109 protein-coding genes, 1 tRNA gene and 2 other RNA genes (2 of these 112 running past the window's edge) are annotated in these 115,343 nt (G+C 50.1%); 60 read left to right on the top strand and 52 right to left on the bottom strand.

Annotated features, from left to right (window positions below; all coding sequences use genetic code 11):
- The 7 genes from A7K98_RS11275 to shiA all read right to left on the bottom strand — a co-directional run.
- Positions 1-181, bottom strand: the start of a protein-coding gene (locus A7K98_RS11275; RefSeq protein WP_087488646.1) for an MFS transporter. The gene continues 1,199 nt to the left of window position 1, outside the view; the window shows 181 of its 1,380 coding nt (coding positions 1-181); it begins with the start codon at positions 179-181; the stop codon falls past the left edge of the window.
- 387 nt (positions 182-568) lie between these two features.
- Positions 569-1,669, bottom strand: a complete 1,101-nt coding sequence (locus A7K98_RS11270; RefSeq protein WP_087490472.1) for a porin — start codon at positions 1,667-1,669, stop codon at positions 569-571.
- 268 nt (positions 1,670-1,937) lie between these two features.
- The gene (locus tag A7K98_RS11265; protein WP_087488645.1) at positions 1,938-2,732 is read right to left on the bottom strand and encodes a metal ABC transporter permease; all 795 of its coding nucleotides are present in this window, start codon (positions 2,730-2,732) and stop codon (positions 1,938-1,940) included.
- Positions 2,725-3,624 carry a metal ABC transporter permease gene (locus tag A7K98_RS11260; RefSeq protein WP_087488644.1) on the bottom strand — a complete coding sequence of 300 codons (900 nt, stop codon included), beginning with the start codon at positions 3,622-3,624 and terminating at the stop codon, positions 2,725-2,727. The genes A7K98_RS11265 and A7K98_RS11260 overlap by 8 nt, the downstream gene beginning before the upstream one ends.
- A 10-nt stretch (positions 3,625-3,634) precedes the next feature.
- A complete protein-coding gene (locus A7K98_RS11255; protein WP_087488643.1) occupies positions 3,635-4,465 on the bottom strand; it encodes a metal ABC transporter ATP-binding protein in 831 nt (276 codons plus the stop codon).
- Positions 4,466-4,469: 4 nt separating this feature from the next.
- Positions 4,470-5,456 carry a metal ABC transporter solute-binding protein, Zn/Mn family gene (locus tag A7K98_RS11250; protein ID WP_232461528.1) on the bottom strand — a complete coding sequence of 329 codons (987 nt, stop codon included), beginning with the start codon at positions 5,454-5,456 and terminating at the stop codon, positions 4,470-4,472.
- Positions 5,457-5,805: 349 nt separating this feature from the next.
- A complete protein-coding gene (gene shiA / locus A7K98_RS11245; RefSeq protein ID WP_087488641.1) occupies positions 5,806-7,116 on the bottom strand; it encodes a shikimate transporter in 1,311 nt (436 codons plus the stop codon).
- A 390-nt stretch (positions 7,117-7,506) separates the two neighbouring features.
- Between shiA and A7K98_RS11240 the strand changes: the two genes are divergently transcribed.
- From A7K98_RS11240 to dsrB, 5 genes are all read left to right on the top strand, one after another.
- Entirely contained in the window at positions 7,507-8,214 is a 708-nt protein-coding gene (locus A7K98_RS11240; RefSeq protein WP_087488640.1) for a phosphohydrolase, read from the top strand.
- A gap of 347 nt (positions 8,215-8,561) precedes the next feature.
- Positions 8,562-8,840 (top strand): hypothetical protein, encoded by a 279-nt coding sequence (locus A7K98_RS11235; protein WP_087488639.1) that lies wholly within the window; start codon positions 8,562-8,564, stop codon positions 8,838-8,840.
- Positions 8,841-8,902: 62 nt separating this feature from the next.
- On the top strand, positions 8,903-9,817 hold the full coding sequence (locus A7K98_RS11230) for a DUF808 family protein (RefSeq protein ID WP_087488638.1): 915 nt from the start codon (positions 8,903-8,905) through the stop codon (positions 9,815-9,817).
- A 29-nt stretch (positions 9,818-9,846) separates the two neighbouring features.
- Positions 9,847-9,981, top strand: a complete 135-nt coding sequence (locus tag A7K98_RS21660) for a hypothetical protein (RefSeq protein ID WP_257789955.1) — start codon at positions 9,847-9,849, stop codon at positions 9,979-9,981.
- Positions 9,982-10,084: 103 nt separating this feature from the next.
- Entirely contained in the window at positions 10,085-10,282 is a 198-nt protein-coding gene (dsrB, locus tag A7K98_RS11225) for a protein DsrB (protein WP_169715414.1), read from the top strand.
- A gap of 27 nt (positions 10,283-10,309) precedes the next feature.
- On the opposite strand, the gene rcsA is transcribed toward dsrB, so the two are convergent.
- The 14 genes from rcsA to fliF form a co-directional block, all read right to left on the bottom strand.
- The gene (gene rcsA / locus A7K98_RS11220) at positions 10,310-10,942 is read right to left on the bottom strand and encodes a transcriptional regulator RcsA (protein ID WP_087488637.1); all 633 of its coding nucleotides are present in this window, start codon (positions 10,940-10,942) and stop codon (positions 10,310-10,312) included.
- Positions 10,943-11,227: 285 nt separating this feature from the next.
- Positions 11,228-12,001 (bottom strand): flagellar biosynthetic protein FliR, encoded by a 774-nt coding sequence (gene fliR, locus A7K98_RS11215; RefSeq protein WP_087488636.1) that lies wholly within the window; start codon positions 11,999-12,001, stop codon positions 11,228-11,230.
- A gap of 6 nt (positions 12,002-12,007) precedes the next feature.
- Positions 12,008-12,277 carry a flagellar biosynthesis protein FliQ gene (gene fliQ / locus A7K98_RS11210; RefSeq protein ID WP_087488635.1) on the bottom strand — a complete coding sequence of 90 codons (270 nt, stop codon included), beginning with the start codon at positions 12,275-12,277 and terminating at the stop codon, positions 12,008-12,010.
- A gap of 36 nt (positions 12,278-12,313) precedes the next feature.
- The gene (fliP, locus tag A7K98_RS11205; protein WP_087488634.1) at positions 12,314-13,039 is read right to left on the bottom strand and encodes a flagellar type III secretion system pore protein FliP; all 726 of its coding nucleotides are present in this window, start codon (positions 13,037-13,039) and stop codon (positions 12,314-12,316) included.
- 3 nt (positions 13,040-13,042) lie between these two features.
- The gene (fliO, locus tag A7K98_RS11200; protein WP_087488633.1) at positions 13,043-13,426 is read right to left on the bottom strand and encodes a flagellar biosynthetic protein FliO; all 384 of its coding nucleotides are present in this window, start codon (positions 13,424-13,426) and stop codon (positions 13,043-13,045) included.
- Between the two features lie 2 nt (positions 13,427-13,428).
- Positions 13,429-13,839 carry a flagellar motor switch protein FliN gene (gene fliN / locus A7K98_RS11195; RefSeq protein WP_087488632.1) on the bottom strand — a complete coding sequence of 137 codons (411 nt, stop codon included), beginning with the start codon at positions 13,837-13,839 and terminating at the stop codon, positions 13,429-13,431.
- Complete coding sequence (gene fliM / locus A7K98_RS11190) at positions 13,832-14,839, bottom strand: flagellar motor switch protein FliM (RefSeq protein ID WP_087488631.1); 1,008 nt, start codon at positions 14,837-14,839, stop codon at positions 13,832-13,834. Before fliM ends, fliN begins: the two co-directional genes overlap by 8 nt.
- A 4-nt stretch (positions 14,840-14,843) precedes the next feature.
- Positions 14,844-15,335: a flagellar basal body-associated protein FliL gene (gene fliL, locus A7K98_RS11185; RefSeq protein ID WP_087488630.1), complete on the bottom strand. Its 492-nt coding sequence runs from the start codon at positions 15,333-15,335 to the stop codon at positions 14,844-14,846.
- A 184-nt stretch (positions 15,336-15,519) separates the two neighbouring features.
- Positions 15,520-16,698 carry a flagellar hook-length control protein FliK gene (locus A7K98_RS11180; RefSeq protein WP_087488629.1) on the bottom strand — a complete coding sequence of 393 codons (1,179 nt, stop codon included), beginning with the start codon at positions 16,696-16,698 and terminating at the stop codon, positions 15,520-15,522.
- A complete protein-coding gene (gene fliJ / locus A7K98_RS11175; RefSeq protein WP_087488628.1) occupies positions 16,686-17,138 on the bottom strand; it encodes a flagellar export protein FliJ in 453 nt (150 codons plus the stop codon). The genes A7K98_RS11180 and fliJ overlap by 13 nt, the downstream gene beginning before the upstream one ends.
- The gene (gene fliI / locus A7K98_RS11170) at positions 17,135-18,505 is read right to left on the bottom strand and encodes a flagellar protein export ATPase FliI (RefSeq protein ID WP_087488627.1); all 1,371 of its coding nucleotides are present in this window, start codon (positions 18,503-18,505) and stop codon (positions 17,135-17,137) included. The genes fliJ and fliI overlap by 4 nt, the downstream gene beginning before the upstream one ends.
- Positions 18,505-19,239, bottom strand: a complete 735-nt coding sequence (locus A7K98_RS11165) for a flagellar assembly protein FliH (RefSeq protein ID WP_087488626.1) — start codon at positions 19,237-19,239, stop codon at positions 18,505-18,507. The genes fliI and A7K98_RS11165 overlap by 1 nt, the downstream gene beginning before the upstream one ends.
- A complete protein-coding gene (gene fliG / locus A7K98_RS11160) occupies positions 19,223-20,215 on the bottom strand; it encodes a flagellar motor switch protein FliG (protein ID WP_087488625.1) in 993 nt (330 codons plus the stop codon). The genes A7K98_RS11165 and fliG overlap by 17 nt, the downstream gene beginning before the upstream one ends.
- Positions 20,212-21,921 carry a flagellar basal-body MS-ring/collar protein FliF gene (gene fliF, locus A7K98_RS11155; RefSeq protein ID WP_087488624.1) on the bottom strand — a complete coding sequence of 570 codons (1,710 nt, stop codon included), beginning with the start codon at positions 21,919-21,921 and terminating at the stop codon, positions 20,212-20,214. The genes fliG and fliF overlap by 4 nt, the downstream gene beginning before the upstream one ends.
- 219 nt (positions 21,922-22,140) lie before the next feature.
- Between fliF and fliE the strand changes: the two genes are divergently transcribed.
- Positions 22,141-22,449 (top strand): flagellar hook-basal body complex protein FliE, encoded by a 309-nt coding sequence (gene fliE, locus A7K98_RS11150; protein WP_087488623.1) that lies wholly within the window; start codon positions 22,141-22,143, stop codon positions 22,447-22,449.
- Positions 22,450-23,199: 750 nt separating this feature from the next.
- Positions 23,200-23,712: a hypothetical protein gene (locus tag A7K98_RS11140; RefSeq protein ID WP_087488621.1), complete on the top strand. Its 513-nt coding sequence runs from the start codon at positions 23,200-23,202 to the stop codon at positions 23,710-23,712.
- A 202-nt stretch (positions 23,713-23,914) separates the two neighbouring features.
- On the opposite strand, the gene proX is transcribed toward A7K98_RS11140, so the two are convergent.
- Positions 23,915-24,910, bottom strand: coding sequence for a glycine betaine/L-proline ABC transporter substrate-binding protein ProX (gene proX / locus A7K98_RS11135; protein WP_087488620.1), 996 nt, complete (start codon positions 24,908-24,910; stop codon positions 23,915-23,917).
- 585 nt (positions 24,911-25,495) lie between these two features.
- Here proX and A7K98_RS11130 point away from each other — a divergent pair.
- Positions 25,496-25,876: a helix-turn-helix domain-containing protein gene (locus A7K98_RS11130; RefSeq protein ID WP_087488619.1), complete on the top strand. Its 381-nt coding sequence runs from the start codon at positions 25,496-25,498 to the stop codon at positions 25,874-25,876.
- Here A7K98_RS11130 and yniD read toward each other — a convergent pair.
- Entirely contained in the window at positions 25,873-25,977 is a 105-nt protein-coding gene (yniD, locus tag A7K98_RS21570; protein ID WP_232461527.1) for a small membrane protein YniD, read from the bottom strand. The genes A7K98_RS11130 and yniD overlap by 4 nt on opposite strands.
- A gap of 116 nt (positions 25,978-26,093) precedes the next feature.
- Positions 26,094-26,417, bottom strand: coding sequence for a DUF6388 family protein (locus A7K98_RS11125; protein ID WP_087488618.1), 324 nt, complete (start codon positions 26,415-26,417; stop codon positions 26,094-26,096).
- A gap of 196 nt (positions 26,418-26,613) precedes the next feature.
- Here A7K98_RS11125 and yedD point away from each other — a divergent pair, with 196 nt between their 5' ends.
- Positions 26,614-27,093 (top strand): lipoprotein YedD, encoded by a 480-nt coding sequence (gene yedD, locus A7K98_RS11120; protein WP_087488617.1) that lies wholly within the window; start codon positions 26,614-26,616, stop codon positions 27,091-27,093.
- Between the two features lie 15 nt (positions 27,094-27,108).
- Here yedD and A7K98_RS11115 read toward each other — a convergent pair whose 3' ends face one another.
- The 3 genes from A7K98_RS11115 to fliD are packed head-to-tail and all read right to left on the bottom strand — an operon-like array spanning position 27,109 to position 29,257.
- Positions 27,109-27,411, bottom strand: coding sequence for a hypothetical protein (locus tag A7K98_RS11115; protein ID WP_087488616.1), 303 nt, complete (start codon positions 27,409-27,411; stop codon positions 27,109-27,111).
- Positions 27,412-27,422: 11 nt separating this feature from the next.
- Entirely contained in the window at positions 27,423-27,806 is a 384-nt protein-coding gene (gene fliS, locus A7K98_RS11110; protein ID WP_232461635.1) for a flagellar export chaperone FliS, read from the bottom strand.
- A 20-nt stretch (positions 27,807-27,826) separates the two neighbouring features.
- A complete protein-coding gene (fliD, locus tag A7K98_RS11105) occupies positions 27,827-29,257 on the bottom strand; it encodes a flagellar filament capping protein FliD (protein ID WP_087488614.1) in 1,431 nt (476 codons plus the stop codon).
- A gap of 236 nt (positions 29,258-29,493) precedes the next feature.
- Here fliD and A7K98_RS11095 point away from each other — a divergent pair, with 236 nt between their 5' ends.
- The 5 genes from A7K98_RS11095 (at position 29,494) to A7K98_RS11075 (ending at position 36,342) form a co-directional block, all read left to right on the top strand.
- Positions 29,494-30,312, top strand: a complete 819-nt coding sequence (locus tag A7K98_RS11095; RefSeq protein ID WP_087488612.1) for a flagellin N-terminal helical domain-containing protein — start codon at positions 29,494-29,496, stop codon at positions 30,310-30,312.
- A 72-nt stretch (positions 30,313-30,384) separates the two neighbouring features.
- Positions 30,385-34,083, top strand: coding sequence for a glycosyltransferase family 2 protein (locus tag A7K98_RS11090; protein ID WP_087488611.1), 3,699 nt, complete (start codon positions 30,385-30,387; stop codon positions 34,081-34,083).
- 32 nt (positions 34,084-34,115) lie between these two features.
- Positions 34,116-34,922, top strand: coding sequence for a glycosyltransferase family 2 protein (locus tag A7K98_RS11085; protein WP_087488610.1), 807 nt, complete (start codon positions 34,116-34,118; stop codon positions 34,920-34,922).
- A 143-nt stretch (positions 34,923-35,065) separates the two neighbouring features.
- Positions 35,066-35,785, top strand: coding sequence for an RNA polymerase sigma factor FliA (locus A7K98_RS11080; protein WP_087488609.1), 720 nt, complete (start codon positions 35,066-35,068; stop codon positions 35,783-35,785).
- Between the two features lie 35 nt (positions 35,786-35,820).
- Positions 35,821-36,342, top strand: a complete 522-nt coding sequence (locus A7K98_RS11075) for a flagella biosynthesis regulatory protein FliZ (protein WP_087488608.1) — start codon at positions 35,821-35,823, stop codon at positions 36,340-36,342.
- Here A7K98_RS11075 and A7K98_RS11070 read toward each other — a convergent pair.
- Positions 36,325-37,230, bottom strand: a complete 906-nt coding sequence (locus tag A7K98_RS11070; RefSeq protein ID WP_087488607.1) for a LysR family transcriptional regulator — start codon at positions 37,228-37,230, stop codon at positions 36,325-36,327. The two genes, A7K98_RS11075 and A7K98_RS11070, sit on opposite strands and share 18 nt — an antisense overlap.
- Positions 37,231-37,332: 102 nt before the next feature.
- Between A7K98_RS11070 and A7K98_RS11065 the strand changes: the two genes are divergently transcribed.
- Both A7K98_RS11065 and A7K98_RS11060 read left to right on the top strand, forming a co-directional pair.
- Entirely contained in the window at positions 37,333-37,746 is a 414-nt protein-coding gene (locus A7K98_RS11065) for a carboxymuconolactone decarboxylase family protein (protein ID WP_087488606.1), read from the top strand.
- 168 nt (positions 37,747-37,914) lie between these two features.
- Entirely contained in the window at positions 37,915-38,904 is a 990-nt protein-coding gene (locus A7K98_RS11060) for a helix-turn-helix transcriptional regulator (protein ID WP_087490470.1), read from the top strand.
- A gap of 62 nt (positions 38,905-38,966) precedes the next feature.
- On the opposite strand, the gene A7K98_RS21340 is transcribed toward A7K98_RS11060, so the two are convergent.
- Both A7K98_RS21340 and putA read right to left on the bottom strand, forming a co-directional pair.
- The gene (locus A7K98_RS21340) at positions 38,967-39,089 is read right to left on the bottom strand and encodes a small membrane protein (RefSeq protein ID WP_157665926.1); all 123 of its coding nucleotides are present in this window, start codon (positions 39,087-39,089) and stop codon (positions 38,967-38,969) included.
- A 295-nt stretch (positions 39,090-39,384) separates the two neighbouring features.
- Positions 39,385-43,338 (bottom strand): trifunctional transcriptional regulator/proline dehydrogenase/L-glutamate gamma-semialdehyde dehydrogenase, encoded by a 3,954-nt coding sequence (putA, locus tag A7K98_RS11055; protein WP_232461526.1) that lies wholly within the window; start codon positions 43,336-43,338, stop codon positions 39,385-39,387.
- A gap of 411 nt (positions 43,339-43,749) precedes the next feature.
- On the opposite strand from putA, the gene putP reads away from it, so the two are divergent.
- Both putP and phoH read left to right on the top strand, forming a co-directional pair.
- Positions 43,750-45,234, top strand: coding sequence for a sodium/proline symporter PutP (putP, locus tag A7K98_RS11050; RefSeq protein WP_087488605.1), 1,485 nt, complete (start codon positions 43,750-43,752; stop codon positions 45,232-45,234).
- Positions 45,235-46,095: 861 nt separating this feature from the next.
- The gene (gene phoH / locus A7K98_RS11045) at positions 46,096-46,884 is read left to right on the top strand and encodes a phosphate starvation-inducible protein PhoH (RefSeq protein WP_087488604.1); all 789 of its coding nucleotides are present in this window, start codon (positions 46,096-46,098) and stop codon (positions 46,882-46,884) included.
- Between the two features lie 133 nt (positions 46,885-47,017).
- On the opposite strand, the gene A7K98_RS11040 is transcribed toward phoH, so the two are convergent.
- Positions 47,018-47,575 (bottom strand): TetR/AcrR family transcriptional regulator, encoded by a 558-nt coding sequence (locus A7K98_RS11040; protein WP_087488603.1) that lies wholly within the window; start codon positions 47,573-47,575, stop codon positions 47,018-47,020.
- A gap of 109 nt (positions 47,576-47,684) precedes the next feature.
- On the opposite strand from A7K98_RS11040, the gene A7K98_RS11035 reads away from it, so the two are divergent.
- Positions 47,685-48,152 carry a nuclear transport factor 2 family protein gene (locus A7K98_RS11035; RefSeq protein WP_087488602.1) on the top strand — a complete coding sequence of 156 codons (468 nt, stop codon included), beginning with the start codon at positions 47,685-47,687 and terminating at the stop codon, positions 48,150-48,152.
- Between the two features lie 192 nt (positions 48,153-48,344).
- Here the strand turns inward: A7K98_RS11035 and A7K98_RS21730 are convergent, their stop codons facing one another.
- Positions 48,345-48,464, bottom strand: a complete 120-nt coding sequence (locus A7K98_RS21730) for a small membrane protein (protein WP_407703113.1) — start codon at positions 48,462-48,464, stop codon at positions 48,345-48,347.
- Positions 48,465-48,897: 433 nt separating this feature from the next.
- On the opposite strand from A7K98_RS21730, the gene A7K98_RS11030 reads away from it, so the two are divergent.
- Positions 48,898-49,827, top strand: a complete 930-nt coding sequence (locus tag A7K98_RS11030; RefSeq protein ID WP_087488601.1) for an alpha/beta hydrolase — start codon at positions 48,898-48,900, stop codon at positions 49,825-49,827.
- 210 nt (positions 49,828-50,037) lie between these two features.
- Positions 50,038-51,408 carry a class-II fumarase/aspartase family protein gene (locus A7K98_RS11025; RefSeq protein WP_087490468.1) on the top strand — a complete coding sequence of 457 codons (1,371 nt, stop codon included), beginning with the start codon at positions 50,038-50,040 and terminating at the stop codon, positions 51,406-51,408.
- 3 nt (positions 51,409-51,411) lie between these two features.
- Here the strand turns inward: A7K98_RS11025 and A7K98_RS11020 are convergent, their stop codons facing one another.
- A complete protein-coding gene (locus tag A7K98_RS11020; protein ID WP_087488600.1) occupies positions 51,412-52,296 on the bottom strand; it encodes a MurR/RpiR family transcriptional regulator in 885 nt (294 codons plus the stop codon).
- A 223-nt stretch (positions 52,297-52,519) separates the two neighbouring features.
- Here A7K98_RS11020 and dcuC point away from each other — a divergent pair, with 223 nt between their 5' ends.
- Both dcuC and A7K98_RS11010 read left to right on the top strand, forming a co-directional pair.
- Positions 52,520-53,896 carry a C4-dicarboxylate transporter DcuC gene (dcuC, locus tag A7K98_RS11015; RefSeq protein WP_087488599.1) on the top strand — a complete coding sequence of 459 codons (1,377 nt, stop codon included), beginning with the start codon at positions 52,520-52,522 and terminating at the stop codon, positions 53,894-53,896.
- Between the two features lie 435 nt (positions 53,897-54,331).
- A complete protein-coding gene (locus A7K98_RS11010; protein ID WP_087488598.1) occupies positions 54,332-55,129 on the top strand; it encodes a (S)-acetoin forming diacetyl reductase in 798 nt (265 codons plus the stop codon).
- Between the two features lie 73 nt (positions 55,130-55,202).
- Here the strand turns inward: A7K98_RS11010 and A7K98_RS11005 are convergent, their stop codons facing one another.
- The 5 genes from A7K98_RS11005 to msrA all read right to left on the bottom strand — a co-directional run bounded on the left by A7K98_RS11005 (position 55,203) and on the right by msrA (position 57,807).
- Positions 55,203-56,444 carry an NAD(P)/FAD-dependent oxidoreductase gene (locus tag A7K98_RS11005; RefSeq protein ID WP_087488597.1) on the bottom strand — a complete coding sequence of 414 codons (1,242 nt, stop codon included), beginning with the start codon at positions 56,442-56,444 and terminating at the stop codon, positions 55,203-55,205.
- 238 nt (positions 56,445-56,682) lie between these two features.
- A non-coding RNA gene (locus A7K98_RS11000) (RtT sRNA) lies at positions 56,683-56,804 on the bottom strand.
- Between the two features lie 43 nt (positions 56,805-56,847).
- Positions 56,848-56,969, bottom strand: a non-coding RNA gene (locus tag A7K98_RS10995) — RtT sRNA.
- A gap of 45 nt (positions 56,970-57,014) precedes the next feature.
- Positions 57,015-57,102: transfer RNA gene (locus tag A7K98_RS10990), tRNA-Ser, on the bottom strand.
- 171 nt (positions 57,103-57,273) lie between these two features.
- Positions 57,274-57,807, bottom strand: coding sequence for a peptide-methionine (S)-S-oxide reductase MsrA (gene msrA / locus A7K98_RS10985; protein ID WP_087488596.1), 534 nt, complete (start codon positions 57,805-57,807; stop codon positions 57,274-57,276).
- Positions 57,808-58,403: 596 nt separating this feature from the next.
- Between msrA and otsB the strand changes: the two genes are divergently transcribed.
- The 16 genes from otsB to A7K98_RS10900 all read left to right on the top strand — a co-directional run bounded on the left by otsB (position 58,404) and on the right by A7K98_RS10900 (position 75,672).
- Entirely contained in the window at positions 58,404-59,162 is a 759-nt protein-coding gene (gene otsB / locus A7K98_RS10980; protein ID WP_087490467.1) for a trehalose-phosphatase, read from the top strand.
- A complete protein-coding gene (otsA, locus tag A7K98_RS10975) occupies positions 59,162-60,550 on the top strand; it encodes an alpha,alpha-trehalose-phosphate synthase (RefSeq protein WP_087488595.1) in 1,389 nt (462 codons plus the stop codon). Before otsB ends, otsA begins: the two co-directional genes overlap by 1 nt.
- 829 nt (positions 60,551-61,379) lie before the next feature.
- A complete protein-coding gene (flhD, locus tag A7K98_RS10965; protein WP_087488593.1) occupies positions 61,380-61,697 on the top strand; it encodes a flagellar transcriptional regulator FlhD in 318 nt (105 codons plus the stop codon).
- A 31-nt stretch (positions 61,698-61,728) separates the two neighbouring features.
- Positions 61,729-62,301, top strand: a complete 573-nt coding sequence (gene flhC / locus A7K98_RS10960) for a flagellar transcriptional regulator FlhC (protein ID WP_087488592.1) — start codon at positions 61,729-61,731, stop codon at positions 62,299-62,301.
- Between the two features lie 117 nt (positions 62,302-62,418).
- Positions 62,419-63,306, top strand: coding sequence for a flagellar motor stator protein MotA (gene motA, locus A7K98_RS10955; protein ID WP_087488591.1), 888 nt, complete (start codon positions 62,419-62,421; stop codon positions 63,304-63,306).
- Positions 63,303-64,403 (top strand): flagellar motor protein MotB, encoded by a 1,101-nt coding sequence (gene motB, locus A7K98_RS10950; protein ID WP_087488590.1) that lies wholly within the window; start codon positions 63,303-63,305, stop codon positions 64,401-64,403. The genes motA and motB overlap by 4 nt, the downstream gene beginning before the upstream one ends.
- A gap of 17 nt (positions 64,404-64,420) precedes the next feature.
- Entirely contained in the window at positions 64,421-66,415 is a 1,995-nt protein-coding gene (gene cheA / locus A7K98_RS10945; protein ID WP_087488589.1) for a chemotaxis protein CheA, read from the top strand.
- A 25-nt stretch (positions 66,416-66,440) separates the two neighbouring features.
- Positions 66,441-66,914 (top strand): chemotaxis protein CheW, encoded by a 474-nt coding sequence (gene cheW, locus A7K98_RS10940; protein WP_232461524.1) that lies wholly within the window; start codon positions 66,441-66,443, stop codon positions 66,912-66,914.
- 134 nt (positions 66,915-67,048) lie between these two features.
- Complete coding sequence (locus tag A7K98_RS10935) at positions 67,049-68,716, top strand: methyl-accepting chemotaxis protein (RefSeq protein WP_087490466.1); 1,668 nt, start codon at positions 67,049-67,051, stop codon at positions 68,714-68,716.
- Between the two features lie 122 nt (positions 68,717-68,838).
- On the top strand, positions 68,839-69,711 hold the full coding sequence (gene cheR / locus A7K98_RS10930; RefSeq protein ID WP_087488587.1) for a protein-glutamate O-methyltransferase CheR: 873 nt from the start codon (positions 68,839-68,841) through the stop codon (positions 69,709-69,711).
- Positions 69,708-70,757, top strand: coding sequence for a protein-glutamate methylesterase/protein-glutamine glutaminase (locus A7K98_RS10925; protein WP_087488586.1), 1,050 nt, complete (start codon positions 69,708-69,710; stop codon positions 70,755-70,757). Before cheR ends, A7K98_RS10925 begins: the two co-directional genes overlap by 4 nt.
- 30 nt (positions 70,758-70,787) lie before the next feature.
- Positions 70,788-71,177: a chemotaxis response regulator CheY gene (gene cheY, locus A7K98_RS10920; RefSeq protein ID WP_087488585.1), complete on the top strand. Its 390-nt coding sequence runs from the start codon at positions 70,788-70,790 to the stop codon at positions 71,175-71,177.
- Between the two features lie 9 nt (positions 71,178-71,186).
- Positions 71,187-71,828: a protein phosphatase CheZ gene (cheZ, locus tag A7K98_RS10915; RefSeq protein ID WP_087488584.1), complete on the top strand. Its 642-nt coding sequence runs from the start codon at positions 71,187-71,189 to the stop codon at positions 71,826-71,828.
- 136 nt (positions 71,829-71,964) lie between these two features.
- The gene (gene flhB, locus A7K98_RS10910) at positions 71,965-73,113 is read left to right on the top strand and encodes a flagellar biosynthesis protein FlhB (protein WP_087488583.1); all 1,149 of its coding nucleotides are present in this window, start codon (positions 71,965-71,967) and stop codon (positions 73,111-73,113) included.
- Positions 73,106-75,193: a flagellar biosynthesis protein FlhA gene (gene flhA / locus A7K98_RS10905; RefSeq protein ID WP_087488582.1), complete on the top strand. Its 2,088-nt coding sequence runs from the start codon at positions 73,106-73,108 to the stop codon at positions 75,191-75,193. Before flhB ends, flhA begins: the two co-directional genes overlap by 8 nt.
- A gap of 47 nt (positions 75,194-75,240) precedes the next feature.
- Positions 75,241-75,672, top strand: coding sequence for a flagellar protein FlhE (locus A7K98_RS10900; protein WP_157665922.1), 432 nt, complete (start codon positions 75,241-75,243; stop codon positions 75,670-75,672).
- On the opposite strand, the gene argS is transcribed toward A7K98_RS10900, so the two are convergent.
- Positions 75,650-77,380 (bottom strand): arginine--tRNA ligase, encoded by a 1,731-nt coding sequence (gene argS, locus A7K98_RS10895; protein ID WP_087488580.1) that lies wholly within the window; start codon positions 77,378-77,380, stop codon positions 75,650-75,652. The two genes, A7K98_RS10900 and argS, sit on opposite strands and share 23 nt — an antisense overlap.
- Positions 77,381-77,617: 237 nt before the next feature.
- On the opposite strand from argS, the gene A7K98_RS10890 reads away from it, so the two are divergent.
- Positions 77,618-78,187 carry a VOC family protein gene (locus tag A7K98_RS10890; protein WP_087488579.1) on the top strand — a complete coding sequence of 190 codons (570 nt, stop codon included), beginning with the start codon at positions 77,618-77,620 and terminating at the stop codon, positions 78,185-78,187.
- A gap of 295 nt (positions 78,188-78,482) precedes the next feature.
- Positions 78,483-79,214, top strand: coding sequence for a copper homeostasis protein CutC (gene cutC, locus A7K98_RS10885; RefSeq protein ID WP_087488578.1), 732 nt, complete (start codon positions 78,483-78,485; stop codon positions 79,212-79,214).
- A 25-nt stretch (positions 79,215-79,239) separates the two neighbouring features.
- On the opposite strand, the gene cmoB is transcribed toward cutC, so the two are convergent.
- The 3 genes from cmoB to A7K98_RS10870 all read right to left on the bottom strand — a co-directional run bounded on the left by cmoB (position 79,240) and on the right by A7K98_RS10870 (position 81,884).
- On the bottom strand, positions 79,240-80,208 hold the full coding sequence (gene cmoB / locus A7K98_RS10880; RefSeq protein ID WP_087488577.1) for a tRNA 5-methoxyuridine(34)/uridine 5-oxyacetic acid(34) synthase CmoB: 969 nt from the start codon (positions 80,206-80,208) through the stop codon (positions 79,240-79,242).
- Positions 80,205-80,933 carry a carboxy-S-adenosyl-L-methionine synthase CmoA gene (cmoA, locus tag A7K98_RS10875; RefSeq protein ID WP_087488576.1) on the bottom strand — a complete coding sequence of 243 codons (729 nt, stop codon included), beginning with the start codon at positions 80,931-80,933 and terminating at the stop codon, positions 80,205-80,207. Before cmoA ends, cmoB begins: the two co-directional genes overlap by 4 nt.
- Before the next feature lie 129 nt (positions 80,934-81,062).
- A complete protein-coding gene (locus tag A7K98_RS10870; protein ID WP_087488575.1) occupies positions 81,063-81,884 on the bottom strand; it encodes a DUF72 domain-containing protein in 822 nt (273 codons plus the stop codon).
- A gap of 237 nt (positions 81,885-82,121) precedes the next feature.
- Here A7K98_RS10870 and aspS point away from each other — a divergent pair, with 237 nt between their 5' ends.
- The 6 genes from aspS (at position 82,122) to ruvB (ending at position 87,463) form a co-directional block, all read left to right on the top strand.
- A complete protein-coding gene (aspS, locus tag A7K98_RS10865) occupies positions 82,122-83,906 on the top strand; it encodes an aspartate--tRNA ligase (RefSeq protein ID WP_087488574.1) in 1,785 nt (594 codons plus the stop codon).
- A complete protein-coding gene (gene nudB / locus A7K98_RS10860; protein WP_087488573.1) occupies positions 83,906-84,343 on the top strand; it encodes a dihydroneopterin triphosphate diphosphatase in 438 nt (145 codons plus the stop codon). The genes aspS and nudB overlap by 1 nt, the downstream gene beginning before the upstream one ends.
- Before the next feature lie 94 nt (positions 84,344-84,437).
- Entirely contained in the window at positions 84,438-85,181 is a 744-nt protein-coding gene (locus tag A7K98_RS10855; protein ID WP_087488572.1) for a YebC/PmpR family DNA-binding transcriptional regulator, read from the top strand.
- A gap of 38 nt (positions 85,182-85,219) precedes the next feature.
- Positions 85,220-85,741: a crossover junction endodeoxyribonuclease RuvC gene (gene ruvC / locus A7K98_RS10850; RefSeq protein WP_087488571.1), complete on the top strand. Its 522-nt coding sequence runs from the start codon at positions 85,220-85,222 to the stop codon at positions 85,739-85,741.
- Between the two features lie 91 nt (positions 85,742-85,832).
- Entirely contained in the window at positions 85,833-86,450 is a 618-nt protein-coding gene (ruvA, locus tag A7K98_RS10845) for a Holliday junction branch migration protein RuvA (protein WP_087488570.1), read from the top strand.
- 8 nt (positions 86,451-86,458) lie between these two features.
- Positions 86,459-87,463, top strand: a complete 1,005-nt coding sequence (gene ruvB / locus A7K98_RS10840; protein ID WP_087488569.1) for a Holliday junction branch migration DNA helicase RuvB — start codon at positions 86,459-86,461, stop codon at positions 87,461-87,463.
- A gap of 47 nt (positions 87,464-87,510) precedes the next feature.
- Here the strand turns inward: ruvB and znuB are convergent, their stop codons facing one another.
- Positions 87,511-88,296: a zinc ABC transporter permease subunit ZnuB gene (gene znuB / locus A7K98_RS10835; RefSeq protein WP_087488568.1), complete on the bottom strand. Its 786-nt coding sequence runs from the start codon at positions 88,294-88,296 to the stop codon at positions 87,511-87,513.
- The gene (gene znuC, locus A7K98_RS10830) at positions 88,296-89,048 is read right to left on the bottom strand and encodes a zinc ABC transporter ATP-binding protein ZnuC (protein ID WP_087488567.1); all 753 of its coding nucleotides are present in this window, start codon (positions 89,046-89,048) and stop codon (positions 88,296-88,298) included. Before znuC ends, znuB begins: the two co-directional genes overlap by 1 nt.
- Positions 89,049-89,125: 77 nt before the next feature.
- Between znuC and znuA the strand changes: the two genes are divergently transcribed.
- The 3 genes from znuA to lpxM all read left to right on the top strand — a co-directional run bounded on the left by znuA (position 89,126) and on the right by lpxM (position 92,513).
- The gene (znuA, locus tag A7K98_RS10825) at positions 89,126-90,085 is read left to right on the top strand and encodes a zinc ABC transporter substrate-binding protein ZnuA (protein ID WP_087488566.1); all 960 of its coding nucleotides are present in this window, start codon (positions 89,126-89,128) and stop codon (positions 90,083-90,085) included.
- A gap of 15 nt (positions 90,086-90,100) precedes the next feature.
- Positions 90,101-91,426, top strand: a complete 1,326-nt coding sequence (gene mepM, locus A7K98_RS10820) for a murein DD-endopeptidase MepM (RefSeq protein WP_087488565.1) — start codon at positions 90,101-90,103, stop codon at positions 91,424-91,426.
- Between the two features lie 124 nt (positions 91,427-91,550).
- Complete coding sequence (lpxM, locus tag A7K98_RS10815; protein WP_087488564.1) at positions 91,551-92,513, top strand: lauroyl-Kdo(2)-lipid IV(A) myristoyltransferase; 963 nt, start codon at positions 91,551-91,553, stop codon at positions 92,511-92,513.
- A 61-nt stretch (positions 92,514-92,574) separates the two neighbouring features.
- Here the strand turns inward: lpxM and pyk are convergent, their stop codons facing one another.
- Complete coding sequence (pyk, locus tag A7K98_RS10810; RefSeq protein ID WP_087488563.1) at positions 92,575-94,017, bottom strand: pyruvate kinase; 1,443 nt, start codon at positions 94,015-94,017, stop codon at positions 92,575-92,577.
- Positions 94,018-94,580: 563 nt separating this feature from the next.
- Between pyk and zwf the strand changes: the two genes are divergently transcribed.
- From zwf to A7K98_RS10795, 3 genes are all read left to right on the top strand, one after another.
- On the top strand, positions 94,581-96,056 hold the full coding sequence (zwf, locus tag A7K98_RS10805; protein WP_087488562.1) for a glucose-6-phosphate dehydrogenase: 1,476 nt from the start codon (positions 94,581-94,583) through the stop codon (positions 96,054-96,056).
- A 326-nt stretch (positions 96,057-96,382) separates the two neighbouring features.
- The gene (locus tag A7K98_RS10800; RefSeq protein ID WP_087488561.1) at positions 96,383-96,958 is read left to right on the top strand and encodes an Ail/Lom family outer membrane beta-barrel protein; all 576 of its coding nucleotides are present in this window, start codon (positions 96,383-96,385) and stop codon (positions 96,956-96,958) included.
- A gap of 492 nt (positions 96,959-97,450) precedes the next feature.
- Entirely contained in the window at positions 97,451-99,685 is a 2,235-nt protein-coding gene (locus A7K98_RS10795) for a catecholate siderophore receptor Fiu (protein WP_087490465.1), read from the top strand.
- A gap of 83 nt (positions 99,686-99,768) precedes the next feature.
- Here A7K98_RS10795 and A7K98_RS10790 read toward each other — a convergent pair whose 3' ends face one another.
- Positions 99,769-100,683, bottom strand: a complete 915-nt coding sequence (locus A7K98_RS10790; protein ID WP_087488560.1) for a LysR family transcriptional regulator — start codon at positions 100,681-100,683, stop codon at positions 99,769-99,771.
- A 102-nt stretch (positions 100,684-100,785) separates the two neighbouring features.
- On the opposite strand from A7K98_RS10790, the gene A7K98_RS10785 reads away from it, so the two are divergent.
- Both A7K98_RS10785 and A7K98_RS10780 read left to right on the top strand, forming a co-directional pair.
- On the top strand, positions 100,786-102,129 hold the full coding sequence (locus A7K98_RS10785; RefSeq protein WP_087488559.1) for a nucleobase:cation symporter-2 family protein: 1,344 nt from the start codon (positions 100,786-100,788) through the stop codon (positions 102,127-102,129).
- A complete protein-coding gene (locus A7K98_RS10780) occupies positions 102,126-102,608 on the top strand; it encodes a nucleoside deaminase (protein ID WP_087488558.1) in 483 nt (160 codons plus the stop codon). Before A7K98_RS10785 ends, A7K98_RS10780 begins: the two co-directional genes overlap by 4 nt.
- 64 nt (positions 102,609-102,672) lie before the next feature.
- On the opposite strand, the gene purT is transcribed toward A7K98_RS10780, so the two are convergent.
- Positions 102,673-103,854, bottom strand: coding sequence for a formate-dependent phosphoribosylglycinamide formyltransferase (gene purT / locus A7K98_RS10775; protein WP_087488557.1), 1,182 nt, complete (start codon positions 103,852-103,854; stop codon positions 102,673-102,675).
- A gap of 203 nt (positions 103,855-104,057) precedes the next feature.
- Here purT and A7K98_RS10770 point away from each other — a divergent pair, with 203 nt between their 5' ends.
- Positions 104,058-106,130, top strand: a complete 2,073-nt coding sequence (locus A7K98_RS10770; RefSeq protein ID WP_087490464.1) for a S9 family peptidase — start codon at positions 104,058-104,060, stop codon at positions 106,128-106,130.
- Here A7K98_RS10770 and exoX read toward each other — a convergent pair.
- Together exoX and A7K98_RS10760 are read right to left on the bottom strand one after the other, a co-directional pair.
- Positions 106,121-106,795, bottom strand: a complete 675-nt coding sequence (gene exoX, locus A7K98_RS10765) for an exodeoxyribonuclease X (protein ID WP_087488556.1) — start codon at positions 106,793-106,795, stop codon at positions 106,121-106,123. The two genes, A7K98_RS10770 and exoX, sit on opposite strands and share 10 nt — an antisense overlap.
- Positions 106,795-107,028 (bottom strand): DNA polymerase III subunit theta, encoded by a 234-nt coding sequence (locus A7K98_RS10760; RefSeq protein ID WP_087488555.1) that lies wholly within the window; start codon positions 107,026-107,028, stop codon positions 106,795-106,797. The genes exoX and A7K98_RS10760 overlap by 1 nt, the downstream gene beginning before the upstream one ends.
- A 233-nt stretch (positions 107,029-107,261) precedes the next feature.
- Between A7K98_RS10760 and copD the strand changes: the two genes are divergently transcribed.
- On the top strand, positions 107,262-108,134 hold the full coding sequence (gene copD, locus A7K98_RS10755) for a copper homeostasis membrane protein CopD (protein WP_087488554.1): 873 nt from the start codon (positions 107,262-107,264) through the stop codon (positions 108,132-108,134).
- Between the two features lie 41 nt (positions 108,135-108,175).
- On the top strand, positions 108,176-108,520 hold the full coding sequence (locus A7K98_RS10750) for a DUF2511 domain-containing protein (RefSeq protein ID WP_087490463.1): 345 nt from the start codon (positions 108,176-108,178) through the stop codon (positions 108,518-108,520).
- A gap of 175 nt (positions 108,521-108,695) precedes the next feature.
- On the opposite strand, the gene rsmF is transcribed toward A7K98_RS10750, so the two are convergent.
- The 3 genes from rsmF to yebS all read right to left on the bottom strand — a co-directional run bounded on the left by rsmF (position 108,696) and on the right by yebS (position 114,045).
- On the bottom strand, positions 108,696-110,078 hold the full coding sequence (rsmF, locus tag A7K98_RS10745) for a 16S rRNA (cytosine(1407)-C(5))-methyltransferase RsmF (RefSeq protein ID WP_407703112.1): 1,383 nt from the start codon (positions 110,076-110,078) through the stop codon (positions 108,696-108,698).
- Positions 110,079-110,204: 126 nt separating this feature from the next.
- Positions 110,205-112,832, bottom strand: coding sequence for a PqiB family protein (locus tag A7K98_RS10740; protein ID WP_087488552.1), 2,628 nt, complete (start codon positions 112,830-112,832; stop codon positions 110,205-110,207).
- Positions 112,801-114,045 carry a membrane integrity lipid transport subunit YebS gene (yebS, locus tag A7K98_RS10735; RefSeq protein WP_087488551.1) on the bottom strand — a complete coding sequence of 415 codons (1,245 nt, stop codon included), beginning with the start codon at positions 114,043-114,045 and terminating at the stop codon, positions 112,801-112,803. Before yebS ends, A7K98_RS10740 begins: the two co-directional genes overlap by 32 nt.
- 219 nt (positions 114,046-114,264) lie before the next feature.
- On the opposite strand from yebS, the gene A7K98_RS10730 reads away from it, so the two are divergent.
- The gene (locus A7K98_RS10730; RefSeq protein WP_087488550.1) at positions 114,265-114,765 is read left to right on the top strand and encodes a GAF domain-containing protein; all 501 of its coding nucleotides are present in this window, start codon (positions 114,265-114,267) and stop codon (positions 114,763-114,765) included.
- Positions 114,766-114,860: 95 nt separating this feature from the next.
- Positions 114,861-115,343, top strand: the 5' portion of a protein-coding gene (gene proQ, locus A7K98_RS10725) for an RNA chaperone ProQ (protein WP_087488549.1). The gene runs 195 nt beyond the window's last position; only the first 483 of its 678 coding nucleotides appear in the window; it begins with the start codon at positions 114,861-114,863; its stop codon lies beyond the right edge, outside the window.

The raw sequence follows: 115,343 nt of genomic DNA, 5'->3' as shown, positions 1-115,343 counted from the left end.
TCTCGCTGCGGCTGATCCCCCAGTCTTCAATCAGTGCAGGGGCAATGAATCCCATTACCGCGGCATCATAGCCATCGAACATGATGATGATGAAACACAGCACCAGCACCATCCACTGCCAGGGTGAAATATGCCGGCTGTCTATCCAGGCTTTTACATCCACAATATCGTGTTGGTTCATAGAGTACGCTCTCTGTTTTTTTTATTAATATGTGATCGGGGTAAGATATTTAAAAAAAATCATTGTGATTCTCACATTGCGTCCTGCCAGAGAGTGACCCTCTATTTTTATTAATATGTTTAATAAACAATAATTTAAAAATTGTTCATTACTATCCCTTTTCACCACGTTAGGGGCTGCTGCAGAATCTGTCTGCCATAATTTTATTATCGGGGCATGAGTTTTATTTATAATGTGATGCAGGCTTTTAAACCTGAACCCTGAATCACGCGGGATTATCTTATTTGCCGGAAAATAACGATAGTGATGGATGAAAAATGGATTATGGCAGGGGGAGATTGGGAGAAATTTCCGGCCCTGACGTAAGCAGGACCGGAAGGAGGTAAATCAGAATTTGTAGGTCAGACCGACCGCAAGGATGTTATCGCTATCAAGCTGAAGTTTATTATCAGATGACAGACGGTTAATTTCGTAGTCAGTAAATACCGACATATTTTTGTTAAAGTACCAGGTAAATGCGACATCGATATAATTGACTAAATCGGCATCACCCACACCTTCAATATTTTCGGCGCGGGTATAAACATAACCAAGTGAAGGCGCGAATCCTGAGTCAAACTGATATTGAGCCGCCAGTTCCATCGTCTGTGTTTTGCGGGCATAACCGGTGACTTTCTTCTTAGACAGGCTGGAAACCCCTTTAGGTACCGTCAGCGGGATGGTATTACGGGTTTGAGCAAAGGTGGCTGCCAGGTAAATCTGGTTGGCGTCATACTGAATACCTACCGTTCTGGTGGTAGCTCTGTCTCCGGAACCAAGGTCTTCTTCTTTCTGGGTCAGGGTCCGGTCAGAGGACGCATAGGCCGCACCAACGCTGACACCGCCACCAATCAGATAGCGGGCTGATGCCGCATAGCCGTCACCGTTCGTGGTTTTCTCTTTCCGGTCATCATTTTCGTTCTTACCCTGATACTGCAATGCCACATCCAGACCATCGACCAGGTCAAAGAAATCATTGTTGCGCCAGGTCAGCAGGCCATTGGCACGTTTGGTCATAAACTGGTCTTTTTTCACATAGCCATCTCCGCCGAATTCCGGGAATACATCGGTCCAGGCCTCGATATCGTAAGTGGCACCATAGTTACGACCATAGTCGATGGAACCCCATTTTTTGGCTTTCAGACCGGCAAATCCCAGCCTGGTCTTGTCATTATCAGTGCCTTCAGATTCTGCAACGCTGCTGTCTGCTTCATATTCCCACTGACCATAACCTTGCAGCCAGTCATTAATTTTGGTCCGGCCTTTAAATCCGAACCGCACATAACTCTGGTCACCATCATTGTCTGCAGATTTGGAAATATAATGTTCGGCGCGCACTTTGCCGTACAAACTTAATTTGTTGCCATCATTGTCATAAATAAGCGCAGCATGAGAAGCCACCGGAATGAGTAATGTTGAAATAAGAATCGCAAGAGAGTTGCCTTTAATCATTATTATCGCCACTGTTTTATGAAAAAAAAGGCCCGCTTCCGGTTTAATACCGGATAGGGGTTTTTAAAAAGTAACAATGGTTTACAGGATGGATATTATAGAAATATGACATTCGTGACAAATCAGGGAATTCATGGGATTAGATGAATAAAAAAACCAGCAACAGATGTCGTGGAGAAGGGGGTGTTACAAAAAATTTCGGCACGGGTTGGCAGAGCAAATCTGCGCCCGGGCCGGAATCAGAAGTGTTCGGGACTGGCTGTTGTTATGCCGGCGTGTGGCGCAAGGCACTGACACCACGACTGATAAGATAAAACAGTGCGCCGAGAGTCCCAACAAAAAATCCGGGAGGCCAGTCGGTGAACCATGATAAGGCAATGGCACTCCAGGCGACAGCCAGCGCCATCACTACAGAGAGCAATAATGCACTGCCGGGTCTGCGGCACAGGGTACGGGCAATAGCCGCAGGGGCAATCATCAGGCTGAATACCAGCAATGAACCGACCACAGGAACGGCCAGGCTGGTAGTCAGCGCCAGAATGGTCAGAAATCCTGCCTGCGTTCCGCGTAACGAAATCCCGCGTACCACGGCCAGTTCAGCAGAGAGTGAACTGAGCAACAGTCGGCGAAACAGAACAATGGTGAGCGAGATACTGATAACTACGGCAACTGCCAGAGGTAGTAACTGTGAACGGCTAATCCCGAGCAGATCACCAAACAGTAATGAATACACTGACTGGGCATACCGCCCGCTCAGGCTCAGCAACAATGTCCCGGTGGCCAGCAGGGTGACCAGGCAGAGTGCCGTGGCAGTTTCATGCCGGTGATGACGGCTGAACAGGCTAATCCCGGTGGCACCTAACGCAGCAAACAGCAATACCCCATAAAACGGATTTACCCCCAGTAACACTGCCGCCGCAGCACCTGGAAATGCCCCCATCGGTAAAGCATGGGCGGTAAAGGATTCACCGCGTAAAATAACGAAAAACCCGACAATACCGCACAGGACAGCCACCAGAGTGGCGGCAATCCATCCGGTTAACATAAACCCGCTAAACATGCTGTTTCTTCCTGAACAAACGCCCTGACAGCTGATTTTCACGACTGATAAGGCTGGTCAGTATTCCGCTGACAGCCCAGACCACAAAAATAATACCAACAATAAAGAAACTCACCGGCCAGCCTCTGCCGTCGGTCCAGTAAAAGCTTTCCCATGCCAGCCAGACACCAAACCATACAGAGAGTAAACCGGTAACGGCTGCGATAATCAGAGCCGACACCGCTGAACGGGCAAACTTCAGGGCAATCGCTGCCGGTCCTGTCAGCAATGCGGTAGACAAAATGGCGCCCACAGTCATCGAGGATAAGGCAACAGCCAGAGCCAGGGCGGCCAGTTGCATAATGCCCACCCGACGCACAGCCACGCCGCGGATTGTCGCCAGTTCAGGGTCAATGGCACATAACAATACCGGACGCCAGATTAACGCCAGCAGTATCAGTACCGCCGCGCCGGTGGCCAGAATCCAGGGAATAATTGATGCCGGTAATGTCCAGATGGAACCGAACATGACAGATAATGTGGCGCCGGACGAGTTATGTTGTTTTACGGCAAAATAGAGGAAAAGGGCGGAAAATCCCAGCCCGGCACTCAGCACTATCCCCGTCGCCAGGCTGCGCTCCCGGCTGCGTCGGGTCGCACTCAGTTCAATGCCTGCGGCACCCGCCAGCGCCATAATAATAAAACCTGCCAGCGCATTAATACCCAGCAGGAAGGACGCGGCACCTCCCGCACTGCTGATATCGGACAACGCATGCCCGGCAAAAGCATGACCACGGATTAACGCGAAAACACCGGTAATGCCACAGACTATTGCAGCACCACCGCCAACGATAAGAGCGGTATGCACCGTATCACTGCTAAAGAAGCCGTGGCTGAATAACGCGGAAAACATAAATGAATACCTAAGGAACGGTGGTTACATGAGGTGCCTGGCAGTCAACCGGGTCGGGAAGGGTACTGTCACGATCGGTCGCGACCACAAGTATGCGGCCGTGGACCCGAATCACGTCAATATGATAGCCATATAACTGACTCAGTACGCTGGTGCGGATAACCTGCTCTGTCGGACCACTGGCCGCCTGACCATTAGCCAGATAGACCACTCTGTCCATGACTGGTAGCAGTGGATTAATATCATGAGCGGACAACAGTACCGAAACCTGCTGTTCACGGACCAGGCGTTTCAGAACCCCAATGATATCGGCGGCAGCCGCCATATCCAGATTAGCCAGCGGTTCATCTAATAATAAAATTTTTGGACGACGGACCAGTGCATGGGCAATTAATACCCGCTGTTGCTGCCCGCCCGACAGCCGTCCGATTCGCTGGCTGGCGAAGGAGAGGGCATCTACGGAAGCCAGTGTGTCATCAATTAACTGGCGATTACGGTTCGGCCATAGCCGGAAACCAGGACGATGGCCATCAAGGCCCAGGGCGACCACATCTCTGGCGGTCAGAGGGATATCAGGGTCCAGAAAATTTTTCTGTGGGACATAGCCCGCAGCAGAAAGCCCCTGTTGTACCGGTTGACCGTTCAGTAGTATCCGGCCGCTGGATAACGGTTGCAGGCCAAGTAGTGAACGAAACAGGGTGGTTTTCCCTGAACCGTTAGCACCGATCAAACCACAGAATTCGCCGTGGTTGATATCAAAACTGACGTCATGAAGTACCTGCCGCCCGGGGTAACTTACCCCGAGCTGGCTGACACTCAGTACCTGAGACTGGTGAGACATATAATTATTTACCGGCAATCAATGATTCGGTGGAGGCTTTATCTGTCAGTGCTTTACGTAACGCTTTGACTTCCGCCAGCATCCAGGACTGATAGTTATATCCTGGTTCCGGCATTGTTTCATAGACACCGACTACCGGTATATTGTTTTTTCTCGCCAGACTGAGGAAATGTTCAGTAATTGGGTCGGTGACCTGCTGATTGTAGATAAATGTGCGGACTTTTTTACCGGTCAGTAACGCATTCTGCTCACTCACCAGCTGTGGTGCCGGGTCAACATCATTCATAATGCCGTATTCCAGCGTTTTAGGCGTAAGGATTTTGGCGCCTGCTGCCTGCAACAGGTAGTCACCCACGGGTTCGGTCACTGCGACCGGAGTGTCAGGGAAATCTTTTTTGAATGCCTGAATCGCGGCATCAACCGGCTCCATTGACTGACGGAAAGAGGCGGCATTTTGGTTGAACTCTGCCGCGTGGGCAGGAAGGGCTTCCGCCAGCTGAGCAGCAATAGCATCAGCGACTGCAGGCATCGTTTTCGGGTCATACCACAGGTGTGGGTTTTCGGTATTTTTCGGCAACTTCAGCAGGGTATGAACATTGATCACTTTACGTTCTGCGTTAGGTGACGCGGCAATAAGTTTGTCAGCCCAGTCATCATAACCGGCGCCATTTTCAACAATCAGTGTAGCGCTGGCAATCTTGCGGGCAATGCCAGGGCTGGCTTCGAAGGTGTGCGGATCAGTATTGGGATCGGAGACAATAGAAGTCACCTCCACATACTTTCCACCAATCTGGCTGATAACATCGGCATATTGATTTTCGATACCAATCGCGTGGATCGGCGCATCTGCAGCATGGCTTATCTGGCTGTAACCCAACAGTGAAGCCATGATGGCTGCTAACGGAAGCAGTGAGCCGGTCAGTTTGCTGGCAGAAGCTTTGCGTTTTTTATTGTGAGTGTGAGTCATTGTTGATGGTGTCATGTTGTGCATTTACATCCCCGTGAGTTAGTCTGAACTGGCTCTTGTAATGTTATAATATAACAATTCATATCGGCGCTAATCCTATACTTTCTGACAGTTCTGTCAATAGCGATTGCCAGCTATACGGATAAAATAGCGGCAGGTCAGAAGTCGCGCCCGGGATATCGGTTATTTTTAAAACAGATCAGTGATATCAAAGGATAAGTCTGGCAGCAGAACAGCCTGGCGACGGAATCAATATCTGACAGAGAAATTGCGGGTGAGAGGGGCAGTTCAGGTGATACAGCAATTATCAGAATTTGAAAGCAGTAGTACCGCAGGAAAAAGCTTCCCGGGCTAATGCCGGGAAGCTGTGAAATTATCCGTGGTTACGGGTCTTCATCAGGGCAGCAACCAGCACCGATATCAGACAACCCACACTCAGATAAATGGCCACACTGTGCCAGCTTCCGCCGGACCAGGTGACTAATGCCGCAGCAATAAAGGGAGTAAATCCGCCACCGACCACACTGGCGACCTGATAGCCGACCCCGGCACCACTGTAACGGAAGCCGGCACCGAACATTTCAGTAAACATAGGTTGTTGTACACACACCACCATGTCATGGGCAATGTTTGCCAGCATCAGCGAAAAGAAAATAATCCACACCACCGACTGTGATTCCAGCGCCATAAAAAAGGGCACAGCGCTCAGGGTACCGATCAGTGCTCCGGTGATATAAATCCGGCGTCTGCCGTAGTTATCCGCCAGCCAGGCGAAGCAGGGGATTGTTACACAGCTAATTGCACCTACCAGCAGACCGATATTTAAAAACAGGTCGCGAGACAGACCCAGGTTCTGAGTCGAATAATTAAGGGCAAAGGTAGTGACAATGTACATCGTCAGCAGCTCACACAGCCGCAATGCGATAATCTGTAAGAATGCGCCCGGGTGCTTAATCAACGCCTGAAAAACCGGCAAACCACTGCGTTGCTCCGGAGCTGCCTGTTGTTCAAACTCGGCCGATTCCTGCATACCGTTGCGGATCCACAATGCGCCTGCCACCAGTAGTACACTGAAAATAAAAGGTATCCGCCATCCCCAACTGAGGAACTGCTGGTCGGTGGTGAAATGGCTTATCAGAGATACAAGCCCGGTGGAAAGTAGTAAACCCACCCCGTAGCCCACCTGGACACCGCTGCTGTAAAAAGCTTTTTTATTTTCAGGGGCACTTTCAACAGACAGTAACGCTGCGCCACCCCATTCTCCGCCTACTGCAAAGCCCTGAATCGCCCGCAGGGTTACCAGCAGTACCGGTGCCAGCCAGCCGATTTGATCAAAGGAAGGTAGCAGTCCAATCGCGGCCGTAGCACAACCCATTATCCAGACGGTGAGCATCAGCATACGTTTGCGGCCAAGCCGGTCACCAAAGTGACCAAAAACAATGCCGCCTAGCGGACGGAATAAAAAGCCAACCCCAAAGGTTGCGAATGCCGCAAGTGTGCCCATTGCAGGGCTGATTTGTGGGAAAAATTCATGGTTGAACACCAGCGCCGCAGTGATGCCGTATAATAGGAAGTCATACCAGTCGACCACTGCACCGGCAAAACTTCCCCAGGCGGCACGTCTCGCCCGTGAGAGAGAATGGCCATGTGTTTCACGGCTGTCTGATGTAAGTGTTGAGTCCATAGTTGCCCTGCCAGTCATTAGTTTTTTTTATCTCTTATGCATAAGTGGCTGTCTGTCGTTGTTGCGGAAAGCTCAGGAGTTTATGCAGGGGTAAGAGACTACCCCGACAAAGGGCTGCTGAAAACTGTTTTACTGCAGTTTTAGAGATAAAAGATAAAAAATGTTATCACGCAGGGAAATCATGCACTTCGCCAGTTAGCAGGGGAGGATCCCGGGCAGCCGGATAATGACTATCAGTGACATTGTCACCGACAACAATGTCGTTTAACATCAGTGACAATGCCATGTTTGTTACATTTAATTTTTCCGTATTCTTACCAGTGTAAGAATGCTGGCTTATGATTAACTCAGGACAGCAAGTCCTACAGGTCGGACAGGGGGAGCGTAATAATGACATTATTAACTGAATGGCAGTCCCGATTTGACCAATGGTTCAGGGAGAACTGGGACCATGAAGATAAAGCCCATGATTTGGCGCATCTGCAACGTGTCTGGGCCAGTGCGCAAAAGATTATGCAGGGCACTGATGCTAATCCACTGATTGTGCTGACTGCCTGCTATTTTCATGACATCGTGAATCTGCCTAAGAACCATCCGGAGCGACATCTCGCCTCCCGATATGCAGCGCGGGAAACGCTAAGAGTGTTACAGGCCGACTTTACCGATTTTCCGACAGAACTTTACCCGGCAGTAAGCCATGCGGTTGAAGCACACAGCTTTAGTGCCGGAATACCCGCAGAAACAATTGAAGCCAAAATTGTGCAGGACTCTGACCGTCTGGAGTCGCTGGGAGCTATCGGACTGGCCAGGGTGTTTTACACCTCCGGAGCACTGGGCAGGGCACTGTTCGACAGTGAAGACCCGTTTGCCCGCCATCGCCCACTGGATGATATCCGCTGGGCTCTCGATCACTTTCAGACCAAACTGCTGGGCTTACCCGCAACAATGCACACTGAAACCGGCAGGGCGATTGCCGAATACCATGCAGCTTTTCTGGTTGAGTATATGGCCCGGCTAAGCAGTGAATTAGCCGGAGGAGTTCAGCATCCGGATGAAGCAATCCGTGAAGAATTTATGTCGCGGGTTAAAAAACGCTAACTACAGTCGGCTCTGATGCCCGGCTTTTCTCTTCGGCCCCCGCGCGGGGCCGAATCTTTTACCGCCAGTCCTTAACAGTCTGACTATACTTTCGGTGCTATCACTCAGTTTCAGACATTCCGCAGGGCATAAATGGATCTCCGGGCGCGGGTATCAGCCTGAGGCGAAAGCATGACGCTGGTGCTTTTTTTCGACGAGGTAAGGCTTAAACGGTTTACTCTGAATCACAGGGCTGTTACAAATTGTGTCTGAACAATAAGCAGATTAACTGCTAACTGTGAAGTCTGTAGAGGGCGGAGCGCTGTACCTGATGGCCATCGTCCTGAAACTTTTATCCGGAACTGAATATGGCCAGTATCAAACTGACGGTTAAGCGGCTGTATGCCCTGCAGAATGAACGCATGGTGAATACCCGCGCAACCGCAACTATCTTTGTTGGAGAGCAGCAGATCGCGACAGAAGAGATCAGCGGCCTGACCGAAACGCCGGTGAGTAAGTATATTCATCATGATCTGCCCCCCGGCCAGCCGGTGCGGGTCGAATGGCAAACTCAGGGCATTGCCGATATGACCGTGAGTGAAATGGAAGTTTGTCCGTGTTGCCGGCACAGCGAGCCGGAGGACTAAATTGCAGTCGTGCTCATCATTATGATGAGTGGTTATTTCAATAAACAGGAAGGGAAATTTCTTTGGCAGGTTCCAGTTTACTCGCTTTGCTCGATGATATAGCCACCCTGCTGGATGATATTTCAGTCATGGGTAAAGTTGCCGCTAAGAAAACCGCCGGCGTATTAGGCGACGATTTGTCGCTGAATGCCCAGCAGGTGACGGGAGTCAAAGCCAATCGTGAGCTGCCTGTTGTGTGGGGCGTCGCTAAAGGTTCGCTGCTGAATAAAGTCATTCTGGTGCCTCTGGCGTTACTGATTTCAGCTTTTGCGCCCTGGCTGATTACGCCGTTACTGATGCTGGGCGGGGCCTACCTGAGCTATGAAGGTGTCGAGAAAATCGTTCACTGGCTGACGGCAGATAAACACCGTAAATCTCCCGAGGCCCGGCAGCAACGGTTACAAAAACTCAGCGAACAGGAAGCAGTCCGCTATGAAAAAGATAAAATCAAAGGTGCAGTACGTACCGATTTTATTTTATCGGCGGAGATCGTGGCGCTGACGTTGGGGATCGTCTCATCAGCACCTTTACTTAATCAGATTCTAATCCTGGCGGGGATTGCCGTGCTGGTGACCGTCGGGGTTTATGGCATTGTTGCCCTGATTGTCAAAATTGATGACCTGGGATTCTGGCTGCAAAAAAAACAGTCTTTCCTGGCCCGTAAAACAGGCGATGGTTTGTTGGTGCTGGCACCGTTACTGATGAAAGTGCTCTCTGTGGTGGGAACTCTGGCGATGTTTCTGGTCGGCGGCGGGATTGTGATTCATGGCATTCCCTGGTTGCATCATACCGTTGAGCAGCTCAGCGGTCACAGCAGCGGCCTGTTAGCCTCACTCACTGGCAGTATTGCAGCACCGTTGGTTATTGGTGCAGTGATTGGGTCGATTGTGCTGTGCCTGGTAAAACTGTTTGGAAAAATAACCGGTAAACAGGTATAACTGCCGTCAGGAATCAAGCAGCGGAGTAGATGATGAGCGACGATATTTTCGAATTTGATATTGATGCACAGCTGGCAGACGCAGAAGCTAAAGCTCAGGAAAAGGCCAGTGAAATCCCGGCTGACCTGAATGATGAAGCTGATTGCGAAGGCTGTAAAATCTGATTTGTGGTCGATGTCAGACACGTATAATCTAAGCAGGACAACCGAAGGGTTGTCCTGTTTTACTTTGGGTAACCGTATGCTGAATAATCAACAGGAGCAGAAAATGCAGGTCAATGAGTGGGTCAGTGTAAAAACCGACGGTGGTCCTCGCAGGACAGGTAAAGTCCTGGCGGTGGAATCATTCAGTGAAGGCGTGATGTTCCTGGTCGCTTTAGACGATTATCCACGGGGAGTCTGGTTTTTTAACGAAAATAACTCTCCGGACGGCATCTTTGTTGAACCGGTGGCCTTACACGGCTAATAAACTGTAGTCACTGTTTACTCAGATTCACTGGCTGCAGTTCAGTCCGTTAGTCAGAGTGTGGGTCAGCCTGAGCAGATGATGGATGACCTGTTTATTCTGAGTCTTAATTTTCTTCTTAATGTTCCCTTTATGTGCCGAGATAGTTTTGGTTTTAATCTGCATCAGATCGGCAATCCGCACGGTATCATAACCAGACATCCACATTCTCAGCATTTCATGTTCGGTACGGCTTAGTGCTACCGGGCCCGACAGTGGTGTAGCACTACGTCGTGGCTGAGCTTTCCCTCTCTTTATCAGATAGCTGTAGATCAGTCCTTCCAGCGTTGCCTTATCCAGTTGTTTAGTGGTGACAATGATATTCTCACGCAGGCGGAGATACTCGCTAAAATGCCCGTTAGACAGTGCCATAAATATAATGAAAGTGCTGTCAGGGTAACGGGAAAGTATTTGCTTAAATGCATCATTTTCATCACAGCTGTTGCCGAGGCAGTGTTCTGAAATAAAGACCAGGGCAGGGTTCACCCGCGCTAAAACCGCATTCAGTTGTTCAGGGGGTATCGGCTGGTCAAAATTGTGGCAGGTAACACCTTTAGATCCCAGATAATCGTTCAGAGCAGTTTGGGTAAAAAAACATGGATCCATAATAACACTTGTCATGCTGGCTGTTCCTGACCAAATAAAAACCTTACAGAATTACGAAATACAAAATACAAATCTGCCTTAATAGTCAGATGGAGTATCAGTATATAATTGAACAAAAAGCATCCAGTGTTTACTTAAGCGTTGTAGCAATATAGTTGTTAATTATTTTTTAAAAAACGAAAATTATTAATGAGATATCTTTTTCCGGATCGAATATACCCGGATAAAGGAACCGGTATCATGAGAAAAATCTCATTATTAATTTTATTTAATAATTGTCAGGCCGGACTATCACCCGGATTAACTGAGTAACAGTGTGGCCAGTTGTTCAAGCAGACCGCGAAACAGCTGGCTGGAGTAGGGGATAAACCAGGGGAGCAGTAAACGACAACTCAGTATGCCCACTAACAGCGTCATCGGGAAACCGACAACAAAAACCGATAGCTGAGGTGACATGCGGTTAAGTAGCCCGAGAGTTAGGTTTAGCGACAGCAACAGCATAATCAGTGGTAATGCCAGCCGTAATGCGCTGCTGAAAATCATTACAGCCAGCTGACACAAACGATTAAAGAAATCCGGCTGCCATCCTTCATGACCCACCGGCAGTGCTGTAAAGGTATCGGCGAGAATACTCAGTAACCACAAATGGCCGTCAGTGCTCAAAAACAGCAGCAGGGCAAGGGTATAAAAAATTCGGGCCAGTATTGACAGCGAACTGTGTGATGACGGGTCATAAAAGGATGCAAAAGATAACCCCATCTGCATACCGGCGATTTCTCCTGCCAGACGAACGGCTGCAAAAGCCAGCGTCATACCCCAGCCAAGGCCGGTGCCGATAAGCAGTTGCTGGCACAGAGTCAGTAATCCTTGCGGACTAAACAGTGAAATACCACTGGCAGGTAACAACGGGGTAAGTAGCACTGACAATGCCAGTGCCAGACCCGTTTTCACCCGGCTGTTGACCTGTTTATCTCCGAGCAACGGCGCTGTGCTGATGAGCGCCAGAATCCGACAAAAGGGCCAGAAATAATCACTAAACAGTACCGGTAACTGATTCAGGCTGCCAGAAATCATTAATGGTTACCCTGCGGCAAAGGCGACAGAGGCAAAGAGTGTGCGCATATATTCCAGCAGGCTGTTTAACATCCACGGGCCGGCAATCATCAGCGCCATAATAACCGCCAGAATTTTAGGAATAAATGACAGCGTCTGTTCGTTTATCTGGGTTGCTGCCTGTAGCAGACTGATCAATAGTCCGCTTAGCAGTGCTGCCAGCAACGGGGGAGAGGCCAGAGAAAGCGCAATTTTCATGGCACCCTGGCCAAGCGTCATGACAGATTCGGGAGACATGGTGAATTCCTTATTGCATTAAGCGGAGGATGTCAGTTACTGAACAAAACTCTGCGCCAGTGAGCCAATCAATACCTGCCAGCCGTTAGCCAGCACAAACAACATCAGCTTAAAGGGCAACGAAATGGTGGCAGGGGGAACCATCATCATACCGAGCGCCATCAGTACGCTGGCGACGACCAAATCGATAATCATAAAAGGAATAAATATCGTAAACCCTATACGGAACGCAGTTTTCAGTTCGCTGGTGATATAAGCAGGGATCAGTATTCTCATTGGTACATCTTCCGGACGTTGCAGGGCCGGATGATGTGCCAGCCTGACAAACAGGGCCAGATCAGACTGGCGGGTTTGCCTGAGCATAAATTTTGCCAACGGCTGGCTTCCCACTGCCAGCGCTTCTCCTGCCGGCATCTGATTTTCGCTAAACGGCAACCATGCCTGCTGATAAACCTGATCGAGAGTCGGTGACATAACAAACAGTGTCAGAAACAGTGCCAGTCCGAGCATGACCTGGTTTGGCGGGGCGGAAGGGGTCCCTAAGGCACTGCGCAGCAGCCCAAAAACAATGATAATGCGGGTGAAACTGGTCATCATTAGAAAAGCGGCCGGAAGCAGGGTCAGGGCACCGATAAAGATCAACGTCTGAACCGGCAAAGGCCAGTCCGGGCTGTTTGCGGTCAGTGACTGCAAAGGAATAGCCGCATGCCCGGCTGACGGCAGAAAACAGAGCAGTAACAGGCACCGTAGCAACAATTTCATGTTTTATTTTCCTCTCCCGGCCAGCAGGGATTGCAGCTGGCTGAGAAATGCCTGGCTGACCGGAGGACGGGATGGTTTGGTGTCAGTCGCTCCGCCAGCAGGCAGGGTATAAAGGTGGTTAATTTGCTGAGCAGTGACGCCCAATACCAGCCGGCAGTCAGAGAGATCCAAAATGACGATCCGCTGGTGCTGTCCTATCGCCAGACTGGCAGTTATCTGTAACTGCGGTTCAGTGCCACGGCCTGGCATATTCACTCTTTTGCAAAGCCAGCGCAGCACCAGTAGCAGTACCACGACCAGCACAACTGCACTGCCTGCCTGCCACAAACTGTTGAAAGGGAGGGTGCTGTCGGGAGGCAGCACTGCATCAGCTAACAGAATCGACATGGTCAGCGACTCAGACGACGCATACGTTCAGACGGAGTGATAATATCGGTGATCCTTACGCCGTATTTATCGTTGACCACTACCACTTCACCCTGCGCAATCAGGTAGTTATTGATCAGGATATCCAGTGGCTCACCGGCCAGCCCTTCCAGCGGCACAATCGATCCACGGGTCAGTCGTAGCAACTCTTTTATGGTCATCCTTGTCCGGCCCAGCTCCACGGTCAGACGTACCGGAATATCCATAATCAGGCTGACATCCTGCTCTTCGGACTGTACAGCGCTTTCCGGCATTTCAGAATTCAGTGATGGTTCGGCCTCCACTGCTCTGGCCTGCTGTTCAAGTGCCTCAGCCCATATATCGGTATTGGCATCGGAATCCGTGTTGTCTGAAGGTTGTGGTATATCACTCATCAGGCTGCTCCTCGTGCAAAGAGTGTAAGATCGGGTTGATCAGGCTTGCTACACGCAGCGCATACTGATCATTTAAAATGCCGTGTTCACCGGTGAAAACCGGCACGTTATCTACATGTACCGTCACCAGTTCGGGTTTATCCAGTGTCAGAACATCGCCGCTTTTGAGCGCAAGAATGCGCGACAAGGTCAGCGGGATATCTGCAAAATGGGCGGTAAGTTCCAGCGCGGAAAGCTGCACCTCTTTCACCAGCGTTTCGCGCCACTGATTGTCTTCCTGCTGAGAGTTTTCCAGCGGCGGATTGACCAGCAGTTCACGCAATGGCTCAATCATGGCGAAAGGAATACAGATGCTGAATTCACCCACCAGATTGCCAATTTCCACCTGAAATGCGGTATTTACCACGATGTCATTAGGTGAGGTGGTGATATTGGTAAATTTTACCTGCATCTCGGAACGAACAAATTCGATAGATAACGGATAAATCGCCTGCCAGGCTTCGCGGTAGCTCTCCAGTGCCAGTTTCATCATCCGGTGGATCACCCGCTGTTCGGTATTGGTAAATTCACGGCCTTCCACTTTGGTCGGGAAACGGCCATCACCGCCAAACAGATTATCCACAGCGATAAATACCAGGCTGGGAGAAAATACCAGTAAGGCTGTGCCGCGCAGCGGTTTAAGGTGAATCAGGTTCAGGTTAGTCGGCACCGGAAGATTTCTGGCAAACTCCTGATAGGGCTGAATATTGATCTGCCCGGCGCTGATATCGGGACTGCGACGCAACAGGTTAAATAAGCCCATCCGGAACTGTCTGGCGAAACGTTCATTAATAATCTCCAGCGCCTGCAAACGTTCACGGACGATGCGGCGCTGAGTGGCAGGATCATATGCTTTCACGGACTCGTCACCGGGTACCGGCCGGTCAGGGTTATCACTGTTAGCGTTGTCGCCATTCAGCAATTTGTCGATCTCCGCCTGAGAAAGAATGTTGTCAGCCATGGGGTTATCTCAGAATAAAGGTGGTAAACAACACATCGTCAATCTGCTGAGGCGGCTGGTTAGCGACGAATGGCGGCGTCAGTACGGTTTTAATTTTATCTGCCAGTTGTTGTTTACCTTGCTGAGTCGCCAGCTCCCGTTGATTCTGGGTGGTTAGTAGCAAAATCAAACGGCTGCGTACTTCCGGTAAATACTGGTTTAACCTTTCGCGGGTAGCTTCATCAGACAAACGCAGAGTGAAGGCAGCATAAAGTACCCGTTCATCATTATCGCCGTTGGCAGGCAGATTAACGGTGAAGGCTTCCAGAGGAAGAAATACCGGGTTGGCGGGCGGGCTCACTACCGGTGCAGCTGCTTCCGTTGCAGGCTTATCTTTCAGACTGCTTAGTTGCAGATAGCTGTAAGCAGCGGCCCCGCAGGCCGCCAGGGTGATCACGCAAAGAGTGACCGGAAGTAACAGCTTTTTCCCTGTTTTCTTTTTTGGCAAAGTAGTCATTGGTTAAATCAGTTCCTGTGATGAAAAACAGCATGTCCTGCTGCCTGAAATTATCCTGTGTTAATGACTGAACAATGGGCGGAAAAGAGCGTGTTTACGGGAGGAAATCGCCGTTAAGCACGAGCGGATCGCATGCCGTTGCTGCTGCCCGCTCGCCATTGTGCAGCTATGGAAAGCAGGCCCGTCAGGCAAACAGATTGACCCGACCGACAGGCACTGTCACAGAGGGCGTTCGTTCAACCGTGAGCAACATAGCGGAGGTCGGTGATTGCCCTGAAAAATGTTGCCCGGCTCCTGTGGTATCTTGCTGTTTCCCGCCAAAATTCCCGGAAGGGTTAAACATTGAGGAAGAAGAGTCATCGCTGCCGACATGGCTTTCCCCGAGACTGATACCGTTTTCGGCCAGCGCCGTTTTCAGATGTGGCATGGCAGCTTCAATGGCAGTACGAACCTGACTGTGACCGGAGATAAAACTCATCTCAGCCTGGTCGCTTTTGATCACCAGGGAGATTTTCAGGCTGCCAAGTTCCTGTGGATGCAGGCGTAGTTCGGCGCTCTGGATGCCTTTATGATGCATGATCAATATCTGCTGACTGAGTTGCTGTTGCCATTGCGGGCTATCAGGAGTGATAGTCGCTGCGGCTGGCGTAAGTTTTACTGCATCCCGTGGTAATGTCTCTGAACCCGCTGTCAGCAGCAGTGTGGTTTGAGGATGTGCCGGTTTTGCATCTGTGGTGGCTGGCCTTTGATGGCTGCTTTGCGCCACAGCAATTGTTACCGGTGCCCCGGCGGGATGGCGCACCAGCGGGTTTTGTTGTTCAGGGCTAGCCTGCGACGTGCTCCGTGATTGTTTTTCCGTCATTGCTGGTGCCGGGTTGTGCAGAGTTCGCGTCGCCGCCGGAGCATTTGTGTTTAAACCCTGCGGCTGTTGCTGTGACAACGCTGGTTGCAACCGGGCATCGCTGTGCTGTTGAAGCAGTAGATCCTCGCCTGATGCCAGGTGATTATTCATCTGAGACAGAACCGGGATATTGTCAGCACTCATCCCCGGTTTCCTCATCAGGCCCTCCTGAGTTCCGGCGAGCCCCCGGCTTTCTACCGGTAGCCTGAGCTGTGATGTCTGTACGGGAGAGAGCAGGGTGAATACCTGAGTGACGTTGTCATTTTTACCGGTGCCGGTTTCCTTTGGCCTGGTGCCAGGTACACGGGATTTTTTGTGGCCGGAGAGAGCTTCCTGCAAATGAGACTGTCCGTTAAACAGGGCTGTAAACAGCTGTTGTGCGGTCGTTTTGGGGCTATTTTTCCCCGCATTATACCCTGCGCCTTTTCCGGACAATTCTGGCGGCAGAATTAACCCTGACATAAAATATCTCCCCTGAAATGACGAGCGGAAAATTCATCCATTTGCTTTTGCTCGCGCCGGGCCGCTTCTACTCTGAGCCGAAGTTGCTGACGGTCAAGCAGGGTCTGTAATGCATTTTGCCGCTGCTTTTTTTTCTGCCAGTGGACTTTCGCCTGTGACAGTTGCTGTTCTCCCTGTTGTAAAATCTGTTGCTGCTGCTGGATTGCACGTTGCAGCGCAGGAATAAATTGCTGAAAGTCATCCCAGCGGTTCAGTGGCATGCCTGGCGTTACCTTGTGTAGCAAAGAGCATTGATAATCCTGACGATAACCAGTCAGTAGTTGTTGTTGCTGCAGGGCCTGTTGTCGGGCATGTTGCAATTGTCCGAGTTGTTTTGCTGCCCGGCCAGACTCTTCGCGGGCAAGTTCGCACAGAGTGGCAAGGACAGATGGCTGGTTCATAACAGTTCCTCCGGATGGCTAAACAAATGTTGTAACTGCTCACAGGCAGTTTCATAGTTGCACCGCTGATGAATACCCTGCTGCAAATAGGCCGTGATAGCCGGATACAGCTTTATCGCCTGATCGAGCAGAGGATCACTGCCTGCGACATAAGCCCCGACACTGATCAGATCATGGTTACGTTGCCAGGCGGAGAGCAGCTGTTTACAGTAGCGTGACTGCTGAAGTTGCGATTCACCGACTAACTCGAACATGACGCGGCTAATTGAAGCTTCAATATCAATTGCCGGATAATGCCCGGCCTCGGCCAGTTGGCGGGAAAGCACAATATGCCCGTCGAGTATGGCCCGTGCGGCATCGGCAATCGGATCCTGTTGATCATCACCTTCGGCCAGCACGGTATAAAAAGCAGTGACTGAACCCTCTCCGCTGTCTCCGTTACCCGCCCGTTCAACCAGTGCAGGCAAACGGGCAAATACCGAAGGTGGATAGCCCCGGGTGGCAGGTGGCTCGCCGATAGCCAGCGCAATTTCCCGTTGAGCCATGGCATAGCGTGTCAGAGAGTCCATAATCAGTAATACATGCTGACCCCGGTCACGAAAATCTTCGGCAATCCGGGTGGCGTAGGCGGCGCCCTGTAACCGTAGCAGGGGAGAAAGATCGGCCGGTGCAGCAATGACCACCGAACGTGCCAGCCCCTCGCTGCCGAGAATGTTTTCGATAAAATCTTTAACCTCACGCCCTCGTTCACCAATCAGTCCAACCACAATCACATCTGCATGGGTATAGCGAGCCATCATGCCGAGCAGAACACTCTTACCGACACCTGAACCGGCAAACAGCCCCATCCGCTGACCTCGTCCGACAGTCAGTAATCCGTTGATAGCGCGAATCCCGGTGTCCAGAACCTGCTTAATCGGGGTGCGTTGCAAAGGATTGACTGGCCGGCTGTTCAGGGAACCATAATCACAGTTGTGCGGCGCGGGCAGGTTATCCAGAGGTCTGCCACTGCTGTCCAGCACTCGTCCCAGTAATGACGGTCCGAGTGGTAACAGCTTTCCACCCTGGGCCACAGGATCAGCAGCGGCAGCAAACACCCTGGCTCCGGGTAACAGTCCATCAGTATTTTCCAGCGGCATCAGGAACAACTTTTTACCGCTAAAACCGACCACTTCAGTTTCTGCGGGTGGCTCCCCCTGACGTTCAACCAGACAGACTGCCCCCAGAGGCACAGCCAGCCCGGTAGCTTCCAGAACCAGCCCTGTGGCTCGTGTCAGACGCCCGTAACGGCGGAGTGCAGGAAGAGAGGTTAACGACGATTCGAACTGGTCAAGTTGATGCATCCAGCGGCCAAACGGCATATCCATCAGTAAACTCCCGTCTGTGCACGCTGGCATAACTCCAGCCAGCGGGTAGACATGCTGCAATCCAGCTCACCTTCTTCACCCTGCAGCAGGCAGTCACCAGGTTGCAGATGCGGATCGGCCTCAGCCTTCCAGCCTCTGGAACTTATCTGTCCGGAAAATAATTGCTCAGCCAGCGGCAGATCCTGAGGATGAACCCGCAATCGTGGGGTGCCAGTGAATAACGGATCTGCTGACAGCAGGCTGCGAATCTGTTCAGTCAGTTGGTGGCTGTCACACTTTATCGCCTCGCCGCTAATCTGTAGGGCGATTTGCAGGGCAAGCTGTAAAATGCGGCCAGTAATAACGCCGTCCAGAACCTGTAGTGAACGGTCAAAACTGTCAGCCAGCTGGGTGATATGTTGCTGCTGCGCCTGCTGCTGTTGTTCTGACTGGCGAATGGCAGCCTGCTGGCCTTCCTGAAAGCCAAGGGTCCGGCCATGCTGCTCGCCCTGATTAAGCCCCTGCTGATAACCTTCCTGCCAGCTTTGTTGGCGCTCCTGCTGGTTCAGGGCCTGGTGGTTGATGCTGTCACTCAACAGCGCGGCTTCCGCAACTGGCTGTACCACAGGAACCTCAGTCGGTTTAAAGTCTGTCGGCACAGCGTCGTCGGGTTCCTGACCGGGCAGGGCGCTGAACTGTTGTGGTTGCCATTTCTGCCAGTGTTCGGTTTCCTGCAACTCAGACGTAGGTCTCATCGGCTCCTCCTATGACAATATCGCCTGCTTCGGCCAGTCTTCTTACAATCAACAGAATCACTTTCTGTTCGGTTTCCACGGCGGACATACGTACCGGGCCACGGCTGCTTAAATCATCACGTAAAATATCGGCTGCCCGTGAGGACATATTTTTCAGGAATTTATCGCGCAGCGGCTGTTCGGAACCTTTCAGAGCCACCAGTAATTGTTCGGAATCGACTTCCTGTAACAGGCGCTGAATGCTGCGGTCATCCACATCCACCAGATTTTCGAACAGGAACATTTCATCAATAATTTTCTGTGCCAGTTCATTATCAAATTCACGTACGGCTTCGATAACCGACTCTTCCTGTTGTGATTTCATCAGGTTAAGTATCTCGGCGGCGGTCCGGACACCCCCCATTTTGGCCCGTTTAAGATTCTGGCCATCCAGCAGGTTGTTCAGTACTTCGGTCAGTTCAGCCAGTGCTGCCGGCTGAACACCGCCAAAGGTGGCAATCCTTAACATCACATCGTGGCGTAACCTGTCATCAAACAGAGCCAGGATGTCGGCGGCCTGTGAACGTTTCAGGTGCACCAGAATGGTGGCGATAATCTGCGGATGCTCCTCACGGATAAGGTCGGCCGCAGAAGGGGGATCCATCAGGTTCAAAGCATCCATGCCGGAAGTCGTATCCCGGGTATCCAGGATATCTTCCAGCAGGCTGCTGGCGCGTTCTTCACCCAGGGCTTTTACCAGCACGCTGCGCAAATAGTCGTTATTATTCATACTGAGCGCAGAATACTGTCCGGCGTCTTTTTCGAATTGCTGTAACACGCTGGTCAGTTGCTGGTGGGAAACCTGCTTCATGGTGGCCATCGCAGCACTCAGATGCTGTACTTCCCGTTGATTAAGGTGCCGGAAAACTTCGGCAGCCCGTTCTTCTCCCAGCGTCATCATCAGAATGGCGCTTTTGTCTATTCCGTTAAGAGTCATAGTTCACTGCCCATCCAGTCGCGGACTACCAGCGCAACCACCTGCGGATCGTTATCCGACATTTCGCGGATACGCTGGCTCAAAATTTCACTGTTAATTCGTTGCTGTGCCTTGCGGGCCGTTTCCTGTAACGCACTGTCATGGCTGGTTTGTTCCGCCACCGGTTGAGGTACTGGCTGCAACGCGGCTGCTTCTCTGGCGCGTTCTGCGTTTACACGGCGTTGTTCAAGCATCGGCCGTAATGTTTTGCGGTAGAGGATAAATGCCACGATGATGACTACCAGCCAGCGGCCTGCGGAGAGTAGCAAGGTGAAGAATTGCGGCGTTTTCCAGTAAGCCGGGCTGTTATCATTATCGGCAGCACTGAACGGGGTATTCACCAGATTGACAGAATCGCCGCGTTTTTCTGAAAAACCCATGGCTTCTTTGGTCAGTGCGGTAATCTGCTGCATCTGTTGTTCTGTCAGTGCCTGAGGTTTACCGTCATCTCCGCTGCTGTAATTCACCACCACAGCGACCGAGAGCCGTTTAATATCGCCGGTATTCAACTTTGTATGACGGATGGTCCGGTCCAGTTCATAGTTAGTGGTAGAATCCTGGTGCAACTGCTGATTCTGAGGTGGCTGGCCGGCAGGTTGTGTGGTTGTCACCGGGCGGCTGGCAGAGCGGGGGGCGGCTGTGCTTTGTGTCGTCGTCTGTGTTGCCGGTGGATTGACCGGAGCGGTTGCTACCGGGGTAGGCTGATTACTCAGTGCTCCGGGTACGCCTCCTGAGCCTATTCCGCCATACTGACGGCTGTCACTGGACTGTTGTGAACGGATAGCTTTGCTGGCCGGGTCATTGTTCGGGCTGTAATGCTCATCCGTTTGTTCCTGCTTATCAAAATTGATTTCTGCCGTTACCTGAGCGTGCACATTACCGCGACCGACCACGGGGCCGAGAATATCCTCAATTCGCTGCCGCATATTGCGTTCTATCTGCGCAGTGTATTTAAGCTGAGTGCTGTCCATTCCCTGACCTCCGGCGGCAGCGCTGGTCAGCAACGAACCGTCCTGGTCAACCACGGTGACATTACCCGGGGGCAGGCGGCTGACACTACTTGAAACCACATGCACGATGGCATTGACCTGGCCTTCATCCAGAGCACGCCCCGCTTGTAACTGCAAAGTGACAGATGCCGTCGGCAGTTGATTATCGCGGATAAATACCGAAGGTTTCGGGATGGCCAGATGAACCCGCGCAGTTTTGACTGCGCCAAGGCTTTCGATGGTTCTGGATAACTCGCCTTCCAGTGCCCGCTGATAGTTAATTTGTTCACTGAACTGACTGATGCCAAACTTTTCGTGATCCAGCAGTTCAAATCCGGCTGAACCGCCTCGTGGCAATCCTTGTTCCACCAGTTTCAGGCGAACTTCACCTGCCTGACCGACAGGGACCAGAATATTACCGCTGGCCTCTTCGAGCCGGTAGGGAACATTCATCTGGCTGAGGCGGCTGATGATACTGCCACCATCCTGTGCAGAGATATTGCTGTAGAGAATGGTGTAGTCCGGAGTTCTGGCCCACAGGACCAGGCCGACAATAATGGCTGCCGAAACAGCGGCGGCAAAAATCAGCGGAATCCCTGCGGAAGTCCGTAACTTGTTCAGCAATTGCTGTGCTTTGCCGGAAAACGTGGCTGAAATATCGGTAGGGCTGACTGTCATAGCGATACCCTGGTTGCCCGAAGCGAGCTAATTTTAATTAACAACACATGCTTCTCCTGAATAACGGGGTAAGGTTGCGGTAGAATAAAAGGCATTATTTACCCACCGCGGTAGAATGATGGGAGAAATAGCCGGTTTTTTCAGGGGTATATTTCCGCTTTATTATTTTCTGAATAAGGTAGCTTTAATGACCTGACTTTCAGTTACAGAGAACCCATTATGTTTTCATTAATTACACCGGTCACAGAACAAATGGCGGCGGTTGCCGATATGGCGGAGGGGCGTAAAGCCCCGGCCAGCCAGCAGGATGCCTTTGGGAGTGTATTTCATTCTGCACTTAATCAGCTTAACCAGCATGTGCAACAATCCGTATCGACATCGGAAAAATTTGAGGCAGGAGACAGTGATATTTCACTCAATGATGTGATGCTAAATATGCAAAAGGCAAGTCTCTCATTACAACTGGGGACGCAGGTCAGAAATAAACTGGTGAATGCTTATACCGACATCATGAATATGTCAGTGTAATATTTTAAAATTATCAGAGACTGACTGTAATAATAAAACTGATTTTAATAAAAATAATCTGCGCCGGAAATTGCCATTATCAGCGAACCGTATTTTATTGATACGATTCGCCTGATAACCGGGCAGGTCAGCGCTCAGTGGCATCGTTGATCACCGTGTTGTAGTCAACCGGTTTGGTTCGCCATAACCCTTTTCCGCCAGGGTAGACATATCCCCGCGGGGGAATTCACAGAAAACATTAGTATCCCACTGTCACAAAACCCTGTGAGCCCACTCATTTTTAGATACTGACGCAGTCTACCCTGCTTTCTGTCTCCCCGGCCGCTGACCCGGGCTCCGCCAGATTTAGTGATCTGTGTGCCGGGCCTGCCTGTAGCCTGTAAAGCTTCATAACCACGGTAACGCCAATCCGAAGACCCGGTGAAATGTAGTACGTTTTGCCAGTGCTTACCGGTAATACCTGACAGGTCAGATCAGGGCGGTTGTTTTCGACCATGTTAAGCAGTCACTGGCTGCAGAGACTTTTCTGTTTCAGATAATGACGTGATTTTTTTACAGATTTGCTGTCTCAGTGCTGATGCGGTGAATTAAATAGCGCCCACGACCGGTTTCAACGACATAACCCGGCAAGGCACCGGCTTTTGGTTTCGCTGCCGGGTAACAGGATTACACAGTTAAGTGGTTGGGTGTGGCTTCCCCCTGACAGTTTTTGGTTCCAGGATGTAGTTAACGTTATCTGAGGAGAAAGAGATGAAAAAGTTACTTTTGTTCACCGGACTATCTGCAGTGTTATTATCCGGATGTTCCGCCATTGGCAACAACAAAAACTCAACTGCAGCGGTCAACGGACTACAACTCGATAACAGCGGGCATTATCAGTATGTGAAAAACTATCCGGTCTCCGGCCAGGGCGTTCCTGGTGCGTTAAAGTTACAGCAGTGTTCGGTCGCAGTCGTATCCGGTGCTGAGGGTGGGAGCAACGGAACCATCACTGGCAGCCTGTATACAACCCGCGGAACAACTTCGTACCACATTACCTCGTTAGGCAACCCGGTGACCTTTGTGGTCGGTTATTCACTGAATCTGAGTACCAGCAGCAGTGGAGTACACTATGTGTTCAGTGATATCAGACAGGCTCAGAGCAACAACGGCTCGTTAACCGATACCGGTCCGTTAAGTTCATGGGTCGGGTCAAACCCTCAACAGACAGTGGCGGCGTTCACGCAGATTTCAGACCAGATCAATCACTGCCTGTCATCCTGATTTAGCCGAAGTCTGTAGCCAAATCGCTGATAAAACTTTGTGCCGGGACGGATAAATGCCCCGGTACTGCCTGCAGAATAATCACTCTGATGGCGAAGGCAGTTTAGTTCTGATAATTGGTAAATTTAAGAATCAATGGCTGTAAAAAAACCGCCCGGAAGGGCGGTTAGCTGTGACAGAATAGCAGGTCTGCTCAGGAAAATTACTTCGCGGCTGCCTGTTTAGCTGCATTAATCCAGCCATCAAATTCTGCCTGGTGCGCTTTAATCCAGCCATCAACCTGCGCCGAAACATCAGCAGCGCTATTTTCACCATTATGCATGCTGAGATTCTGACGGCTGATATCCTGAAGTGGAATTTTCATCAGAGTAAATAGTTTACGCGCTGCAGGATTTTTTTCTGCCCAGGCTTTGTTAGCAATAATGTTTTCAGTGTTAACACTGAAGCCATAATTTTTACCATTTGGTAATCGGGTGTCCTCTTTGGGCTGGCCAGCCGGGGAGGCAGAAAAAGGAACGGTCAGCCAGACAACATCTTTGCCAGGTTTTAATACAAAACTGACCCAGTAAGGTGTCCAGGTATAATATAATACTGGTTTTCCGGCTTTATAGCGTGAAATAACATCCGCTATCATTGCCGAATAACTCCCCTGGTTTTGTTCGACAGTATTTGTCAGCCCGTAAGCTTTGATCTGGGCATCAATTACTTTACCGCATGCCCAGCCAGGCTCACAACCGGTAAGCCCGGCTTTGCCGTCACCGGTATTATCAAACAGTCTGGCAATTTTCGGGTCTTTCAGTTGGGAGATATCAGTAATATGGTATTTATCAGCCGTTTTTTTATCAATTAAATAACCCTGTGCAGCTCCGGTGATATAGGGTCCGGCACGGAAAAAGCTTTTGTCGCCGCCTGCAGCCTGATACATCGCGGACTGAAGTGGTTCCCAGTCAACAGCCGAGAAAGTGGCGTCGCCTCTGGCAATAGACGCATAAGCAACACTGTAATCCACTTCCTGAGTGGGTTTCACGTCGTATCCCAGTTTTGCCAGTGCACGGTTCACTAATTCAGTCTGGAAAGATTCCTCAGCCAGCGGGCTTTTCACTGCCTGAACAGATATTCCTTTGCCTGGCTGGTCCTGTGCAGCGACACTACCGCAAAACGAAAATAGTAATGCAGGGAGAATTATTTTTTTATTCACATGTGGCTCCTGTTGTTCAGTTATTTTAAAACTAACAACAGCGGGATCATAAATCAAATTTAATTCTCGCTGATGAATTATCAGAATAATCTTCTGAATTCATTCGAAGTATCGTGTTTTTTTGATTCTGAAATATTCAGCTGAAAGCAGGGTGGGTGACGGGCTGTTATTTGCTCTGAATTCTTTAGATTGAGCGGCGAATATGCTTGCCTGACACCGGTGAAAATATTTCTCTGCAATAGTCCCATTTTATCTGATTTGTGTTTAGAATAATTCGTGTTCAGCAGATAGCCAAAATTCCCCGCAGCTCCGTGTATACCAGCCTCTCAGCAGATAGCTGGCTGAGATTATCAGTACACTATAGTGAGCATAAAATCCCCGTGTTCAGAAACGTTGTTTATGAATGTCATTCATAGCGCTAATGATTTTTTAGTGCATTATTTTTCATGCGGTTTCAGATTATGATTATCGCTTACTGTCGCTGTTATTTAAGCCCGAATAATGCCCCGGTAAGGAATAGTCCTTTGGCACAAAATTCTGCAAGGAAATCTCTTCATAATAATCACATCTGCTGATGAGGAAAATATGGACAGAAAACAACAACTGATTCTGACATTAACTCACTGGATCGATGACAACATCCATCTGCCACTTAAAATAGAGCAGGTTGCCGAGCGTTCAGGCTATTCGCGCTGGCATCTGCAGCGTATGTTTTACCAGGTGATGAAACAGAGCCTGGGCAAATATATTCGTGAAAAAAAACTGATGAGGGCGGCAGAAGATTTGCGAAACAGCAACGAGACCGTGATGGAAATTTCACTGAGATATGGTTTTGAATCTCAACAATCGTTTACCCGTTCGTTCTCAGGAAAATATCATCTGCCTCCGGCAGCCTTCAGAAGGATCGCTTCCTGTGAGTCAATGCCCGACGGCTATACCAGCAACAATGAAGGCGCTACAGGCTAGCCCCAGATCATCGCTGCCCAGCGCAGCAGTAATAAGCCCAGACAGATAAGTACCAGAACAAGGATCATCTTTCCGTATTTTTTACCAATAACCTTAGCCATTTAGCTTTTCCTGGATTGTCATTCCCCGCAGAGGCCACATTATCAGACCCGCTGGCAGCTGGCAATCTGCCACCGGTTGCGGTCTGAATGACTTGCGGAGAGTGAGGATTATCGGATCAGAGTTCGTTTTTAATACAAAATTCTTCCCATGTCATGCCGAGGGCACTGGCATGAGATTTTAAATAGTTTTCAATCGCTTCCGCTGCCACCTGTCTGTCGGATTCTGCCAGCTGGATAGAGAAAATAATCCCATCCAGTTTTTTCTGACGCAAAAACGCAGCGTAGATACGCTCAGCCTGCATTTCTCTGCATTGTTGCAAAGTCATTCCTGCCAGTTGTGCATCAGTTTCACTGATCTCGTCCAGCGCCGCGCTAAAAGAGGGATGGGCAGAAAAAAACATGTCACGGGCAATGGCATAATATTGTTCAGGAGTTTTCATCGTGGTTCAGGTTTCAATAAAATCATCGCCGGATTGTAACTTTTCTGCTGCCGGATGTCAGGAGCTGTCTGTGATTGTGATAATTCAGCGGCAAAAACTGCCTGTTTAAATGTGCAGGGGGCTGCAATCCCCCCCTGACACGATATACTATGCCGCAAATTACCGAATTCAGCCCCCTGGCTTGCCGAGAATAAATATGAAGAAATGGATGCTGTTATCTGTACTGGCCCTGGCCGGTTGCGTGCAAATCACCAATTACCAGCAGGCAGTGAAGCTGCCTGCACCTGCAGGGATTGCCGGTGTCTGGCAAACCGACGGGCCGCAAAAAGGTTTAATCAGCCCGCAGGCGATGGCCTCTTTACTGATTAGCCCGCAGGGCGATACCCTGGATTGTCGTCAGTGGCAACGGGTGATTGCTAAACCCGGGAAACTGGCCATGGTGGATGACAAAATGGTCAACATCAACCGGCAGTTACGGGCAATGCATCTGAAACTGGTCGGCGATACTCTGCACTATGACGGACTGACACTCAAAAAAGTCAGCCAGCCAACCATTGAATGCCAGAAAGCACTGGCAGAGTCTGAGAGCCACCCGGATCAGCCGGTTATCCAGGATATTCAGCCGACATTACTGCTTAATCACTTTGCCAACGGTGAAGCAACCCCGGCAAGCTGATCCTTGTTACTGCGGTCAGACAGAGAAATAGGCCTGCAGTAGCTGTTGCTGCTGCCGGCCCTGACTGAGATTTTCGCCTGCCTTTTGCAGAGCACCGTTAATCAGTGAGGTCAGACACTGGTGCGCTTCAATTAACTGTTGATAGCCTGTCTGACCTTGCTGCCGTTCGGTGGCTGTGCTGACGGGGGGATTTGCTGCCAGCAGCAGATAATCCGTCACCGAACTCTCCAGCACCTGCCATTCTTGCTGCTGCGCCAGCTTTTGTAATTGCTGATTAAGCATGACCAGTTCTGCCAGCCACTCTGAGTAACCATTCATCGTTGATTATCCTAGCTGACGGTTTGCAGACTTTGTTTCCAGCCACTGGCAATATCCCCCAACAGGGTTTCTGCTTCACTGACAGCGGCAATATCCTGATGCAGATTAGCCTGCAGTAGTCGGTAGATGATGTAGTCATAAAGCGACGTGAGTTGCTGTGCCAGCGGATCCTCCGGCCACTCCTGCAACGGCCTTTTCAGGCCGTTGTCGATAATATCCATCGCTTTTGACAGGTTATGGCCCCGGGCAGCAATGTCACCACTGCCGATACATAATTTTGCGCGGGCGAGGGCACCCAGCGCACCGTCAAACAATAAGGTGGTAAGCTGTGTCTGATCGGCACTGAGAACGGCACTCTCAACACTGACCCTGGCATACGCATTGGCACCGGTCATTGTATTCACCCGCCTGCTCCTTATTTATCCGATGAATTATCAAACTGCGATGTCAGATATTGCTTGGTCTGATCCATCTGCGACATCAGTTTATTCAGCTGCGTAAACTGAGTCTTGTAACGGGCCATTGTGCTGTCTATTCCCGACTGCATACTGTCGTAACGTTTGCTGAGATCTTCATAATTACTGTTCAGAGAATCGATAGCATTTGCCAGCATCCCTTTATTTCCGACGCTGTCATTTAACATATCACTGAGAGTATTGTTCATCGCGGTGGCAAAGCCGCTGGTTTTACCATCACCGGTAAAGAAACTGATGACTGCCTGCGGATTACTTTGCAGGGCATCATTCAGCTTGCTGTCATCGACCGTCAGGATGCCAGTCGAGCCATCGGCCTGCACGTTTGGGTCCATGCTGATACCAAGCTGTGCCAGAATTGAATAAGCACCCTGTTGAGGCTGAGTCAGCATTGACTGCAACCGGACCTGGATATTTCGCACGGTGCCATCGCCAATTAACGGGCCATTTGAGGTTGAGTCCGTGCTGGCTGTGTCGGTTCCTGAGAAGCTGGTCAGGCTGGCGATAGTGGATTGCAATTTGTTATAAGCGGTTACCCAGTTTTTAACCGCTTTTACTGTATCATCGGTGTTATTCCCAATCTCCAGAGTCTCTTCTGTTTGCGACACCGATTTCAGACTGAGTGTAACCCCGGACGGAGCGTTGGTGACGGTATTGCTCTTACTGTCGATAGCGATACCATTTACGGTTAGTTTTGTATTTTGCGCAGCACGGGTCTGATGCAGGGCTGAACTGCTGTCCGCAGCAGAGTATCCAATCACGCTTTGTAACTGGTCATCTCCGCTAACGCTCACCGAGATATCATTACCCTCGCCGGAATCTTTAGCCGTCAGGCTGAGATAATATTCCCCGTCAGCGGCGCGGATGCTGGTGGCGTTAATGCCGGCACCACTCTGGTTGATGGCATCGACAATACCACTCAGCGAGGTCTGTTTATCTGTCAGGGTCAGTGTCACCGGGCTGCCCTGACCGGTCTGCAGAGTCAGCGTACGACTGCCACTGTCTGAACTACCCAGCGCAGTATCACTGCTACTGATTTTTCCGGACAGTAATGACTGTGCAGTGGCCAGTTGTGTCACTTTTATCTGGTAATTACCCGGGATAGCACTGCTGTCGGTTGATGCAGAAAATGACAGATTGTTGCTGGTGACGGCCGTGGCATTAAAGGTAGTGGTTTTGGTCAGCGCATCAATAGCGGATTGCAGATTCTGCAGGCTACTTTGTAACTGACCAAAGGCGGAAATTTTGTTTTTACAGGCAGTAGCTTCATTGGTAATGGGGGTCAGCTTAGCCTGTTCTGCTGATTGCAGATTATTGTACAGATCAGTCAGGTTGAGATTACTGCTGATATCCAGATTACTGATAGCGGTCATAACTATATCCTGTGTTTACAGAGGGTGTATCCCCAATATCGGCCTGAAAATGCAAAGGTTTAAGCCACAACCTGCGCGGCAGGATGGCTTTAGTCTGTATGCCAACTCCCCTGAAACAGTTTTTTTCAGGAGACTGACTAAAGTTAACCGGCCGATCACCGATATCAGTCATGAACGCAAAGGGGGAAGCCTTTTTGCTTATTCAATGAACATTCATTTATTGAAGGATAAAAATCATGGCTGTTATTAATACCAACATCATGTCTTTAACTACTCAGACTAACCTGAACAAAGCGCAGTCTGCTCTGGGTACTGCTATCGAGCGCCTCTCTTCTGGTCTGCGTATTAACAGTGCAAAAGATGATGCTGCCGGTGAAGCTATTGCCAACCGTATGTCATCTAATATCCGTGGTCTGACTCAGGCATCACGTAACGCGAATGACGGTATTTCACTGTCACAAACCGCAGAAGGTGCACTGAATGAAATGAACACCAACTTACAGCGTATCCGTGAGTTGACCGTGCAGGCGAAAAACGGTACCAACAGCTCTGCAGATATCGATTCTATTCAGGCTGAGGTGGATGCCCGTCTGTCAGAAATTAAACGTATCGGTAGTGCAACAACATTCAACAACATTCAGTTGTTCGACAGCACCAGCACCAGTATCAACATCCAGGTAGGCTCTAACGACAGCGCAGACGCTAACGTTATCTCTATCTCTCTGTCAGATAACGGCTTTAAATCACAGACTCTGGGTAGCGATTATAGTGTTACCGGTGCAACTGCTCTGGCCGATATCGATGCGCGTATCTCTGATGTGGATACTGCACGTAGCGGGCTGGGTGCGATTCAGAACCGTTTCGAGTCCACCATCAATAACCTGAATGCTACTGTAAACAACCTGTCTGCTTCTCAGTCTCGTATCCAGGATGCGGATTATGCGACCGAAGTTTCCAGCATGTCACGCGCGCAAATCCTGCAACAAGCCGGTACTTCTGTGCTGTCTAAAGCAAACCAGGTTCCACAGACTGTCCTGTCACTGCTGCAAGGCTAATCAGACATTGTGGTGAAGACTTAACCCCGCTTTGCGGGGTTTTGTTGTGTATTGCACCGACAGGAGACAGGCATGCAGAGAATACTTTTTTCGCTGGATAAACTCCGACAGTTTACAGCGGCGGAATCGTTGCTTCCTCGACTGGCCAGATGGTTTCTGCGACAAGGCTGGTCAGTAGATATTACTGCGCGGTTGATTGACGGAGATTACCGGCAACAACTGGCTGAACTTTCTGCCACAGGGCCACTGCGGCTGTTTATTGATAACGACTCACCTTCGTCACCAAAATCCTCCGACAATCTTTACCATCAGTATCAACTTATCTGGGTGTGTAACGGCTACCTGTCTGCCAGGCTGACTGAGCTTATGCATCAGGGGGAGCTGGAGGGAATATGTCTGTTTCAGCATTTTTCGGCAGCTACGCCGGGTATCAGTGAAGAGATCTGTGGGCTGGAAAACCCACTCGCCTGGCGTATTGTCACTGATTCTCCGCTCTGCTATGCAGCTCAGCGTTTACGGGGATCATCGGGTCCAGCCATGAGATTGTTACCTCTGGCATTCGATGACGACGACAGCGGCACCGTCAGTTCACCCACGGGTGAACTTAAGCAAATCCTTTGGGCAACTCAGAATCTGACTCCGGCACTGGGAGAGCTGACGACGCTGCTCCGTTTACGGGGCATTCGTCTGGATGTGATGTTGATTACTCAGCAAACCGCAGAACTGACTAATCAACAACTCAGCCAGTATCAGCTGGTGGTGGCAGAACATCAGCTGGTGGCCCGCGCTCTGTGTCTGGGGATTCCGGCGTGTATTGCCGGACAGGGAGGCTGGCATGGTTATCTGACAGAGCAGTCACTGACAGTGGATAGCGACAATTTCTTCATTGCCACGGGAGATGGCCTGCCTGACATTCCACAGTACTGTGACGCATTAATCAACGGCTATGCCGGGGCACAGCAATGGGCGGTAGAATTTCAATCCACTGCATTGCAGAACTGGTCATTATCGGCGCTGTTACCGCCACTGCTTGATTCTCTTCCGGCTCCCGTCATGCTGACACTGAGTGATCCGCAGGCTAAAGAATGGACAATGGTGAGAAATATTCTGGCACAGCAGGCAGATAACAGCCGTCCATTGCTTCAGTGGTTAAAGCAGCGGGAGATTAGCGAGACCCGGAGGGCTGTGCTGTCAGCCATTATTGCAGGACAGGGGGAGGCGGCGCGAATCGGGGTGATTATTCTCGACCGGGGACATGATCGAACATGCTGTGAAAACAGCCTGCTGTCAGTACGCCAGCAGTCACTGAAAGCGGACCAGTGTCTGCTGATTAGCACACAGGATTATCCGTCGTTGTTGCAGGGCTCTGAACGACAACTGTCATTGCCGGTTGACGGACAGGCGCTCCAGCAGGCAATCGCGGGTTATCTGACCAACAGTTGGCTGGTCATTGAAGCCGGAACCCGTTGTCTGAATGACAGCCTGCTATTGTTTGCCGGGTATCGGTTACAGCATCCGGAAATTCAGGTCTGCTACAGCGATGCTTTACAGGGAGACAGTGTTGAGGATGCTCAGTTGTTGCTCAAACCTGACTGCAATATCGACCTGTTACGCAGCCGGCATTATCCGGGGGAAGAGATGCTGGTCACTGGCGAGTGTATTAAACGCTATCTGCCGCAAATCTCAGTGAGACACGAACTGATCTTCTGTGAGCTTATCTGGCAGATACTGGAACACTCAGGCCCGGCGGCAGTCGGACACCTGCCGGAGGCGCTGCTACTGATACCGGAACGTCCGGTGAAAGATACTCACACGGCTCTGCGCAGGGAGATCACCCACCGGCACCTGCAGCGTTGTTGCAGTGACGGCTGGATAGAACCGGGGGCCGATGGCCGACCGGACCAGTTGCGTTATCCCTTACCACTCACCGCCCGTGTATCCATCATTATTGTTACCCGTGATAACCAGTCATTGTTGCAGCGTTGTCTGGACAGTTTAACGGAAAATACCAGTTGGCCTGACTATGAACTGCTGATTGTGGATAACGGTTCCTGCCAGCCGGACGCCTGTGATTATCTGAATCAGTTACAGGCGCTGAAACTCAGAAATCTGAAAATACTACGCTGGCCTGAAACCTTTAATTTTGCAGCCATTAATAATTATGCCGCTACGCAAGCGTCTGGTGAGTATCTGCTGTTTCTGAACAATGACTGCAGTTTTAGTGATTCCGGCTGGCTGAATGCCATGCTGGAAATTGCCCACCGCCCGGAAGTTGCAGTGACCGGTGCTCAGCAGCGATATGCTGACGGTCGCATCCAGCATGCGGGATTTATCACCGGTTTTGGCAACGGAGTAACTGAAATATTTCGTGACGCACCCGCATCAACTGCCGGATATGCTCATTACCTGCAAACGGCTCAGCAGGTTTCGGCCATTAGTGCGTCCTGTATGTTAGTTCGCCGCAGTGTGTTTGATGAGGTCAACGGTTTCGATGCACAGCATTTTTCAGGTGGAGCGGCCGATATCGATTTTTGCCTCAGAGTTCGCCAGCAAGGCTATCTGGTGGTCTGGACGCCGCAGGCGGTGCTGCAACATATGGGCGGTGCTACCCGGCTCTCCGCCACCTGTTATGCGGCCGAAGCTGAAGCAGAACTGCGGGGTAATGATGCATTGCGTGAACGTTGGCAGGGCGTGTTATGTCAGGACATTCGTTACCACCGACACTTTAGCCGGATCGGACAACCTTTCAGCCTGTCACACCGTACCGCCAGAGTGCAACCCGCGTTACCGGGCCGGCCATTGCCGGTGATGATAGCGGGACATGTTAATTATACCGGCTGCGGTCACTATCGGGTGATTGAACCCTATCAGTTACTGGAACAGCAGTTGCAACTCGAAGGTGGTTTGATCCATGGTTTGCCTGCCGCTATGGAGGTTGCCGCGTTCCAGCCTGACATTCTGTTACTACAGATGCCGTTCGATCCGCAGATTGAAGAAACGGTCCGTCAGTTCCGACAGTTATCCGGCGCAAAAATTATCATGGAATATGATGACTACTTCCTTTGTCTGCCTCGACAGAATCATAACCGTCAGAAGCTCCCTAAAGACATTGCCAGCCGTTTGAGACGAACTATGGAGCTGGCCGATCATCTGGTGGTATCTACAACAGCACTGGCTGACTCTTATTCAGAGTTGCACAGTGATATCCGTGTCGCGCAGAACCGGCTTAACCCGTTGCAATGGGGGGCATTATCCAGTGCCCGGAATCAGGGGCGCAAACCCCGCGTGGGTTGGGCGGGAGGAAACAGTCATGACGGGGACCTGGCTATTCTCCGGCCACTGATTGAGGTATTAGGTAATCAGGTGGAGTGGGTGTTTATGGGGATGAAACCGGCGCAGGTCAGTTGTGAGTTTCACAGTGGCGTACCGTTTGACTGGTATCCTCAAAAGCTGGCCAGCCTCAGTCTCGATCTGGCTTTAGTCCCGCTGGAAATTAATCTGTTTAATGAATGTAAAAGTAACCTGCGCCTGTTGGAACTGGGTGCCTGTGGTATTCCGGTGATCTGCAGTGATATTGAACCTTATCGTGGCTCACTCCCGGTAACACGGGTAAAAAACCATTTCAGGCACTGGATGAAAGCAATTCATGAGCATTTATCTGACCCACAGCTACTGGCCGCCAGAGGCGATGCATTACAACAGGCAGTCCGTTGTGACTGGCTGTTGACTCCGCAGTCGCTGACGGAATGGCAACAGGCCTGGCTGGGATAGTCCAGCATTTGTATAAGTTACAGGAATCAGTAATGAACAGACAACGAGGACGTATCGGAGTAGGAATTGTGACCTGCAATCGTAAGTCAGGGCTACTCCGGCTCTGGAACTCTTTACCTAAACAGCAGATTGATGCGCTGATTATCGTGAATGACGGGAAGCATGAAGCTGAATATCACTCACTGCAGGCGACTCTGGTAGAAAATCCGCAGAACCAGGGGGTAGGATGCAGTAAAAACACTGCACTCAGATATCTGCTGACACAGAATATCGACCATTTTTTCCTGATAGAAGATGATATTTATCTTAAAGATCCACAAGTCTTTGAACGTTATATTGCCGCCTCTGAAGAAACCGGCATACAGCATTTCAACTTTGGATTACATGGGCCTTATAACGTGGATGAGCAGGGGCTGCCCCGGCCAAGGTTGCAGGTGAATTATGCTTCATTCTGCCTGCCACTTTATCCCAGTTGCGTAGGTGCTTTTTCTTATTACAGTCGCCGTTGTCTGCAAAAGGCAGGGCTGATGGATGAAATTTTTTATAACGCGCTGGAGCACGTGGAACACAGCTGGCGCATCATACAGGCGGGAATGCACCCGCCGTTCTCCTATTTTGCCGATATCGAAAACTCAGGGGATTATCTGGGAGATGAGGGTTGGAGTCCCCGTCAGTCCACCATCTGTAGCCAGCTGACGTTTCGGGCTGTCTGCATGACAGCCGCCCTGCAATTCAAAGAAAAATATGGTTTTTCACTCTCAACATTACCGCTAGCCGGTTCTCAGGAAGCTATTCAGTCACTACGCAACATCAGCCAGCGTTTTTCTTCCCGCCATTAATCTCTGTGCCGGTAATTATTTCAGGTTACCGGCAGGTTATTCAGCCGGTTAACACATTTAATTTTAACTCTTTTTTCCTTCGATAGTTCCGATGCCTGCCGGTCGATAATTTCTCTACAGCCTTAGCAAATCAGGACGGAACAGTGGAGAGTTTATACACCGCCGAAGGTGTCACTGATAAACAGGATATCTGGCAGCAATATATACAGCTGGTAAGGCATGAGGCCTTGCGGCTGCAGGTGAGACTGCCCGCCAGTGTTGACCTGGATGACCTGATCCAGGCGGGAGGGATTGGTCTGCTGAATGCAATAGACCGTTATGATGCGGCACAAGGGACGGTCTTTACCACCTATGCGGTCCAAAGGATCAGAGGTGCGATGCTGGATGAGTTACGTAGTCGCGACTGGGTACCACGACGGGTCCGGCGTGAAGCGCGTGAGGTGGCGGCAGCCATTGCTCAGCTGGAGCAAATGACCGGCAAACAGGCAGGTGAGCAGGAGATAGCTGCCCACCTGAAAATGAGCCTGGCTGATTACCGGCAAATTCTGATGGAGACCAATACCAGCCAGTTGTTTTCACTGGAAACGTTATGTGAAGACAATGGCGATGGCGCTGAACTGATGATGGAGCACCGCGAAGAGAGTAATCCATTGTGTCAGTTACTCGACAACAGTCTGCGAAAACAGGTGTTACAGGCGATTGATGGCCTGCCTGAACGGGAAAAACAAGTCCTCAACCTCTACTACCATGATGAGCTCAACCTGAAAGAAATCGGCGCGGTCCTGAATGTCGGCGAATCAAGGGTCAGCCAGTTACACAGCCAGGCAATTAAACGGCTGCGGGCTCGTCTTAAAGACGATTAACGGAAGAATACTTAGCGCCGGAGCGCGTAACTATTATGAAAACTAACTATCAGCGTTTAAGTCGCTATATTCGGGATTATAAATATGCACAACACCACTGTAACAGTTGTGGCAGTGAGCTCAGTCGGGTGCGGTTGTTACTGTCCGGAAAACTGATTAGTCACAAGGATATTATGCATATGGATCACCCGGTGTCTGCGGCACAGTGGCAGGCATTTATGGCCCGGCTGGAACCAGTTTGCCGGTTCTGTTCCACGGTCAGCAATGGCCGCCAACCAACACTGTTCGACATTCAGGCTTTTAAGCAGGCTCTGCTGGCTGACGGCTGTTTATGTCTGGCGACCGTCAGAGAATATGTGATGCGTTTACGGCGCCTTGACCAGGCATTAACTGAACAGGGCTATACCCCGGATAAATTGCCAGACTACCAGTCTCCGGAATTGTGGGATGAGCTGTTGCCGGAAAAAAGCCGGATTAATTACCGGATAGCTCTGGCAAAGTATGCCTGTTACTTTCCGGCAGAGACGCCGGAAGCGGCATCAGCGGATTACAGATAGCTGTTCTCCTAACTGTGTCGTCAGCATTTCAATAAAACGTCGGTGTGCCGGCAATGGTTGCCGGTCGGCGAAGCTGACAACCTGAACAGGTTTGGCGGGCGGAAGGAATGCATCCAGCAACGGAATCAGCCGTTGCTGCTGAATGTCTTCGGCCAGTAAAATTTCCGGTTGCATGATAATCCCTAATCCTTTGAGGGCTGCAGCACGCAGGGCTTCACCATTATTAACCGCCATACACAGACTGACAGGGATACGCAGTGGCTTACCGTCTGATTGCAAAGTCCAGCACTTACTGGCTTGTGGATGGGCAAATCCCAGACAGCGATGAATGCTCAAATCTTCCGGGCGCTGTGGTACCCCGTATTGTCTGAGGTAACTGGCAGAAGCACAGATAACAGAGCGATAAGGGGCCAGCGATCGTGCAAAAAAGGCGTTGATATTGTCGGTCTCGCCAATACGAATTGCGATATCAATTGCCTGTTCAGCCATATCAGGAATCACATCACTCAGTACCAGTTCAATATTAACCTGCGGGTATTGTGTCAGAAAGTCAGCGCATAGCGGAGACAGAACATGGGCGCCGAAAGTCACCGGTGAAGCCACCCTTAACCGTCCGCGGGGAGTGGCTTGCAGTTCTCCGGCCAGTAATTCAGCTTCCTCAACCCGGGACAGGATGTCACAGCAGCGTTGATAGTAGCTCAGACCAAACTCAGTCAGGCTTTGCCGCCGGGTAGTGCGATGCAACAGCCTGACTCCTAACAATTTTTCCAGCGCTTTAATATGCAGGCCGACCATGGTGGCACTGATCCCGGCCTCTTCAGCGACTGCGGCAAAACTGCCTTTCTCTGCGACCCGGATAAACACCGCCATACTTTCCAGTTTGTTCATAATTACCAGGTAAAACTTGTGAAAGACAAAAGTATATCGCTGTTTATCAAGTCAGGTTAATCAATTTTAATAGCGCTATCACCACTATTACGGAGTCAGAACATGATAAGTCACCCGGAATTACGTCAGCGCGGCATGCAACTGTTTGAAAGTTTGTACGGTAATGGAGCCGGAGAGGCATTGAAACAGGATATGGCCGGTCTCTGTCCTGACTTTACTGACATTTCTATTGAATGGGCGATGGGAGGGATTCTGAGCCGTCCCGGACTGGAACCTAAAATTCGTGAACTGGTTGTTATAGCCTCTTGTGTCACCCTGGGTCATCCGGTTCCACAGTTAAGGGCGCACACGCTGGCAGCACTCAATGCCGGTGCCAGCAGGGTGGAGATCATCGAAAGCATATTACAGTTGTTGTTTTATGCCGGAGGGGCAGCAGTGCGCAATGCTTTGGTAAATATTCGTGATATTTTACCCGCTGAGGATACGGCGGCAGTAGCAAGTGAAACAGGAATGTAATCAAAGTCTGATAAGCTGAACAGACACAATATTGTATTTTTTGTCTGACCTTGTTGTGACTTACTTGTACAAGAAAAATTTATGATTCATTGATGGTGTTTGGCCGGGAAATTTTGTAAGGTAATCGTAAAGTCCCATTGCCACTTGCTGGCAGATAAGAATGCTAATATGACCCGGCCATCATCATTATATACCCAGCATATTCTGGAAGCCTCGGCTATTGATCCGGAAAAGCGATTTCATGATATTGAAGAAAACCTGAGCTGTTATGGTATTCGTGTAGTTAATAACCGACGACCAGAAGATATTATTGCCAAACATAAAACTATTTCCGCGACTGGTGGAGATTACTGCAGCGCTATGGGGTCGGAAAATCAGACAATATTTGACCCGCATGCCGTGTCCGAAACTTCAGTATTTATTTCCATGCTAATGGAAGGGGAACAAATTGTCAGTGGTCGTGACCGTTCGGTATCGGCACGTGTCCGCCCGGGAAGTTTATTTATTCATCAGCGCGCGAATTTCTATCATTATCATGCGAAAGGGGTAAAGCAGTTGTATGTTATTCCTTCGACCGCACTCAGCTCCCCATTATTCAGCGGTAAAATAAATACCCCTGTAGTGGTGGCTGATAAACACCCGCTGGCCGGGTTTATAAAATCCCATATGCAGTTACTGGACAATAGTTCACATTTTCTGTCACAGCGGGAAACCGAAACAGTAGTGGACGGTTTAATGAATATGGGGTTGCTGCTGTTATCTGATATTGCTAAGGAGAAGGGATTGCAGGCTACAGGGAAACGTGCGTGGTTATTTAACAGCGCCAGCTCATTGATTCAACAGAACTATTCTCTGCCTGATTTAAATCCTGATTTATTGTCTGTGATGATGAAATGCTCCAGAGCCAGCCTTGACCGGGCATTCCAGGAACAAAACACTTCGGTGATGGCTGTAATACGTGAGTGTCGTTTAAATGCCGCCCGTGAATTACTGGAAACGCATCCTGAGATGCGTATCGAAATTATTTCCTGGAAATGCGGATTTGTCAGCCACTCGCGGTTTGGTAAATTATTTCGTGAAAGATTTCAGGTGACACCAAAATTATGGCGTGATTACCATTGTGCTCATTCCGGGATATCTTCGTTAAATGCTGAGTGACTTTCTGTTACATCCGTAGTTATTATGTTATCAGTTATTCTGTAAGTTTAACTTTTGCAGAGTTAACGTCGATATGTCGGAAATTTTTTGTATCTTCTTTCTTTCAGATATGAATATAAACTGTAGATGGCTGTGGCGACTAAAATAACAGCAATGATTAATAAAGCTGCGGTAGTTAAGTTCATCAGTACTTTATCCTTGGCATAAAATAACACAGAGAAAGGGTTTGCTCCGGCGTAATTTATTCCCGGCTGAACAGACGGAATCACACACGGAGAAAGTGCTGACTACTATGATTTCAAATAATAACGCGGTAAACAGCGTTTAGCCTCAAGACTGGTCAACGGGCATCAGCTGGCAGAGAAAGTAGAGGAAGCAGAGAAAACAGGGCGCCCGGGGGGAAATGTGGCCGGGGAATGAACAAACAGGAATAAAACTGCGATATCCCATGGCGCTGAAGAACGCCATGGGAAAGTCCGGTTAGCCGATAGTCATCAGGCTTGCATTACCCCCGGCGGCGGCAGTATTCACACTGACCGCCCGTTCCAGCAACAACCTTTCGGTCAGGATTGAAGTTTCACCCCGCGAAAACCCTTGTACTGAGACAATAGGGCCGTTGCGTACGGCAACCTGCTGGCACAACAAACTGAGTTGATCCGCATCACCATGAAAGATAACCGCATCATACTGCTCACTGACTGCTTTATCACTCAGGTCAATTTGCTGACGGACTTCCACAGGCAGTTGTTCCAGCCAGCTGCGGCTCAGCTCATTATCATTCCATAGTACCCGGCAACCGGTGCAGGTGACGGCAGCCAGCTGGCAAAAAGCATCCTGCTGATTGTCCGCGACGCACCAGATACGCTCGCGTGGCAATAGTGCATAGCTGTTGCGTTCGCCGGTCGGGCCATTGAGCAGTCTGAGAGTATGGCTTTGATTATTATCAGCAAACTGCCGGCATTGTGCGGTCAGTAACTGATTGTCCAGAGTTGCCGCAAAGTTGCTGAGGGCAGTAAACGGAGCAGGAACAACCTGTTCAGTCTGTGGTGCAGCCAGTCGTGACAATGTCACTTTAGGTCCGTTGTCGGGACGTGAAGAGAGTAACCGGTAGAGATAAAGAGGCCCGCCAGCTTTTGGCCCTGTCCCGGAGAGTCCTTCACCGCCAAAGGGTTGAACTCCTACTACCGCGCCGACCATATTACGGTTCACATACAGGTTACCTGCACAGATATCACGGGTAACATGATTGATAGTTTCATCAATGCGGGTATGAACGCCGAATGTCAGGCCATATCCGGTGGCATTAATCTCATCAATCAGCGATGAGAGTTGGTTGCGGGCATAACGCACGACATGCAGTACCGGACCGAACACCTCGCGTTGTAAATCAGTCGGACGTTCAGCCTCAATCAGTGTCGGGACAACAAAGCGTCCGTTGTTCAGTGCTGTCAGTTTCCCGCTGTCCGGATGGGTAATCCGGCTGACTTTAAAGCCCTGGTCTGCCATTGAAGCAATATGTTGCTCGATCATTTGCTGAGCTTCCTCATCAATGACCGGGCCAATATCGGTTGTCAAAAGCTCCGGATTTCCGGTGCGATATTCGGCCATCGCTCCCCGCAGCATCTCCAGAGTATGGTCGGCGATATCTTCCTGCAAACACAGCAAGCGCAGGGCAGAACAACGTTGTCCGGCACTGTCAAAAGCGGAAGCTATTACATCAGCCACTACCTGCTCGGTCAGTGCGGACGAATCGACGATCATTGCGTTAACTCCGCCGGTCTCCGCAATTAACGGAACCGGTTGTCCCTGAGGATCCAGCCGGCCGGAGATATTACGTTGCAACAACGAGGCCACTGCCGTCGAGCCGGTGAAAATTACCCCACGGACAGAAGGATCGGCCACCAGTTGCGCTCCGGTGGTTTCACCCTGACCAGGCAGTAGCTGCAACACGCCATGCGGAACTCCCGCTTCATGCAGTATTTGTACGGCTCTCATTGCAATCAGCGGTGTCTGCTCGGCAGGTTTTGCCAGCACAGCATTACCGGCGGCCAGCGCGGCAGCTATCTGGCCCGTGAAAATGGCCAGCGGGAAATTCCACGGACTGATACAGACGACCGGACCCAGCGGACGGTGAGTATCGTTATCAAAATCAGCGGACACGGCTGCTGCGTAATAACGCAGAAAATCGACAGCTTCGCGCACTTCAGCAATGGCATTCTGGAATGTTTTCCCTGCTTCACGCACCAGAATTCCGATCAGCGTTTGTATCTGATCTTCCATCAACATGGCAGCATTATTGAGGATGGCTGCCCGTTCCTGAGGAGGTGTAGCAAACCAGATAGTACAGGCAGCGTTACTGGCTTTCAGAGCTGCACTGACTTCCTGTTCGGTGGACTCCCTGACATAACCAACGATGTCCTGCGCTGATGACGGATTGGTCACGGGCAGGGCCGCCGGACGCAACTGTTCTGCCAGCGGCTCAGCATCAATAAGCGGCTCAGCCAGCCAGGGTTTAGCGGCACTGTTTAACAGGGCGCTCGACAACGAGGCCAGACGATGTTCATTGGCCAGATCAATACCCGAAGAGTTCTGCCGGTCACCGTGGTATAACTCACGCGGCAACGGGATTTTTGGATGAGGTAATCCGGTAATGCCTTCTTCACGGGCCAGTTGTTCGGTAGCCAGCACCGGGTCGATAATCAGGTCGTCGATTGACAGGGTTTTATCGGCAATCCGGTTAACAAACGAGGTATTGGCACCGTTTTCCAGCAAACGCCTGACCAGATAAGCCAGCAGTGTTTCATGGGTACCGACCGGAGCGTAGATGCGGCAAGGGCGGTTGAGTTTACCTTCCGACAGCGGGCCTACGACCTGCTCATACAGCGGTTCCCCCATCCCATGCAGACACTGAAATTCGTACTGGCCGGGATAGTAGTTATTACCAGCCAGCTGATAAATTGCCGCCAGACTCTGTGCATTGTGAGTGGCAAATTGCGGATAAATCAGGTTTGGCACCGACAGCAGTTTGCGGGCACAGGCCAGATAAGAGACATCGGTATAGATTTTCCGCGTATAGACCGGATAGCCCTCCAGTCCTTCTGTCTGGGCGCGTTTAATTTCACTGTCCCAGTAGGCACCTTTTACCAGACGTATCATCAGCCTGCGGTGGCTGCGCTCTGCCAGATCAATCAGCGAGTCTATAACGAACGGGCAGCGTTTCTGGTAGGCCTGGATAACAAAGCCAATACCGTTCCAGCCTTCCAGTTCAGGTTCAAAGCAGAGTTTTTCGAGTAAATCGAGTGACAATTCCAGCCTGTCAGCTTCTTCAGCATCGATATTGATACCAATATCATATTCCCGGGCCAGCAATGTCAGGGATTTCAGTACCGGATAAAGTTCTGACATTACGCGGTCGTACTGCGCTCGCTGATAGCGGGGATGTAGGGCCGAAAGTTTGATGGAAATTCCCGGTCCTTCATAAATGCCGCGACCATTGGAGGCTTTACCAATAGCGTGAATAGCCTGCTGGTAGGACAGCAGGTAAGCTTCGGCATCTTTTTTGGTCAGAGCGGCTTCACCCAACATGTCGTAAGAGTAACGGAAACCTTTATCTTCCAGTTTCCGCGCGTTAGCCAGTGCTTCAGCAATGGTTTCGCCGGTGACAAACTGCTCACCCATCAGACGCATGGCCATATCAACGCCTTTGCGCACTACCGGCTCACCACTTTTACCGATAATTCGGTTAAGCGAGCGTGACAGGCTGGCCTCATTATGGGTAGCGACTAGCTTGCCCGTCACCAGTAATCCCCAGGTCGCTGCGTTTACAAACAGAGAAGAACTCCTGCCGAGGTGAGACTGCCAGTTACCGTGGCTGATTTTATCGCGGATTAGAGCATCTCTCGTGGGCTTGTCAGGGATACGCAGTAGTGCTTCCGCCAGACACATCAGCGCCACACCTTCCTGAGAAGAAAGAGAAAATTCCTGTAACAGACTTTGCACCATTCCGGCTCGTCCGCTGCTGAGTTTTTGCAGACGCAATTTTTCTGCCAGTTGCAGGGCCAGATGACGGGTCTTTTCTGACATTGCCGGAGTGAACCGGGCCTGTTCAAGAATCATCGGGACCGCATCGGTTTCCGGGCGCCGCCATGCAGCAGTGATAGCCGAACGGATGACAGACTGTGGCAGAACCTGCTCAGCGAAATCCAGGAAAGGGGGTAATGGTTCATCTTTTAGCGGGGTTGAGTCTGATTCATGGCCGCCGGAAAGCTGCTCAGAAAACAAGGGACTGTTACCGGACTCGATCGATTCCAGTAAATTAAACACTGCCTGGCGAATCAGCCAGTGGGGCGTCCGGTCTATTTTCTGTGCGGCATTTTTAAGCCGCTCCCTGGTTTCTTCGTCCAGCTTTACACCCATCGTGGTGGTGGTGGCCATGTCTGTCTCCGTTTGCGCTAAATTATTATAGGTTGCACCTCAATATCCATTAAGTTGCAACCTGTTGCAACTATGAAAAACTTATGGATATTAAAGGTAATACCCCTGCTGAAAAAATAAGAAAGTTAATGTCAGCAGTAAATCCTCTGCAGCAGACGCTGACAGGGTATTTATGCCGGTAAAACAGGGTTGCATAAAGTTGCAAAGTTGAAAAATTTGATCCGGCGCGGGTTGTGAATAAAAAATAAGTGCGTTCGACGTAACAACATGTTACTTCATTGTTACATCTGGCAGGGTGAGGGAGAAATGCACAACATGCGCATTATCTGTGCGTAAAGCATGTATAGCGATGATTTTGTCGTGCTATTTGCTCGAATTGTGCCTGATAATAATAGAAAAATGGAGACAAACATGACAGCCAGTACCCCGTTACTTATCACTTTTATCGTTTATATCTTTGGCATGCTGTTGATTGGTTTTTTTGCCTGGCGATCAACCAAAAACTTCGATGATTATATTCTTGGCGGCCGGTCACTCGGCAGCCTGGTTACCGCGCTTTCTGCCGGAGCCTCTGACATGAGTGGCTGGCTGTTGATGGGCTTACCAGGAGCCATATTCCTGTCCGGGATCTCCGAAAGCTGGATAGCTATCGGTCTGATCCTGGGCGCCTGGTTGAACTGGAAAATTGTCGCAGGGCGTTTACGGGTTCAGACCGAGCATCACAATAATGCCCTGACTCTGCCCGACTATTTTTCCAGCAGATTTGAAGACAGCAGTAAAGTATTGCGGGTAATTTCGGCGCTAATCATTCTGGTGTTTTTCACCATCTATTGTGCGTCAGGCATTGTGGCCGGAGCCCGGTTATTTGAAAGCACTTTCGGAATGAGTTACGAAACAGCGCTGTGGGCCGGGGCAGCTGCGACCATTATTTATACTTTCCTGGGAGGTTTCCTGGCGGTCAGCTGGACTGATACCGTTCAGGCCAGCCTGATGATTTTTGCTCTGATCCTCACTCCGGTGATTGTTATCTTTGCAGTAGGCGGTATTCCTGATGCTATGAAAGTGATTGAAGCCCACGGTCCGGGTTTCACCGATTTATTTAACCGCACCAGTTTTATTGGCATAATTTCATTACTGGGCTGGGGACTGGGATATTTTGGGCAGCCGCACATTCTGGCGCGGTTTATGGCCGCCGATTCGCACCGTTCTATGCGTGCCGCACGGCGGATTGGTATGAGCTGGATGATCCTGTGTCTGGCTGGTGCTGTCGCTGTTGGATTCTTTGGGATAGCCTACTTTGATACGCACCCGGCAATGGCCGGTGCCGTTAATCAGAACGCAGAACGGGTGTTTATCGAACTGGCGAAGATTCTGTTTAATCCCTGGATTGCCGGAATACTGTTATCAGCGATTCTTGCGGCAGTCATGTCCACGTTAAGTTGCCAGTTGCTGGTCTGCTCCAGTGCGTTAACCGAAGATTTTTATAAAGCCTTTCTGCGCAAAAATGCCGGCCAGCGGGAACGGGTCTGGGTAGGGCGGCTGATGGTTCTGCTGGTGGCTGTGGTGGCTATTCTGCTGGCACGTAACCCGGAAAATAAGGTTCTTGGACTGGTAAGTTATGCGTGGGCAGGGTTTGGTGCTGCATTTGGTCCGGTAGTGCTCCTGAGTGTTTGCTGGAAAAATATGACCCGTAATGGCGCACTGGCCGGGATGATTGCGGGTGCTGCCACCGTGGTTATCTGGAAACAGTTTGCGTTATTTGGTCTGTATGAAATCATTCCTGGTTTTATTGTCGGGCTGCTGGCGATTGTTATCTTTAGTAAGACGGGTGCCCGTCCTTCTCAGAAGGCTTTACAGCGCTTTGAAACTGCCCGTCAGGAATTTATGAACGATTAATCCTGAAATTGTCTGGCGGTGAAGTCCGACACCCGTGATATTGACGATATCACGGGTTTTTTATGTTCTGCTGGTTACGGGAAGCAAGCTGGTTATGCAGCAAACTCAGCCATTGTCAGCTGACCTGCGTCTGCCTGAAGACTGACGTGGAATTTGTTACTGCTGCTTACTGACAGATGGCGGATGTCCTGCTGAGCGTCACAGCACTGAATGAAACCATTCTTCGTTTCGCTGATGAGAAAATATATTTAAGCAACTGGCTGGCCTTTTTCCCGTCGGCAACTACGGCAGTAGCAGGTGAGTGATTTATTGTTCAAAAATTAATCTGTTTTTTTCCAGGGCGAATAAATTTTCAGCGCAAAAAGAGGGCGCCAGACAGATTGTCGTGACAGGCGGCAACTATTTTTTTATGAGATTTATTGTGACCGGAATATAATAATATTATGATTTAAAAGGTTTATTTAATTATCTCTTGCAGCCGGGTAACTATTTTTTCGTGGAAGAGTAAAAATATTGTTGCATTTCACTGCCTGTCAGGTGCAAGTTATTCACTGAGAGTATGAGTTCTACCCCGTTAGTTCTTTCGGAGAGTGTGCATGAATTGTGGTTGTATGCATCACATCAGAAACATTTCGCTTATGTCGCCAGGCATAGGTACAGGCTACACTCAAAAATCTTCGTCTTTTTATCACTTATTTTCATTACTGCATCTCTCTTTAACCGGTACACGTTTATCAGAACGATGTACTGCTCTCTATGGCTGTTCATGGCTTAAAAGGAAGCCGGTAAACCTCTAAAGCGTTCACGTATACGTGTCTGATGTTCAGACCCGGAAAATGAAACCAACTGTAAGGTGCCAACATGGGAAGACAGAAAGCAGTGATTAAAGCGCGTCGTGAAGCGCGCCGGGTAATCCGTAATGACTCACGCAGTCATCGTCAGCGTGAGGAAGAGTCGGTAACATCGCTGGTGCAGATGGGGGGAATGGACTCTATTGGCATGGCTCGCGATACCCGGGATCGTTCTGTGATTGCTGCCCGCAACGAGGCTCAGGCCCGTTACCTGGCTGCGATTGAAACCAAACAACTGATATTTGCCACCGGGGAAGCTGGTTGTGGTAAAACCTGGATCAGTGCCGCGAAAGCTGCAGAAGCGTTGTCTAACAAAGACGTTGAACGCATCATTGTGACTCGTCCGGTATTGCAGGCTGATGAGGATCTTGGTTTTCTGCCTGGTGATATTTCTGAGAAATTCGCCCCTTATTTCCGTCCGGTGTATGACGTTCTGGTGAAACGTCTCGGTGCTTCGTTTATGCAATATTGTCTGCGTCCGGAAATTGGTAAGGTTGAGATTGCTCCGTTTGCTTATATGCGCGGCCGGACCTTCGAAAATGCTTTCGTCATTCTGGATGAAGCGCAGAATGTCACTGCAGCACAAATGAAAATGTTCCTGACCCGTTTAGGGGAGAATGTAACTGTTATCGTTAACGGAGACATTACCCAGTGTGATCTGCCGTCAGGAGTCACTTCGGGGCTGGGGGATGCATTAGCACGTTTTGCTGATGACGACCTGGTTGGGCTGGTACGCTTTGATAAAGAGGACTGTGTCCGTTCAGAATTGTGCCAACGGACATTACTGGCCTACAGTTAATTTAACTACAGAAACCTTCCGGCAGCCAGCCTGCCGGTTTAACTGAATATTTTAGTCAACGGGCCGCAGCTAACAGGTTGCGGCCCGTTTATTTTTTCAGAAACCGGCAAAAATTATCAGCAGACAGTCGGCTTTACTGACTAACGACTCTGTGAGTGAGTTCACTGAGCAGAGCAACACACGGGCCGACAGCATCGCCTCGCTGGGCGGTGACTATTGCTCCGTCAACCGCCATGGCTATCATTGCTGCCTGTGCTTCTGCCCCGGCATGAGCTGTCAGCAGGCTGGCAATAGCTGCTGTCATATCCTGTTTATGCTGACGAACCCGCTCAAGCGCCTCCGGCAAACTATCACCTAGTTCTGCGGCTGTATTAGTAAATGCGCAGCCACGGAAATCATCGCTGTTAAACCACTGAGCCATCGTCTGACCGATAGCTTGTGACAGAGGCATTCCCCGGGCGTGAAAATCCAGCAATGTCTCTGTGAACCATCGCATCCAACGCTGATGGCGATAATCAAGAAACTCCAGAATAAGTTGATTTTTCGACGGGAAATGGCGGTAAAACGTCACTTTGGTGACAGCCGCCTCGCGAATAATCAGGTCAATGCCAGTGGCACGGATTCCGGCGCGGTAAAACAGTTGATGTGCAGTTTCGAGTATACGCTCGCGGGCAGCAGAGGGTTTAGTCATCAGTAGTCTCCTTTGAGATAAATTATAACTTATGTAGACAGAGTTGTCTGCATAAGTTAGTCTGCATGTAGACAAAGTTGTCTACATTATTATTTAATCAGGAGTCATCATGGAAATCAGACAGCCCGTACCTCCGTTTACTGCCGAAACTGCGGCCGAAAAAGTCAGACTGGCAGAAAATGCCTGGAACAGTAAGGACCCACAGCGCGTCAGCCTGGTCTATAGCCCGGATACTTTCTGGCGTAATCGTAGCGAGGAAGTCAGGGGCAGGGAGCAGGTCGTTCAGTTTTTACAACGTAAATGGAATAAAGAACTCGAATACCGGCTGATTAAACAGCTCTGGGCATTTGGCGGGAATAAGATAGCAGTGCGGTTTGCTTACGAATGGCGCGATGATGCGGGGCAGTGGTATCGCAGTTATGGTAACGAAAACTGGGAGTTTGATGCTCAGGGTCTTATGATCAACCGTTACGCCTGTATTAATGATAAACCGGTTACAGAGGATGAGCGTCGTTTCTTCTGGACCGGAAACGTGCGCCCTGACGATCATCCGGAACTCGACAGTTTTGGATTTTGATAAACAAACCGTTGGCTAAGTATCGGCGAAACCAGTGGCAGCTAATGATACCAGACAATATTTCGCCGACTCTTGCGTTGAGGTTGTTTACTAATGTTAATCATTTTTCCATTAGCGGATTAAATCACCGGGGCTGTCGCGACAGAGCAGCCCCGGTGATTTCCCCCTCAGAGGCCGATGGTAAATCGCGGGTTAACGGCGCTTATTTCTCCCTGAAATCGTGTGTTTCCTCTTGTCCCTCAGATAAGAAAACAGTGAAAACCCGGCAATGATTAACAAAATTATGGCAATAGCCAGTAACAGGAAATTCATCATACTGATCAACCCTTAATAAATGTAAAAAACAGGATCTCAGCTCGTTAAATCAAAGACCTGGAGTAATGTAGCCGGGGCTAAGGTAGCTTTTTTATCCTGTATTTGTATCCGGGTTATAATCTTAAATTAACCACTTCCGTCATTTTTCAGACCATTTCTACAGTTGGTTAACTCACCGTTTAACGGCCCCGACAGTATTACTACCCGCTAACACTCACCGGCAGGCAGAGCCAGCCATTTGTCACTATCAGAAGACAGAATAACAACGGAGCACGGTTTCCGGCGGGGTAACATATCTGATGAACATTAAGATTTTCTGATTTAACCAGAGGATCTTTGTCAGTAATGAAACATCAGGTGGTATTTTTTTCATAATATCTGCTCATTGTTATGCTGTTATTAAAGCCTCATTTGCATACCAGGAGTCACTATGGATCGTCGTCAGTTTCTGGGGACCGTTGCGGCAGGATTGCTCATTAGCCGGAGTGGCAGCAGTTTTGCTGCTGAAACAGCAACCTCAACCTCTGCCGGTACGCCTCAGACAATACGTTTATGGCCAGGTATGCCACCAGGTGGTGGCGGACCACAGGGCGAAGTGAAATGGTCTGCAAAAGGAGCAGAAAGTCATATTGCTGAACCATCGTTGTCGGTGTATTCGCCGGCAAAACCCAATGGCTATGCGGTGCTGATTGCAGCTGGTGGGGGATATAAGCGTATCGAAATGGACAGTGAAGCGTTGCCTGCAGCCCGTTGGCTGAACCAGCGGGGTTTTACAGCCTATGTGTTGAGCTATCGTTTACCCGCTGAAGGCTGGAAAGACGGGAACATGGTGGCATTGCAGGATGCACAACGGGCGTTACGACTCATTCGTCAGCGGGAAAAAAATGTCAGTGTGCTGGGGTTTTCCGCTGGAGGACACCTGCTGGGTATGGCGGCGACCCGGCCTGATTTCGCCAGCTATACTGCCGTTGATAGCCTCGACAGCCTGCCAGCCACGGCCGACAGAGTGGCATTAATCTATCCGGTCATCACTCTGGAGGCTCCGTATACTCATACCTCGACTCATAAAATTCTGGTGGGTAATCATGCGACGGCACAACAGGATGAAGCGTGGTCGGTTCAGAATTTTGTGAAGCCAGATTCACCGCCTTTTTTTCTGGTTCAGGCGAAAGACGATCCGATTTCAAACCCTGAAAATACACTGATTTTGAAAGCTGCCTGTGAGAAACACCATGTGCCGGTAGAATTGTACCGTTATACGACAGGAGGGCACGGTTTTGGTATGGGGAAACCAGGGACACCGACGATGGAATGGCCATCGCATTATCAGTACTGGCTGCATAACTGGCAAACCCTCTGATATCCCACATAACCACGGGGCGATTACGTGGTCTTTTGTAACCCTGCTCACAAAATCAGTGCTGGTTTTGCCATCAATAAACGGGAATATCAGATTCCCGTTTTTTTTTGCCCGTCATTTTCGCACACTTTTTGCAGTTTACCCGACTCGCTTGCTGCACACTCGTCAGCAAACGGAACACCGACGGGCTTGATAATGCAGGAGCTGATTATGCGTGGTAACCAAAGTTCAGTGTTTGATTCAGAACTCTATTCATCTCTGTTCACGCAACCGGAGATGAAAACTATCTGGTCGGACAGCCATCTGATTGAGTGCTGGCTGACATTTGAGACAACTCTGGCGGCGGTACAGGCTGAGCTGGAGATTATTCCTGAACAGGCAGCTCTGGATATTGCCACGGCCTGTCAGACTCTGGTTCCCGACTGGGATCGCCTGTCGACTGAGACCCGACTGGTGGGCATGCCGGTTAAACCACTGATTGATCAGATTGCCGATGCCGGAAGTGAACTGGTAAAAAAATATCTGCACTGGGGGTCAACCACCCAGGATCTGTTGGATAGCGGGTTGGCAATGCGCCTGAAACAGTCACTTCAGTTGCTGCGTCGCCAACTGGTACAGCTTGGAGAGTTACTTAAACAGATGGCCAGCCAGCACCGTAATACAGTGATGGTTGCCCGGACCAATGCTGTTGATGCCTCGGCGACCAGCTGGGGATTACAGGTCAGCAGTTATCTGGCTGAACTGACACGACACATTTACCGGCTGGATAATCTTTATCCGGTGGCAATTACCGGGATGTACGGCGGTGCAGTTGGTAATCTTTCTTCCTGTGGTGCCGGAGGTATTGAAGTACGTAACCGGTTAATGGAGAGGCTGGGGCTGACATGTCCTTCCGGAATGCTGAATGCCAGTCAGGACCATGTGACGGAAGTTATTCAGTTTTATGGTTTAGTCCACGGCACACTGTGTCGGATAGCCAACGATGTTGAAACTCAGGGAAGAGCTTCGATTGGCGAGCTCCGTGAAGGTGAAGAAGGTGGGGGATCCAGTGCTATGCCCCATAAGACAAATCCCCGCGCCAGTAACATGATTCAGACCTTATCCAGAATGGGCTGGATGTATGCCGCAGGCGCGCCGAATTTGCTCGATCAACAGGATGTTCGCTCAGCATCGATGCGGGTGCTTAACTGGAGTCTGGCCCCTGAGGCTTCATTATGCCTGTCTACCAGTTTGCAACGGGCTGTCGGACTAATCAGTCATCTGGTGGTGGATAAGCAACAGATGCGGCATAATTTTTCGGCATCACATAATTTTGTTTTGTCTGAATCAGTATCGATGAAGCTGGCGGAAAAAACAGGTCGCCAGGCCGCCTATGATTTAGTAAAAAATCTGCTCAAACATGAAGATGGCTCAAGAGACTTACTGAGTGCAGTGCTGGCTTGTCATGAAATTCGCGAAATACTCAGCGAATCTGAAATCCGCGAGGCCTGCCAGCCGGAATCATGGCTGGGGAGTAATGATCTGTTAATAGATGAAGCAATTGTCGCTTTTGATCATCAAAAACAGAAGGCCGGAACTTAAACGTCACACTCCGGGGGAGAAGGTTTCAAAGTAACTGAATAATTCTTCCAGCTCAGCAAAATTTCCCTGGCCTGCACCGCTGGCAAAGGCCATATGTAACACCAGCTCAATAAAAGCGAACCCTATCAACCGGCTCTTAAATACCGAGCCGGTTTCGCTTGGCAGAATAAATTGCTGATTGCAGTACTTACCGTAAGGGTTCGATTCTGAGTTGGTAATCAGGACCACGCTGGCCTGGCGGTTACGAAACCAGCCGGCAACCCTTAGCGCCATGTTGTTAAACCGGTAGTATGAAAATACGATCAGCACATCCCCGGGGGCTACTGACAACAGTGATTTCGGTAATTCACCGCTGTCGAGACTCAGTAGCGTTACCTGAGTGCGAAAGTATTTTATCAGGGTGACAAAATGGGTAGCCATTGCCAGCGATGAAGAGGGACCGACTACATACAGATGTCGTTCTTCGTCCAGCAGCAGAGCAGTAAATTCTTCCAGGCTGTTGATATTCAGCGACTGCTGAAATTCTGTAAACAGTCTGCCAACAGCATCACTAAAATTAGCCACAATCTGTGGGGCGGTGGCCTCAGATACTGGCGGGGTTCGGGTGGCGACATCAAAAGGGGAGTCCATCTTCTGAGACTGCAACGCCGCTTCGACATTACGACGAAACTCCGCATAGCCGGTATATCCCAGCCGTGCCAGAAAGCGGCCGATGGTTGCCTTGCTAACCCCGGCGTTCTGCGCAATATCAACAATGCCGTGAAACGGAATTTCATTGAAATGGTGCTGCAGATATTCATTCAGACGAACTTCAGATTCGGTTAATACCGGAAGCTGCGCAATCCCGTTCTGATAATGGCTTAGCGTCAGTAAGGGGTGTTCCTTCATAAAAACTCTCCGCAAGGATAAAAACGTAGCAAACGGCAGACGGTTAAACGCGACTGCGGGGATGACCTGTCTGGCAATGAGATCATCTGCACAGTTTTATGCGGGAAACCCGCTTTCTCATATTATTACAGGTTGCGGCTAATTATTCTGCCAGGAATTGTTAATTCAATGTGAACAGCCGCAGCACAGTGCCTGCACTTTGCTGAACAATAAGGAACAACCCATGACTGCATTTATCATCGCGATTGTTATTACCATTATTGCTGCATGGTTAATTATTAAAAATGTTCAGCCCCAGACCGTGTTGCTGCTGGCAGGGCTGATTTTACTGACACTGACGGTTGTTCTTTATCCGGACCGTTCCATTCTTTATGGCAAGTCTGCCACTACGGGATCCGTATGGCTGGATATTTTTGCCTTCGCCCGTGAATCGCTGTCGACTCAGGTGGCCGGTATTGGACTGATTATCATGGCGGCTGGTGGTTTTGCCAGTTATATGGATGAAATACATGCTTCTGATGCCATGGTAAATGCCTGTATCCGGCCGTTGAAACTGATCAAAGCACCTTATGTCATTTTGGCGCTGGGATATATTTGTGCGCAGTTACTGCATGTGGCAATTTCCAGTGCTGCCGGTCTGGCGATGCTACTGTTGGTGACGTTTTTTCCGGTGCTGGTTCGCCTTGGGGTGAGTAAAACGGCTGCCGCAGCCATGATTGGTATGTCGGCCTTTATGGATCTGGGTCCAGCAGTGGGTACCGCTAATCTGGCAGCCAGCCATGCGGGGATGGAAGCCGCGGTCTATTTCGCCCGTTATCAGATGCCGGTAGCCATCGCGGTTATGCTGGCGGTGGCTGTGCTGATTTATTTCTCTGCCCGCTATTATGATAAAAAGGCCGGACATCAGGTGAATACAGTAGAGGTATCCGCAGAGAGAAGTGGTGATGCCACAGCAGGTCGTGCGCCAGCCTTTTATGCTTTTTTACCGGTGTTTCCGGTGATTCTGGTGCTGGTTTTCAGCCCGTTACTGATTAAATCGGTGAAAATTGACGTGGTCACAGCGATGATTGCCGGGACTTTATTTGCCTTTGCCTGCGAACTGATAGTCACCCGTGATCTGACCCGTTGCTGTAAGGGCGTACAGGCCTTCTTCAAAGGTATGGGCAGTATGTTCACCAGTATTGTCTCGTTACTGGTGTGTGCTGATATCTATGCGCAGGGAATGCAAAAGATTGGGGCCGTAGATTATCTGTTAAGCACCGTACAGGGCGCCGGTTTTGGTTTTAACAGTATGACACTGGTGATGACCTTGCTGGTGGGGTTGATTGCTGTCCTGACCGGTTCTGGTGTTGCTGCCTTTTTCTCATTCTCAGGAATGGCGCCGGCCATTGCGGCTAAATTTGGCGAAAGTGCAGTAAAAATTCTGTTGCCCATGCAAATGATGGCCGGTATGGGCAGGGCAGTATCTCCGGTTGCAGGTGTGATTATTGCGGTCAGTAAAGCCGGTGAGTGTTCACCGTTCGAGATTGTTCGCCGGACGTTGATTCCGGCGATTGGCGGGGCACTGGCAATGCTGCTGGTGAATTACCTGCTGTACTGAGCAGACATCTTCTGCTCTGTAAAAACAAATGATAGTTCCCTGTAAAAGCCTGGACATTTGTTCAGGTTTTTTTATTAAAAAAATTTCAGGCATTAGATGATATCTGCAGGTCAGACCGGGAGCTGTAAATCAAAATCGTTGCAATAGTAATCTCAGACTCCGGATATGCCCTTGAGTGAATTTTGGTTTGCTGGGAACTGAATCGGTGAAAGTAGTGATAACCCCATGTGATTACTATGGTTTTAAAATCACGCTGCTTTAATATTTAATGCGGTTACTAATGGTTGCTGGTCTCAAAAACAATAAAACCTGATCTGGATCACCTTTTTCTGTACACAGAGGATTACCTTAGGGGCATAACAAATTTTTCATGCTTTGGTAATAAATCCGAACGATATACAAGATAACTTTAAGTAATTTCAAAAGGAAATAACCATGAGTTCAGAGAAAAAAGTTGCAGTAGTAACCGGCGCAGGTCAGGGCATTGGCAGATCTGTTGCGTTACGACTGGCAAAAGATGGTTTCAGAATTGGTAGCCTGGATTTCAACGGCGATTCAGCTCAGGAAACCGTTAATCTGATCACTAAAGCAGGTGGCGAAGCTGTCGCGGTAATTGTTGATGTGGCTAACCGCGACCAGGTGTTTGCGGCTGTAGACAAAGTGGTTGAAAAATTCGGTCGTCTGGATGTCATCGTGAATAATGCCGGCCTCGGCCCGACCACACCCATCGAAGATATTACTCCGGAAATCTATCATAAAGTCTTCGATGTTAACGTGGGCGGTGTGTACTGGGGAACTCAGGCAGCACTGAAACACTTTAAGAAAAGAACCCCGGCGAAAACCGGTGATGTCATTGGTAAAATTATCAATGCTTCATCCCAGGCGGGCCAGGTGGGAAATCCGGATCTGGCAGTCTACGGAGCCACCAAATTTGCAGTGCGCGGTATTACTCAGACGGCGGCTAAAGATCTGGCCAAATTTGGTGTCACTGTTAACGCTTACTGCCCGGGAATTGTGCGTACCCCAATGATGGAAGGCATTGCGCAGAAAGTAGCTGACGAAAATGGTCAGTCACTGGAGTGGGGCCTGCAGCAGTGGGCTAAAAATGTGACTCTTGGTCGTATTTCTGAGCCTGAGGATGTCGCAGCATGTGTTTCTTATCTTGCCGGCAGTGATTCAGATTATATGACCGGTCAGGCATTGATCATTGACGGTGGTATGACCTTTAACTAAGTCCTGCAATAGTGCTAATCATGCAATAACGGCCCCTCAGGGGCCGTTATTTTTTTCGGCATACCAGGCGATATTACTGCTTTTCAGGTTTGCTTCGGGCAAACCATTCAACGCCTTTTAGCATGCCGCGCCAGTAGAAAAATGGCAGAAACCGCGCGGTCAGGAACCAGGCGAAGCGACTGGCGCGCGCAGGTTCACCCGCAAATGTGGGCAGCAGTTTGTTTTGATAACCATACTCAGCCAGTACCACCCGACCTCTTGCAACAGTCAAAGGGCAGGAACCATATCCATCGTAATGGGTACGGGAGGAATCCCCCTGAATGACATTACGTAAATTTTCGGCGACTACCACTATTTGCTTACGTGCTGCGGCAGCTGTTTTTGATGCCGGGGCCGAGCAACAGTCGCCCAGAGCAAAAATCTCCGGATATTTTTGGTGTTGCAGTGTGTTCTGGTCGACATCGCACCAGCCATCTGAGTTGGCAAGGCCACTGTCGGCAATAAAAACCGGTGGCGTCTGTGGGGGAACGGCGTGCAACATATCAAACGGATAGGTTTCTTCGCGGTCTGGCTGGCCTTCATCGCTGATACGGAAGGTGGCCAGTTGTTTATCACCGTCAACTTTGATCAGTTCAGACGAGTAACTGACGGTGGCAGTATAACGATCCAGGTACGATTTAAGAATCGGGATAAAATAAGGGACGCTGAAAATGGCTTTTCCGGCCACATTAAAGCTGACATTGATATTGCTGAGCACCCCTTTTTTTTGCCAGTGTTCGCAGGAGAGATACAGCGCTTTCTGCGGTGCACCCGCACATTTGAAGGGCGTCATGGGCTGACAAAAGATGGCGTTACCGGTGGAAAGATTGCTCGCCAGCTGCCAGGTATAGGGCGCCAGACCTGGCCGGTAATTTGAAGTCACACCATTGCGACCCAGAGTTTCTTCCAGCCCTTCGATTTTGTCCCAGCGTAATACAACCCCGCAGGCGACCACCAGAAAGTCATAGTGCATCTGTTTACCCGACCCGGTAGTGACCAGTTTATTCACAGGATCAATGGCAGTGACACTTTCCTGAACCCAACTGACATCCGAAGGCAGAACTTCGCGCAGTGGCCGGACTGTTTTCAGATAATCATAAAGTCCGCCACCCACCAGGGTCCAGCCTGGCTGATAGTAGTGATTTTCTGAAGGATCAACGACGGTAATCTGCAGATTCCTGAGGCGCTTTTTCAGGCTTGCTATCACACCGATTCCGGCCGTTCCTCCTCCAATCACCAGCAGGTGAGGTAACGTGCGGGATTTCTGGAGTGTCATTAACTTTCTCCCTTCGCTGTTTTTAACTGAAAAATGAAAGTATTACTGTATTGCAGCTCGTTTGTAAGCTGCATGATACCGGGCCAGGCGCACTCCGGCTGAGTACCGGTTACCTTTACTGACCATCCTACCGGAAGTTACCTTTGATATCTCGCTAAGCTTTTTCGTGCGGCAAAGTAATCCAGTCTGCAGGCAATAAAAAAGCCTGAACTTGCATTCAGGCTCTCTTAATAAATGATGGCGGTGAGGGAGGGATTGACGCGCTGCGTTGCAGCACGCCCTGCGGGTGGCCTCTGGCCATCCAAAACTTCGTTTTGTCGAACCCTGCGAGGGTTCTCACCCTCCCTCCCGGACACTATGCAAAAAAAAGCCCGCATTGATATGCGAGCTCTTCTTTAAATGATGGCGGTGAGGGAGGGATTGACGCGCTGCGTTGCAGCACGCCCTGCGGGTGGCCTGCGGCCATCCAAAACTCCGTTTTGTCGAACCCTGCGAGGGTTCTCACCCTCCCTCCCGGACACTATGCAAAAAAAAAAGCCCGCAGTGATATGCGAGCTCTTCTTTAAATGATGGCGGTGAGGGAGGGATTCGAACCCTCGATACGTTGCCGTATACACACTTTCCAGGCGTGCTCCTTCAGCCACTCGGACACCTCACCACATTTTTCCTGTCAACCGCTGTAGCGGCTAACGGGGCGGTACTATAGGGAGTCAGCTGCTAACGGTCAAGAATTATTTTCTTCTTTTGTTTTGCCCGCTTAACTCATGAGCTAATTGGTTTATTTGACCGCAATCTGCAGCCATTTTAGCCGGGATTGCGGTCTTTTGGACTACTCTTTTACCTGGGCTGCGAAACGCTTACGCAGCTTTTGTAACTTCGGAGGGATCACAGCCATGCAATATCCGTTACGCTGTCCTTCACCATCCCAGTAGTTCTGGTGGTAATCTTCTGCCGGATACCAGGTCTGCAGAGGTTCAATGGTGGTCACAATCGGCGCTGTATGATCTTCTGAGGCACGCTGAATAGCTGCCTTCGCTTCCTGTTCTTGTTCCGCTGTGGCTGGAAAAATGGCAGAACGGTATTGAGTACCAATATCATTGCCCTGACGGTTGAGCTGGGTTGGATCATGGGTAGCGAAACTGATATCCAGCAGATCACCATAACCTACCACGGCAGGGTCAAAGCCAATACGGATTGCCTCAGCATGTCCGGTGGTACCTTCACAAACCTGAGGATAAGTCGGATTTTCGACGCTACCGCCGGTGTAGCCACTTTCTACCGATTCAACGCCATTGATGCTTTTAAACACCGCCTCGGTACACCAGAAACATCCTCCTGCAATCACTGCGTATTCAATCGTCATACTCAATTCCTCTGTTTCGCGCTGAATAATAGTTATTAGTATATCAGATGTGTGCGCCATACCATTTTTCAAGGGGCTATTCTGATGCTTATTCTCACTCTGCATAACTTGTGGTCGTTATTGTGGTAACAGAAAGTGCCGTCAGTACGAAAATGCAATTTCATCATAACTTTTACTAATGTTTTAAAGCATCCACATGAAACACAATTATCTCTGCTGACAGGCTACGGCTCAGATGGCACAGGTTGCGCGTTATTTTCCTGAATATAGTTGCGGGCATCGTCCCGGAAGGTAAAGATGGGAAAAACGTCTATACTTAAATCGGTTTTGATAATTATTCAGCAAATTATTTTGACTGTATATCATCAGAATTTCCCTGAGGATGCAGTCATCAAATAATGGCTGAGATTCACTGGCATCATTGCCAGGCCTGCCTGATACCTGTTTACGCGTTCATTCTGGTATCTCCCGGCACGACGAGCAGTTTTACTGTTACGGCGTGTTTGCCGTTACTCAGTGGCTTAGCACTGCTCGCTTCCGGTTAGCACTACAGACAGGAGCTAAATGTGCAACAACACCAACGATCACTTCCGGTGATGAATCCCGGAGAAAATGCTTTTTTCTTTGATGTAGACGGAACCCTGGCATCGCTACAGCCAACACCCGAGCTGGTGACGGTACCGGCTGACGTCTGCAACAACCTGCAGTTATTGTTTCAGAAATCCTGCGGGGCGGTTGCCATTATTTCCGGCCGGCCGTTAATTCAGATTGATCAACTACTGGCCCCGGCGCTACTGCCAGCCGCAGGGGTTCACGGCGCGGAGCGCAGAGATAATCACGGCATAGTTAACCGGATGATGCCCGAAGCTGAGTTGCTGACAGAAGCTGAGCGGCAACTAAAACAAGGAATTGCAGACTTACCCGGTGTCCGGCTGGAAAAAAAGGGTATCGCGTTTGCTTTGCATTACCGCCAGGCCCGGAATTTTGCTGAACAAACAGAAGCACTGGCCCGTCAGGTTGTCAGCCAGATACCCGCGCTGACTCTGATCGCGGGTAAATGTGTGGTCGAACTGAAACCTTCCAACATTGATAAAGGAAAAGCGATTGAAGAATTTATGCAAACCTCGCCATTCCACGGCCGGATTCCGGTGTTTCTGGGAGATGACCTGACGGACGAACGGGGGTTCAGTATTGTCAACAGCCTCGGAGGGATTTCTGTCAAAATTGGCCAGGGTAAAACACTGGCAAAATATCGGCTGGAGAGCACAACTGAGGTTCATCAGTGGATAGCCAGCATGCTAAATGCCGGTGTTCAGGCAGCTCCGGCAATTGATCAATATAAGGAGTCAACCTGATGGGCAGATTAGTTGTGGTATCAAACCGTATTGTCCTGCCAGTGGGAGGAAAAGCCAGTGCTGGTGGTCTGGCAGTCGGAATACTGGATGCCCTTAAACATAGTGGCGGGGTATGGTTCGGCTGGAACGGAGAGATTGCCGAAATTTCCGGAGAGGAAGAGCCGCTGGAGGTGATGGTCAGTGACGGGATTACTTATGCGTCCTTCAGTCTGGATCAAAATGATTATGACCTCTATTACACTCAGTATTCCAATGCTGTTATCTGGCCAGCTTTTCACTACCGGCTTGATTTAGTGGATTATCAACGCACTGCCTGGGAAGGGTATTGTCGCGTGAACAAACTGCTGGCGCAGAGGTTGCAACCTTTACTTGAGTCACAGGATATTATCTGGGCGCATGATTACCATCTGATGCCACTGGCCGACGAATTACGAAAACTGGGTAACCAGCAACCTGTCGGGTTCTTTTTGCATATTCCGTTCCCTGCTCCGGAAGTTTTTACCGCATTACCTGATCATCAACAAATTATGCAGATGCTGTGTGCCTATGATTTGCTTGGGTTTCAGACGGAAGGAGATAAACAGTCTTTTCTAAGTTCTCTTGCTCAGCTGACGCCGCTGACACCTACCCCTGACGGGCGATGGCAGGCTTATGGCAAGACGTTCAGTGTCGGGCATTATCCGATTGGTATTGAACCCGAAGCTATCCGACAGTTGGCCAGCGGTCCTTTACCACCAAAGATCGCTGCGATTCGTAATTCTCTGGGAGAAGCAAAAAATATTATTGCCTGTGAACGACTGGATTATTCAAAAGGGCTGCCGGAGCGGTTTCAGGCATATGAAGAGTTTCTGGAGAACTATCCGCAACACCGTGGCAGGATCCGCTTTACTCAGATAGCGCCCACCTCCCGGGGGGAAGTACAGGCCTATCAAAAAATCCGCCAACAACTGGAATCAGAAGCAGGGAGGATCAACGGTAAATATGGCACCTTAAGCTGGACACCTCTTTATTACCTTAATCAGCATTTTGACCGACGGTTGCTGATGAAAATCTTCCGGCTGACAGATATTGCTCTGGTAACACCGTTACGTGATGGCATGAATCTGGTGGCAAAAGAATACGTCGCGGCACAGGATGCTGATGACCCGGGAGTGCTGATACTTTCCCGTTTTGCGGGTGCTGCTGATGAACTAAGTGGTGCATTGATTGTGAACCCTTATGATCGGGGCGAAGTCGCCGCAGCCATAAATCAGGCGACAACTATGCCGCTGGATGAACGCAGGGAAAGATATCAGCAGATGATGTCAGTGTTAACCTTGCAAACGATTGATCGCTGGCGGGACCGCTTTCTGCATGATCTTAAGCAGTTAGCAGATGAGACAAAGTGAAATCTTCGGTCTGATTAGCCCCGCCATTCACCAGACATCAATATCTATGCCGGTCAGAGTGCGTTCTGCCGGCATGCAGTTTACTGCCAGTTGAGCATGACTATATCGGCATAATAGCTTTTATTTTTATACCAGTGGTAAATATCTTTCTGCGATGCATATTTCTGACTTATTAGATTGATCGATTTCGTTTAATAAAAACTTTAACGAGGAAGGGGAATTTATTTCGTCTGTTGTTGGATTTAAATAGTCATGCAGTGTCGTGGTGGGTATTTATTTTGTACTGCTATCTTTAATTCCGGGTGGCACAACACTGTAATCACTAACGAAAATAAACCACTGAATACTTATGCAGTTGAATAAAGTAGGTATATTTGTTGTTTATTTAATAAAAACAGAAATTTTATTTACCATTTTGTCAGTAAACATGATTATATCTGGTTTGTTATTATATGTATTTGGCTATTCACAGCAGTTTTTGATAAAAAATTATAACCAGGTGGATTACTCTCAAAAGAATACAGTGGTGTTTATAAAATGATCCAAGTCAATTTCACTGGTAAATAAATAGAAAAAGTCATTGTGCGCGCGTCAGCGAACAGTTAAATTCAAATAAGATAAATCCCATAAAACAGGAAAAAAGGAAGTTGTGTGTTTTTTGCAGAAGCGTCACTTATCCGTTAACTGTTGTTTTTGGGTTATATCTTATTATCTAATCTTGTGAGTTAGTTTCGAAGAGATAAGTTTTCTGGAAGGGTGTTGCCGATAAAATGCCCAATCCGGCCAGTCTTTGTGCGTCAGTTCATAATTTAATCGAGAGGAAAATAAAATGAATACAGTTAGTCTGGTGAAACATATTTACGACATTAATCTTTCATATTTACTTTTGGCCCAGCAGTTAATTAGCCAGGATAAAACTTCAGCGATGTTTCGTCTGGGAATCGACGAACCAATGGCGAATAAACTGGCTGAACTGACGCTACCAGGTTTAGTCAAACTTGCAGAAACTAACCAGTTAATATGCAAACTACGGTTTATGGATTACACTATTATTCAACGTCTGACCCGTGAGTCGAGAGTAGATGATATGCAGCAAATTCATACCGGAATTATGCTGGCCAGTGAACTCCTGCAATCAGTTTCTTAGATAACTTACCGGCAAAATTCAGGAGGAAGAGATGAAAGCACACAGCGTTATACAGGAAGGGCATGATATTCAGCTGGCCACTGAACTGATCAGGCTTGGCGCACGGCTGCAATTGCTGGAAAGTGAAACCGTGCTGAGTCGTGGTCGTTTAATCCGGTTATACAAAGAAATTAAAGGCTGCCCGCCACCGAAAGGAATGCTGCCATTTTCCACAGACTGGTTTATGACGTGGGAGCATAATATTCATGCCACGGTTTTTTTTCACGCCTGGTTGTTTATGCAAAAAACTCATTTAACAGAAGGTGTTGACGCGCTGATAGCCGCTTACCGCTTGTATCTTGAACAATGTCCACCCGCTGATGAAGGGCCTTTACTGGCACTGACCCGTGCCTGGACATTAATTCGTTTTGTGGAAAGTGGAATGCTGGAACTCTCTCCCTGTCGCTGCTGCCATGGAGAGTTTGTAAATCATGCCCATCAGCCCAGGGGCAGTTTTATTTGTAGTTTATGCCAGCCTCCTTCAAGGGCAGTTAAAAAACGTAAACTTCCGGAAGAGAGTGCCGATAACAGCTTATATGTGCTGGATGAGAAAATTAAAAACTAATCTGTATTAACTTTATTCAATATCCGGCAGCGTTGTATTTCGCTGCTTTTTTATTAGTTTTTAATATTTCCGGCACAATTAAATTCGCAGAGTTATCGGTAACGTAAGGGGTTCTCCGTGTTAATTGTTCTGGGATATATTGTGGTTATCGGTTCAGTGCTGGGAGGATATGCACTGGTCGGCGGGGAAATGGGTGCCTTGTATCAGCCGACAGAGTTGTTAATAATCGGCGGTGCTGGCGTTGGGGCTTTTTTTGTCGGGAATAACGGTAAGTCGATCAAAAAAACGCTCAAAGCGTTACCGTTATTATTACGTGGCTCAAAGTATACCAAAGCACATTATCTTGATTTGATGACATTGTTATTTCAGTTGTTGTCTAAGGCACGTCAGCAAGGGGTGCTGGCTCTGGAGAAAGATATTGAAGTTCCTGCTGAAAGCGAATTATTTACGCTCTACCCGAGACTTCTGTCTGACAAAATGATTATTGATTTTATGACTGATTATTTGCGGTTGATCATCAGTGGCAATATGAGTGCATTTGAAATCGAATCATTAATGGATGAAGAAATAGAAACCTACGAACATGAAAGCGACGCTCCGGCGCAGAGTATTGCTGCTGCCGGTGACGGATTACCGGCTTTTGGGATTGTCGCTGCGGTGATGGGGGTTGTTCATGCGCTGGCTTCCGCAGATCGTCCGGCGGCTGAGTTGGGCGAATTAATTGCCCATGCGATGGTCGGGACATTCCTGGGGATCCTTTTGTCATATGACTTTATCACACCGCTGGCCTCAGTACTGCGACAGAAATATGCCGAAAATACCAAAATGATGCAGTGTATAAAAATCACCCTGTTATCGAATATGCATGGTTATCCGCCACAGATAGCGGTCGAGTTTGGCCGTAAAGTCCTCTATTCAAGTGAACGGCCTTCATTTACAGAGCTGGAAGATCATGTGCGTGATAACAAGTCAGTGAATAAATCCTCAGCGGAAGCCGACGCATGAAAACGAATGAACGCCAGATAATCGTAGTCAAAAAGGGCAAATCCTCAGAACATCACGGGAGTCACGGCTCCTGGAAAATAGCCTATGCCGATTTTATGACCGCAATGATGGCTTTCTTTATGGTGATGTGGCTGGTGTCGGTATCTACCCCGAAAGAGCTTCAGCAGATTGCCGAGTATTTTAAGACGCCGCTGAAGGTTGCGTTATCCGGCGGTCGCCGTAGTAGCGACAGTGTCAGTGTGGTGCCAGGTGGCGGAGAGGATGTGACGCGCCAGGAAGGAGAGGTCAATCATGTTGCCCCAAAAGCAGATAGCAAACATCAGCAGGACAATCGTCGTTTGAAACATCTGCAACAGAAACTGGAAAACATGCTGTTGAAAGATCCGCGACTGAAAGCTCTGCGCCCACATCTGTTAATCACTATGGTCAGTAGTGGTCTGCGGATTCAGATCATCGACAGTAAACAACGACCGATGTTTTTAAGTGGCAGCTCAGAAGTCGAACCGTATATGCGCACTATCATGCAGGCGATAGCACCGATACTTAATGATGTTCCCAATGATATCAGCATTGCCGGGCATACCGATGATTATCAGTATCAGGCCGGTGAAAAAGGTTTCAGTAACTGGGAACTCTCTGCTAACCGCGCCAATGCGTCCCGCAGGGAACTGGTGCGTGGTGGACTGAATGAGGGGAAAGTGCTGCGCGTGCTTGGTATGGCTAATACGATGAAATTAAAAAATGTGCACGGTGACAACGCGGAAAACCGGCGGATCAGTCTGTTGGTGTTGACTGAGGATGCGCAGGAGGCAATTGAAAAAGAAAACAGTGAAGAGCAGGCCATCACTGTGTCAGAACCGGATCAGCTGCAACTGTCAGAACCTGTGCCCGATAATACTACACCAGCGCCGACACCGGCGCCGTCCGAAAGTGGTACAGATGGCACCATTGCACCGGAAGAACCTCATCAGGCTACCCCGGGGTCCGCAGTAAATACCTTGCCGTCTGCGCCTGAGACCACGATTCAGCAACCAGCGCCAGCGTCGGCAGAAGCTGAACCCACACCCGCGGCAGTAACGCCCTCAACAGACCAATAAAGGCAGCTTACGTGACAATGGATATCAGTGATTTTTATCAGACATTTTTTGATGAAGCCGACGAGTTACTGGCTGATATGGAACAGCACCTGTTGGCTTTGGACCCTGAGAGCCCCGACTCTGAACAGCTAAATGCTATTTTCAGGGCAGCTCATTCGATTAAAGGGGGGGCGGCGACGTTTGGTTTCACTGTATTACAGGAAACGACGCATATCCTGGAAAATATACTCGACAGTGCCAGGCGCAGTGAGCTGTCACTGAGCAGCGCTATCATTAATATGTTTCTGGAAACCAAAGATATTATGCAAGAGCAGCTAAATGCTTATAAATCGTCGCAAAAACCAGATGAAGAGAGTTTTCGCTATGTTTGCGAAATGCTACGCCAGATAGCTCTTGGTAATGATTCCGGTCACAGCAACGCAGAAACCGCGCCCGAAAAAGCGGACCGGCAATTCTCTGCAGAACCTTCCGATACCGGTGCTGATGCAGGCTCCGATAACAAGAGTGGCAGTGATAAACCGGTGCGGTTAAGGCTGGAGTCACTGAAAAATAATGAAGCTGAACTCCTGCTCAGCGAATTGCAAAATCTTGGTAAGGTCTCAGAGATTGTGCAGCAACCGGACACTCTGGAGGCGACTATCAGCGGGGTGAGTGAAGGCGATTTGTTCGCAGTACTCTGCTTTGTTATCGATGAGCAACAGGTTCGTTTTCTTCAGTTACCGCGCGACGAAAAAGTGACGGGCGATAATCCTGCTAAAGCCGCTGGCGAACCGCCGGTAAAATCCGCCAGGCAATCCGCCCCGGCGATGAAAACCAGCGAATCCGGCAGTATCAGGGTGGCAGTAGAGAAGGTTGACCAGCTGATTAACCTGGTAGGGGAACTGGTCATTACCCAGTCGATGCTACAACAGCATGCGAATACCCTGGAACCAGGAATTCATGGTGACTTACTTAACAGCATGAGTCAGCTGGAACGTAATGCCCGCGATCTTCAGGAATCTGTCATGTCGATCAGGATGATGCCGATGGAATACGTGTTTAGCCGTTTTCCACGGTTGGTCAGAGATCTGGCTGCAAAACTGGAGAAAAAAGTCGAACTGACACTGCAGGGCAGCTCAACGGAGCTGGATAAAAGCCTGATAGAGCGCATTATTGACCCACTGACCCATCTGGTGCGAAACAGCCTGGATCATGGTGTAGAGTCCCCCCGGCAGCGTCTGGAAAGTGGTAAATCAGAAACCGGCCACCTGATACTGTCGGCCGAGCACCGTGGCGGCAATATTTGTATCGAAGTCACAGATGATGGTGCGGGACTAAACCACGAAAAAATACTGGCAAAAGCTCGTTCATCGGGCATTCCACTGCACGATAACATGAGTGATGACGATATCGGCTTACTCATATTTGCACCGGGCTTTTCTACCGCCGAACAGGTCACTGATGTGTCAGGTCGTGGCGTAGGTATGGATGTAGTAAAACGAAATATCCAGCAAATGGGTGGCCATGTCGAAATCAGTTCAAAGCCACGACAGGGGACGACCATTCGCATTCTGTTGCCTCTGACGCTGGCTATTCTCGATGGTATGTCGGTGAGAGTGGGTAATGAAGTTTTTATCCTGCCTCTCAACGCGGTTATGGAGTCGTTGCAGCCGGAACGTGACTTCCTGAAAGCACTGGCCGGGGGAGAACGGGTGCTGGAAGTTCGTGGAGAATATCTGCCTCTGGTGGCGTTATCGGCGGTATTTGAAGTTGAGAATGCTCATCAGGACCCAACCCGGGGTATTGCCATTATCTTACAAACTGCCGGTAAGCGATACGCTCTGCTGGTTGATCAGCTTATTGGTCAGCATCAGGTGGTGGTAAAAAATCTTGAAAGTAATTACCGGAAAGTTGAAGGCATTTCTGCAGCAACCATTATGGGAGACGGCAGCGTCGCATTTATCGTCGATATTGCGGTATTGCAGTCATTTCACCGGGATAAATGTTTATCCGCAAAGCCGGGTAATCTCTGAGAATAAGTGAATATGCGGGGGGTATGTGGAAAAAATAGCTGAAGAAATAGCTGCTCAGGAATTTCTTATCTTTACGCTTGGCGATGAAGAATATGGTATTGATATACTAAAAGTTCAGGAGATTCGTGGTTATGATCACGTCACAAGAATAGCCAATACGCCTTCTTTTATTAAAGGAGTGACAAATCTTCGGGGAGTGATTGTCCCTATTCTGGATATGCGAATTAAATTTTTGCAGCATAATGTCGACTATAATGAAAACACAGTGGTGATTGTGCTCAATCTGAAAAACAGAGTAGTGGGCATTGTGGTTGACGGAGTGTCAGATGTGCTGGCGCTCAGCAAGGATGATATCCGTGCAGCTCCTGAGTTTACAGTGACTCTGGCCACTGAATATCTGACCGGATTAGGGGCCAGGGGGGACCGGATGTTGATTCTGGTTGATATAGAAAAATTACTCAGCAGTGACGAAATGGCGCTGGTAGATACACTCCGATAAATAACCAGATAGCCATCCTTATCCGGGCGACATAATGTCGCCTTTTTTATTTCTGTAAATAATAGCGGGTAGTAAATAAAGATTTATTTCGGGTTGCCGATATAAGCAGAATCATGCTTATTACAGAGGTCATTATGTTCAGTCGGATGAAAATCGTCACCAGTCTGTTATGTGTGCTTTGCCTGATGGCTATATTACAGATATTAAGCGGGGGCATCTTTTTTCAGATGCTCAAACACAGTAAAGACAACTTTTCGTTTAGTCAGGTATTGCGTGATCAGCAGCAATATATTACCGGAATGAGTAATGCGTTACTCGAAGCCAGAAATGATATCAGCCTTGCTGCGATTAGTTCACAACAGGTTACCGACCAGCAGCAACGCAGCAAAATGGTTTCAGATTTGCTGAAGAATGCCGGCAGCCAGATGAAACTGGCGGATGAAGAGTATCAAAATTATCTTGGTGCACTGACCGAAAGCGGCCAGAAGGATTCCCGCCAGCATGAACTGCAGAAAAGCTACAAAAGTTACCGCGAAGGGTTATTCAGTTTACTGACGCTGGTTGATGAAGGAAGAATTTCCGAATTTGTTAATTTACCAGTACTGGATAAACAAAAATTGTTTGAAGGGCATTACAACGGTTGGATCAAACGCAATGATGAGCTGACTGATAAGGGAATTGACCAAAGCAACGAAGATTTCCTGCATGCTGAATGGATGCTGGCAGGGATGCTGCTTGTCACCATACTGGTGGTGGGGCTGGTATGGATGGGAATGCACCGTATTTTGCTGAAACCACTACGTCAGGGTATCGAACATATTCGCCACGTGGCTAATGGTGATCTTACTCATGTCATAGAAGTGACCAGCAGTAATGAAATGGGTGAACTGCTCAGCACCGTGCGGTTTATGCAGCAGGAGCTGAGAAATACCGTAGGTATGGTCCGTGATAGCTCAGAGTCTATTTACACCGGAGCCAGTGAAATCGCTAATGGCAGTACCGATCTTTCAGCCCGCACCGAACAGCAGGCGGCCTCTCTGGAAGAAACCGCATCAAGCATGGAACAGCTGACGGCAACTGTAAAACAGAATGCGGAAAACGCCCGTCAGGCGTCACAACTGGCTCTGAACGCATCTGATACTGCACGTCATGGCGGAAATGTGGTTGATAACGTAGTGACCACTATGAAAGACATTGCCGGCAGTTCTAAAAAGATTGCCGATATCACCAGCGTGATCGATGGAATTGCTTTCCAGACTAATATCCTGGCACTGAATGCTGCCGTTGAAGCCGCACGTGCCGGTGAGCAGGGGCGTGGTTTTGCGGTGGTTGCTGGTGAAGTACGTAATCTTGCACAACGTAGTGCTCAGGCGGCTAAAGAAATTAAAATCCTGATAGAAGACTCGGTTAATCGTATCGACTCCGGCTCACAACTGGTGGAAAACGCAGGTACCACCATGGGTGAAATCGTGAATGCAGTGACCCGGGTGACCGATATCATGGGCGAAATTGCCTCGGCCTCAGAAGAACAGAGTCGTGGTATTGACCTGGTGAGTACTGCGGTGACCGAAATGGATCAGGTGACCCAGCAAAACGCGACCCTGGTTGAAGAGTCTGCTACTGCGGCGGCCACACTCGAAGAACAGGCCGGCTTACTGAAACAGGCAGTTGCTGTCTTCCGTATCGGGCAGGCGCTACCGGAAAGTGAAGTCAGGCTGTTACCCGGAAACTCTGGCCTCAGATCGCCGGTGGTACGCGGGCAGGACAGCGGGAATTCGGCTGATAACTGGGAAACTTTTTAAGCAAACTGTGAGTGCCGGGCAGCACCCGGCATCCGTCACGGACCGCCTCTGGTTTTGTGTCCGGGTAATCATAAACGGAACGGTTCTCCGTTGAATGACGTAAAGGATGGCGTTAGGAACTCATGGAAAAACAAGTAAACAGCTCTGTACGGCAGACCAAACCTGTTGCCAGCCAGTCACATAAACTGCTGTTATCCGAAGCGAATTTTCAGCGTCTTTGCCAGCTAATCTATCAAAGAGCGGGGATTGTACTGGCTTCTCATAAAAGGGAAATGGTCTACAACCGGTTAATGAGGCGGCTGCGTCTGTTGCAGATGAATGATTTCAGCCAGTATCTGGCCTTACTTGAAAGTCAGCCGAACAGCAGCGAATGGCAGGAATTTATCAATGCGTTAACCACCAATCTGACTTCATTTTTCCGCGAAGCCCATCATTTTCCACTGCTGGCCGAACATGCCCGCCAGCGTCAGGGATGCTACCAGGTATGGAGTTGTGCGGCATCGACAGGAGAAGAACCTTATTCAATAGCCATTACCCTCGCCGAAACGCTGGGGGCCGGCCCGGGTAAGTTTCAGGTGTATGCCAGTGATATTGATACTCAGGTACTGGAGAAAGCACGCAACGGGATTTACCGCAAAGAAGCTCTGGATGCGCTGTCGTCGGAGCAATTACAGCGATTTTTCCTGAACGGGAAAGGGCCGCAGCAGGGGCAGGTTCGTATCCGGCCTGAACTGGGTAATCTGGTGCATTTTTTCCAGCTTAATCTGCTGAGTCCTGACTGGAAACTGTCGGAGAAGTTCGATGCGATATTTTGTCGCAATATTATGATTTATTTCGATAAATCTACGCAGGTAGCCATACTCCGTCAAATGGTTCGCTATCTGAAGCCTGGCGGTTTGTTGTTTGCCGGTCATTCAGAAAACTTTAGTCAGATAAGTCAGGATTTTTGGCTACGAGGCAAGACGGTCTACAGCCTTGCTAAGGAAAGGCAATGAACAAAATTTCTGTGTTAAGTGTCGATGATTCGGCATTAATGCGCCAGCTGATGACAGAAATCGTGAACAGTCAGCCAGATATGGAGATGGTTGCCACGGCTCCGGACCCGCTGGTGGCACGTGAGCTGATTAAGCAATTTAATCCTGCTGTGCTCACCCTGGATGTGGAAATGCCACGCATGGACGGACTGGAGTTTCTGGAAAAACTGATGAGGCTACGGCCGATGCCGGTGATTATGGTCTCTTCCCTGACGGGAAAAGGATCCGAAGTCACCCTGCGGGCGCTTGAGCTGGGCGCTGTGGATTTTGTCACCAAACCCCAGTTGGGATTGCGAGAAGGTATGCTGGCCTATTGTCAGGTGATTGCCGAAAAAATTCGCGTCGCGGCCCGGGCGAGGCTGTATCGTCCGGTTACCGGAGCAGCTCCCCGGGTCCTGAACACTACCCCTATTCTGAGCAGTGAGAAACTGATAGCCATCGGTTCTTCGACCGGAGGCACAGAAGCGCTGCGGGTAGTCCTTGAGACCTTACCGGCAGCTTCTCCGGCAGTATTAATCACTCAGCACATGCCCCCTGGGTTTACTCATTCCTTTGCCGAACGCCTGAACCGCATCTGCCAGATCACGGTAAAAGAGGCTGAGGACGGGGAGCGGGTATTACCCGGCTACGCCTATATTGCTCCGGGGTCGATGCATATGGAACTGGGACGCAGCGGTGCTAATTACCAGATAAAGCTGCATGAAGGAGAACCGGTCAATCGCCATCGCCCGTCGGTAGATGTGTTATTTGACTCGGTAGCACGTTACGCAGGGCGCAATGCCGTTGGGGTGATCCTGACCGGAATGGGGAATGACGGCGCGGCGGGATTGCTGAAAATGCGTCAGGCAAACGCCTGGACGATAGCTCAGAGCGAATCCACCTGCGTGGTTTTCGGCATGCCGCGCGAAGCGATATTGCTGGAGGCCGCCTGTGATGTGGTCGATCTCGAAAAAATTAGTCAGCAGATGCTGACACACATCAGCCACGGACAATCGATTCGTATTTAGTGAACCGGGCCAAACTTAAAGGAAAGAACCATGGCGGACAGTAATTTACATTTTCTGGTTGTTGATGATTTCAATACGATGCGGCGCATCGTGCGTAATTTATTAAAAGAACTGGGTTACACCAACGTTGAAGAAGCGGAGGACGGTGCCGATGCTCTGCATAAACTCCAGGCCGGTGCTTTTGATTTCGTAATTACAGACTGGAATATGCCCAATATGGACGGGCTGGAACTGCTCCACAGCATTCGTGGCGACGCAAAATTATCAGAAATGCCGGTACTGATGGTCACTGCGGAAGCCAGGAAAGAGAATATCATCGCAGCTGCACAGGCAGGTGCCAGCGGGTATGTAGTTAAGCCGTTTACGGCGGCTATCCTGGAAGAGAAGCTGAATAAAATCTTCGAAAAACTCGGTATTTAGGGGGCGCTAATGAGCCATGTTCCACTGCCAGATAATGACAGGTCGGTACGTGACATTGTCACTAAAGTGGGGTCGCTGACACGAATGTTACGGGACAATCTGCGGGAACTGGGCCTTGAACAGGCAATCGCCGATGCTGCAGAAGCCATTCCGGACGCAAGGGACCGGCTCGATTATGTCGTGCAGATGACAGCTCAGGCTGCTAACCGGGCATTAAGCTGTGTGGAAGCAGCACAGCCTCATCAGGATCAGTTACAGCAACAGGCAACGGCATTATCGGGCCGTTGGGAGCAGTGGTTTGCTGACCCGATTGAGCTCACCGAAGCCCGGCAACTGGTGACAGATACCCGCCAGTTTCTGGCTGAGGTACCTGAGCATACGGCATTTACCAATCAGCAGTTGCTGTCAATCATGATGGCACAGGATTTCCAGGATCTTACCGGTCAGGTAATAAAACGCATGATGGAGGTGATTCAGGAAATTGAACGGCAATTACTGGTCGTGTTGCTGGAGAATATTCCGGACTCAGTGAGCCCTTCCACTGCCCGTGAAGACAGCCTGCTTAACGGCCCACAGATTGACAGTAATGCCAGCGGGGTCATCGCCAATCAGGATCAGGTCGATGATCTGCTTGACAGTCTCGGATTCTGATTTTTCGGCGGAAATCGCGGGTTGCCTGTGGCGGTCCGCTGATCCGCAGAATAGCCGGAAATTTCTCAGGATATACCTCCGATAGTCGTCTCTGAACTCTGTCATGCTCTGATTTTTGATCTTTAAGAGTACTTTCGTGGCAGATCAGGATAAGGACGATAAAACAGAAGCCCCCAGTGCACGGCGAATAGAGAAAGCCCGTGAAGAGGGGGATATTCCCCGCTCACGCGAACTGACCTCATTACTGATGCTACTGGCAGGTTTGCTGCTACTGCGCATCAGTGCCGAACCTGTTGCCGGTGCGATGAAAACTATGATGCGCAGCGGGCTACATTTTGGTCAGAGAATGGTTCGTGATGGTGACCCGTTGCTGCTGAGCAGCCGTTTGCTCTGGCAAAGTTGCCTGGCGGTATTGCCGGTACTATGCGGTGTGATGCTGGTTGCTGCCGCTGCACCTATGTTACTGGGTGGCATCTCGCTCAGCAGCAAATCCCTGAAATTTAATCCCGGCAGAATGAATCCGGTCAGTGGTTTCGCACGATTGTTCAGCGGGCAGATGGTTGCAGAACTGACCAAGGGATTACTCAAAGTGGTAGTCAGTTGCTGCACCGCCGGTAGCTACCTGTTCAGTCACTGGGATGCTTTTCTGGCGTTACTGGCAATGCCGGTCAGTGAAGCTATCCCCTGCGGACTGTCACTGGTGCTGCCATGCGGTATCTGGGTGGTGCTAAGCATGATTCCGATGGTCGGATTTGATGTGTTCTGGCAGTTATATAGCTATCAAAAAAAGTTACGAATGTCGCGCCAGGATTTGCGGGATGAGTATAAACAGCAGGAAGGTGATCCACAGGTTAAAAGCCGGATTCGCCAGCAAATGCGTGCGGCAGCCAGACGCAGGATGATGGCGGCAGTACCCACAGCGGATGTGATTGTGACAAACCCGACTCACTTTGCCGTGGCTCTGCAATATCAGGAAGGGAAGATGCATGCACCTAAGGTTGTCGCCAAAGGGCGTGACAAACTGGCTGCCCGAATTCGTGAGATGGCTGGCCAGCACCATATTCCTATGCTTGAGGCTCCACCACTGGCCAGGGCGCTGTATCGCCATACAGAACCTGGAGATTTTATTCCCGGAGCGTTATATGGCGCGGTTGCAGAAGTAATGGCATGGGTCTGGCAACTTCGTCGCTGGAGTACCGTGGGCGGAAGTCGTCCGGTAGCCCCCCAAAATTTGCAGGTACCACAACAAATGGATATGACAGGAGAGTTTTCACAGCATGGATAATCTGGCAAAGAAACTACGGCTGCCTGCACGCTGGAGCGATGTAGAGTGGCAGGTACTGGCAGGGCCGGTAATGATTCTGATGATACTGGCAATGATGGTATTGCCGTTACCCCCGTTTCTGCTCGATCTGCTGTTTACATTTAATATCGCGCTGTCAGTGATGGTTTTGTTGGTAGCCATGTTTACCCGTAAAACGCTGGAGTTTGCGGCTTTTCCTACCGTACTGCTGTTTGCGACGTTATTGCGACTGGCACTGAATATTGCTTCGACGCGAATCATTTTATTGCAGGGACATACCGGAGCAGCAGCGGCAGGTAAAGTTGTGGAAGCCTTTGGCCATTTCCTGGTGGGCGGTAATTTTGCTATCGGAATTGTAGTGTTTGTTATCCTGGTGGTGATTAATTTTATGGTAATTACCAAAGGCGCAGGACGTATTGCCGAGGTTGGGGCGCGTTTTGTGCTGGACGGTATGCCGGGCAAACAAATGGCTATCGACGCCGATTTAAATGCGGGTCTGATTGGTGAAGATGAAGCCAAAGCCCGGCGAAATGAAGTGACGCAGGAGGCCGATTTCTATGGCTCAATGGATGGTGCCAGTAAATTTGTTCGTGGCGATGCCGTTGCCGGCATTTTGATTATGGTAATTAACATCATCGGCGGACTGTTGGTGGGCGTGGTACAGCATGGCCTGGATGTCGGTCAGGCCGCCGCCAGCTACACATTGTTGACTATCGGTGACGGGCTGGTCGCCCAGATTCCTGCGCTGGTGATCTCTACAGCGGCCGGGGTGATAGTGACCCGGGTCAGTACTGACAGTAATGTCGGTGAACAGATGGTCACGCAGTTGTTCAGTCATCCACGGGTGATGTTACTGAGTGCAGCAGTGCTTGGACTGTTAGGGATTGTTCCCGGAATGCCTAATCTGGTGTTTTTACTGTTTACCGCCGGGTTGCTGCTGCTTGCCTGGTGGCTGAAAGGGCGGGAGGAACTACAGACAGCCAGTCGTCAGCAACAGCAACGCACCAAAACTCCAGAACCCGTGATAACCGACGTAAGTTGGGAAGATGTGGCACTTGAAGATCCGCTGGCGATGGAGGTTGGTTACCGGCTGATTCCGCTGGTGGATGAACTGCAACAGGGTGATTTACCTGGCAGGATTCGGGGTATTCGTAAAAAATTTGCCCAGGCGATGGGTTTTCTGCCCCCGGCCGTGCATATCAGTGACAACCTGAGCCTGCCGGCTTCCGGCTACCGAATAATCATGAAAGGTGTTGAAATTGGCCGTGGGGATGTCTGGCCAGGACGGTGGCTGGCGATTAATCCCGGCGGAGCCAGCGGGGAATTGCCCGGTGATATCACCCATGACCCCGCGTTTGGGCTGCAGGCAAAATGGATTGATGGTGCGTTACGGGATCAGGCTCAGACCCTGGGATATACCGTGGTAGAAGCCAGTACCGTAGTCGCTACCCACCTTAATCACCTGATCAGTCAGTACGCCAGTGAACTGTTCGGTCGTGAGGAAGCCCGGCTGTTGCTGGAGCGAGTGAGTCGTGAAATGCCTAAACTCACCGAAGGTCTGATCCCTGATCTGTTAACCCTGACCACGCTGCATAAAGTGCTGCAAAATCTGTTGAGTGAGCAGGTTTCTGTCCGTGATATGCGTACTATTGTTGAAACGCTGGCAGAACACAGTCCGGTGACTACTGACAGTGATCTGCTGACCAGCGCAGTACGTATCAGCCTCGGCAGAGCGATAACTCAGCAATGGTTTCCGGGCAATGATGAGATGCTGGTGATTGGTCTGCAACCCGCCACCGAAACTTTACTGCTACAGGTAATTCAGAGTGGCAGTGGTCTGGAACCGGGATTAGCTGAACAACTGACACTGCAGACGGCTGCTGCTATCACCACCCAGGAAGCGCAGGGCGTTTCCCCGGTCCTGGTCGTGCAGCCAGGTTTGCGCCAGTTGTTGTCCCGATATTTACGCCGCAGTTTTCCACAACTGGTGGTGATGTCAGCGGCAGAAGTGAATGCACACCGGCAAATCCGTCAGACTGCCACCATCGGCAATTCTCTGTGAACGCGAGACAGCTAATACTGTTGCTGACTGCTCTGCTGTCGGGGCCCGTGTCTGCTGCTGATATCACTGTCAGCGACCGTGTTGCGGGGCCGGCAGTGACTGCCAGAGGGCGATGGGTGGCTACATTACCGTTTCGAATCAGTTTGCCGCTTGATGCCCGGATTATTAACACAGGTTGGTTTTATCAGTTAACTGCTGCCGCTCCGGCAGGTTTTCAGGCACAGATCTGCAGGGGAAGAGATTGTATTCTGACGGATGCAGCACGAGGGATCAGTCGCTGGTTCAACGACAGCCATTCCGGCGAGGTGTTTTATTTACGATTTCGTACAGAGAGCGGGGCGGTTATCCCGCCTGCACTGCGGGTGAGTTGTGCAGAAATCCAGGTGACTTACCGGCAATCCCGCGACAGGACTGCCGGTCAGCAAAGCACCCTGCGCGCTGGCACAGGGTCGCCAGTTACATCCGTTCGACGGTATTAATACCCAGGGTATCCAGACCGGTTTTCAGAGTTCTGGCAGTCAGACTGGCCAGTTTCAGGCGGCTCTGGCGGGTGGCTTCATCTTCTGCTGCCAGAATCGGGCAGTGTTCATAAAAGCCAGAAAACAGTACCGCCAGTTCGTAGAGGTAAGAACACATCACATGTGGCGTGCCTTCACGGGCTACCTGCAATACTGTCTCTTCGAACTGTAACAGACGGGTAGCCAGTGCGGCTTCACGTGTTTCACCAAGGATAATCTTACCTTCGGTAGCCTGCTCACTGATGCCCGCTTTGCGGAACACTGACAGCACCCGGGAATAGGCATACAGGAGATACGGGGCAGTGTTACCTTCAAATGCCAGCATATTATCCCAGTCGAACACGTAATCAGTGGTACGGCTTTTCGACAGGTCGGCATATTTTACCGCACCAATACCAATAACTTCCGCCAGTTGCTGCAACTCATCTGCCGGCATATCAGGATTTTTATCACTGACCAGTTTCAGGGCACGTTCATGTGCTTCATCTAACAGATCTGCCAGCTTAATCGTCCCTCCCGCACGGGTTTTGAACGGACGACCATCTTTACCCAGCATCATGCCGAACATATGGTGTTCAAGAGGCACACTGTCCGGCACATAACCGGCTTTGCGGACAATGGTCCAGGCCTGCATCAGGTGCTGGTGCTGACGCGAGTCAATATAATAGAGTACGCGGTCTGCTTTCAGTGTCTCATAACGATATTTGGCGCAGGCAATATCGGTGGTGGTGTACAGGTAGCCGCCATCTTTTTTACGGATGATGACGCCCATAGGTTCGCCTTCTTTGGTTTTATACTCATCAAGGTAAACCACAACGGCACCTTCACTTTCAACCGCAAGGCCCTTTTGTTCGAGATCAGCGACAATTCCCGGCAACATAGAGTTATACAGACTTTCACCCATCACATCGTCGCGGGTCAGACTCACATTCAGACGGTCATAGTTATGCTGGTTCTGTGCCATGGTGATATCCACCAGTTTTTTCCACATCTGAGCACAGTATTCATCGCCACCCTGAAGTTTCACCACGTAACTGCGGGCGCGTTCAGCGAAAGCTTCATCCTGATCGTACAGCTGTTTAGCTTCGCGATAAAAAGCTTCCAGGTCGGACAGGGCGATTTCTGTCTGCTGTTCCTGTTGTTTCTTCTCCAGGAAGGCAATCAGCATACCGAACTGAGTTCCCCAGTCACCGATATGGTTGGCGCGGATCACATGGTGGCCAAGAAATTCCAGGGTACGGACTGAAGCATCACCAATAATGGTTGAGCGTAAGTGACCCACGTGCATCTCTTTCGCGACGTTCGGTGCAGAATAGTCAATCACGATAGTCTGAGGTTTGACCGGTGCAACATTCAGATTATCGGAAGCCAGTGCCTGTTCTGCCTGAGCGGCCAGCCAGTGCGGGTCCAGGAAGATATTAATAAACCCGGGGCCTGCGATTTCGGTTTTTACGGCAATTCCGTTCAGGTCAAGATGACTCAGCACCTGTTCTGCCAGTTGTCGCGGGGCCTGGCCCAGTTTTTTGGCTACAGCCATAATACCATTGGCCTGATAGTCACCGAACTGTGCTTTTGCGGACTGACGAACCTGTGCTTCACAGTCGGCAGGAGCGCCGGCTGCAATCATTGCCTGACTGATTTTTTCTGAAAGAATAGCCTGAATATTCACCGAATTACCTTCATAAGCTGTTATAACCTCTTACCGTACCTGCAACAGGCTGCTGCAGATAACATAAGAGGCAGTAATCGAAATTTAGTCGGGCAGTATACGTGAAAGCCCGGCGGACGTCAGTAGTCTGATGGGATCTGTGGGCAGAAGCCTGTGAGCCGGTTTAATCGCCAGACTTTACATGTGACAGCGGACCCGCAAAAATAGCGGCGCGGATTTTATTATTGACGGAATACTATGAGCGATTTTGCTTCTTTTGCCCGGTTGCTGCCGGATCTTGCGGATGACCTGCAACGTTTTGCCGGCGATCTCAGCCAGCTTGCCCATCGGCTGGGACTCTCCCTGGCAGACTTACAGCCTGATCACATCTCGGTACGTTGTCACCAGAATACGACGGCAGAACGCTGGTTTGAGGGACTTTCGCAACTGGGAGAGATGTTTTCCCGTGCGGAAATTAACCAGCGCCCGGTTTGCCTGTTCAGGTTACATCAGCCACTGCGTTTACTTAACTGGCATATGCATATTATAGAGCTACCCTGGCCTGGTAATAAGCATTACCCGCATGAAGGCTGGGAACATATTGAAGTGGTACTGCCCGGGGAGCCGGAAACTGTCGGGCAACGGGCGATGGCGCTGATTGCTGACCACGGTTTGACCCAGCCGGGAATCTCTTTTAAAACCAGTACTCCCGCGGGCCAGCACGATTGTCTGCCAAATCCAACCCTGGCAGTAACTGACGGTAAAACCACCATCAAATTTCATCCTTATACCCTCGAACAGATTGTTGCCAGCGAACAACAGCGCTAAGCAACAGTAGCCCGGACAGAAACGGGGGCAGAGTTCTGCCTCCGGCAACTTACTGTCAGCCCCGGTAATAACGCAGCGGGGACATTGTGAGAATAACCATCAGATTATTCTGGCAGTTATTTCATTTTTCTATGAAAAATTACCTGCTTATCGCTGTCACTGTGATACCGGTCGATCCTTTCTCTGCCATCTGGTGTCATTATTAGCCGTCACGTTAGACGGTCTGCTTACAGGTGAGTAGGCACCGCGACGTATCAATGCTACAGACACAACGACATTTGATAAGGAGAGGGTCATGACTACGTTGGAAATCTGTTGTTACGGTCCGGATTGTGTAATACAGGCAGCTGAGGCCGGAGCTGACCGTATCGAGCTCTGCGCTGCACCCCATGAAGGCGGACTGACCCCGTCACTGGGCGTATTACAGGAAGTGATAACACAGGTTTCAGTACCGGTACATCCGATTATTCGTCCCCGTGGTGGTGACTTTTGTTACAGCGAGGCTGAGTTCCGGGCGATTAAATCGGATATTGCTCAGGTAAAAGAGCTGGGTTTTGCAGGACTGGTCGTCGGAATTCTTGATCAGCATGCACACATTGATATAGCGCGGATGCAGCAGATTATGGCGTTGTGTGAGGGTATCCCAGTGACCTTCCATCGTGCATTTGATCAATGCCAGAATCCTTACCGTGCCCTGGAGGAACTGACCGATCTTGGAGTTGCGCGGATACTGACGTCAGGCCAACAGGAGCGGGCAGAGAATGGCCTGGCATTACTGGCTGAACTTAACGTTCGTAGCCGGGGACCGGTAATTATGGCCGGTTCAGGCGTCAGGCTGAGTAATCTGCACCGCTTTACCGGCGCGGGGCTGACCGAGGTTCACAGTTCAGCCAGCAAACCGGTCAGTTCACCAATGCATTATCGTAAAGCCGGGGTCAGCATGAGTTCAATTTCACCTGAAGACGAATTCACGCGTTATGTGGTCGATGGTGAAATGGTGGCAGCAATGAAAAGTATGATGCAGTAACCGGCAGGTCGCCGGTTACCTTGACTCAGGGTTTACTGGCGATCAGCACTGCCCGCAATGGTGCCGGGTAGCCTTCTACAGTCAGTTGTTGATCATCCGGATCGAGAAACTCCGCCAGTGATTCACTGGTCATCCAGTCGGTCCTGCGCTGTTCGTCGGTAGAGGTCAGAGCGTGATCTACGATACGTACATCAGTAAAACCGCATTTCTGTAGCCAGTTTTTCAGCGCGGCTGCGGAAGGCAGGAAATAGACATTACGCATCTGGGCATAGCGTTCACCGGGCACCAGAACGGTATGTTCATCGCCTTCGACCACCAACGTTTCCAGTACCAGTTCCCCCCCGCTGACCAGCTGATTTTTTAACTGCATCAGATGATCGAGTGGTGAACGACGATGGTAAAGAACGCCCATTGAAAATACGGTATCAAACGCGTTCAGTTCCGGAAGCTGCTCAATTCCTACGGGTAACAGGTGTGCGCGGTTATCATCGCCCAACAGCTTGCGAACAGCTTCAAACTGGCACAAAAACAGTTGCATCGGGTCAATGCCGACTACCTGAGCCGCGCCTTCGCCCAGCATTCGCCACATGTGGTAGCCACTGCCGCAGCCGACATCAAGTACTGTACGGCCAGCCAACGGGGAAATATGCGGCAGTACACGCTGCCATTTCCAGTCGGAACGCCATTCGGTATCAATGTCGGTGCCATACAGAGAATAAGGGCCTTTACGCCACGGCATTAACTGGCGCAGCAGAGTTTCGATGCCCTGGCGCTGGCGTGGTGTCAGATTATCGCTGTCGGCCGTTACACCATTTTTCAGATCACAACGTTCCGGGGTGAGTTGGGGCAGGTGATCGATGGCCTTTTTCCACAAACGGAAATGCCCGTGAAGATTTTCACGCTGCCACTGACTCAGTTGCGCCGGTAACACCTCAAGCCACGGAGCCAGTGGGCCGGTAGCGATTTGCTGATAAAAACGTCCAAAATCAATCATTTTATTGCCACAAGTGAACCAAAATTAAAACACTGAAACCATTGTTCGGCATGCCGGAATCCGGCGGCAGTCAGCCGTGACTTATGGGTCGCGACGCTGTCGGTTAGCATCACGTTCTCCAGCATGCTTCGTTTCTGGCTGATTTCCAGTTCACTGTAGCCGTTGGCGCGTTTGAAATCATGGTGCATATTAAACAGCAGGTCACCCATTGTCTGGTCTTCAAAACTAAATTTTTCTGAGAGAACCAGCGCTCCGCCCGGCAGCAGACCCTGATAGATTTTATTCAGTAATTGCTGACGTTCTGCCGGTTCAAGAAACTGCAACGTAAAATTCAGCACCACCAGTGAGGCATTGCTGATTTCCACCTGGCGAATATCATCCTCGATAACCTGAACCGGTGTTTGTGCCCGGAAAGCATCGATATGCCGACGGCAGCGTTCTACCATGGCCGGGGAATTATCGACGGCAATAATTTCACAACCCGGATGGTGAATATTCCGCCGTACTGACAGGGTGGCTGCGCCTAATGAACAGCCCAGATCATAGACACGGGTATCCGGCCGGACAAAACGCTCCGCCAGCATGCCTATCATTGAAATGATATTAGAATATCCGGGTACTGAACGCTGAATCATATCAGGGAAAACTTCAGCAACCCGTTCATCGAAAGTCCAGTCGCCTAATTTATCAATCGGCGCCGAAAAAAGTGTATCACGGTCAGACATCACACTATCCGCAAGGTCCTAAAAGCGGCTATTGTCGCAGAAACTGGCGCTGGCTGCATCCGTCACGGTTACTTTTAGTCTCCGCCCGGCAGAAATGCCATGATGAATGGCCCACAACTGACCACAGACTCAGAACAGGGCCGGCTGGTCCGGCCATTCCGGTAACGCCGGCAAACCCGCTGTGAGTGGCTGTAATTCAGGCCATAACTGGTGGAGTAACGGAAACACTTCGCCCATCTCCGGAGTGTGAATAAACAGCAGAGGTGAAGATTCGGACTGCCACTGCTGAAGCCGGGCAGACCAGTCATGAAACAGATTGACGGATGCCAGGGTTTCGTCACTGCCAATAAAGCGAATCATCGGTTGTCCGGCTGTGCGCAATGCATGAACCGGAACTTTGGGCTTTTTGGCTTTGGCATCGAGCGCCGCTGCGCTGACGGAAGCTGAGGCATGCACGGCCCGACTGTCGAGGATCACCCGGTTAACGCCGCGATCCGCCAGCCCCCGGTTCAACGCTCGTTCTGCCTCCCCGCGGGCAAAAAATTCAGGATGGCGGACTTCCACGCCATAACTGAATGCAGCAGGCAGTTGCTGCAAAAAGATCCATAACTGTGGTAACTGTGCCGGGGAAAAGCGGGCGGGCAATTGCAGCCAGTATTGGGCGATCCGGTCTGACAGCGGATCCATCCGGCGGAAAAATTCGTTGAGCAGTTCTGCACTATCACGTAGTTCGGCGCCGTGGCTTATGGTGGCCGGAAATTTAAAGCAAAACCGGAACTGACTGCCGGTCATCGCCCGCCAGCGCATCACTGTGTCGGCATCCGGCAAGGCGTAAAGTGTGGTATTACCCTCCACACAGTCAAAATGCCGGGCGTAATCTTCGAGAGTATGCAGCCCGGCGCGTTTCCACCAGGGATGTTGCCACTGAGGCAAGCCAATTCGCAGAGTCACCGGTTCTCCTTTTCAGACAGCATTTTATAGTGACAGGCGGGGCAGAGTAGCCTGAAACTGCGCAAAAACGAAAGCTTTAGGCACTGATTGTTGAGTAATCAACCGCTTTCATGTTGGCATACTTATCCTGTGGCAGTTTTTCCAGTATAATACGCCCCATTTTGCAGCCGGTGATTTTCGGTAAAGATTCCCGACACAGTTCAGGCCGCTGCGGCAAGGTCAAAAAAGGATAGCGTTATGCGTACAGAATATTGCGGAAAGCTCAATCTGTCCCATGTGGGTCAGAAGGTCACTCTCTCAGGATGGGTTAACCGCCGCCGTGATCTCGGCAGCCTGGTGTTTATTGATATGCGTGATCGTGAAGGCATCGTGCAGGTGTTTTTCGACCCGGATTACCAGCAGGCTTTTACGCTGGCGTCTGAATTACGCAACGAATTCTGTATCACCATCGAAGGTACAGTACGTGCCCGCGAAGAGCGCAACAGAAATAAAGATATGGCCACCGGTGATGTTGAAGTACTGGCAACCAGCCTGACGATTATCAATCGCTCAGAACCACTGCCGCTGGATTCCAACCACGTGAATACCGAGGAAGCACGGCTGAAATACCGCTATCTGGATTTACGTCGTCCGGAAATGGCTCAGCGCTTCAAAACCCGCGCCCGCGTCAGCAGTTTTGTACGTCGCTTTATGGATGCTAATGAGTTTCTGGATATCGAAACCCCGATGCTTACCAAGGCAACGCCGGAAGGGGCTCGTGATTATCTGGTGCCAAGCCGTGTGCATAAGGGCGAGTTCTATGCTCTGCCTCAGTCACCTCAGCTGTTCAAACAGCTGCTGATGATCTCCGGCTTTGACCGCTACTATCAGATTGTTAAATGTTTCCGTGATGAAGATTTACGTGCTGACCGTCAGCCTGAATTCACTCAGATTGACGTAGAAACCTCGTTTATGACCGCACCACAGGTGCGTGAAATCATGGAGCGGATGATTCGCGAATTATGGCAGGAAATTCGTCAGGTCGATTTGGGTGAGTTCCCACAGATGACTTTCGCAGAAGCGATGCGTCGTTTTGGGTCGGACAAACCGGATCTGCGTAACCCGATGGAACTGGTTGATATTGCTGATCTGCTGAAAGAAGTGGAGTTTGCTGTGTTCTCCGGACCGGCAAATGATCCTAAAGGCCGGGTTGCCGCGCTGCGGGTTCCGGGCGGAGCGCAACTGACCCGTAAACAGATTGATGAGTACACCAAATTCGTCGGTAACTACGGTGCTAAAGGCCTGGCGTGGATGAAAGTGAACCAGCGTGATGCGGTTCCTGAAGGTATTCAGAGCCCGGTAGCGAAGTTCCTGAGTAATGAAATTATTGAGGAAATTCTGCAACGTACTTCGGCAGCAGACGGTGACCTGATTTTCTTCGGCGCAGATAAAGCCAGTGTGGTGGCTGATGCCATTGGTGCGCTGCGTCTGAAAACCGGTCGTGACCTGCAACTGACAAATGAAAACAGCTGGGCACCTCTGTGGGTGGTTGATTTCCCAATGTTTGAAGAAGATGCAGAGGGCCGGATGTCAGCAATGCATCATCCGTTCACCGCACCACGTGACCTGACGCCTGAACAGCTGACTGCATCACCTACAGATGCCATTGCCAATGCTTACGACATGGTTATCAATGGTTATGAGGTGGGCGGTGGATCTGTGCGTATCCATAACGGTAAGATGCAGCAGGCAGTATTTGGCCTGTTAGGTATTGACGAACAGCAACAACAGGAAAAATTTGGCTTCCTGTTGGATGCACTGAAATATGGTGCACCACCGCACGCTGGCCTGGCATTTGGTCTGGACCGCCTGACTATGCTGCTGACCGGTACCGATAACATCCGTGATGTGATTGCGTTCCCGAAAACTACCGCAGCCGCGTGTCTGCTGACCGATGCACCTGGCCCGGCTAATCCGGATGCCCTGGAAGAGCTGGCTCTGCAGGTGGTGAAGAAAGAAAAGCCATCATCTGAGAACAAATAATGAAATATAAGCATCCGGTCTCGGTCCTGGTCGTAATTTATGCCCGGGATACTGGCAGGGTGTTGATGTTACAGCGCCGGGATGATCCCGGGTTCTGGCAGTCGGTGACCGGCAGCCTGGAGCCCGGTGAGCAGCCTGGCGAGGCAGCGGTCCGGGAAATAAAGGAAGAGCTGGGGATCGATATCCCGGCACAGGGGCTGGCGCTGACTGATTGCAGGCAGCAGATTAGTTTTGAGATCTTCCCGCATTACCGGCATCGCTATGCTCCGGGAGTGACACATAATCAGGAACACTGGTTTTTGTTGCCACTGCCGGATGAACAGGCGGTGATACTGACCGAACATTTAGCCAGCCAGTGGCTGCCTGCGGATGAGGCAGCTGAGCTGACTAAGTCGTGGAGTAACCGCGAAGCAATTGAAAAATTTATCGCCCGCTAATGCGTCAGGGCGATGTCATTGGATGAAAAGCGCATTCAGTTTTACGCGCTTTGTACCCGATTATCTGATAACGAGATAGTGAGAGACCAAACATATGGCCGGACACAGTAAATGGGCTAACACCAAACACCGTAAAGCGGCACAGGATGCCAAACGCGGGAAGATTTTTACCAAAATTATCCGTGAACTGGTTACCGCCGCCAAACTGGGTGGTGGCGATGCCGGTTCTAACCCGCGTCTTCGTGCTGCGATGGATAAAGCGCTGTCCAACAACATGACCCGTGACACGATGAACCGTGCTATCGCACGTGGCGTGGGCGGCGAAGATGACAGCAACATGGAAACCATCATCTATGAAGGTTACGGTCCTGGTGGCAGCGCCGTGATGGTGGAATGTCTGAGTGATAACCGCAACCGTACCGTTTCTGAAGTGCGTCACGCGTTTACTAAGACCGGGGGTAACCTGGGGACTGATGGTTCAGTGGCTTATCTGTTTAGCCGTAAAGGTGTGATTTCTTACGCACCAGGCCAGGACGAAGACACTATCATGGAAGCTGCACTGGAAGCCGGCGCAGAAGATGTGATGAGCTATGATGACGGCGCTATCGATGTGTTCACTGCCTGGGAAGAGTTAGGCAAAGTTCGTGATGCTCTGGAAGCTGGTGGACTGAAAGCAGATAACGCTGAAGTGACTATGATTCCATCGACCAAAGCAGAAATGGATGCCGACACTGCTCCTAAACTGTTGCGACTGATCGATATGCTGGAAGACTGTGACGATGTGCAGGAAGTTTACCATAACGGTGAAATTTCTGATGAGATTGCAGAAACCCTGTAATCTGTCATGCACAATAACCGCGACACAGGGCCGTTACTATGGCGATAATTCTGGGGATTGACCCTGGGTCACGCATTACCGGATATGGAGTTATCCGCCAGGTTGGCAGGCAACTGACTTATCTGGGCAGTGGTTGTATTCGCACTAATACCCCGGCGTTACCTGAGCGCCTGCGACTGATTTATGCCGGGGTTAGCGAGATCATTACTCAGTTTTCGCCGAACTATTTCGCCATCGAACAGGTGTTTATGGCGAAGAATGCAGATTCGGCATTAAAACTGGGGCAAGCCCGCGGAGCGGCGATTGTGGCTGCGGTAAATAATGAAGTGCCGGTGTTTGAATATGCCGCACGTCAGGTAAAGCAGACGGTCACTGGCACCGGAGCAGCGGAAAAAGCGCAGGTTCAGCATATGGTTCGTAATTTGTTGAAACTCCCTGCGAATCCTCAGGCCGATGCTGCCGATGCTCTGGCAATTGCCATTACCCATTGTCATATCAGTCAGAATGCAATACGGGTCAGTGATAATGCGTTATTACTGGCACGTGGCAGATTGCGCTGAAAAAGCAGAACACAAGACGAAGGCTGGATATTCATCCAGCCTTTTTTATGCTATAACCCACAGCAGTGCTTAAAACAGAAGGATACGCAGAGTGATTGGTCGGCTTCGGGGTCTTATACTGGAAAAACAACCGCCGCTGGTATTAATTGAAGCGAACGGGGTGGGTTATGAAGTTCATATGCCAATGACTTGCTTTTATGAATTGCCGGAACTGCAGCAGGAAGCATCAGTCTTTACCCATTTTGTGGTCAGAGAAGATGCTCAGTTACTGTTTGGTTTCAACAACCGACAGGAGAGAACCCTGTTCCGTGAACTGATTAAGGTTAACGGCGTTGGGCCAAAACTGGCACTGGCTATTCTGTCCGGCATGTCGGCTCAGCAGTTTGTTCATGCTGTTGAACAGCAGGAAATTGGTGCGCTGATTAAACTGCCTGGTGTGGGTAAAAAAACCGCTGAACGGCTGGTGGTAGAAATGAAAGACCGCTTTATAGGGATGCATGGCGATCTGTTCTCCGGTGACACGCCGTTTGAGTTGTCTGCACCTTCATCCGCACCGTCAGAAGCGAATGATGCCGAAGCCGAAGCAGTATCTGCATTGGTGGCACTGGGCTATAAGCCTCAGGAAGCCAGCCGGATGGTCAGTAAAGTCGGGCAGCCCGGCGCTGATTGTGAGACATTAATCCGTGAAGCATTACGTGCAGCGATATAAGGACCACTATGATAGAAGCTGACCGTCTGATCTCCGCTGCGCCGCAGAGCGAAGAAGAAAGTCTGGACCGTGCTATTCGCCCGAAGTTGCTTGATGAATATGTCGGGCAGCCCCAGGTGCGGGAGCAGATGGAAATCTTTATCAAAGCGGCCAAAATGCGCAATGATGCTCTGGACCATTTGCTGATTTTCGGGCCACCCGGTCTGGGGAAAACCACGCTGGCCAATATTGTCGCCAACGAAATGGGCGTTAACCTGCGTACCACTTCCGGTCCGGTCCTGGAGAAAGCAGGGGACCTGGCAGCGATGCTGACTAACCTTGAACCCCACGATGTGCTGTTTATCGATGAGATCCACCGCTTATCACCGGTAGTTGAAGAGGTGCTCTATCCGGCGATGGAAGATTATCAGCTGGATATTATGATCGGCGAAGGGCCTGCGGCCAGATCGATCAAAATCGATTTACCCCCGTTTACTCTGATTGGTGCCACCACCCGGGCCGGTTCACTGACATCACCGCTGCGTGACCGCTTCGGAATTGTGCAGAGGCTGGAGTTTTATCAGGTTGCTGACTTACAGAAAATTGTGGCGCGCAGTGCAGCCTGTCTGGGCTTACCACTGTCTCCGGAAGGGGCTCTGGAAATAGCACGCCGTGCGCGGGGTACACCACGTATTGCTAACCGCTTATTGCGCCGCGTCCGTGATTACGCAGAAGTGCGGGCCGACGGAGAGATGAGTGGAAATATCACTGCCAGCGCACTGGATATGCTGAATGTTGACAGTGAAGGTTTTGATTATATGGACCGTAAACTGCTGCTGGCAATTATCGACAAGTTCACCGGCGGGCCGGTAGGGCTGGATAATCTGGCGGCGGCCATCGGTGAAGAGCGGGAAACGATTGAAGATGTTATCGAACCCTATTTGATTCAGCAGGGCTTTATTCAGCGCACTCCCCGGGGCCGGATGGCCACACAGCACGCCTACCGGCATTTTAATATTGTTCGTGACGAGTAAACGACAGATAATTTCAGAAGGTGCAGAGCGCACCTTCTGAAAGCGATTTACACGGCGTTCTTTTTGAGCAGACTCAGCATAAACAGCAATGTTGCACTGAGCACCACTGACGGACCCGCAGGGGTATCATAGAAGGCGGAAAAAGCCATTCCTCCGGTGACAGCCAGCATCCCGCAGATTACTGCGAATCCGGCCATTTGCTCAGGTGAACGTGAGAAGCGCCGTGCCGCAGCCGCAGGGATAATCAGTAATGAAGTGATAATCAGTGCCCCGACGAACTTCATGGCTACTCCTATCGTCAGCGCTGTGGTCAGCATTAACAGGATTCGGCAACGTTGCAGATTAATGCCTTCTGTCTGTGCAAGTTCAGGACTAATGGTCATGGAGAGCAGTGAACGCCACTGCCACAGCAAGATTGCAACCACCGCCAGTACGCCACCCCCAATTATCCACAAATCGTCGGGTGTTACCGACAATAAGTCTCCGAACAAATAGGCCATCAGATTCACTCTGATGTTCGACATCAGGCTGACTACCACCAGGCCGAGTGATAATGCACTATGGGCCATGATTCCCAGCAAAGTATCGATAGCCAGCTGCTGTCGGTGCTCAAGCAATACCAGCAACAACGCCAGCAACAGTGTGATTCCAATCACGGCATAATAGGGATTAATATTTAGCAGCAGGCCGAAAGCTACCCCAAGTAATGAAGCATGGGCCAGGGTATCGCCAAAATAGGACATGCGGCGCCAGACAACAAATGAGCCGAGCGGACCGGCCGCCAGCGTCAGTAACATACCGCCCAGCCAGCCAGGCAACAGGAGTTCAATCATCAGTGCTCATTCCTTTTACGTAACACAATCCGGCCTTGCAGGTCATGGCGATGATTATGGTGGTGGCGATAGATGGTCAGCTCTTCTGCCCCACGCGGGCCAAACAGGGCGATAAATTCCGGATGCTGTGTAACGACTTCCGGAGTGCCTGAACAGCAAATGTGATGATTGAGACAGAGCACATCATCTGTCCTTGCCATTACCAGATGCAGGTCATGGGAGACCATCAGCACTCCGCAGTTCAATTCATGGCGCAGCTGATTAATCAGATCGTAAAGTGCAACCTGACCATTAACATCAACACCCTGCGTCGGTTCATCTAACACCAGTAATTGCGGACGACCGGGTAATGTGCGGGCCAGCAGTACCCGTTGCAGTTCTCCACCGGAAAGTGTCTGTAACGCGGAGTATTGCAGATGCGCTGCCTGCACCCGGATCAGTGCCGGTAATACATCGGCGGCTTTCACCCGAGGGGAGAGACGCATAAAACGGTCTACTGTGAGTGGCAGTGTAGGATCTATATGCAGTTTTTGAGGGACATAGCCGGTCGTCAGACCATTTAACCGGCGAACGGAGCCCTTGTCGGGCTTCAGTAAACCCAGTATCAGGCGCACCAGTGTCGATTTCCCGGCGCCGTTTGGCCCCATCAGTGTCAGAATTCTCCCGGCTTCAATTGACAGGGTGATATTGCTCAAAACATTACGGTGACCAAAGTCTACCGAGATATTGTCTAATGCGACCAGTTCAGTCATGGCTTTTACAGTTTGCAACAAAATTATAATGTTATAATATCACAATTATTGTCGGTATTCTGAAGGTTTGAATCAAAATGTTACATTTAAAATCGTGCTATTTTTCGCTGCTGTCTGTGCTGGGTTTCAGCGGGTTATTTCCGGCAACTGTTCACAGTGAAGTGGTCACTTCTGTCAAACCTCTGGCCTTTATTGCTGCAGCCATTGCCGACGGGGTGACCCCGGTAAGTGTGGTACTGCCTGATGGTGCATCTGAGCATGAATATGCACTGCGGCCTTCTGAGATAAAACGTATAAAAAACGCAGAGTTAGTGATATGGGTTGGGCCGGAGATGGAAGCTTTTATGACCCGTGCAGTGGCGGGCTTACCGGCCGGGAAAAGTATGCAACTTGCCGCACTACCCGCGGTAACCCCGCTATTAATCAAAGGAGATGATGATGATCATGATCACGGTCTTCATCATGATGAGCACGTATCCTCAGCTACGGAGAACTCTGATGTTCATCATTCTCATGGTGAATATAATATGCATATCTGGATGTCACCGCAGATAGCGGAAGCATCGGCGATTGCAATTCATGATAAATTGTTGGAACTTATACCAAATCGTAAAGACCAACTGGATGCCAACCTGGAATTATTTAAAGCCGGGCTGGCTCAGACCGATAAACAAATACGTGCCCGGCTGGCACCGGTAGCTCACGAAGGTTACTTCGTTTTTCATGATGCTTATGGCTATTTTGAAAACTATTTCGGTCTTTCACCGCTGGGACATTTTACTGTGAATCCTGAAATCCAGCCCGGAGCTCAGCGATTACATCAAATCAGAACACAGTTGGTTGAGCAAAAGGCCGTATGTGTCTTTGCTGAGCCACAATTCAGGCCAGCCGTTATAGATGCGGTTGCCCGTGGTACGTCGGTGCGTAAAGGTACTCTTGACCCGCTGGGAATGAATATCAGTGTCACCCGAGAGAGTTATGTGCAATTTTTGTCACAGCTGTCTGTTCAGTACACGAGCTGCCTGAAAGGAGCATAAAAGGAAAACAATTTAGTGCAACAGATTGCCCGCTCTGTCGCCCTGGCATTTAATAACCTGCCGCGACCTCATCGCATTATCCTGGGGTCGCTCAGCGTAATAACGTTGGCTGTCGCAGTATGGCGGCCGCCGTTTTACCCGCACGGTGATGCATCAGAATCGATAGTCAGAAATATTGAAACCGACACAGAACAACTCAGCCATATATTGCCGGAAGCCAGTGAACCACTGGACCAGAATAACTCAGCAGCAGATGAAGAAGATGTTCCGCCGGATGACACCCCGGACAGTGATACCCCGACAGGGCGTGATTACACAGTATCCTCTGGTGATACGCTAAGCAGTATCCTGAATCAGTACGGAATTGATCTCACCGATATCAATGCTCTGGTAAGCAGCGATAAAGCGTTGCGTAATGTCAACGTAGGGCAGAGCCTTAGCTGGACACTCAATGCAGATGGTCAGTTACAAACGCTGAGCTGGGAAATTTCGCGCAGAGAAACCCGTGATTATCAGCGTACTGCTCAGGGCGGTTTTACCATGACGCCGACCATTCAGAAAGGGATCTGGCAGGACAGCGTTCTGCGGGGCTCGGTGCAGGGTAGCTTCTCTCAGAGCGCTCAGCGTGCGGGACTGTCGGCGGCGGAAGCCAGTGCGGTAATTAAGGCGCTACAGTGGCAAATGGATTTTCGCAAATTACGGGCAGGGGATAAATTCAGCGTCCTGATGTCCCGTGAAAATCTTGATGGTAAAACCATGCAGAGCCAGTTATTGGGGGTACGATTACGTTCCTCAGGTAAAGATTATTATGCTTTCCGCGCAGATGACGGAAAATTTTATGATCGTAGCGGTTCCGGGTTGTCACGAGGCTTCTTACGCTTTCCGACGGTGAAACAGTACCGTGTCTCCTCTAATTTCAACCCGCGTCGCCTCAACCCGGTTACTGGCCGGATTGCTCCGCATCGAGGCGTCGATTTTGCTCTGCCGGTAGGTACGCCGGTGCTGGCAGTTGGCGACGGAGAGGTGATTACTGCGAAAAACGGAGGCGCAGCCGGAAACTATGTGGCACTGCGCCATGGTCGCCAGTATATGACCCGTTATATGCACCTCAGCCGTGTACTGGTTAAACCCGGACAGAAAGTGAAACGTGGTGACCGGATAGCGTTGTCCGGTAATACCGGCCGTTCGACCGGACCGCACCTGCATTTTGAAATCTGGATCAACAACCAGGCAGTGAATCCGCTGACAGCGCAGATGCCAAGAATGGAAGGGCTGAATGGCGGTGCACGTAAGCAGTACCTGGCAGATGTGAAAGGCTGGCAGAAGCAACTGACTTTATAGACCGAAGAGTTCCCCTCTGATCAAGCCGGTGTATTTTCATCCGGCTTTTTTCATTTATGCAGATGATTATTGCAAAATATCCCTTCAGCACTATCATGATCCCGGTATCTACAGAGGCCAGTGCATGAAGAATGAAAAAAAGAACAATGTCGAATTTATTCCGCAATTTAAGACGGAATTTCTGAAACCCCGGTATTGGGGTAACTGGGTAGCTATTGCTGCTTTGGGTGGTATGGCTTTGCTGCCGGTCACTGTTCGCGACCCTGTGCTGGGGACGCTGGGGAAGTGGGTTGGCCGGCTGGCGAAAAGTGCCCGCCGACGTGCCCGAATTAATCTGTTGTATTGCCTGCCTGAATTGTCGGAAGAACAACGTGAGCTGATTATTGATCAGATGTTTGCTACCGCACCACAAGCGATGGTGATGATGGCAGAACTTGCGTTGAAAAAGCCGGAGCCGGTTCGCAAGCGGGTAGTCTGGCATGGCCGGGAGATAATCAGTCAGCTACAGGAACAACAGCAGAATGTTATCTTTCTGGTCCCGCATGGCTGGGGCGTGGATATCCCTGCCATGTTGCTTGCTTCTGAAGGTCAGAAAATGGCCGCGATGTTCCATAATCAGAAAAACCAGCTGATGGATTATATCTGGAATCGCTTACGTCGCGGATATGGCGGACGTATGCATGCCCGAAATGACGGGATTAAACCCTTTATCAGCTCAGTCCGACAGGGTTACTGGGGTTATTATCTTCCTGACCAGGACCACGGTGCTGAACACAGTGAATTCGTTGACTTTTTTGCAACTTATAAAGCCACACTGCCGGCGATTGGCCGGCTGATGAAGGTATGCCGCGCGCAGGTGGTACCATTATTCCCGGTGTACAATGGAAAAACACATCAGCTTGATATCTATATCCGCCCGCCGATGGAAGGTCTGGAACAGGCCGATGATCCTACCCTGGCACGGCGGATGAATGAGGAAGTGGAAATTTTTGTCAGACCGCATCCGGAACAGTACACGTGGATACTTAAGTTACTGAAAACCCGGCGGGAAGGGGATACTGAACCCTATGTGCGTAAAGATCTTTAACCACTGAATTCGTGCTACAGATATTCTGCGGACAATGAGATTGTCCGCAGAATAAACCAGATTACTCTACCCGAAGGACACGGCTGGTATTGGTCGTTCCGCTGGCGCCCATCACATCTCCCTGAGTCACAATCACCAGGTCGCCTGTCATCAGATAACCTTTATCACGTAACAGCGTTACAGCGTCGTAGGCAGCTGCGACACCGTCGGTGTAGCTTTTGAAGGCTACCGGCGTAACACCGCGGTACAGCGCGGTCAGGCTCAGTGTTTTCGGATGACGGGACATCGCAAAAATGGGTAATCCTGAGGTTATACGTGAAGTCATCAGTGCCGTTCTGCCAGACTCGGTCATTGTGATAATGGCGGTCACTCCGCGAAGATGATTCGCGGCATACATGGCAGACATGGCTATGGCTTCTTCGATATTGTCAAACTGTACATCCAGACGATGTTTCGAGACGTTTACGCTAGGGATTTTCTCCGCACCGAGACAGACTTTAGCCATGGCACTGACAGTTTCTGCGGGATACTGACCGGCGGCAGTTTCTGCTGACAGCATAACGGCATCGGTCCCGTCCAGCACGGCGTTAGCTACGTCCATAACTTCAGCACGGGTTGGCATCGGGTTGGTGATCATCGACTCCATCATCTGGGTCGCGGTAATTACGGTTCTGTTAAGCTGACGAGCCCGGCGGATCAGTGTTTTTTGAATACCCACCAGTTCCGGATCGCCAATTTCCACGCCAAGATCACCACGGGCGACCATCACCACATCACAAGCCAGAATTATGTCATCCATGGCTGCCTGGGTTGCCACGGCTTCTGCGCGTTCCACCTTGGCCACAATCTGCGCTTCGCAACCCGCTTCCTGTGCCAGCTTACGGGCGTATTGCAGATCAGCACCGGAACGAGGGAAAGAGACCGCCAGATAATCGACTCCGATTTTGGCGGCAGTATGAATATCCGCTTTATCTTTCTCGGTCAGAGCCGCAGCAGATAATCCGCCACCCAGCTTATTGATGCCTTTGTTATTTGACAGCGGACCACCAACAGTCACTTCGGTAAACACCTGAGAGTCATTGACCCGCAACACTTTTAACTGAACGCGACCGTCGTCGAGTAATAAAATATCACCCGGGACAACATCCTGTGGCAGGCCCTTATAATCAATCCCGACCTTATCTTTATCGCCTTCACCTTTACCCAGGTCAGCATCCAGCAGGAAGGCATCGCCTACATTCAGGAATACCTTACCGTCTTTAAAGGTGGAAACGCGGATTTTAGGACCCTGTAAATCCCCGAGAATAGCCACATGGCGCCCCAGTTTTGCCGCAATTTCCCGTGTTTTATCTGCACGGGCCTGGTGATCTCCAGGGCTTCCATGCGAGAAATTCAGACGGACTACGTTGGCACCTGCAGCAATGATCTTTTCAAGATTATTATCGCGATCAGTGGCCGGACCAAGGGTAGTAACAATTTTGGTTCTTCTGAGACGTCGTGACATTGAAGGACTCCATTGACAAAAAAACTGCGGGATAGTCGCCACAGCGGAATTTATGCCGGTATTCTAGCCGAAATATGTTATCTGTTTCGAGCTAAAATGTTGTCATAATGTTAAATAAGACACTGCCCGAACTGTTATTATCACAGCGCGATTTGAACAGCAGATCTTTGATTCGGTGCAACGAAAGATGATTTATTTTTTTCTGGCTGAGACAGTGTGAAAAAAATGACGCTACCACCCTAAACTGTGGCACAAAAAAAGTCACCGGCTATTATTGGCAGAGGCAATTTCAATCTTAGTCACTCACTAAAAACAATGCAGAAATGATAAAATCGCCCTAATGGATAAGTTATCACTAACAGTTTCACGTAGATATGATGACTGTGTTTCTGTCTGCCGAAGTCAGATTGCAAACGCCACTACAGAACCCATTGAAACATCAGGGGATTAACCTTGTATTTACCTGGTGTTATGAAAGCAGTACAGTGTAACGCAATTGAATAATGAAAGAGTCCGACAATGTCAGCAGACAGTGACGGTAATTCTGCAACGAGGAGAATAGAATGTCGGTAACCCATCAGGCCCAGGCATGTGATCTGGTCATTTTCGGTGCCAAAGGTGATCTCGCGCGCCGCAAGCTGTTGCCATCCCTTTATCAGCTGGAAAAAGCCGGACAGATCCATGAAGATTCACGCATCATTGGTGTGGGAAGAGCAGACTGGGATAAAGCTGCTTACACCAAAGTGGTTCGCGAAGCCCTGGAAACCTTTATGAAGGAAAAAATCGATGAAACGCTGTGGGATAAACTCAGCAATCGCCTCGATTTTTGTAACCTGGATGTCAACGACAGCGCCCACTTCGTCCGTTTAGGAAAGATGCTGGATCAGAAGAAACGTACCACCATTAACTACTTTGCAATGCCACCGAATACCTTTGGTGCCATCTGTAAAGGGCTGGGACAGGCGAAACTGAATGCCAGGCCTGCCCGCGTTGTTATGGAGAAGCCACTGGGTACCTCGCTGGAAACTTCCCGTGAAATCAACGACAGTGTTGGTGAGTACTTTGAAGAGAGCCAGGTTTTCCGTATCGACCACTATCTGGGCAAAGAGACCGTACTGAATCTGCTGGCACTGCGTTTTGCAAACTCAATCTTCGTTAACAACTGGGATAACCGCACTATTGATAGTGTGCAAATCACCGTTGCTGAAGAAGTGGGCATTGAAGGTCGCTGGGGTTATTTCGACCAGGCAGGTCAGATGCGGGATATGATTCAGAACCACCTGTTGCAGATTCTGACAATGATCGCGATGTCTCCTCCATCCGATCTGGGTGCCGACAGTATCCGTGATGAGAAAGTTAAAGTGCTGCGCTCTCTGCGCCGTATCGATCAGACTAACGTCCGTGATAAGACAGTACGCGGCCAGTATACTGCTGGTTTTGTTCAGGGCAAAAAAGTGCCTGGCTATCTGGAAGAAGAGGGTGCTAATAAAACCAGTACCACAGAAACGTTTGTTTCTATCCGGGTGGATATTGATAACTGGCGTTGGGCTGGCGTACCGTTCTATCTGAGAACCGGCAAACGTCTCCCGTCCAAGTGCTCTGAAGTTGTGGTTTATTTCAAAAACCCTGAACTGAACCTGTTCAAAGATTCCTACACAGAACTGCCTCAGAACAAGCTGACTATTCGTCTGCAACCCGATGAAGGTGTTGCTATCGAGATTCTGAATAAAGTGCCGGGGCTGGATCACAAACACAAACTTCAGACCACCAAGCTGGATCTGAGTTTTTCAGAGACCTTCAACCAGTCGCACCTGGCTGATGCCTATGAGCGTCTGTTGCTGGAAACTATGCGCGGCATTCAGGCACTGTTTGTGCGTCGTGACGAAGTTGAAGCAGCCTGGACCTGGGTTGACTCCATCGTTGAAGCATGGGCAGTAGACGGTGAAGGTGCTAAACCTTATCAGGCAGGAACCTGGGGGCCAGTGGCTTCCGTGGCTATGATCACCCGTGACGGGCGTTCATGGAATGAATTCGAGTAATTCGTCCTGTTGAACTGACTAATGGCCTGCTTTGCAGGCCATTTTTTTTGCCACAAACCGAACAGCAAACTGCCATCACACACCTCTGGTTTTGTCTGAACTGCGCTTTTACGGCGATAAACTTCGCTAATAATTTTTATAACTTATTGTTTTTAAGTTATAAAAAAATTGTTCTTTGTGTAAGGTCCACGCGACAGATCAATTCCTTCTTTGTCAGGTCACAATTCATTCCGGGCAACAGCGACAAAATATGCTGAATCGCTAAACTGTGGTGCGTTACACAGGTACAGGTAACACTCACAGAAAATGATTAGGGATGATTCGCAATGAAACTTACGGTTTCACTGGCGGCAATGATTGCTGCACTTCTTACGTACAGTTCTACACTAAACGCGGCTGAGCACAGTCTGAGCCTGGGATACACACAGGAAAAACTGGATTCAGTTAAATTGCACGGGGCAGATATTAAGTATCGCTTTGAATGGGGATCTCCGTGGAGTGTGATTTCCTCGCTCAGTTTTCAGACAAAAGAAATCGGGAATATCAGTGCCGGGCAGCAAGCGATAACCAGTGGGTCGGGCAGGGTAAAAATGGCTTCACTGATGGCGGGACCCGCTTTGCGTTTCAATGAATTTTTCAGTTTGTATGGTTTGGCCGGGTTAAATAAAGTAAGGCTGAACCAGCAATGGAAAATGAACCGGACAGACGGTAACGGTACTCTTACAGAACAGCAGTTTACCGATACTTTTCAACATTTATCGCCGGTAATAAGCCTGGGTACCCAGATTAATCCGCTCTCTTCTGTGGTTGTCGATTTTTCCTACTCTGTCGCAAGGCCAAAAGTCGGTGATACACGCTATAACTTAAATGTTCTCAGTCTGGGTGTCGGAGTTAAATTCTGATGCACAGCAGCGGCGTAATTACTGTTCGTCCGGACAGCAATCCTTGCCGTTAATCATACTGCCGGGTTTCACTTTTACCCTCTGACCCGCAACACATTATCAAAGATAAACCGGCACTCTGTTTAGGGTATCGGTTTGTATTTATCCTGGTTATTCCTGAGAAGACGGCAGAGAGGACAAAATGTCAAAATCTCTCACTGGCGCTGCTGCTCAGCCTGATGGTGCCGGAAGCCGTGCAGACTACCGACAAATATCCTTACCCCATGCACAGCCCTGCAAAATAAGATTGTTTTTTGAACTTTAACTGGTTGTAAAACAGACAAATTATAAGCTTTAACTCCTCATTTACTTCATATTTCATTAAATTGAAAAGAAATGTAAAACTGAGCTTACATAAAAATGAAATATAAATAAGAATGATTATCACAATCATTACATTGAGCGAATAGTTCCTTGAAAAAGAAAAATAATGTGGCACCTGCGTTTAAAACCATGAGTACATTAGGCGTTTTTGCGGGTATATGTGCACTGCCAGTCGCGGTTCAGGCTCAGACTACACAGCAAGCAACAACTACCGGTAATTCAACAGTTAGCAAACCGGCTACCCGACAGAAGAATAACGATATCGCTAAAACCGATGCCGGAAATACCCTGGTAGTGACAGGGGAGAGCTTACCGTCGTTGTATCTTCCACAGACACTCACTGACCCGAAATTTACCGCACCGCTGGCAGACACCACCCGGACTGTGACAGTCATTCCACATAAAGTTATTCAGGAACAGCAGGCGACAACTCTGACGGATGCTTTGAAAAACTCTCCTGGCGTAGGGGCCTTTTTCTCGGGAGAAAACGGCACCACCAATATGGGTGATGCCATCATGATGCGGGGAATTGATACCTCAAATAGCATCTATATCGACGGCATACGTGATATTGAAAGTGTCACCCGCGATACCTTTAATACCCAAAGTATCGAAGTAATTAAAGGTCCGTCCGGATCGGACTATGGACGTACGGCGCCTTCCGGTTCCATAAATATGGTAAGCAAACAGCCTGAACTCTATACCGGAGTTGACGGATCTGTGGGATATGGTAGTGCCTCCGAACGACGGGCAACCCTCGACTACAACCAGATGCTTAGTGACACTTCTGCGTTCCGGGTCAATGTGATGGGGGACAAAGGGAATACTAAAGGTCGTAATGACGTTAATCATGAAAAATATGGTATTGCACCTTCACTGGCCTTTGGTCTGGGCACATCCACCCGTTGGTACCTGGATTACTTTCATGAACAACAGGATAATACCCCGGATGGCGGCGTTTATACCGTCGGATTGCCGGGATATACCAACGCAAACAGCGTGTTAAACAATGCCAGTGCCGTGTCGTCTAAAACATTTTACGGCACTGATTCAGATTATGAACATGACATGATCGATACTTTCACCTCACGGGTGGAACACGACTTTAACGATCAAACGACATTGCGTAATACCACGCGCTGGTCTGAGACGCGCCAGCGTTACCTGCTTTCTGCGGTTACGGCGGGGACTGTCACCGAAGATGCTGACGGTTCGGTCTGGGGAACCAGAAATATGAACTCCAGCGATACTGTCGATAAAATTCTGACCAACCAGACTAACCTGACCACTAAATTCGATACCTATGGTATTCACCATAATGTCAGTACCGGACTTGAGCTGACTCAGGAAAACTATGTTTCTTATCCTTACGCTTTTAGTACTAATGCCGTAAACCTGCTGGATCCTGACTCTGATACTTCAGTGACCCGTACCACCGGCTATGGTTCGAAAGCGCGTACTAATACACTCGGTGTATATGCGTTTGATACGCTTAAGTTGCCGTACCGCTTTGAGATTAACGGCGGATTAAGGCTGGATAGTTATAAAACGCATTACACGGCAGGAAGTGCGACCGGGACCAGTGACCTCAGCCACTCCGGAAATCTGGTTAACTGGAAGGCTGGTGTGCTTTATCACCTGACCAGTGAAGGCAATCTCTATCTTAACTACGGTGTCTCCCAGCAACCACCAGGTGGAACCGACTTTAAACTGACCGATAATTCTGCCGACCGCGTGTCACGTGGCGGTGAAAACATCGATTTTAAACCTGAGCGGGCAGAAACCTCAGAATTCGGGACCAAATGGTCATTACTGAATAAAAAGCTGTTACTCAGTGCTGCACTGTTCCGAACCAATATTAAGAATGATGCCGAACTGGATGCAACGACTAATGAGTATGTGCAGATAGGCTCAAAACGGGTAGAAGGGTATGAGCTGACCGCTCAGGGAGATATTACCGATACAGTACATCTGATGGCGGGTTATACATTGCAAAATACCCGTACCGACCAGACCTCTTCCACCAGTGACGGGTCTGACTACATACCATTTACCCCAAGACATGCATTCACCTCATGGGCGACCTGGGATGTTTCTGATGCGGTCACCGTCGGGCTGGGAGCACGTTATACCGGCAGTATGCATAAGATTAAAGACAGTGCTTCAGGAACCCCTGCCAGTGTTGATCATTACTGGGTTGCAGACTCTATGGCCACCTGGCGGGTGAATTCCACTCTGGACCTGCAATTCAACCTGTATAACATGTTCAATAAGAAATACATTGCTGCACTGAACCGCAGTGGTTATCGCTATACACCAGGTACCCCGCGGACCTGGATGCTGACGGCCAACGTTCACTTCTGACAGTAACAGCCGGTTCCCGTGGTGTGCGCCACGGGGAACCCGGTGAACGTATCTTGTGGTACAGGATAATATCTGTAGTTCCGCTACAGTGTTGTCCTGTTACCAGCAGTATCCTGATCTGAAATCTTATGATGCATCAGTCGGGTTCTTAACCAGCCGGCAGCTTTGCCCTGAGCCTGTCGTTTACCCCACAACATATCTATCCCGACCAGCCAGTCTGTATGCGGGTATTCCTGCTGACGTAACTCAACCAGATCACCGTGATTAAGCTCCTGCCGGATAAATTCTGCCGGAATAGAAGCCCAGCCAATGCCTGCCCGTACAGCGTCGAGCATGGCATAGTAACTTTCAACCCGCCATTGTGAAGGGCCGGTTAGATATTCGGTGGTGGCAATGGATTTAGCCGCATCACCAAATGTTATCTGGCGGTGCGTTTGCAGGTCCCGGGTGGTCACAGGGATCTTTTGTGCCAGCGGGTGTTCAGCGCTGACCACATGTACCATGACAATTTTTCCCAACTGAACAAACTGCACTTTATCGGTATCGATGGGTCTGGATATCGCAATCCCGATATCTGCGTCCCCGCTGGCGACCATGGCTTCAACATCCCCATGGAAAGGTTCTCTGATATGAATGTCGGTTTGTGGGAAGGTCATAGAAAATTCATATAACACCGGGGCAATTAATGACCAGGGAATTTCGATGGCCAGGCTGATTTTACTCTCAATTTGCTGGCTGAAGGACAAAGAGCGTTGCTCCAGTGCCTGGCAACTTTCCAGCACCACCCGGGTGTAGGCCAGCAGGGAGTGTCCCTCTGCAGTCAGCTCAACCTGTCGGGGAGTGCGAACAAATAACACCACATTCAGTTCAATTTCAAGGTTTGCTATTGCCATACTGACCGCCGACGGGGCACGTTTTAATTCTCTGGCAGCGGCTGAAAATGAGCGGGTACGGGCGACCCTTTCAAAGGTCATAAGCTGATCAAATGTATAGCGCATTAATTCTCCAACCTGTCAGAAAAACTGACAGCTGATAACTCTGTTTAACTATTTTTCTGACATAAATTGGAAAACTTCAATCAATATCTTCGGAGTTTATCCATGAGTAACCTTCAGGCTTCATCCGGTGAGCCGAATGCTTTGTCGGTTCGTCGCTTACTGTCGTTGGGATTGCAGCATGTGATGATTATGTATGCCGGAACTGTCACCGTCCCCTTAATTATCGCGTCGGTAATGAATCTGAACAGTCAGCAGACGATAGTGCTGGTCAATGCCAGCCTGCTGACGTCAGGGCTGGCGACTTTACTTCAGTCGGTTGGTGTCGGACGCTTTGGTGCACGATTGCCATTAATTCAGGGATGTTCATTTGTGGTATTGGCACCGATGGCGTTGATCGGCCAACAGTATGGGTTGCCGACGGTGTTTGGATCGGCAATAGCCGCCGGACTGTTCACTGTCGGGTTTGCATCGTTATTCAGCAAACTGGTCCGTTTTTTTCCACCTCTGGTGATCGGCTGCGTGATTACTATTATTGGAATCTCACTCATTCCTGCTGCCGCGATATGGCTCGGCGGGGGTAATCCCGGGGCTCCGGATTTTGCCGCTCCGAAATATCTTCTGGTCGGTGGGGTGACTCTGATACTCACCCTTTGTCTGTATTGTAAGGGCCGTGGGTTGTTGCGTAACCTGAGCACATTGCTGGGCATGCTGGCCGGTACAGTGGTGGCGATTCCGTTAGGCATGACACATTTTGCTGCCGTGGCTGAGGCGTCCTGGCTGGGAATCAGCACTCCGTTCAGTTTCGGAATGCCTCAGTTCTCCTTAACGCCAGTGCTGGTTGCCTGCCTGTCGATGGTGATTGTTATGACTGAAACCACCGGGAATGTGTTGCTGATTGACCGCCTGATGGGGCAAAAAACAACACCGACTCGCCTGGCTGATACTTTACGGGCCGATGGGTTATCCACCATCGTTGGAGGATGTCTGAACAGCTTTCCGTATAACGCATTCTCTCAGAATGCCGGACTGCTGATGCTGACCCGGGTCTACAACCGAAAAGTGCTCACCATTGCCGGTATCATTCTTATCGTATTGGGCGTTTTCCCTAAAGTCGGTGCTGTGGTAGCCACTATCCCACGGCCGGTTTTGGGAGGTGTCGGTATTCTGATGTTTGGAATGACGCTGGTCGCAGGAATACAGGAACTGTGCCGCGCAGGATGTGAAAAAGAGAAAAATGCGCTGATTATCGCGACATCGGTCAGTGTTGGTACATTACCGGTGGCATTTCCAGGTCTGTTTAATGGTCTGCCTGCATCGCTTAAGTTACTGCTGGACAGTGGTATTTTTATCGGGGGCTTCACCGCAGTTCTGCTTAACGCCGTAATTAATGGCAGTGGTAAACAGGATGAGAATGGTATCGAAAAAACAGGGAGCAGCAGAGTATGAAAGCGACACATCCACAAATGATTCGGTTCCTCCGCCTGTCAAACGATGTAGGCAGGCGCGCGATGGCAATGGGCAATCATCCGTTTGGTGCCGTGCTGGTGGCCCCGGATAATCAGACAGTGTTAATGACACAATGTAATATTGATACGGTAAACCACGCGGAATCCACACTGGCGCGTATTGCTGCTGCAAACTATCCGGCTGACTATCTCTGGAACTGCACGCTATACACCGCAGTAGAGCCCTGTTGTATGTGTGCAGGAACCATTTACTGGGCAAACATTGGAAATGTAGTCTTTGGGATGTCAGAACAGAGCTTACTGGAATGCACCGGCAGCCATCCCCAAAACCCGACAATGAGTTTAGCGGCAGAAGAGGTCTTCAGGCATGGTCAGAAGGCGATAGTACTTACCGGTCCATTCAAAGAATTAGAAGAAGAAACGCATCAACTACAGAGTGAGTTCTGGCAGAGCAGATAATTAAGCAGAAGAGACAGCGGATAGTGCCGACACAATGGCATTATCCGCTGAACTAAAGGGCAGGTTACTTCCCGGTTACGCTGACTGCTTTGGCAGCAGTAATCGCGCGGCTTACCGCTTCATCAGTGGTTTCGCCCGTGGCTAAAGCAACACCAAGCCGACGACGACCTTCAATTTCAGGTTTGCCGAACAAACGTAATTGTAAGCCGGCCCCTAGTGCCTGTTCTACCGATGAAAAACGAACGTCCTGGCTGGTTAACTCAGGCAGTATTACCGCGGATGCTGACGGGCCATACTGACGAACGCCTCCGACCGGTAAGCCAAGGAAAGCACGAACGTGCAGTGCAAACTCTGACAGGTCCTGAGAAATCAGCGTTACCATTCCGGTATCATGCGGGCGAGGAGAGACTTCGCTAAAGATGACCTCATCACCACAGACAAACAACTCAACCCCAAACAGACCATAACCGCCGAGTGCCTTAACCACTGACTCTGCAATTTGTTGCGCTCGTTGTAATGCTAAGTCACTCATGGCCTGAGGTTGCCATGATTCACGGTAATCACCGTCTTCCTGGCGGTGGCCGATAGGGGCGCAGAAATGAATGCCGTCGACCGCATGTACGGTAAGCAACGTAATTTCGAAATCAAACTTAACTACGGCCTCGACGATAACCCGCCCGGCACCGGCACGGCCGCCTTGCTGGGCGTACTGCCAGGCTTTCTCCAGACCGGATGCATCACGGATAAAACTCTGTCCTTTACCTGAAGAGCTCATCACCGGTTTTACAATGCACGGAAAGCCGATTTCATTGGCGGCATCGACAAACGCCTGCTGACTGTCAGCGAAGCGATAGCCGGAAGTCGGTAGGGCCAGTTCTTCGGCAGCCAGACGACGGATACCTTCCCGGTTCATCGTCAGCTTAGCTGCACGGGCAGTAGGAACAACATGCACACCCTGTTGTTCGAGTTCCAGTAACTTATCTGTGGCAATAGCTTCAATTTCCGGAACTACATAATCAGGTTTTTCTTTAGCAATAATTGCCGCCAGAGCTTCGCCATCCAGCATATTGATGACATAGCTACGATGTGCCACATGCATTGCCGGCGCATCTGCATAGCGGTCAACCGCGATGACTTCCACGCCAAGCCGCTGGCATTCCAGTGCGACTTCTTTCCCCAGTTCACCTGAGCCCAATAACATGACACGTGTTGCTGACGGACGCAGTGCAGTTCCGAGAGTTACCATTATTTCCACCCGTTAATTCTGTTCAAAAACTGCCGCACAGTATAAAGGAAAACGATTGCGCAGGCATTAGCAGGCGATTTCTTTTTTATAATGGTAAAGTCCTATTCTGAGACAGGTGAGCACTACGGTGACAGTGTCACTTAAAGCCTGCTATGACCGGTGTTTTTCCGGCGGACTGCGACCAATTTTTCAGGACAGATGCTATGACAATTCCAAAAGCGGCAAAACATCCTCATACGATGGTGATGCACGGTGATATCAGGACCGATGACTACTACTGGTTACGGGATGATGAAAGAACCCGTCCGGAAGTACTGGATTATCTGCGACAGGAAAATGACTATTGTCAGCAGCAACTGGCCCCGCTGAAAGCACTGGAAGAGGCGCTTTACCAGGAAATGGTTGCTCGTATTCCCCCGAAAGATCACTCGGTGCCTTATCTGAAGAATGGCTTTTTGTATCAGCAGCGTTTTGAAGCAGGGGGCGAATACCCGTTATGGTATCGCGCCCGGGAAACTACCCAGGGTGAACCACGCTGGCAGTGTCTGATTGATTGCAATAAAAGAGCGGAAGGACATCCGTTCTATAGTCTTGGGGCGCTGGATATCACCACGGATAATTCTCTGATGGCGGTGGCGGAAGATTTCCTTTCACGGCGTCAGTATGAAATCCGTCTGTATGATTTGCGTGAGAAACGCTGGTTTCCGGAAGTACTGGAGGGCGTTTCTCCTTCACTAATGTGGGCCAATGATGGTCGTACTTTATTTTACGTCCGTCAGGATCCTGAAACCCTGCTGCCCTGGCAGGTATGGCGCCATGAAGCGGGTACCTCCGTGGACCAGGACCAGCTGGTATATCAGGAAGATGATGACAGCTTTTACGTCAGTCTCGGGAAAACAACTTCAGAAGACTTCATTGAAATTATCATCGACAGTACCACAACCAGCGAAATCTGGCTGGTGGATGCCAGCCTTCCTCATTCCGCGCCTGAGTGCTTTCTGCCTCGCCGTGAAGGGCATGAATACGGGCTGGATCATTACCAGCAGCAATTCTATATCCGTTCAAACGCGGCAGGTATTAACTTTGCCCTGTACAGCGCCGAACAGTCACAACGTGATGAAGCACAGTGGAAAACACTGATACCCGTCAGAGAACACAGAGTGCTGGAAGATTTTCAGGTGTTTCGTGACTGGCTGGTGACAGAGGAACGGGAGAACGGCTTAAGTTGTCTGTCGCAATATCACCGTTTCCGTGATGAGCAGCGGCTGATCAGTTTTGATGATCCGACCTATGTGACCTGGCTCGGTTACAATCCGTCACCGGAAACTTCGCAGCTGCGTTACGGATATTCTTCAATGACTACCCCGGCAACCACCTATCAGCTCGATCTTGACAGTGGTGAGCGAAAGACGCTGAAACAGAGCACGGTGAAAGGTTTTTCAGCCGATAAGTATCACAGTGAGTACCTCTGGTTGACAATGGATGATGGCTGTCAGGTTCCGGTATCACTTGTTTACCGTAAAGACCTGTTCCGGCACGGAGAAAATCCATTGCTGGTTTACGGATACGGCGCTTATGGCAGCAGTATGGATGCGGATTTCAGTAGCAGCCGTCTTAGCCTGCTTGACCGCGGATTTGTTTATGCATTGATTCATATTCGTGGCGGAGGAGAGTTGGGACAGGCCTGGTATGATGCAGGCCGGTTGGCAAATAAGCAGCATAGTTTCAGCGATTTCATTCAGTCTACCCGTCAGCTACTGGAGCGGGGTTACGGCCAGCCGCAGCGTTGTTATGCCATGGGCGGAAGTGCCGGTGGGTTGTTGATGGGGGCGGTGGTCAATCAGGCTCCTGAGCTCTATCACGGAGTGGTGGCCCAGGTGCCTTTCGTCGATGTGGTGACAACCATGCTCGATGAGAGTATTCCGCTGACTACCGGAGAATACGATGAATGGGGAAATCCGCAGCAAGCCGACAGCTACGCCATTATCCGTGCCTACAGTCCTTACGATAATGTGGTTGCTCAGGACTATCCGCATATGCTGGTGACCACGGGGCTGCATGACTCTCAGGTGCAATACTGGGAACCTGCCAAATGGGTGGCTAAATTACGCGATACAAAAACCGGTGATAACCTGCTGTTACTCTGGACAGACTTAGATGCCGGACATGGCGGGAAATCGGGGCGCTTCAAGGCTTACGAAGACACTGCGATGGAAAGCTCATTTCTGATTGCCCTGGCGGAAGGTAAGCTTCCGCCGGCAGAACATCAGGGCTGACCCTTAAGATAGCGCTGCAACGTCTGGCGGAAAGCAGGGCGCAGGTCCGTCAGATTGTCCAGCATCCAGCGCAGGTAGCTGGGATTTTTACGGGCTATCAGTGCGACAGGCTGTCCACGATATTTACCAAACGGAAAAACATCCTCTTCGCCTGCGACAGGAGCCGGCTGGCAAATTTCCAGCATTTGCGACGGGTTCCAGCCGGAATCATCAATAATTCTCAGCAGCAACGCGGCAGTGATATAACAATCATATAAGGCCCGGTGAGCATGCAAATCGGGCGGCGGAGTCACTTCCAGGTTCAGGCTGTGACGTAAAGCCTGATTACCATACTTCATGCCTGGCCACAGTTTTCGGGCCATTTTTAGAGTACACAACCACTGCCCACCCATTTCAGGCAACACCCGGCGGTCAAAACTGGCATTATGCGCGACATAGCAGTCACTGCCCTGATAGCGGGTAATGACCTGCTCCAGTGGTGGTTTGTCTGCCACCATCTGTGGGGTTATCCGGTGAATTGCCATTGCCTGATGGCTGATCGGTCGGTCAGGGCACACCAAATCACTCATTGGGTTAACTATCTGACCGTTGACCACATCTACCGAGGCAATTTCGACAATCCCTCCCTGCAGATCGCAGGTTTCGGTATCAATCACCCGTAGCATCAGTTTTTCTGTTTCGGTTCATAAGGCAAACGTGACAATGTCAGGGAGGTTTGGCGGAAAACACTCAGTCGCTGACGGAACCACTCCTGCATTGCGGCGGGTTGTTCTTTTTCTACAATCTCAGCCACCACCGGCATATTATACCGCTCTTTAAAAGCGACGCCGGACGCAGCCAGATCAGTATTGATTTGGTCTTTCTCTTCTGCAGAAAGCAGGGCTAAATTAAAACTCATCGGCAACTCCTGATTATTTAGCCACAAAGTAAATCTTTATCGGTCTGCAATCAACCCCTGCCCAAAACCGCCAAACTCGACAGCAGCATATTAGCGGCGTATCCTTGGCTGCATTATACGAAAGCTCACTAATAGCATCAGGAGATCAGCGTGTTGCGTATCAGCATGCCGGGCAGAGAGACTGTATTTACCCTTCGTAATATATTCATATTTTCCTCTGTGCGGAGTCACGCGTGATCGCTGCCAGCTATATTTTGCTGAGATTTGTTCACTTCACCAGCCTGATATTACTGACGGGATGCGCCAGTTACCGGGCCATTCTTGCTCCGGGTGAGTATGCCGGACGACTTTGGTCCCGGATTAAAGTTTGCTCATTGTGGGCGGCCGTGATTGCATTTATCTCTGCCGTGGCTATGTTTGCGGTACAGACAATACTGATGAGTGGTGAAACTGACGCGATATGGCAGGCTTCGGTGTGGTATGCCGTATCCGGCACCCGTTTCGGTCAGGCCTGGTTGCCGGTAATGTTGCTGGCGCTGTTTTCTGTATTATTGCATTGTTTCAGTGGCCGGCGGGTCGGATTACTGTTGCTGACGGGTTGTGTGGTTGGACTGATGTTTATGGCTACCACTGGTCACGCCGCTATGCATGACGGGGGACGGGGAATAGCTGGCCAACTGAGCCAGGCGATTCATCTGACCGCCGCCGCCTTCTGGTGCGGAGGTTTGTTGCCACTGTTACGACTGATGAAACAGGCGGCTGATGAACCTGACAACAGGAATGCTATCCGGACGATGATGAAGTTTTCTCGCTTTGGTCACTGGGCTGTGGCTATGACAATTATTAGCGGAATGCTGAATACGCTACTGATTGCCGGTTTTCCACTGCACTGGTCTGCCTGGCTGCAATGGTTATTAATTAAAGTCACGCTTGTGCTGGTGATGGTGGCTATTGCGCTGTTTAATCGTTACTGGCTGGTGCCTCGTTTTAACCGGCCACCTTATCAGAGTCACCGCTGGTTTATCCGGCTGACTCAGCTGGAATTACTAATTTCACTGGTAGTGATTGCGGTGGTGAGTTTGTTTGCCACACTATCACCGGTGTAATGTTTATCCCGTCATCACTGTGTATTGAAGGTTTATATCGAATGAAAAAATTACTTCCCATGCTGTTATTGCTAATTGTCAGCAGTCAGGCTCTGGCGACACAGGTCATCACGATTAACCGGCTGGAAACTGGCAAGAGCATCTGGCCGTTGCGTGACCGCGATGAGATTATGCTGACCTGTGAACAGGATGGTGCGTTGTTTGCAATTAACCCTTCAACTCTGATGAACTATCCGCTAAATGATAAAGCGCTGAACAGGGTGAAACAGGGCTTGTCACAGGGGGCGGACATTACTCAGCTGGTGGCTGATGACAAAAATCATCCGGGACAGAAAATGAGCCTTAAGCCATTCATTACTAAAGCACAATCGCTGTGTGGAAAATGATCTTAAGCACTGAATATACGCGGTGAAATGGCTGCGCTGGAAATAAGGCAAATCTCAACTATGATTACATTGTGAGGTCAACTACCTCGTGATGCCAATTTTTAGCGCACGGCTCTCTGAGCCATTTCCCTGGACCGGTCACAGGATTTGTGCCCGGTCTTTTTTTGTCACCGGATTAGCGAAATAATCGTCCGTCTCTCACAAGTTCGCGTGGATAACTGTTTTTTATCCGGTTACCGACTTTTTTCGCCAGCCCCAGTGGTTGTCCACGGTGTAGCACCAGCATTTCATCTGCCGGCAGAGGGTGTTCCGGATAAATGTCTCTGCCGCGGTACCACTCTTGAGCCTCGTTATCAGCCAGTTCAACAGTGGCGGCATTGTTTAAATCTGCCAGCGCAACCACTGCCTCATGTTGCCAACGGTAGCCTTTGGCGAAAGTTTCGGCCAGTTTTAGGCCGATTCTTGAGAAACGGACCCGTCCAAACAAAGGTACGGCTGCCTGTGGAAATAACCAGATCTCCTTATCCCGGGCCCACAGCTCCAGGCTGTCATCCCAGCGTAATCCGGAAGCTGCCGCATGCGTGCGGACTTCTGTAGCCTGTTTTCTGTTCAGCGGGTTGAATGGAAATTTACCCACTTTATAAGTCGGGGCCGGGAGTGGGGCGACGCTGGCAGTTTTGCGTAAGCAGGCGACAAAGAAACCTTCACTGTCGAAACGGTGAGGGAAAACATGAAGATAACCTTCCTCTGTAGCCACACGCTCTGCTCCTTCGAACAATTCATTCAGAGCAACGGCTTCGACTGCATCCGGATAACGGGTCAGTAAAGAATTAATGACCTGCTGATTCTCCAGGGTATTCAGCGTACAGGTCGAGTAGACCAGCGTGCCTCCGGATTTCAGCGCATGAAAGGCACTCTCCAGCAATTGTTGTTGTGTCGCTGCTATCTGTCTGCAGCTCTCCACACTCCAGTTCTTAAGCGCCTGAGGATCTTTGCGAATCACACCTTCACCGGAACAGGGTGCATCAAGCAGGATGGCATCGAACTGTTCAGGCAGTGCCGGACCGAAGACTGCGGCATCGAAGTGGGTTAGCGCGCTATGAGTGACTCCACAACGGCTGATATTGGCATGCAACACTTTCACTCTGCTGGCAGAATATTCGTTTGCCAGGATCATCCCCTGGTTATTCATCCGGGCAGCGATTTGTGTAGTTTTCGACCCCGGAGCTGCAGCCATATCCATCACATAATCTGGTGTTTCACTGTGAGCAAACAAGGCAGTGACCGGCAGCATAGAACTGGCTTCCTGAATATAAAACAGCCCGCTTAAATGCTCGGCAACGCTCCCCAGGGGCAGAGATTCATCGGCGCGGCTTAGCCAAAATCCTTCTTCACACCAGGGTACCGGGGTGAGTTGCCAGTCATAGACTGAAACCTGCTTCAGGAAATCGGCAACAGAGATTTTCAACGTATTTACACGAATGCTGCGGCGTAAAGGCTGATGGCAGAGTGCTTTAAACTGAGAAAACTGCTGTTCATCAGCCAGCAGTTGTTGCATCTGCAAAAGAAATTCTTCGGGGAAAAACAGAGATGAGTCGGACACAGCAGGCTACCGTCAGAAAATAATCCACCATTCTAACATGATAACGGGCAGCTTTGCTGCCCGTTATCCTTGTTCGCCATGTCAGTGGGAAATGGCGGTGCCCCATTGCTGCCAGTTTTTCGGTGCTTCGTTAAGCAACAGGAAGTGTTTCTCCGGGGTTGCCTCCGGAGCCAGCGGAACTGTTGGCGGGGTGGCAAATTCTATCCCGCCACGAATAAACTGTTGGAATGTTCCGGTTTTGACTACGCCGCCGACCAGACCGAAATTCAGGGTATAGCCGGAGGCCAGCCAGAATACTGAATTATTTCTGACCAGATACTGATAACGCTGGCTGATACGCAGAGCCACCTGAACACGATCGGCCAGTGCGCCCAATGATGTTCCGGTCACAGTACCGACCTCAACACCACGGAACAGCACCGGTGTACCAATGGTCAGCGAACCGGCTTCCGGCGCATCAACATAGAATGTTCTGCCGTTCAGATAGCGGGAATCGGTGATGGTAGCCTGTTGCAGTTCAAAACTGCGTGTGACGGAACCTTTGCCAGGATCAACATTCACATAAGGTTGTAAAATCGATTCCAGATGATTAACCCCGGTCGGAGAAATTTCAGGTGAAATTACCGAGAAACGACTGCCGGAACGGGCAAAGTCATTAACATATTCTGGGTACAGCACAGCTTTAGCCAGTACCTGGTTGTTGGCTGCATTCAGTGATAATGACTCAATCTGACCGATGGTGATCCCCAGATAGCGGATAGGCATGCCGGTTGACAGTTTACTGCCGTCATAAGTACGCAACGTAATCTGGCTGCCAATTGCCCGGGCCGCTGTTTCGGTCGGATAGAGGATACGGGTCTGTCCGGACTGATGATTGACTCCGTCCAGATTATCAAAACTAATTGCCCCTTTGAGGGCACGGTTCAACGGGGTAGCCTGTACAGTAATACCACTGGTATTTAACTGTACCCGTGCACCCCCTTCGGCCCAGAACACGCTGTCTTTGGTGATCAGATTCCGGTATGCAGGGTTAATATGCACTGCCACCAGGAAGTTATCTCTGAGTGGCGTCACTGCAACAATTTCACCCACCTGGAAACGGCGATACAGAACCACTGAACCGGCCTGGATATCCGGCAGGCTGGCAGCTGTCAGCGTCAGCGTCGTGGATGGTTTGTCACCGGTCACACCTTCGGCCGCTTTATTAGCATCAGCATATAAAGGATAGCTGGTACCAGGTTGCCCTTTATTGCCAGGCAACAAACGGATGCCGCCCTGTAACCACTCCCCGGGACTGGCACCGACCATCTGAATACCGTCCAGACTGACATTCACCCGAATCTGGCTATCGGCGACAAATTTACTGTCAGCGTGAACAAACTGGCGATAGGCACCGGAAACAGAAACAATAAAATGTACTCCGCTATCCGTCAGCTGGCGCTCTGAAACTGTACCAATCGGCACGCCGTTAAGAATCAATGGCTGGCCCGGAGTAATGCCGTAGCTGTCATCAGCAGTCAGTTGCACATTCAGTGTCCCCGGAGTACGCATCAGGGTTTGAGTCGATGGGTATACGGTAAAGTGAGACTGTGGATCACCGGCTCCCGGTACCAGCACTAAAGTATCACCGGTCAGCAAACTGCTCACCGAGGTGTCCGCCAGACTGAGTTTTGGCGAACGTAATTCAATCCGGGTCTGGCTGCGCATCAGGTCAGTTACTGACGGGTCTATAGTCAGTTCACCACTGACATGCTGTGGATCGGCCAGGTTCAGTTTAGTCAGGGTACCTACCTGCAGTCCCTGATACATCAGCGGTGTCGACCCTGCCGTCAGATTATTGCCGTCAGGGAGATCGAGGGAAATTTTCACACCACGGTGACTTTCTGCCAGATTAGGATAAAGGTTATAAGTCTCGTCCGCGGTGGCTGCCGGACTGGTGGTTGGTGAATCAAAAGCAATGGCACCATTTATCAATGCAGGCAGGCTATCCATCCGCACGTTAACGCCATTCAGACCGATGCTGGCATCTATCCCGGAAACGTTCCAGAAGCGGCTGTCTTTTTTCACCAGATTACCGTAGCGGCGCTCAATCAGTACATCGATAACCACGCCCCGGTTGTCGCCGTTAACGCTGTAATTATAGACCTTACCTACGGGGATTTTACGGTAATAGACCAGGGAGCCGGTGGAGAGAGAGCCCAGATCTGAGGCATTAAGATGCAACATTAAACCGGAAACGTTGGTATTAAATTTGGGTTGCGAGTCCAGCGCGGTAAAATTCTCCTGAGGCTTACCACTGCCTGGCATCATCGAGATATAGTTACCTCCCACCAAAGCGTCCAGACCGGAGACTCCGGCCAGTGATGCTTGTGGGGTCACCAGCCAGAACTGAGTTTTCTCGCGCAGCGCCTCTTTCATATCGCTTTTGATGCTGGCCTTAATACGAATAGTCCGGTAATCGTCGCTGAGCACAATACCTTCAACAGTCCCCACCTGCACGCCCTGATAGCGGATAGGTGTACGCCCCGGCACAATACCATCTGCAGTCTGAAAATTGATGGTGATAGTGGTTCCGCGTTCCTGGTAGTTCTGCCACAGCAACCAGCCAGTGATCAGTAAAGCGACCAGTGGCAGCAGCCAGAACGGGGAGATTTTGCGCTTTTTTGTTACCGCAGAACTAATCGGCATATTCGGCGTTTCCTGTTGCATATGCATCCCAGATTAAACGACTGTCCAGCCATTCGGCGGCAAGTATCGTCAGGATTACGGCAGAACCGAAGTAAAATGCTGCCGGTCCCATGGTGAAAGCTAACAATTGGTCACGGTTAACCAGCGACATCGTCAGCGAAATGACAAACAAATCTAGCATAGACCAGCGGCCAATCCATTTTATGGCTCGTAGCAGGCGAATCCTGGTTTTCAGGCCCTGAACACATTTAAAATGAATGCTCAGCAGTAACGACAGCATGATAAGGACTTTGCTGAACGGTACCAGAATACTGGCGATAAATACCACCATCGCGACGGGGATATTACCTGAACCCAGCGATAAAATACCTGAAAAAATAGTGTCCTGCTGACGGGCACCATTCAGATAAATTACTGAGATGGGCAACAGGTTCGCCGGGAAGAGCAATACTATGGAAGATATCAGTGCCGCCCAGGTCTTCTGCAGGCTGTACGGCATACGTCGGGATAGCTGTGTATGGCAGCGCGGACAGCGTCCTTTGCTGTCTGCGCCGCCACTGAAATGGCAGTTCAGGCAGACGATTATCTTATCTTTGGCCAGTGCGCTCGGAGGCTGAGGGTAAAAATGTTGCCATAAAGATTCCGGGTTCAGGTTAATCAGCATAATCAGGCTGAGCAGTGTCAGCGAGATAAATGCAACCAGCCCGTAGCCTGCTTCCAGAGAGGCATAATCCTGAACTTTGATCGCGGCGACAGCAATGCCAACCAGATAAATATCCAGCATTACCCACTCTTTAAGCTTGTCCAGCATCAGTAATACCGGTCGCAGATTCATCCCCAGCCAGTGCCCAACCACCAGATAAATCATCGACAAAACAAGAGTGAGAGGGGCACCAATTGCGCCGAACATCACCATAGAAGCCGTCAGAACATCGCCCTGAGCGACAATCTGGTAAATACCTTCGGTGAGACTGGCATTGATAGTCATGCCCAGCAGAGAAATACGAATTAAAGGCAGGCTGTAAGCCAAAGGCATCAGGCACAACATCATAGCGGCAATGACAACCAGTCGCAGGAGAGACCATTCGCGGCCACTGCGGATTTTAGCCATACAACGGGGGCAATACGCTGTTTCGTGCGAATTCACCTCTGACAGGCAAAAAATGATATCGCATTGAGGACACCGGTGAGTGTCACTGTGTAATAATGGATGCCTGATTTTGAGTATTTTCATAAAAAAATTTGATGGTTACCCGGTGTGGCGGCATAAAATCCTGAATTATCTCAGCGCATGTCTGCTATATTTCTGCCGACGATAATGAAGAGATTTCCCGGACAACAGATTGCTAAGAGTATAGTAACTCTGTTATTGATTCATTATGTCTGTGTATGTTTTCGTGCTATCGGATGGCACAGAGGGCGATAATATTTTGTTAATGTATATGGTTGGTGTATGAGCAAACAAGCATTTTATGATGAGCTTAACCGTGATTTCGGCGCATTGATTTCTGGCGAAACCTCATTCCTTGCACTGATGGGCAACTGCAGTGCGTTGTTGTTCGAACGGTTATCAGAGGTTAACTGGGCTGGTTTCTATTTGCTCAGCGAACCGGAAACGCTGGTGCTGGGGCCGTTCCAGGGCAAGATCGCCTGTGTTCGTATTCCTGTCGGGCGAGGTGTTTGCGGAACAGCCGTCGCGGAAAATGCCGTACAACGGGTGGCCGATGTCCATGCTTTTGCCGGACACATTGCCTGTGACGCTGCAAGTAACTCTGAAATTGTGTTACCGGTGGCGGTAAACGGACAAACTATCGGGGTGCTGGATATTGACAGTACTGCCTATGGCCGTTTTGATGCCGAAGATGAAAAAGGCTTGCGTACCCTGACGGAAACGTTGTCTGCCGCCTTGTCTGCCACAGAAATTGAAAGATTTTTGCAACAGAACGGCAGCTAATTGACAGGATGCATAGCATTTAGCAACGTTGTCATTATAATGACGCCTGTTCATGCCTTCTTTGGTCGGCAAAACCGTTGTAATCAGGAAATTTCATGGAAAATCAACCTAAGTTGAATAGCAGTAAAGAAGTTATCGCCTTTCTGGCACAGCAATTCCCGCAATGTTTTTGCATTGAAGGTGAAGCTAAACCACTGAAAATTGGTATTTTTCAGGATATCGTTGAGCGTGTGCCGGGGGATTCTGCTATCAGTAAAACCCAGTTGCGTTCCGCACTTCGCCTGTATACCTCCAGTTGGCGTTACCTGCACGGCATTAAAGCCGGTGCCACAAGGGTAGATCTTGATGGTAATGCGTGTGGTGTGCTGGATGAGCAGCATGTGGAACATGCACGTAAGCAACTGGAAGAAGCCAAAGCCAGAGTACAGGCGCACAGAGCCCAACAGCGTGCCCGTAAAGCAGAGGCCGGAGAAGAGACTGCCGAAGTACGCAAACCGCGTAAACCCGCGCCTCGTAAAGCCGCTTCAGATGAAGCTCCACGCAAACCCCGTGAAAATGCCAAAAAAACCGCAGCTCCA

The organism is Tatumella citrea (assembly GCF_002163585.1).
Classification (GTDB): domain Bacteria; phylum Pseudomonadota; class Gammaproteobacteria; order Enterobacterales; family Enterobacteriaceae; genus Tatumella; species Tatumella citrea.
The sequence above is the reverse complement of the archived record's forward strand: the minus strand, read 5'-3'. Positions and strand labels throughout refer to the sequence as shown.

Bases quoted from the DNA above. Each gene is read 5' to 3' on its own strand.
- A7K98_RS11265 (WP_087488645.1), bottom strand. From the start codon at position 2,732: ATGTTTAGCGGGTTTATGTTAACCGGATGGATTGCCGCCACTCTGGTG.
- A7K98_RS11260 (WP_087488644.1), bottom strand. From the start codon at position 3,624: ATGTTTTCCGCGTTATTCAGCCACGGCTTCTTTAGCAGTGATACGGTG.
- A7K98_RS11255 (WP_087488643.1), bottom strand. From the start codon at position 4,465: ATGTCTCACCAGTCTCAGGTACTGAGTGTCAGCCAGCTCGGGGTAAGT.
- A7K98_RS11250 (WP_232461528.1), bottom strand. From the start codon at position 5,456: ATGCACAACATGACACCATCAACAATGACTCACACTCACAATAAAAAA.
- shiA (WP_087488641.1), bottom strand. From the start codon at position 7,116: ATGGACTCAACACTTACATCAGACAGCCGTGAAACACATGGCCATTCT.
- A7K98_RS11240 (WP_087488640.1), top strand. From the start codon at position 7,507: ATGACATTATTAACTGAATGGCAGTCCCGATTTGACCAATGGTTCAGG.
- A7K98_RS11235 (WP_087488639.1), top strand. From the start codon at position 8,562: ATGGCCAGTATCAAACTGACGGTTAAGCGGCTGTATGCCCTGCAGAAT.
- A7K98_RS21660 (WP_257789955.1), top strand. From the start codon at position 9,847: ATGATGAGCGACGATATTTTCGAATTTGATATTGATGCACAGCTGGCA.
- dsrB (WP_169715414.1), top strand. From the start codon at position 10,085: ATGCAGGTCAATGAGTGGGTCAGTGTAAAAACCGACGGTGGTCCTCGC.
- rcsA (WP_087488637.1), bottom strand. From the start codon at position 10,942: ATGACAAGTGTTATTATGGATCCATGTTTTTTTACCCAAACTGCTCTG.
- fliR (WP_087488636.1), bottom strand. From the start codon at position 12,001: ATGATTTCTGGCAGCCTGAATCAGTTACCGGTACTGTTTAGTGATTAT.
- fliQ (WP_087488635.1), bottom strand. From the start codon at position 12,277: ATGTCTCCCGAATCTGTCATGACGCTTGGCCAGGGTGCCATGAAAATT.
- fliP (WP_087488634.1), bottom strand. From the start codon at position 13,039: ATGAAATTGTTGCTACGGTGCCTGTTACTGCTCTGTTTTCTGCCGTCA.
- fliO (WP_087488633.1), bottom strand. From the start codon at position 13,426: ATGTCGATTCTGTTAGCTGATGCAGTGCTGCCTCCCGACAGCACCCTC.
- fliN (WP_087488632.1), bottom strand. From the start codon at position 13,839: ATGAGTGATATACCACAACCTTCAGACAACACGGATTCCGATGCCAAT.
- fliM (WP_087488631.1), bottom strand. From the start codon at position 14,839: ATGGCTGACAACATTCTTTCTCAGGCGGAGATCGACAAATTGCTGAAT.
- fliL (WP_087488630.1), bottom strand. From the start codon at position 15,335: ATGACTACTTTGCCAAAAAAGAAAACAGGGAAAAAGCTGTTACTTCCG.
- A7K98_RS11180 (WP_087488629.1), bottom strand. From the start codon at position 16,698: ATGTCAGGGTTAATTCTGCCGCCAGAATTGTCCGGAAAAGGCGCAGGG.
- fliJ (WP_087488628.1), bottom strand. From the start codon at position 17,138: ATGAACCAGCCATCTGTCCTTGCCACTCTGTGCGAACTTGCCCGCGAA.
- fliI (WP_087488627.1), bottom strand. From the start codon at position 18,505: ATGGATATGCCGTTTGGCCGCTGGATGCATCAACTTGACCAGTTCGAA.
- A7K98_RS11165 (WP_087488626.1), bottom strand. From the start codon at position 19,239: ATGAGACCTACGTCTGAGTTGCAGGAAACCGAACACTGGCAGAAATGG.
- fliG (WP_087488625.1), bottom strand. From the start codon at position 20,215: ATGACTCTTAACGGAATAGACAAAAGCGCCATTCTGATGATGACGCTG.
- fliF (WP_087488624.1), bottom strand. From the start codon at position 21,921: ATGACAGTCAGCCCTACCGATATTTCAGCCACGTTTTCCGGCAAAGCA.
- fliE (WP_087488623.1), top strand. From the start codon at position 22,141: ATGTTTTCATTAATTACACCGGTCACAGAACAAATGGCGGCGGTTGCC.
- A7K98_RS11140 (WP_087488621.1), top strand. From the start codon at position 23,200: ATGAAAAAGTTACTTTTGTTCACCGGACTATCTGCAGTGTTATTATCC.
- A7K98_RS11130 (WP_087488619.1), top strand. From the start codon at position 25,496: ATGGACAGAAAACAACAACTGATTCTGACATTAACTCACTGGATCGAT.
- yniD (WP_232461527.1), bottom strand. From the start codon at position 25,977: ATGGCTAAGGTTATTGGTAAAAAATACGGAAAGATGATCCTTGTTCTG.
- A7K98_RS11125 (WP_087488618.1), bottom strand. From the start codon at position 26,417: ATGAAAACTCCTGAACAATATTATGCCATTGCCCGTGACATGTTTTTT.
- yedD (WP_087488617.1), top strand. From the start codon at position 26,614: ATGAAGAAATGGATGCTGTTATCTGTACTGGCCCTGGCCGGTTGCGTG.
- A7K98_RS11115 (WP_087488616.1), bottom strand. From the start codon at position 27,411: ATGAATGGTTACTCAGAGTGGCTGGCAGAACTGGTCATGCTTAATCAG.
- fliS (WP_232461635.1), bottom strand. From the start codon at position 27,806: ATGACCGGTGCCAATGCGTATGCCAGGGTCAGTGTTGAGAGTGCCGTT.
- fliD (WP_087488614.1), bottom strand. From the start codon at position 29,257: ATGACCGCTATCAGTAATCTGGATATCAGCAGTAATCTCAACCTGACT.
- A7K98_RS11095 (WP_087488612.1), top strand. From the start codon at position 29,494: ATGGCTGTTATTAATACCAACATCATGTCTTTAACTACTCAGACTAAC.
- A7K98_RS11090 (WP_087488611.1), top strand. From the start codon at position 30,385: ATGCAGAGAATACTTTTTTCGCTGGATAAACTCCGACAGTTTACAGCG.
- A7K98_RS11085 (WP_087488610.1), top strand. From the start codon at position 34,116: ATGAACAGACAACGAGGACGTATCGGAGTAGGAATTGTGACCTGCAAT.
- A7K98_RS11075 (WP_087488608.1), top strand. From the start codon at position 35,821: ATGAAAACTAACTATCAGCGTTTAAGTCGCTATATTCGGGATTATAAA.
- A7K98_RS11070 (WP_087488607.1), bottom strand. From the start codon at position 37,230: ATGAACAAACTGGAAAGTATGGCGGTGTTTATCCGGGTCGCAGAGAAA.
- A7K98_RS11065 (WP_087488606.1), top strand. From the start codon at position 37,333: ATGATAAGTCACCCGGAATTACGTCAGCGCGGCATGCAACTGTTTGAA.
- A7K98_RS11060 (WP_087490470.1), top strand. From the start codon at position 37,915: ATGACCCGGCCATCATCATTATATACCCAGCATATTCTGGAAGCCTCG.
- A7K98_RS21340 (WP_157665926.1), bottom strand. From the start codon at position 39,089: ATGAACTTAACTACCGCAGCTTTATTAATCATTGCTGTTATTTTAGTC.
- putA (WP_232461526.1), bottom strand. From the start codon at position 43,338: ATGGCCACCACCACCACGATGGGTGTAAAGCTGGACGAAGAAACCAGG.
- putP (WP_087488605.1), top strand. From the start codon at position 43,750: ATGACAGCCAGTACCCCGTTACTTATCACTTTTATCGTTTATATCTTT.
- phoH (WP_087488604.1), top strand. From the start codon at position 46,096: ATGGGAAGACAGAAAGCAGTGATTAAAGCGCGTCGTGAAGCGCGCCGG.
- A7K98_RS11040 (WP_087488603.1), bottom strand. From the start codon at position 47,575: ATGACTAAACCCTCTGCTGCCCGCGAGCGTATACTCGAAACTGCACAT.
- A7K98_RS11035 (WP_087488602.1), top strand. From the start codon at position 47,685: ATGGAAATCAGACAGCCCGTACCTCCGTTTACTGCCGAAACTGCGGCC.
- A7K98_RS21730 (WP_407703113.1), bottom strand. From the start codon at position 48,464: ATGAATTTCCTGTTACTGGCTATTGCCATAATTTTGTTAATCATTGCC.
- A7K98_RS11030 (WP_087488601.1), top strand. From the start codon at position 48,898: ATGGATCGTCGTCAGTTTCTGGGGACCGTTGCGGCAGGATTGCTCATT.
- A7K98_RS11025 (WP_087490468.1), top strand. From the start codon at position 50,038: ATGCGTGGTAACCAAAGTTCAGTGTTTGATTCAGAACTCTATTCATCT.
- A7K98_RS11020 (WP_087488600.1), bottom strand. From the start codon at position 52,296: ATGAAGGAACACCCCTTACTGACGCTAAGCCATTATCAGAACGGGATT.
- dcuC (WP_087488599.1), top strand. From the start codon at position 52,520: ATGACTGCATTTATCATCGCGATTGTTATTACCATTATTGCTGCATGG.
- A7K98_RS11010 (WP_087488598.1), top strand. From the start codon at position 54,332: ATGAGTTCAGAGAAAAAAGTTGCAGTAGTAACCGGCGCAGGTCAGGGC.
- A7K98_RS11005 (WP_087488597.1), bottom strand. From the start codon at position 56,444: ATGACACTCCAGAAATCCCGCACGTTACCTCACCTGCTGGTGATTGGA.
- msrA (WP_087488596.1), bottom strand. From the start codon at position 57,807: ATGACGATTGAATACGCAGTGATTGCAGGAGGATGTTTCTGGTGTACC.
- otsB (WP_087490467.1), top strand. From the start codon at position 58,404: ATGAATCCCGGAGAAAATGCTTTTTTCTTTGATGTAGACGGAACCCTG.
- otsA (WP_087488595.1), top strand. From the start codon at position 59,162: ATGGGCAGATTAGTTGTGGTATCAAACCGTATTGTCCTGCCAGTGGGA.
- flhD (WP_087488593.1), top strand. From the start codon at position 61,380: ATGAATACAGTTAGTCTGGTGAAACATATTTACGACATTAATCTTTCA.
- flhC (WP_087488592.1), top strand. From the start codon at position 61,729: ATGAAAGCACACAGCGTTATACAGGAAGGGCATGATATTCAGCTGGCC.
- motB (WP_087488590.1), top strand. From the start codon at position 63,303: ATGAAAACGAATGAACGCCAGATAATCGTAGTCAAAAAGGGCAAATCC.
- cheA (WP_087488589.1), top strand. From the start codon at position 64,421: ATGGATATCAGTGATTTTTATCAGACATTTTTTGATGAAGCCGACGAG.
- A7K98_RS10935 (WP_087490466.1), top strand. From the start codon at position 67,049: ATGTTCAGTCGGATGAAAATCGTCACCAGTCTGTTATGTGTGCTTTGC.
- cheR (WP_087488587.1), top strand. From the start codon at position 68,839: ATGGAAAAACAAGTAAACAGCTCTGTACGGCAGACCAAACCTGTTGCC.
- A7K98_RS10925 (WP_087488586.1), top strand. From the start codon at position 69,708: ATGAACAAAATTTCTGTGTTAAGTGTCGATGATTCGGCATTAATGCGC.
- cheY (WP_087488585.1), top strand. From the start codon at position 70,788: ATGGCGGACAGTAATTTACATTTTCTGGTTGTTGATGATTTCAATACG.
- cheZ (WP_087488584.1), top strand. From the start codon at position 71,187: ATGAGCCATGTTCCACTGCCAGATAATGACAGGTCGGTACGTGACATT.
- flhA (WP_087488582.1), top strand. From the start codon at position 73,106: ATGGATAATCTGGCAAAGAAACTACGGCTGCCTGCACGCTGGAGCGAT.
- A7K98_RS10890 (WP_087488579.1), top strand. From the start codon at position 77,618: ATGAGCGATTTTGCTTCTTTTGCCCGGTTGCTGCCGGATCTTGCGGAT.
- cutC (WP_087488578.1), top strand. From the start codon at position 78,483: ATGACTACGTTGGAAATCTGTTGTTACGGTCCGGATTGTGTAATACAG.
- cmoB (WP_087488577.1), bottom strand. From the start codon at position 80,208: ATGATTGATTTTGGACGTTTTTATCAGCAAATCGCTACCGGCCCACTG.
- cmoA (WP_087488576.1), bottom strand. From the start codon at position 80,933: ATGTCTGACCGTGATACACTTTTTTCGGCGCCGATTGATAAATTAGGC.
- aspS (WP_087488574.1), top strand. From the start codon at position 82,122: ATGCGTACAGAATATTGCGGAAAGCTCAATCTGTCCCATGTGGGTCAG.
- nudB (WP_087488573.1), top strand. From the start codon at position 83,906: ATGAAATATAAGCATCCGGTCTCGGTCCTGGTCGTAATTTATGCCCGG.
- A7K98_RS10855 (WP_087488572.1), top strand. From the start codon at position 84,438: ATGGCCGGACACAGTAAATGGGCTAACACCAAACACCGTAAAGCGGCA.
- ruvC (WP_087488571.1), top strand. From the start codon at position 85,220: ATGGCGATAATTCTGGGGATTGACCCTGGGTCACGCATTACCGGATAT.
- ruvB (WP_087488569.1), top strand. From the start codon at position 86,459: ATGATAGAAGCTGACCGTCTGATCTCCGCTGCGCCGCAGAGCGAAGAA.
- znuB (WP_087488568.1), bottom strand. From the start codon at position 88,296: ATGATTGAACTCCTGTTGCCTGGCTGGCTGGGCGGTATGTTACTGACG.
- znuC (WP_087488567.1), bottom strand. From the start codon at position 89,048: ATGACTGAACTGGTCGCATTAGACAATATCTCGGTAGACTTTGGTCAC.
- znuA (WP_087488566.1), top strand. From the start codon at position 89,126: ATGTTACATTTAAAATCGTGCTATTTTTCGCTGCTGTCTGTGCTGGGT.
- lpxM (WP_087488564.1), top strand. From the start codon at position 91,551: ATGAAGAATGAAAAAAAGAACAATGTCGAATTTATTCCGCAATTTAAG.
- pyk (WP_087488563.1), bottom strand. From the start codon at position 94,017: ATGTCACGACGTCTCAGAAGAACCAAAATTGTTACTACCCTTGGTCCG.
- zwf (WP_087488562.1), top strand. From the start codon at position 94,581: ATGTCGGTAACCCATCAGGCCCAGGCATGTGATCTGGTCATTTTCGGT.
- A7K98_RS10800 (WP_087488561.1), top strand. From the start codon at position 96,383: ATGAAACTTACGGTTTCACTGGCGGCAATGATTGCTGCACTTCTTACG.
- A7K98_RS10795 (WP_087490465.1), top strand. From the start codon at position 97,451: ATGAGTACATTAGGCGTTTTTGCGGGTATATGTGCACTGCCAGTCGCG.
- A7K98_RS10790 (WP_087488560.1), bottom strand. From the start codon at position 100,683: ATGCGCTATACATTTGATCAGCTTATGACCTTTGAAAGGGTCGCCCGT.
- A7K98_RS10785 (WP_087488559.1), top strand. From the start codon at position 100,786: ATGAGTAACCTTCAGGCTTCATCCGGTGAGCCGAATGCTTTGTCGGTT.
- A7K98_RS10780 (WP_087488558.1), top strand. From the start codon at position 102,126: ATGAAAGCGACACATCCACAAATGATTCGGTTCCTCCGCCTGTCAAAC.
- purT (WP_087488557.1), bottom strand. From the start codon at position 103,854: ATGGTAACTCTCGGAACTGCACTGCGTCCGTCAGCAACACGTGTCATG.
- A7K98_RS10770 (WP_087490464.1), top strand. From the start codon at position 104,058: ATGACAATTCCAAAAGCGGCAAAACATCCTCATACGATGGTGATGCAC.
- exoX (WP_087488556.1), bottom strand. From the start codon at position 106,795: ATGCTACGGGTGATTGATACCGAAACCTGCGATCTGCAGGGAGGGATT.
- A7K98_RS10760 (WP_087488555.1), bottom strand. From the start codon at position 107,028: ATGAGTTTTAATTTAGCCCTGCTTTCTGCAGAAGAGAAAGACCAAATC.
- A7K98_RS10750 (WP_087490463.1), top strand. From the start codon at position 108,176: ATGAAAAAATTACTTCCCATGCTGTTATTGCTAATTGTCAGCAGTCAG.
- rsmF (WP_407703112.1), bottom strand. From the start codon at position 110,078: ATGCAACAACTGCTGGCTGATGAACAGCAGTTTTCTCAGTTTAAAGCA.
- A7K98_RS10740 (WP_087488552.1), bottom strand. From the start codon at position 112,832: ATGCAACAGGAAACGCCGAATATGCCGATTAGTTCTGCGGTAACAAAA.
- yebS (WP_087488551.1), bottom strand. From the start codon at position 114,045: ATGAAAATACTCAAAATCAGGCATCCATTATTACACAGTGACACTCAC.
- A7K98_RS10730 (WP_087488550.1), top strand. From the start codon at position 114,265: ATGAGCAAACAAGCATTTTATGATGAGCTTAACCGTGATTTCGGCGCA.